At 49.7% G+C, this 113872-nt stretch carries 114 protein-coding genes and 1 tRNA gene (1 of these 115 cut by a window edge); 69 read left to right on the forward strand and 46 right to left on the reverse strand.

Going from position 1 to position 113872, the window contains the following annotated elements; all coding sequences use genetic code 11:
- Window positions 1–476: 476 nt before the first annotated feature.
- From PsAD26_RS12715 to PsAD26_RS12735, 5 genes are all read right to left on the reverse strand, one after another.
- Window positions 477–926: a hypothetical protein gene (locus PsAD26_RS12715; RefSeq protein ID WP_153041498.1), complete on the reverse strand. Its 450-nt coding sequence runs from the start codon at window positions 924–926 to the stop codon at window positions 477–479.
- Between the two features lie 177 nt (window positions 927–1103).
- Complete coding sequence (locus PsAD26_RS12720; protein ID WP_063310738.1) at window positions 1104–1892, reverse strand: hypothetical protein; 789 nt, start codon at window positions 1890–1892, stop codon at window positions 1104–1106.
- Window positions 1893–1933: 41 nt separating this feature from the next.
- Window positions 1934–2341, reverse strand: a complete 408-nt coding sequence (locus tag PsAD26_RS12725) for a hypothetical protein (RefSeq protein WP_063310739.1) — start codon at window positions 2339–2341, stop codon at window positions 1934–1936.
- 12 nt (window positions 2342–2353) lie between these two features.
- On the reverse strand, window positions 2354–2806 hold the full coding sequence (locus PsAD26_RS12730) for a hypothetical protein (RefSeq protein ID WP_063310740.1): 453 nt from the start codon (window positions 2804–2806) through the stop codon (window positions 2354–2356).
- A 6-nt stretch (window positions 2807–2812) separates the two neighbouring features.
- Window positions 2813–3397: a hypothetical protein gene (locus PsAD26_RS12735; protein WP_063310741.1), complete on the reverse strand. Its 585-nt coding sequence runs from the start codon at window positions 3395–3397 to the stop codon at window positions 2813–2815.
- Window positions 3398–3710: 313 nt separating this feature from the next.
- Between PsAD26_RS12735 and PsAD26_RS12745 the strand changes: the two genes are divergently transcribed.
- Window positions 3711–3968 carry a hypothetical protein gene (locus tag PsAD26_RS12745; RefSeq protein WP_063310743.1) on the forward strand — a complete coding sequence of 86 codons (258 nt, stop codon included), beginning with the start codon at window positions 3711–3713 and terminating at the stop codon, window positions 3966–3968.
- A complete protein-coding gene (locus tag PsAD26_RS12750; RefSeq protein ID WP_063310744.1) occupies window positions 3965–4831 on the forward strand; it encodes a Bro-N domain-containing protein in 867 nt (288 codons plus the stop codon). The genes PsAD26_RS12745 and PsAD26_RS12750 overlap by 4 nt, the downstream gene beginning before the upstream one ends.
- A 468-nt stretch (window positions 4832–5299) precedes the next feature.
- On the opposite strand, the gene PsAD26_RS12755 is transcribed toward PsAD26_RS12750, so the two are convergent.
- Together PsAD26_RS12755 and PsAD26_RS12760 are read right to left on the reverse strand one after the other, a co-directional pair.
- The gene (locus PsAD26_RS12755) at window positions 5300–5779 is read right to left on the reverse strand and encodes a hypothetical protein (protein ID WP_063310745.1); all 480 of its coding nucleotides are present in this window, start codon (window positions 5777–5779) and stop codon (window positions 5300–5302) included.
- Window positions 5780–5931: 152 nt separating this feature from the next.
- Window positions 5932–7008: a site-specific integrase gene (locus PsAD26_RS12760; RefSeq protein WP_063310746.1), complete on the reverse strand. Its 1077-nt coding sequence runs from the start codon at window positions 7006–7008 to the stop codon at window positions 5932–5934.
- Between the two features lie 107 nt (window positions 7009–7115).
- Here PsAD26_RS12760 and dusA point away from each other — a divergent pair, with 107 nt between their 5' ends.
- On the forward strand, window positions 7116–8162 hold the full coding sequence (gene dusA, locus PsAD26_RS12765; protein WP_063303738.1) for a tRNA dihydrouridine(20/20a) synthase DusA: 1047 nt from the start codon (window positions 7116–7118) through the stop codon (window positions 8160–8162).
- A 135-nt stretch (window positions 8163–8297) separates the two neighbouring features.
- A complete protein-coding gene (locus tag PsAD26_RS12770; protein WP_063310747.1) occupies window positions 8298–9119 on the forward strand; it encodes a sulfite exporter TauE/SafE family protein in 822 nt (273 codons plus the stop codon).
- A gap of 180 nt (window positions 9120–9299) precedes the next feature.
- Here the strand turns inward: PsAD26_RS12770 and PsAD26_RS12775 are convergent, their stop codons facing one another.
- The 4 genes from PsAD26_RS12775 to PsAD26_RS12785 all read right to left on the reverse strand — a co-directional run bounded on the left by PsAD26_RS12775 (window position 9300) and on the right by PsAD26_RS12785 (window position 12390).
- Complete coding sequence (locus PsAD26_RS12775; protein ID WP_063310748.1) at window positions 9300–9998, reverse strand: TIGR02281 family clan AA aspartic protease; 699 nt, start codon at window positions 9996–9998, stop codon at window positions 9300–9302.
- Window positions 9983–10204, reverse strand: coding sequence for a DUF1289 domain-containing protein (locus tag PsAD26_RS28840; protein WP_206600011.1), 222 nt, complete (start codon window positions 10202–10204; stop codon window positions 9983–9985). The genes PsAD26_RS12775 and PsAD26_RS28840 overlap by 16 nt, the downstream gene beginning before the upstream one ends.
- Window positions 10205–10244: 40 nt before the next feature.
- Window positions 10245–11417, reverse strand: coding sequence for an alpha/beta hydrolase (locus PsAD26_RS12780; protein ID WP_063310749.1), 1173 nt, complete (start codon window positions 11415–11417; stop codon window positions 10245–10247).
- Between the two features lie 154 nt (window positions 11418–11571).
- Window positions 11572–12390, reverse strand: a complete 819-nt coding sequence (locus tag PsAD26_RS12785) for an adenosylcobinamide-GDP ribazoletransferase (RefSeq protein WP_063310750.1) — start codon at window positions 12388–12390, stop codon at window positions 11572–11574.
- Window positions 12391–12783: 393 nt separating this feature from the next.
- Between PsAD26_RS12785 and cobT the strand changes: the two genes are divergently transcribed.
- Entirely contained in the window at window positions 12784–13812 is a 1029-nt protein-coding gene (gene cobT, locus PsAD26_RS12790; RefSeq protein WP_063293179.1) for a nicotinate-nucleotide--dimethylbenzimidazole phosphoribosyltransferase, read from the forward strand.
- Between the two features lie 164 nt (window positions 13813–13976).
- On the opposite strand, the gene PsAD26_RS29960 is transcribed toward cobT, so the two are convergent.
- From PsAD26_RS29960 to PsAD26_RS12805, 3 genes are all read right to left on the reverse strand, one after another.
- The gene (locus tag PsAD26_RS29960; protein WP_208985668.1) at window positions 13977–14333 is read right to left on the reverse strand and encodes a GFA family protein; all 357 of its coding nucleotides are present in this window, start codon (window positions 14331–14333) and stop codon (window positions 13977–13979) included.
- 86 nt (window positions 14334–14419) lie between these two features.
- Window positions 14420–14776 (reverse strand): GFA family protein, encoded by a 357-nt coding sequence (locus tag PsAD26_RS29965; protein WP_208860397.1) that lies wholly within the window; start codon window positions 14774–14776, stop codon window positions 14420–14422.
- A gap of 48 nt (window positions 14777–14824) precedes the next feature.
- Window positions 14825–16375: a HAMP domain-containing sensor histidine kinase gene (locus PsAD26_RS12805; protein WP_275507198.1), complete on the reverse strand. Its 1551-nt coding sequence runs from the start codon at window positions 16373–16375 to the stop codon at window positions 14825–14827.
- 204 nt (window positions 16376–16579) lie between these two features.
- Here PsAD26_RS12805 and PsAD26_RS12810 point away from each other — a divergent pair, with 204 nt between their 5' ends.
- From PsAD26_RS12810 to PsAD26_RS12820, 3 genes are all read left to right on the forward strand, one after another.
- Entirely contained in the window at window positions 16580–17224 is a 645-nt protein-coding gene (locus PsAD26_RS12810) for a glutathione S-transferase (RefSeq protein ID WP_084403664.1), read from the forward strand.
- A gap of 80 nt (window positions 17225–17304) precedes the next feature.
- The gene (locus tag PsAD26_RS12815) at window positions 17305–17838 is read left to right on the forward strand and encodes a uracil-DNA glycosylase family protein (protein WP_084403674.1); all 534 of its coding nucleotides are present in this window, start codon (window positions 17305–17307) and stop codon (window positions 17836–17838) included.
- A gap of 234 nt (window positions 17839–18072) precedes the next feature.
- On the forward strand, window positions 18073–18564 hold the full coding sequence (locus PsAD26_RS12820; protein WP_057465982.1) for an Lrp/AsnC family transcriptional regulator: 492 nt from the start codon (window positions 18073–18075) through the stop codon (window positions 18562–18564).
- 64 nt (window positions 18565–18628) lie between these two features.
- On the opposite strand, the gene PsAD26_RS12825 is transcribed toward PsAD26_RS12820, so the two are convergent.
- The 10 genes from PsAD26_RS12825 to PsAD26_RS12870 form a co-directional block, all read right to left on the reverse strand.
- Window positions 18629–19510, reverse strand: coding sequence for an NAD(P)-dependent oxidoreductase (locus PsAD26_RS12825; RefSeq protein ID WP_063310753.1), 882 nt, complete (start codon window positions 19508–19510; stop codon window positions 18629–18631).
- Between the two features lie 145 nt (window positions 19511–19655).
- The gene (locus PsAD26_RS12830; protein ID WP_063310754.1) at window positions 19656–20573 is read right to left on the reverse strand and encodes an ABC transporter permease; all 918 of its coding nucleotides are present in this window, start codon (window positions 20571–20573) and stop codon (window positions 19656–19658) included.
- A complete protein-coding gene (locus PsAD26_RS12835; RefSeq protein ID WP_063310755.1) occupies window positions 20570–21280 on the reverse strand; it encodes an ABC transporter permease in 711 nt (236 codons plus the stop codon). The genes PsAD26_RS12830 and PsAD26_RS12835 overlap by 4 nt, the downstream gene beginning before the upstream one ends.
- 77 nt (window positions 21281–21357) lie before the next feature.
- The gene (locus PsAD26_RS12840) at window positions 21358–22134 is read right to left on the reverse strand and encodes a transporter substrate-binding domain-containing protein (RefSeq protein ID WP_057465986.1); all 777 of its coding nucleotides are present in this window, start codon (window positions 22132–22134) and stop codon (window positions 21358–21360) included.
- 256 nt (window positions 22135–22390) lie between these two features.
- Window positions 22391–23167, reverse strand: a complete 777-nt coding sequence (locus PsAD26_RS12845) for a transporter substrate-binding domain-containing protein (protein WP_063310903.1) — start codon at window positions 23165–23167, stop codon at window positions 22391–22393.
- A gap of 417 nt (window positions 23168–23584) precedes the next feature.
- The gene (locus tag PsAD26_RS12850; RefSeq protein WP_063299081.1) at window positions 23585–24361 is read right to left on the reverse strand and encodes a transporter substrate-binding domain-containing protein; all 777 of its coding nucleotides are present in this window, start codon (window positions 24359–24361) and stop codon (window positions 23585–23587) included.
- Between the two features lie 262 nt (window positions 24362–24623).
- Window positions 24624–25862 (reverse strand): gephyrin-like molybdotransferase Glp, encoded by a 1239-nt coding sequence (gene glp, locus PsAD26_RS12855; RefSeq protein WP_063310756.1) that lies wholly within the window; start codon window positions 25860–25862, stop codon window positions 24624–24626.
- A gap of 105 nt (window positions 25863–25967) precedes the next feature.
- Complete coding sequence (gene mobA, locus PsAD26_RS12860) at window positions 25968–26609, reverse strand: molybdenum cofactor guanylyltransferase MobA (RefSeq protein ID WP_084403665.1); 642 nt, start codon at window positions 26607–26609, stop codon at window positions 25968–25970.
- Between the two features lie 289 nt (window positions 26610–26898).
- Window positions 26899–27357, reverse strand: coding sequence for a BLUF domain-containing protein (locus tag PsAD26_RS12865; RefSeq protein ID WP_063310757.1), 459 nt, complete (start codon window positions 27355–27357; stop codon window positions 26899–26901).
- A 215-nt stretch (window positions 27358–27572) separates the two neighbouring features.
- A complete protein-coding gene (locus PsAD26_RS12870; RefSeq protein ID WP_084403666.1) occupies window positions 27573–29507 on the reverse strand; it encodes a bifunctional 2',3'-cyclic-nucleotide 2'-phosphodiesterase/3'-nucleotidase in 1935 nt (644 codons plus the stop codon).
- A gap of 653 nt (window positions 29508–30160) precedes the next feature.
- Between PsAD26_RS12870 and apbC the strand changes: the two genes are divergently transcribed.
- Window positions 30161–31294, forward strand: coding sequence for an iron-sulfur cluster carrier protein ApbC (gene apbC / locus PsAD26_RS12875; protein ID WP_063310905.1), 1134 nt, complete (start codon window positions 30161–30163; stop codon window positions 31292–31294).
- Between the two features lie 105 nt (window positions 31295–31399).
- Here the strand turns inward: apbC and gcvA are convergent, their stop codons facing one another.
- Window positions 31400–32308, reverse strand: a complete 909-nt coding sequence (gene gcvA / locus PsAD26_RS12880) for a transcriptional regulator GcvA (RefSeq protein ID WP_063310759.1) — start codon at window positions 32306–32308, stop codon at window positions 31400–31402.
- A gap of 575 nt (window positions 32309–32883) precedes the next feature.
- Between gcvA and PsAD26_RS12890 the strand changes: the two genes are divergently transcribed.
- The gene (locus tag PsAD26_RS12890) at window positions 32884–33066 is read left to right on the forward strand and encodes a Flp family type IVb pilin (protein WP_063310906.1); all 183 of its coding nucleotides are present in this window, start codon (window positions 32884–32886) and stop codon (window positions 33064–33066) included.
- 258 nt (window positions 33067–33324) lie between these two features.
- Here the strand turns inward: PsAD26_RS12890 and moaA are convergent, their stop codons facing one another.
- Window positions 33325–34359, reverse strand: a complete 1035-nt coding sequence (gene moaA / locus PsAD26_RS12895) for a GTP 3',8-cyclase MoaA (protein WP_063310761.1) — start codon at window positions 34357–34359, stop codon at window positions 33325–33327.
- 189 nt (window positions 34360–34548) lie between these two features.
- On the opposite strand from moaA, the gene PsAD26_RS12900 reads away from it, so the two are divergent.
- Window positions 34549–34917: a DUF971 domain-containing protein gene (locus PsAD26_RS12900; RefSeq protein ID WP_063310762.1), complete on the forward strand. Its 369-nt coding sequence runs from the start codon at window positions 34549–34551 to the stop codon at window positions 34915–34917.
- Between the two features lie 28 nt (window positions 34918–34945).
- On the opposite strand, the gene PsAD26_RS12905 is transcribed toward PsAD26_RS12900, so the two are convergent.
- The 8 genes from PsAD26_RS12905 to PsAD26_RS12945 form a co-directional block, all read right to left on the reverse strand.
- Window positions 34946–35542 carry a L,D-transpeptidase gene (locus PsAD26_RS12905; protein ID WP_063299074.1) on the reverse strand — a complete coding sequence of 199 codons (597 nt, stop codon included), beginning with the start codon at window positions 35540–35542 and terminating at the stop codon, window positions 34946–34948.
- 360 nt (window positions 35543–35902) lie between these two features.
- Window positions 35903–37537 (reverse strand): fumarate hydratase, encoded by a 1635-nt coding sequence (locus PsAD26_RS12915; RefSeq protein WP_063310764.1) that lies wholly within the window; start codon window positions 37535–37537, stop codon window positions 35903–35905.
- A gap of 183 nt (window positions 37538–37720) precedes the next feature.
- On the reverse strand, window positions 37721–38290 hold the full coding sequence (locus PsAD26_RS12920) for a YceI family protein (protein ID WP_057465996.1): 570 nt from the start codon (window positions 38288–38290) through the stop codon (window positions 37721–37723).
- A gap of 21 nt (window positions 38291–38311) precedes the next feature.
- Window positions 38312–38881, reverse strand: coding sequence for a cytochrome b (locus PsAD26_RS12925; protein ID WP_063310765.1), 570 nt, complete (start codon window positions 38879–38881; stop codon window positions 38312–38314).
- Window positions 38882–38980: 99 nt separating this feature from the next.
- The gene (locus PsAD26_RS12930) at window positions 38981–39559 is read right to left on the reverse strand and encodes a YceI family protein (protein ID WP_063310766.1); all 579 of its coding nucleotides are present in this window, start codon (window positions 39557–39559) and stop codon (window positions 38981–38983) included.
- Window positions 39560–39876: 317 nt separating this feature from the next.
- Entirely contained in the window at window positions 39877–40380 is a 504-nt protein-coding gene (locus tag PsAD26_RS12935; protein WP_063299070.1) for a class I SAM-dependent methyltransferase, read from the reverse strand.
- A 93-nt stretch (window positions 40381–40473) separates the two neighbouring features.
- The gene (locus PsAD26_RS12940; RefSeq protein ID WP_063310907.1) at window positions 40474–41022 is read right to left on the reverse strand and encodes a GNAT family N-acetyltransferase; all 549 of its coding nucleotides are present in this window, start codon (window positions 41020–41022) and stop codon (window positions 40474–40476) included.
- A gap of 68 nt (window positions 41023–41090) precedes the next feature.
- Window positions 41091–42566, reverse strand: a complete 1476-nt coding sequence (locus tag PsAD26_RS12945; RefSeq protein WP_063310767.1) for an NAD-dependent succinate-semialdehyde dehydrogenase — start codon at window positions 42564–42566, stop codon at window positions 41091–41093.
- Between the two features lie 456 nt (window positions 42567–43022).
- Between PsAD26_RS12945 and PsAD26_RS12950 the strand changes: the two genes are divergently transcribed.
- The gene (locus PsAD26_RS12950) at window positions 43023–44039 is read left to right on the forward strand and encodes an Ldh family oxidoreductase (protein WP_063310768.1); all 1017 of its coding nucleotides are present in this window, start codon (window positions 43023–43025) and stop codon (window positions 44037–44039) included.
- On the opposite strand, the gene PsAD26_RS12955 is transcribed toward PsAD26_RS12950, so the two are convergent.
- The 3 genes from PsAD26_RS12955 to PsAD26_RS12965 all read right to left on the reverse strand — a co-directional run bounded on the left by PsAD26_RS12955 (window position 44036) and on the right by PsAD26_RS12965 (window position 52026).
- Complete coding sequence (locus PsAD26_RS12955; RefSeq protein ID WP_063310769.1) at window positions 44036–48442, reverse strand: translocation/assembly module TamB domain-containing protein; 4407 nt, start codon at window positions 48440–48442, stop codon at window positions 44036–44038. The genes PsAD26_RS12950 and PsAD26_RS12955 overlap by 4 nt on opposite strands.
- Before the next feature lie 52 nt (window positions 48443–48494).
- On the reverse strand, window positions 48495–50477 hold the full coding sequence (locus tag PsAD26_RS12960) for an autotransporter assembly complex family protein (RefSeq protein WP_208985670.1): 1983 nt from the start codon (window positions 50475–50477) through the stop codon (window positions 48495–48497).
- 232 nt (window positions 50478–50709) lie between these two features.
- Window positions 50710–52026: a UDP-glucose/GDP-mannose dehydrogenase family protein gene (locus tag PsAD26_RS12965; protein WP_063310770.1), complete on the reverse strand. Its 1317-nt coding sequence runs from the start codon at window positions 52024–52026 to the stop codon at window positions 50710–50712.
- A gap of 755 nt (window positions 52027–52781) precedes the next feature.
- On the opposite strand from PsAD26_RS12965, the gene PsAD26_RS12970 reads away from it, so the two are divergent.
- Window positions 52782–53456, forward strand: a complete 675-nt coding sequence (locus PsAD26_RS12970) for a response regulator transcription factor (protein WP_057466177.1) — start codon at window positions 52782–52784, stop codon at window positions 53454–53456.
- A gap of 63 nt (window positions 53457–53519) precedes the next feature.
- Here PsAD26_RS12970 and fliI read toward each other — a convergent pair whose 3' ends face one another.
- Genes fliI through flgF form a run of 3 tightly spaced genes read right to left on the reverse strand, consistent with a single transcriptional unit; the run spans window position 53520 to window position 56269 of the window.
- A complete protein-coding gene (fliI, locus tag PsAD26_RS12975) occupies window positions 53520–54836 on the reverse strand; it encodes a flagellar protein export ATPase FliI (RefSeq protein ID WP_063310771.1) in 1317 nt (438 codons plus the stop codon).
- Between the two features lie 18 nt (window positions 54837–54854).
- Entirely contained in the window at window positions 54855–55544 is a 690-nt protein-coding gene (locus PsAD26_RS12980) for a hypothetical protein (protein ID WP_063310772.1), read from the reverse strand.
- A complete protein-coding gene (gene flgF, locus PsAD26_RS12985; RefSeq protein ID WP_063310773.1) occupies window positions 55544–56269 on the reverse strand; it encodes a flagellar basal-body rod protein FlgF in 726 nt (241 codons plus the stop codon). Before flgF ends, PsAD26_RS12980 begins: the two co-directional genes overlap by 1 nt.
- 323 nt (window positions 56270–56592) lie before the next feature.
- On the opposite strand from flgF, the gene motA reads away from it, so the two are divergent.
- The 40 genes from motA to PsAD26_RS13190 all read left to right on the forward strand — a co-directional run bounded on the left by motA (window position 56593) and on the right by PsAD26_RS13190 (window position 90039).
- Window positions 56593–57477, forward strand: a complete 885-nt coding sequence (gene motA / locus PsAD26_RS12995) for a flagellar motor stator protein MotA (RefSeq protein ID WP_063310909.1) — start codon at window positions 56593–56595, stop codon at window positions 57475–57477.
- Window positions 57477–58442 carry a FliM/FliN family flagellar motor switch protein gene (locus PsAD26_RS13000; protein ID WP_063310775.1) on the forward strand — a complete coding sequence of 322 codons (966 nt, stop codon included), beginning with the start codon at window positions 57477–57479 and terminating at the stop codon, window positions 58440–58442. The genes motA and PsAD26_RS13000 overlap by 1 nt, the downstream gene beginning before the upstream one ends.
- Entirely contained in the window at window positions 58423–59073 is a 651-nt protein-coding gene (locus PsAD26_RS13005) for a hypothetical protein (RefSeq protein ID WP_063310776.1), read from the forward strand. Before PsAD26_RS13000 ends, PsAD26_RS13005 begins: the two co-directional genes overlap by 20 nt.
- A gap of 134 nt (window positions 59074–59207) precedes the next feature.
- Window positions 59208–59486, forward strand: coding sequence for a flagellar motor switch protein FliN (gene fliN, locus PsAD26_RS13010; protein ID WP_244272523.1), 279 nt, complete (start codon window positions 59208–59210; stop codon window positions 59484–59486).
- Window positions 59487–59537: 51 nt separating this feature from the next.
- Window positions 59538–60569, forward strand: coding sequence for a flagellar motor switch protein FliG (locus PsAD26_RS13015; RefSeq protein WP_063310778.1), 1032 nt, complete (start codon window positions 59538–59540; stop codon window positions 60567–60569).
- A gap of 55 nt (window positions 60570–60624) precedes the next feature.
- Window positions 60625–61686 carry a flagellar biosynthesis protein FlhB gene (gene flhB / locus PsAD26_RS13020; protein ID WP_063310779.1) on the forward strand — a complete coding sequence of 354 codons (1062 nt, stop codon included), beginning with the start codon at window positions 60625–60627 and terminating at the stop codon, window positions 61684–61686.
- A gap of 39 nt (window positions 61687–61725) precedes the next feature.
- Window positions 61726–62175, forward strand: a complete 450-nt coding sequence (locus PsAD26_RS13025) for a hypothetical protein (protein WP_208985671.1) — start codon at window positions 61726–61728, stop codon at window positions 62173–62175.
- A 155-nt stretch (window positions 62176–62330) separates the two neighbouring features.
- Entirely contained in the window at window positions 62331–62720 is a 390-nt protein-coding gene (flgB, locus tag PsAD26_RS28845; RefSeq protein WP_275507200.1) for a flagellar basal body rod protein FlgB, read from the forward strand.
- 8 nt (window positions 62721–62728) lie between these two features.
- Window positions 62729–63145, forward strand: a complete 417-nt coding sequence (flgC, locus tag PsAD26_RS13035; protein WP_181952095.1) for a flagellar basal body rod protein FlgC — start codon at window positions 62729–62731, stop codon at window positions 63143–63145.
- On the forward strand, window positions 63145–63501 hold the full coding sequence (locus tag PsAD26_RS13040; protein ID WP_063310780.1) for a flagellar hook-basal body complex protein FliE: 357 nt from the start codon (window positions 63145–63147) through the stop codon (window positions 63499–63501). The genes flgC and PsAD26_RS13040 overlap by 1 nt, the downstream gene beginning before the upstream one ends.
- Before the next feature lie 23 nt (window positions 63502–63524).
- Window positions 63525–64313 (forward strand): flagellar basal-body rod protein FlgG, encoded by a 789-nt coding sequence (gene flgG, locus PsAD26_RS13045; RefSeq protein ID WP_057466015.1) that lies wholly within the window; start codon window positions 63525–63527, stop codon window positions 64311–64313.
- A 10-nt stretch (window positions 64314–64323) separates the two neighbouring features.
- Window positions 64324–64806 carry a flagellar basal body P-ring formation chaperone FlgA gene (gene flgA, locus PsAD26_RS13050; protein WP_208985672.1) on the forward strand — a complete coding sequence of 161 codons (483 nt, stop codon included), beginning with the start codon at window positions 64324–64326 and terminating at the stop codon, window positions 64804–64806.
- A gap of 4 nt (window positions 64807–64810) precedes the next feature.
- Window positions 64811–65935, forward strand: coding sequence for a flagellar basal body P-ring protein FlgI (gene flgI / locus PsAD26_RS13055; protein ID WP_063310781.1), 1125 nt, complete (start codon window positions 64811–64813; stop codon window positions 65933–65935).
- A gap of 150 nt (window positions 65936–66085) precedes the next feature.
- A complete protein-coding gene (locus PsAD26_RS13060) occupies window positions 66086–66565 on the forward strand; it encodes an MgtE protein (protein WP_208985673.1) in 480 nt (159 codons plus the stop codon).
- Window positions 66562–67272, forward strand: coding sequence for a flagellar basal body L-ring protein FlgH (gene flgH / locus PsAD26_RS13065; RefSeq protein ID WP_063299060.1), 711 nt, complete (start codon window positions 66562–66564; stop codon window positions 67270–67272). Before PsAD26_RS13060 ends, flgH begins: the two co-directional genes overlap by 4 nt.
- Before the next feature lie 11 nt (window positions 67273–67283).
- A complete protein-coding gene (locus tag PsAD26_RS13070) occupies window positions 67284–67793 on the forward strand; it encodes a flagellar basal body-associated FliL family protein (RefSeq protein WP_063296415.1) in 510 nt (169 codons plus the stop codon).
- The gene (gene fliP, locus PsAD26_RS13075; protein ID WP_063310783.1) at window positions 67793–68548 is read left to right on the forward strand and encodes a flagellar type III secretion system pore protein FliP; all 756 of its coding nucleotides are present in this window, start codon (window positions 67793–67795) and stop codon (window positions 68546–68548) included. The genes PsAD26_RS13070 and fliP overlap by 1 nt, the downstream gene beginning before the upstream one ends.
- 187 nt (window positions 68549–68735) lie before the next feature.
- Window positions 68736–69914, forward strand: coding sequence for a flagellin (locus PsAD26_RS13080; RefSeq protein WP_063310784.1), 1179 nt, complete (start codon window positions 68736–68738; stop codon window positions 69912–69914).
- Window positions 69915–70255: 341 nt separating this feature from the next.
- Window positions 70256–71437, forward strand: a complete 1182-nt coding sequence (locus PsAD26_RS13085) for a flagellin (protein ID WP_063310785.1) — start codon at window positions 70256–70258, stop codon at window positions 71435–71437.
- 196 nt (window positions 71438–71633) lie between these two features.
- Window positions 71634–71969: a hypothetical protein gene (locus PsAD26_RS13090; RefSeq protein ID WP_063310786.1), complete on the forward strand. Its 336-nt coding sequence runs from the start codon at window positions 71634–71636 to the stop codon at window positions 71967–71969.
- A gap of 135 nt (window positions 71970–72104) precedes the next feature.
- The gene (fliF, locus tag PsAD26_RS13095; protein ID WP_063310787.1) at window positions 72105–73787 is read left to right on the forward strand and encodes a flagellar basal-body MS-ring/collar protein FliF; all 1683 of its coding nucleotides are present in this window, start codon (window positions 72105–72107) and stop codon (window positions 73785–73787) included.
- Window positions 73784–74416, forward strand: coding sequence for a hypothetical protein (locus PsAD26_RS13100; protein WP_063310788.1), 633 nt, complete (start codon window positions 73784–73786; stop codon window positions 74414–74416). Before fliF ends, PsAD26_RS13100 begins: the two co-directional genes overlap by 4 nt.
- 5 nt (window positions 74417–74421) lie before the next feature.
- Window positions 74422–76143, forward strand: coding sequence for a flagellar motor protein MotB (locus tag PsAD26_RS13105; RefSeq protein ID WP_063310789.1), 1722 nt, complete (start codon window positions 74422–74424; stop codon window positions 76141–76143).
- On the forward strand, window positions 76143–77381 hold the full coding sequence (locus PsAD26_RS13110) for a hypothetical protein (RefSeq protein WP_063310790.1): 1239 nt from the start codon (window positions 76143–76145) through the stop codon (window positions 77379–77381). Before PsAD26_RS13105 ends, PsAD26_RS13110 begins: the two co-directional genes overlap by 1 nt.
- The gene (locus PsAD26_RS13115; protein ID WP_063310791.1) at window positions 77381–78754 is read left to right on the forward strand and encodes a flagellar hook-length control protein FliK; all 1374 of its coding nucleotides are present in this window, start codon (window positions 77381–77383) and stop codon (window positions 78752–78754) included. The genes PsAD26_RS13110 and PsAD26_RS13115 overlap by 1 nt, the downstream gene beginning before the upstream one ends.
- Window positions 78711–79286, forward strand: a complete 576-nt coding sequence (locus PsAD26_RS13120; RefSeq protein ID WP_063310792.1) for a transglycosylase SLT domain-containing protein — start codon at window positions 78711–78713, stop codon at window positions 79284–79286. Before PsAD26_RS13115 ends, PsAD26_RS13120 begins: the two co-directional genes overlap by 44 nt.
- Before the next feature lie 89 nt (window positions 79287–79375).
- Complete coding sequence (locus tag PsAD26_RS13125) at window positions 79376–80605, forward strand: flagellar hook protein FlgE (protein WP_063310793.1); 1230 nt, start codon at window positions 79376–79378, stop codon at window positions 80603–80605.
- Window positions 80606–80615: 10 nt separating this feature from the next.
- The gene (gene flgK / locus PsAD26_RS13130) at window positions 80616–82055 is read left to right on the forward strand and encodes a flagellar hook-associated protein FlgK (protein ID WP_063310794.1); all 1440 of its coding nucleotides are present in this window, start codon (window positions 80616–80618) and stop codon (window positions 82053–82055) included.
- A 2-nt stretch (window positions 82056–82057) separates the two neighbouring features.
- Window positions 82058–83137 (forward strand): flagellar hook-associated family protein, encoded by a 1080-nt coding sequence (locus PsAD26_RS13135; RefSeq protein WP_082830665.1) that lies wholly within the window; start codon window positions 82058–82060, stop codon window positions 83135–83137.
- Window positions 83138–83176: 39 nt separating this feature from the next.
- Window positions 83177–83524 carry a flagellar biosynthesis regulator FlaF gene (gene flaF, locus PsAD26_RS13140; protein WP_063288346.1) on the forward strand — a complete coding sequence of 116 codons (348 nt, stop codon included), beginning with the start codon at window positions 83177–83179 and terminating at the stop codon, window positions 83522–83524.
- A 15-nt stretch (window positions 83525–83539) separates the two neighbouring features.
- Window positions 83540–83983, forward strand: coding sequence for a flagellar biosynthesis repressor FlbT (gene flbT, locus PsAD26_RS13145; RefSeq protein ID WP_063288347.1), 444 nt, complete (start codon window positions 83540–83542; stop codon window positions 83981–83983).
- Between the two features lie 11 nt (window positions 83984–83994).
- Window positions 83995–84495 (forward strand): flagellar hook assembly protein FlgD, encoded by a 501-nt coding sequence (gene flgD, locus PsAD26_RS13150; protein WP_208985674.1) that lies wholly within the window; start codon window positions 83995–83997, stop codon window positions 84493–84495.
- A 23-nt stretch (window positions 84496–84518) separates the two neighbouring features.
- Window positions 84519–84785 (forward strand): flagellar biosynthesis protein FliQ, encoded by a 267-nt coding sequence (gene fliQ, locus PsAD26_RS13155; RefSeq protein ID WP_063288348.1) that lies wholly within the window; start codon window positions 84519–84521, stop codon window positions 84783–84785.
- Between the two features lie 143 nt (window positions 84786–84928).
- Window positions 84929–87010, forward strand: a complete 2082-nt coding sequence (gene flhA, locus PsAD26_RS13160; protein ID WP_063310795.1) for a flagellar biosynthesis protein FlhA — start codon at window positions 84929–84931, stop codon at window positions 87008–87010.
- The gene (locus PsAD26_RS13165) at window positions 87007–87762 is read left to right on the forward strand and encodes a flagellar biosynthetic protein FliR (protein WP_208980745.1); all 756 of its coding nucleotides are present in this window, start codon (window positions 87007–87009) and stop codon (window positions 87760–87762) included. Before flhA ends, PsAD26_RS13165 begins: the two co-directional genes overlap by 4 nt.
- 4 nt (window positions 87763–87766) lie before the next feature.
- Window positions 87767–88171 (forward strand): hypothetical protein, encoded by a 405-nt coding sequence (locus tag PsAD26_RS13170; protein WP_063310796.1) that lies wholly within the window; start codon window positions 87767–87769, stop codon window positions 88169–88171.
- A gap of 61 nt (window positions 88172–88232) precedes the next feature.
- On the forward strand, window positions 88233–88727 hold the full coding sequence (locus tag PsAD26_RS13175; protein WP_063310797.1) for a rod-binding protein: 495 nt from the start codon (window positions 88233–88235) through the stop codon (window positions 88725–88727).
- Window positions 88728–89180 carry a hypothetical protein gene (locus PsAD26_RS13180; protein WP_057466039.1) on the forward strand — a complete coding sequence of 151 codons (453 nt, stop codon included), beginning with the start codon at window positions 88728–88730 and terminating at the stop codon, window positions 89178–89180.
- Window positions 89181–89186: 6 nt separating this feature from the next.
- Window positions 89187–89678 carry a flagellar basal body-associated FliL family protein gene (locus PsAD26_RS13185; protein WP_063293136.1) on the forward strand — a complete coding sequence of 164 codons (492 nt, stop codon included), beginning with the start codon at window positions 89187–89189 and terminating at the stop codon, window positions 89676–89678.
- A 25-nt stretch (window positions 89679–89703) separates the two neighbouring features.
- Window positions 89704–90039: a hypothetical protein gene (locus PsAD26_RS13190; protein ID WP_208985675.1), complete on the forward strand. Its 336-nt coding sequence runs from the start codon at window positions 89704–89706 to the stop codon at window positions 90037–90039.
- 51 nt (window positions 90040–90090) lie between these two features.
- Here the strand turns inward: PsAD26_RS13190 and PsAD26_RS13195 are convergent, their stop codons facing one another.
- Together PsAD26_RS13195 and PsAD26_RS13200 are read right to left on the reverse strand one after the other, a co-directional pair.
- A complete protein-coding gene (locus tag PsAD26_RS13195; RefSeq protein WP_057466041.1) occupies window positions 90091–90771 on the reverse strand; it encodes a GntR family transcriptional regulator in 681 nt (226 codons plus the stop codon).
- Between the two features lie 263 nt (window positions 90772–91034).
- A complete protein-coding gene (locus PsAD26_RS13200; protein ID WP_057466042.1) occupies window positions 91035–91247 on the reverse strand; it encodes a SlyX family protein in 213 nt (70 codons plus the stop codon).
- A gap of 452 nt (window positions 91248–91699) precedes the next feature.
- Here PsAD26_RS13200 and PsAD26_RS13205 point away from each other — a divergent pair, with 452 nt between their 5' ends.
- The 8 genes from PsAD26_RS13205 (at window position 91700) to trpB (ending at window position 101964) form a co-directional block, all read left to right on the forward strand.
- A complete protein-coding gene (locus PsAD26_RS13205) occupies window positions 91700–92143 on the forward strand; it encodes a MerR family DNA-binding transcriptional regulator (RefSeq protein ID WP_063310798.1) in 444 nt (147 codons plus the stop codon).
- 585 nt (window positions 92144–92728) lie between these two features.
- Window positions 92729–94318 (forward strand): ABC transporter substrate-binding protein, encoded by a 1590-nt coding sequence (locus tag PsAD26_RS13210; RefSeq protein WP_275507199.1) that lies wholly within the window; start codon window positions 92729–92731, stop codon window positions 94316–94318.
- A 127-nt stretch (window positions 94319–94445) separates the two neighbouring features.
- Window positions 94446–95456 carry an ABC transporter permease subunit gene (locus PsAD26_RS13215; RefSeq protein ID WP_057466044.1) on the forward strand — a complete coding sequence of 337 codons (1011 nt, stop codon included), beginning with the start codon at window positions 94446–94448 and terminating at the stop codon, window positions 95454–95456.
- 3 nt (window positions 95457–95459) lie between these two features.
- The gene (locus PsAD26_RS13220; RefSeq protein WP_063288355.1) at window positions 95460–96359 is read left to right on the forward strand and encodes an ABC transporter permease subunit; all 900 of its coding nucleotides are present in this window, start codon (window positions 95460–95462) and stop codon (window positions 96357–96359) included.
- A 2-nt stretch (window positions 96360–96361) separates the two neighbouring features.
- Complete coding sequence (locus tag PsAD26_RS13225; RefSeq protein WP_063296436.1) at window positions 96362–97204, forward strand: ABC transporter ATP-binding protein; 843 nt, start codon at window positions 96362–96364, stop codon at window positions 97202–97204.
- The gene (locus tag PsAD26_RS13230) at window positions 97204–98031 is read left to right on the forward strand and encodes a dipeptide ABC transporter ATP-binding protein (protein WP_063310799.1); all 828 of its coding nucleotides are present in this window, start codon (window positions 97204–97206) and stop codon (window positions 98029–98031) included. Before PsAD26_RS13225 ends, PsAD26_RS13230 begins: the two co-directional genes overlap by 1 nt.
- Before the next feature lie 425 nt (window positions 98032–98456).
- Window positions 98457–100040: an ABC transporter substrate-binding protein gene (locus tag PsAD26_RS13235; RefSeq protein WP_063310800.1), complete on the forward strand. Its 1584-nt coding sequence runs from the start codon at window positions 98457–98459 to the stop codon at window positions 100038–100040.
- 706 nt (window positions 100041–100746) lie between these two features.
- The gene (gene trpB / locus PsAD26_RS13240) at window positions 100747–101964 is read left to right on the forward strand and encodes a tryptophan synthase subunit beta (RefSeq protein WP_063310801.1); all 1218 of its coding nucleotides are present in this window, start codon (window positions 100747–100749) and stop codon (window positions 101962–101964) included.
- Between the two features lie 56 nt (window positions 101965–102020).
- On the opposite strand, the gene PsAD26_RS13245 is transcribed toward trpB, so the two are convergent.
- The 4 genes from PsAD26_RS13245 to PsAD26_RS13260 all read right to left on the reverse strand — a co-directional run bounded on the left by PsAD26_RS13245 (window position 102021) and on the right by PsAD26_RS13260 (window position 104882).
- Window positions 102021–102203, reverse strand: a complete 183-nt coding sequence (locus PsAD26_RS13245) for a hypothetical protein (RefSeq protein ID WP_057466048.1) — start codon at window positions 102201–102203, stop codon at window positions 102021–102023.
- Window positions 102204–102457: 254 nt separating this feature from the next.
- Window positions 102458–102533, reverse strand: a tRNA-Val gene (locus PsAD26_RS13250).
- A 139-nt stretch (window positions 102534–102672) separates the two neighbouring features.
- The gene (locus PsAD26_RS13255) at window positions 102673–103947 is read right to left on the reverse strand and encodes an MFS transporter (protein WP_063310802.1); all 1275 of its coding nucleotides are present in this window, start codon (window positions 103945–103947) and stop codon (window positions 102673–102675) included.
- A 251-nt stretch (window positions 103948–104198) separates the two neighbouring features.
- On the reverse strand, window positions 104199–104882 hold the full coding sequence (locus PsAD26_RS13260) for an HAD-IA family hydrolase (protein ID WP_084403669.1): 684 nt from the start codon (window positions 104880–104882) through the stop codon (window positions 104199–104201).
- 238 nt (window positions 104883–105120) lie between these two features.
- Between PsAD26_RS13260 and rpiA the strand changes: the two genes are divergently transcribed.
- The 8 genes from rpiA to PsAD26_RS13300 all read left to right on the forward strand — a co-directional run.
- The gene (gene rpiA, locus PsAD26_RS13265) at window positions 105121–105810 is read left to right on the forward strand and encodes a ribose-5-phosphate isomerase RpiA (protein ID WP_063310803.1); all 690 of its coding nucleotides are present in this window, start codon (window positions 105121–105123) and stop codon (window positions 105808–105810) included.
- A 54-nt stretch (window positions 105811–105864) separates the two neighbouring features.
- Window positions 105865–106380: a DUF2059 domain-containing protein gene (locus tag PsAD26_RS13270; RefSeq protein WP_063310804.1), complete on the forward strand. Its 516-nt coding sequence runs from the start codon at window positions 105865–105867 to the stop codon at window positions 106378–106380.
- A gap of 164 nt (window positions 106381–106544) precedes the next feature.
- Window positions 106545–107924 (forward strand): glutathione-disulfide reductase, encoded by a 1380-nt coding sequence (gor, locus tag PsAD26_RS13275; RefSeq protein ID WP_063310805.1) that lies wholly within the window; start codon window positions 106545–106547, stop codon window positions 107922–107924.
- A gap of 99 nt (window positions 107925–108023) precedes the next feature.
- A complete protein-coding gene (locus PsAD26_RS13280) occupies window positions 108024–108650 on the forward strand; it encodes a gamma-glutamylcyclotransferase family protein (RefSeq protein WP_063310806.1) in 627 nt (208 codons plus the stop codon).
- 352 nt (window positions 108651–109002) lie between these two features.
- On the forward strand, window positions 109003–110373 hold the full coding sequence (locus PsAD26_RS13285) for a 3-deoxy-7-phosphoheptulonate synthase class II (RefSeq protein ID WP_063310807.1): 1371 nt from the start codon (window positions 109003–109005) through the stop codon (window positions 110371–110373).
- 165 nt (window positions 110374–110538) lie between these two features.
- On the forward strand, window positions 110539–111063 hold the full coding sequence (locus PsAD26_RS13290) for a response regulator (RefSeq protein ID WP_208860384.1): 525 nt from the start codon (window positions 110539–110541) through the stop codon (window positions 111061–111063).
- Window positions 111064–111217: 154 nt separating this feature from the next.
- Entirely contained in the window at window positions 111218–112885 is a 1668-nt protein-coding gene (locus PsAD26_RS13295) for an NAD+ synthase (RefSeq protein ID WP_153041501.1), read from the forward strand.
- A 124-nt stretch (window positions 112886–113009) separates the two neighbouring features.
- Window positions 113010–113872: the 5' portion of an MFS transporter gene (locus PsAD26_RS13300; RefSeq protein WP_063310809.1), read on the forward strand. 358 nt of this gene lie beyond the right edge of the window; the window shows 863 of its 1221 coding nt (coding positions 1–863); the start codon lies at window positions 113010–113012; its stop codon lies off the right edge, out of view.

The raw sequence follows: 113872 nt of genomic DNA on the forward strand, positions 1-113872 counted from the left end.
CAAGTTGGCTCTGGACATACAATAACCAACGGCCCAACATGGCCATCGGCGGCATCACGCCTGCCAAGAAATTGAAACTGGCTGCATAACTCTACCGCCAAGCTCCTCCAATAATGGGGGGATTACCAGATCTCCTGTGTGGTTGTTGGCTGAGATGAACGGAGTGTCGCGATCACACGAGCCTCAAGATTCGCATCATAAAGTTCTAGGATACATTCCGTAAATTCTTTGAATGTCGGTGTTTTAACGTCTTTCTGATCTTTAAATAAGAATTGCCGTACAGATTTAACTCTCGCACTAAGATGCTCAGGGAAATCTCTCGGAAAGAGAGGCCTAAACTGATCACCAATGTCTTGAATGCGATCTAGTTGCCTTCCCTTTCCACGTATTAAGATTTTAATAGAGTTTCTTAATCGAGTGTGTAGGCTCAAATCTGTCGCAAAGCTCATCCTGACCTCAATATTTCTATAGACCCATTACTGATTGTTCTTCTTCGGACTTGGTGATTGAAAGCGCCGTGCTATAATTTCCTGCGTCTCTTCGTCTGAAAACCCAGTCTCTCGAAGTTTTCTGTACTCTTCAGCATCATATCCATCCGGAACAGCTACATTCATCATGGAAATGTTGGTTCTCTTGAATTCGCGTGCAGAGTACCGATGACGGACTACTTTTCCCATGGCGACAACAGTTGAGATACTAAAGGCAATACTTGTCCAAAAGATCCAGCCATTGTGAGAAACCACACCACCATGATGTGAGCAAGCTCCTCGGGAGCCGATGGAGGGAGAGTTCCAACCATCACTGCAGGTCGCGGGCACTCCAAAGAAAACATTCAACACAATCATCGCAATCACGAATACTATGAAGGCCAATAACCATGGATTTATTGGGTATTCAGGTTCTTCTGGCATATATGGATAATTCATCTTTGAGCCTAATTGAACATTTGTGGGCTAATGAGCAAGGCGCTTATCAGATGTGCGTCACGCTTGAACAGGCTTTTATGTACTTTTGGGGTTGCATAAAGATGTCTTCAACATCTTCAGGAACTGGGCTTTGAGGCTTCTGCAGGTAAGTCACTTGCGTCTCTCTCAGGCACTCTCTTATCTCTCGGCCACTCGAATTTGACTTTTCTGTACTTCCGCAAGAGGTGCGTACTTCTCGACAAGTGCCTCAACAATAATGGCATTTGGACTGTCTTTACAGTTCGGGCCTAATAGGATCTGAGCGTGATCTAGGATGTTATCTTTGAGAGGGATATGCACGGCCTTTTCTTCGTACGAAATGTCATCTCGCACCTGTCTGGCTAGATCTGGAGGGAGTACGGTGTTGAGTTTTTGCACCAAGCGGAACCGCACTTCGTTCTCAAACTTCCAATGATGAGCTTTGAACAATCCAATCTTTTTGTAGTTGTGAAAATCTCGTTCCTCGCCGTAGCTATTGGCATGCACGACAGCAAGTGCTCTTGATCCGTCAAGCTTGTAACGAATTTCATCAGGACCAAGCATTTGATCGAGATAAACATCAGCTTGCTCCCCCGTTACTGAGTTTTGTGCAGTTACCGTAATGCCGGTGTCCAACTTGCTTGACTTGACGGGGTAATCCGGTTCTTGACTCGTTACTACAATGTCGCCGTTCACTTTGAACATTTGCGCAGGCAAACCGAGCCGCACCCCGTCGAAGCCCGAATACATACGCCACATTGGTATCGTGTCATCCGACAAGCTTGTCCAAGATGAGCAATAGACCTGTTTGGCAGCATTATCGAAGGTAACTGTGGCTCCTTCCTCTGGATCATTTAGGCAATCTAATCGACTGAAACGTAAGGTTTGGTATTTCAATATACAGGCTAGCGACTGGACTGATGTGTAATGATAGATGAAGTCACTCATGTTGATGCCCCCCCAAAAAAAGAAAATACCGCCTGCAGGTCTCAGGTTGGCAGGAAGTCTTCTAACTCTGCAAAAAATTGTTGATGTTTTTCAGGGTGGTAATCGAAATGTAGATACATGTTTTCATCTTTATTGATGAACTGAGAACAGGTAGAACTTTCAGAGGTGAGCATGCTGAACCCTTGCCAATTATGTCCCAGCACAGCAATGGGCGTCTCTGCAAGAAGTACCCATGTGAGATCAACATCTCCCAAGCGAGCTCCTCCCATGCTGAAACCCAACTCTGGAAAATCGCCCTTGGTAAAGTTTGGCAGCTGATAGCCATCCTTAATAAGGTTGATGACATCACTGAGAGGGGTATCGCGCTCTACATAAAACCGCATTTCATGCGGCCCCAAATAGTCATCCCCCATACAAACACCATCTCTCGTTACAATTACTTCCACCATTGGTGTAGTCCTTCACTTGGCGAGCATCTGCTCACAATTTAGCGCGTAGTAAAAGCTTGTGGCCTCTGCCTCTTGCCTTAGCACTCTTTGAGATGCGTTCAGCTCGCTCCAATTTTCACGCGTTACTGACTGGCCAGCGATATGGTGAGTCCTGTCCCACAAAACACCCAGCATGAAATCAGCAGAGGGTCCGCCAAAGGCGAGCTTTACGATCATATGAAGCGAAGCTTCATCTTCTTCAGTAAGCAGCTCTTTGGATTTGAGATCATAGGCAGGTTTTAAGTTTTCGTAGCCCACAGTAAAAAGCTCTTCGCTTTCCTTTAAATCAGCAAGATGAGCAAATGCAGCGCACTCCCATACAGCCAAGCCCCTGTTAGCATTCTCAGCGAGAGAGCCTGCCTCTAGGGAAGTAAACCCCATGAATGACATTAAAAGTGCCACGCCTATGGTTTTCATGTTGGCCATTATTCTCTACTCATCCCAGCTCTTTCGTAACTCCCACCAGCGTTTGCCTTCTACCGGCAAGCCGCAATGGTAGTAGAGGGGCTCCAATGCATCTTCCATGCCAGTGATGTCGAACTCTTTTGTCATTGAGCCGTATGCAGTTTCGAAACGGAAGGTGATTTTCTCGTGTTCTATGAACCGATTAATGTAGGCTTGTGCAGGGTAACTGTTGATAATGATTGCGTCTCCGCCCTCCACTAGAGATAGTGCTTTTGTGAAGGGTTCGATTACAGGCTTCAGGATCTCAACACGATTGTAAGATGTGCCATCCTTCGGGCTTAGATCACAGTGTGGCCACACAAATCCAAATCGAAACCCTTCTTGGTATTGGCTTCCGTCATATGTGCAGATTGCTATGAGAATAGGACTTTGAATTGTTCCTGTTTTGGGACAATGCTCAACAGTGCTTTTGCTTTCAATCGAGAGAACATCTAAACCCGTGTCGGGATTTATGAAGGCATTCTTTTCCCAGTCGGCCTTTGCAATATTTGAGCTAAGTAGAGTAATGCAGCTTAGCGCGATTGAGAAACGGTGAATGGTCGAAGGACCCATGCAATTTACTCCTTCAAATACCATAAAACAGGAACTGGATTCGCTGGCCTTGACAAGCTTTTATTTGTCCGTCAACTTATCCATGCTCGCTTCAAAGTGGTGAGCCGGGATTGACAGCTCGTTCGAAACACAAGGCGTCACCGCGCCAAAGAACCGTTCTTTTTGAGCGCGTTTTTTGTTGCGCCTATGGTCAGGCGTTATGGGAGGCTTCGGCCTGCCGGCTTCCTTGTGTACCGGTCTGTCAACCCGTGGCGTCTGACCGCCATATTGACAGGTGACGGTCAGACTAAATCCATACACAAGGGAATTAGTCATGACAGAATTTTCCCGGAATACCTCGTTTCAAGCCCTTTCCTCCAGCCACTCGGCACTGCAGAGCCTTGCAGCGCGCATCGAGGGGCTGTTTCAGGCTCTCGGGCATGTCTCCAACGAGATCTCCAGTCCAAGCCCGCTGTGGAACGCAGCCGTTGCCTTGCAGGATGAACTCTCCGAGCGTCACAGCGATCTCATCAAAGAGCTGGATGCCATGGAAAGCAACATCAGCAAGCTGAACCGGGGAGGGCAGGCATGAGCGCGCTCACCATCTTCGACTTTGAAGAGCACAGCCTGCGTACATTGTCGGTGGACGGCCTGTTCTGGTTCATCGCCAAAGATGTCTGCACCGTGCTGGAGATCAAGAACAGTCGGCAAGCCGTCACCAAACTTGACAACGATGACATACGTGTCATTTCAAATGACACGAGCGCGGGTAAACGGCAGTTTACTGCGGTGAATGAGAGCGGCCTCTACTCGCTCATTTTTGAATCCCGCAAGCCAGCGGCCAAAAAGTTCAAAAAATGGGTGACGGCAGAAGTGCTGCCCGCGCTGCGCCAGTCCGGCTCCTACTCCATGGGCCCCACACCGCAAAAGCAGCAAGGGCCAGACGCAAAGCAGGTGCTGCTCGTCAATGAGATGAACGCCCGCGCCAATCTGCTCAAAGAAGCGCGCTACATCTATGGCCGCGAAGCCGCCATGCAGCTGTGGGACAGGCTCGGCCTGCCGGATATCGCAGGCGAGGGCGTCAACCAGGTGGCCGGCACCGCAGCCGATGATCCCGATGGCTGCCTGACCCACCTGATCAACTTCACCTGCGGCAAAAACCTCTCCGTCCGCATTGCCCTGGCCTTCGCCCTGGCAGATGACGTCGGCGCCCGCCGCATGGAACAACTGGGCCTCAAACTGCGCCCCCATGCCTACCCGGACGGCGTCGCCATCGCCTACGATCACGACTACCTGTGGGAGGTCTTCCGCCTCACCCAATGGCACGGCAACTGGAAACTAGCCCTGCAAAAACTCCCCGCCGCCTGCCAATCCCAAAACGCCATCATGATCGACGGCAAGCAAAGAAGAGCAGTGATACTGCCCCTCTCATTGGTGGAGAGTTATGTGGGGTAGGGAGCTGACGAAAAAGGGCAGGGCTTTTTGAGTCCTGCCTTCTCAGCTGGGCGATGGGTCTCTCATGAAAAAGGCGACAATCTGAGTTGCAGGAAACACTTCATTCCGTAAACAAGTTTCGATGAAGCGACCTTCAAAATCTCGATAGCTCTCTCTCGGGCTAAAAGCTAAGTGAGCACCTCTTAGATAGGACATGATTGAGAACACCTCAATTAATTCTTCCTGCTCCGCTTCAAAAGGTACATCTGGATATCGAAACTTCAAAACCCAACCAACATAATCAGTGCAAGGGCGATTAGCGATATCATTTAGGTTCGCGGAGAAAGCAGGATTTGAACACATTAATGCTAAGCACAACGATACTCTTATTAACATTAAGTCACGTGCTCCAAAGTTGCGTTGAAGTTCTACAAGTTAAAAGCTCTTGTAGTTCGACTTCTGTGCCGCTTTTTTAGTTGCGGTACAATATTAGTCTTTAAATTGCGGAGATATATGAGATGCGTTCCAAATCATATCCTTTGGAGGGTATCGGTCTTTGTATTGTGCCGGAGTATTGTAACGAAGTTTCGGAATGCTCCAACAAGTGAGGTATCCTTCTCCAGCACCAATGATCTTGTCGGAACTATACCCCTGATAACCACTCTCATATATGGCTGTGCTATACCCGCTGCGTCGCCCTTCGACAGAGAATTTCACGGCTTCCATTACCGATCCAGAGTGGTTTTCAATAGTAATTTCTAATGGAAATTTTTGAGAGCATGATGTCTTATTGTAAGAAACTGAAAGCTTGACGCTCTCTTTTTTTCGCTGTGCTAGAAAGTCCTTGATGAAAAAATAGCCACCGCCGATAGCGGTTGAGACTGTTATGAACAACAGTAATAAAAGGCTTTTTCTTGGATACTTAAAAAGAAGAAAAACGAAAATACCAATTCCAATAATCCATTCCATGGTTGTCTTCCTGATTGCGAAATTGGTCTCAATTGCTTTCAGTTGCAAATGTTATGCATTCTATAAAATTCAATTATTTCCAAATTGCAGACTTGTGGCTCTATGTGAAAACTACCTATTTGCGTTTTGTTCCAGCCTAGGTGTGTCTTGAGTTATTGTAGCAGCTTACCGAGCCAATCCCAATCCTCATATCTGTCTGTCTTGCTTTGAATGTGAGCGTAACGCTTCAGAGAAGTCCAACTCCTGTGGCCAGAAACAGCTGCGACATGAGGGATGGTTAGGCCGCTTTCAAACAGGATCGAAATGCCTTCGTGTCTGAGGTCGTGAAAGTGCAGATCCTCAATGCCAAGCACCTTGCAGGCTCTCGTGAAAGTCGTTGAGATGGTTCTCGGGTTATAAGGGAAAATCTTCTCGTCAACTTCATCTTGATTTTCAAGGAAGGAGATTGCCCGGTCTGGCAGATCAACCAGAACATCGTTTCCGATCTTCTCACCAGGGTGCTTCATGTCTCTCACCCAGATGCGCTTGTGCTCTTTGTCGAAGTCAGCCCACGTCAATCGACAAATCTCATCCAGGCGACGCGTCGAAAACAAGGCGAACGGGATAATCTGTGGCATTGGTGTGCTGCCTGGGTATTTTGTCTGGCTCAGGCAAAAGTGCTTTAGCAGTTTGTCCAACTCATCCAGTGACGGTCGGCGCTCCCGCTGTTTGGACTTTGACGTGATGCCAAGGCGCTTGCACACAATGTGAGCGTCTTCCATGACTTGCTTGTCGAGAGGATAGCCCCATGCAGCGCGTGCAATGGAAAACACCGCTGAAAGATGGGAGAGATAATTGCCGACTGTTTGCGGCTGGACGTTTTGAGAAAGCTGTTTTGCAAACTCAACGATGTGCTCGGACCGGATCTCAGTGCAGTCCAGGTCTGCGATCGCATGTTGCTCTCGAATAGTCTCCAGAACCTGAGACTTTGTGCGGCCAATGTTTTTGTTGTGATCTTCGATATATCGCTTTATTACCTCCCCTAAAGTCTTCGAGGGTTTTTGGGCTTGTTCTAGCCCACCTGGAAGCGATAATTCGGTCTCTCGTTTGTTGAGCCATGCTTGGGCTGCCCTCTTGCGGGAGAAGACCTTGCTTTCTCGATGGACAATTTTGCCTTTTCGCTTGATGAGTATCTGCGCGCAATGTGAGATACTGCCATCTTTGCGTGGTTTTGAGACTATAGTGCCCATCGGTACGAACCGCCCTTTTCGAGTACGAATTATTCGTACCAGAAGGGACGCGATAGTCAATAACGGACAGAAACGGTACGAATTCGATAGAGTTCTAGGGATGCTAAATGATTGAAAAAACAAAAAAACTCTATGATATCAATCAGTCTGTCTTCGCGGTCGCGCCGATGCTTGACTGGACGGATAGGCATTGTCGTGCATTTCATCGTGTCCTTTCCAAGAACTCGCTGCTCTATACTGAGATGGTCACTACTGGCGCTTTGATCCATGGCGACAGGGACCGTCATCTTCGGTTTTCTAAAGATGAGCAACCAGTTGCCTGCCAGTTGGGGGGCTCTGATCCCAAAGCGCTTGCCGAGTGCGCCAAGATGGTGGAAGATTGGGGCTACGATGAGGTCAACCTCAACGTGGGTTGCCCGTCTGACCGGGTACAGTCCGGCAAGTTTGGTGCCTGCCTCATGCTGGAACCTGAATTGGTAGCGGAAGGCATTGCTGCCATGAAGGATGTTGTGTCTATTCCCGTCACCACCAAATGCCGCATTGGGGTGGATGCTCAGGAGCCGGAGGAAGCGCTGAATGCGCTGGCAGATAAAGTCATCGCAGCTGGCACGGACGCACTGTGGGTGCATGCCCGCAAGGCCTGGCTGAAAGGCCTGAGCCCGAAGGAAAACCGCGATGTGCCGCCGCTGGATTATGACCTTGTCTATCGCCTGAAGCAGCGCTTGCCGGACGTGTTTATCGGCGTCAACGGCGGTGTAGCCACATTGGAAGAGACCTCAGCGCATTTGGAAATGCTGGACGGCGTCATGATGGGCCGCGCAGCCTATCAAAACCCGATGTTGCTGGCTGAAGTGGACCGCGTGGTCTACGGAAAAGAAACTGCTGCAATCTCTCCTGTTGAGGCGATGGACCTTTACCGCAGTTATATTGAGGATGAACTGAGCGCTGGCACAAAGCTGGCGTCAATCACCCGCCATATTTTAGGAACATACCAAGGCGTTCCTGGTGCTCGTCATTTCCGCCGTATCATGACGGTGGATGCAAACAAGACAGGCGCTGGCATTGAGGTGCTGGAAGATGCATTGGCCGCCGTATTACACCATCAAAGTGTAATGCGCGAAGCACGCGAGCAAAAAGAGGCCGCATTGATTTAAAGCGCACTCCCGAAAAGTGGCTACCGGTTTTCGGACAAGAGTGCGCTTGAGGGATGCGTATTCCCGAAGAATGGACGCTAGTTTTCGGACAAGGGTACGTGTAGAAAAATTTGTTTGGAATTGAGGAGGGGCAGCATGGACATGATTACAGCGTCTATGCTGGGTTTCGGAGCGGCATTGGTTGCCTCCGGCGCACTAGCAGGTTTTCTGGCAGGATTGTTTGGTATCGGAGGCGGCGCGATCCTTGTGCCGGTTCTCGTGACCATTTTAACGGAAGTGGGCGTTGATCCTGACGTCGTGGTCCACATCTCGGTGGCATCCTCTCTGGGAGTGATCGTCCCAACGTCTCTACGGTCCTTCTTCGCGCATAAAAAGAAGGGCGCTGTGGATCTGTCCTTGCTGAAAAGCTGGATTATTCCGGTGCCTATTGGCGTGCTGCTGGCATCTTATGTTGCTGCGCTCGTTTCAGGGGATACGCTCAAGGGCATCTTTGCTGTGATCGCGTTCGTGGTCGCCATGCGCATGCTGTTCAACCGTGAAAGCTGGAAGCTGGGCAACGATATTCCGGGCAATCCGGTGCGTGCGCTCATTGGTGTGCTGATCGGCTTCTTCTCAACGCTCATGGGCATCGGCGGCGGCGTTATGAACAACACCTTCATGACCTTGTTTGGCCGTCCGATCCATCAGGCTGTTGCAACATCCTCCGGTGTTGGAGTGCTGATTTCCATTCCGGCGGTCTTTGGCATGGTCGCCGCAGGTTGGGGGGCTCCCAATCTGCCACCGTTCTCAGTTGGCTACATCAACCTGCTGGCTGTGGCGCTGATCATTCCGATCACAATCTATGTGGCACCATTGGGCGCGCACTTTGCGCACAAACTGCCAAAGCGAAAGCTGGAAGTCGCGTTCGGTGTCTTCCTGCTCATCGCTTGCGCCCGGTTTACCTTCAGCCTGCTGTAAGCCAGTCCCTCGTAGAAACAAGAAAAGCCGCTGACAGTGATGGCAGCGGCTTTCTTTTATCTGATATCAGATGAATGATTTACAGCGTATCGCCGAAAAGTGGAAACCGGTTTTCGGATAAAGATACGCAAAAACAAAGGCTAAAGCAGTTCAGATGTTTCAACCTAAATACGAACTGCTTTAGCGAGCCTTCAGGATCAGCTGATTGCCTTCCACGCGCCAACTGGCAAACGTGTTCAGGGCGCTCATGCCCAACAAGCTGGTTGAGAGCATCTCCTCCTGCGCCACAAAGGCAGGCACGTCGTTTAGGTCCCAGTTTCCGATCTGCATATCTTGCAAGCGCACACGGGCCACAAAGCCCATGCCGTTGGCGGTGGAAACGGGCGTCGTGAAGGACAGGTTCTGCGTATCAATGCCAACCCGGCGGGCATCGCCATAAGAAAGGGTGATATGGGACGCGCCTGTATCCACCAGCATATCGACAGAGGTGCCATCCACCTGTGCATCAATGAAAAACTGATGGTTGATGCCGCGTGAGATCACCAACTCGCCGCTTGCTGTCTGGGAGATAGAGCCGGGGAACAGCTCGGACATCACGCGGTCACGAACGGTCATCAACTCATAGCGGTACGAGTAGCCTATGATCAGCAGCAGAGCCAGGCCACCCCAGAAGACGACTGCGCCAAAAACTTCGCGAAACTTCGGGCGGCGGATGAGCATGCCCATCCCAATCACAATACCCATGGCGAGCAGGGCAACGAGGCGCGGCCCGTCCTCCTGAAATTTGTCGCCCAAAAACTCAGGTGTCCCAAGGTATCCAGTCGCAACGCCAATCACCATTGCGCCAATAAGAATGACAAGGCCTATCGTCCAGCGCATTGCACATCCTCCTGTGTTACCGTGAGAAATCGGGCTTTCCGGGCAGGGAGCTTGGCCAGCACATCATGTTGAGCTTGCGCGGAGAGGGAATTCCATCCGGCGATCTCACTCAAAAGACGCCAACAGCTCACGCACATTGTCCGGTCTTCATCCAGCTTACACAGTTTTAAACAAGGGCTGGCGGGTGGTTCTAAGGTGACTGACAAAATAAAGTCCTACAAAATCGCTGGGGCTCCAACGCGCATTTTAGGGGCGCGTTGAAACTGATCCGGGTGTGCTCACCACAATCTTGGCTGTGTGGCCAAGGAACTCGGTAAAGCTGCGTCCGGCATTGCCAAGGCGCCCGCGAATACCTTGTTTGCTTCTGTTCTGCTTGCCCTGTTCAAGCGCTTTCACAAGTTGAGGGCCAAACTGAGCAAGCTGCGCATATTTGTCATGGTTGATCGAATCTTGTGACTCTACCTCTGTCAGATCAATAACAACAATGCCAAGTTTCGTCAGCCTTTCGTCGTCTTCCACATCACCAACACGCGCTTTACCGCCAGCAAGCCTGCGAGAGAAGCGCAACGCTCGGTCATCACGCGAGACCAGAACAAAAACAGGGTTTGCTCTGTACCCAAGAGAGGTAATCATTGTTTCGAAAACATCAATATCAATGTCAGGAGAGGCCATGACAACGGTGACTTTTTTGTTCTTCAAAAGCCCTTTGCCCTGAAGCTCCATTTGTCTCAAGGTCTCCAGCAGCAACAGGTTGCCAAGAGAGTGTGCCACAATGGTAATGCGTTGCGCACTGGAGTTTGTCAGATCTATAAGGACTTTCTCCAGCCCATCTCGTGCAATGGCGACGCTGTTGGTGTCGTAAATGTAGTCTGTGAGATAACCCGCTGAGGCCCAGGTGAACAGAATAGGCAAGCGCTTCTCTTTTGCATCAGCTGCCATCTGCGCCAGTCGGAAAACCCCCTCAGAGAAGCGGGTATTGTATCCATGAATAAACAGCACAGCCTCACGCTCTTTTCCGGAGCGCATTGCAAGCTCGCGGTTTATCTGTTGCTGAAACGCGGCGTTTCCATCGATGTAAGAGGCTTGGCGAACCACGAAATCTGTGTTCGGGTTACCCGGAGGGGAAGATGGCCATGCGATCCGTCCTGGTTCGTGGGATGGCGGAATGGAAATGGTCGCCGACCCAAAATCCAGTTTTTCAGAACGCTTCGAAGAGTAGAATTCATGAGGCACGTCAGAGCGCGCGCGCGTGGTGGCGATGAGCATACTGACTTCTCTGGTCCCTGGCGCTTCTTCCAAGGAAACACGTAGGGCATCCGGTCCGGGCCGCGAGGCACAACCAGCAAGGACAGCAGCGGCCAGCGCAAAGGTGGCAACTCGTTTTAATGCAGACAGTGCGCAAGCAAAAGAAGGCGTCATGGTTTCTCCGGGCCCATATGGTTCAATCAGTGGGTCACTCGCGTTCTAGGCAGTCAATGCGCGTAGAATAAAGCTAAAATGCTAGCAAATGATTGCACAATGATGGTTTCTTAGCGTGCAGCTCCGGTTTTCAGGCAGCAAGATGCAGCAGGCTCTAAAGAGAAAGGACGCCCAGCAGGAAGCCCAGTGAACCAACTTGTTGCGCAGCCCCCAAAACATCACCCGTGATGCCCTTAATTTTTGCCAGAGATAATTTTGCTAAGGCACCCACCACCACAAAGCTGAAGGCTGCTCCAAACGCCACCTGCCAGAAGCTCAGGTAGAACAAGCTGATGACCAACAGCGGCAAGGCAAAGCCCGCAGCCCAGGAAACCGCACTGTTCTGCGGAATGCCGAAGCGGGTGGAAAGTCCGCCATGGTAAGCAGGCGGCATTGTGTTCCAGATCCAGATCATGCCAAGCCGGCCAGTCGTTTCCGCGGCCAGATAACCAAGCGCCGCGCCCATGCCGCCAAACCTCTCCAGCAACATGGAAAGAAGCAGCCAGCGCAAGCTCAGGGAAAGCACAAGCGCCACGGTGCCAAAAGCACCAATACGGCTGTCCTTCATGATCTCAAGCCGTCGCTCAGCCGTATGACCTCCAAAGAACCCGTCAACCACGTCAGAAAGGCCATCTTCATGCAGGCAGCCCTGAACAGCTGCGGCCACAGCCACCGCCAGCAACGCCACAATGGCAGGCGACAGGGCGCTTTGGGCAAGCACGAGCAGCACCAGCATACTTGGCAGCGAAATGATGACACCCGCCAGCGGAATACTGCGCGCGCGCATCCGAAAATCAGGTGCCGTGTTCAGGTCATCCCAGCTTCCTAGTTTCGGCAAGGGAATGCGGGAGAAGAAGCGCACCAGTTCAGCCACCTCGGCTAAAATGGAAGAGGAGGACCTAAGAGAATCTTCTGAATGTTTGTCGTCGGACATGATGGGTTCTCACAGAAATGAAACAGGCATGAAATACCGCTGGATTCAGTTAAAGCGCGTTCCATTTGATTGCTTCAATCAAATGACAAGAATTCGCTCAAACACAGAGATTTCAGAGCACGGCGCATGAATGCGCAAGCTCTAAATCAACAATTTGTAGTTTGCAAAGCCGTGGAAACCACAAATAGTTGATAAGTCTCATTTGTATTCTGCTTCCGGTGGCTTATAGATCTGCGCAATCAACAAAGCGCAAAAATTCATTTTGCGGGTCAACTAATGCGTATCTCCGAAAAGTGGAAACCGGTTTTCGGATCAAAGGTGCGCGGAAACAAAAGCTAAAGCAGTTCAACTGATCCAACCTGAATGAGAACTGCTTTAAGTTCGGAGAAGCGTATGTCTCTTGCAACGTCTGCACTGCCATTCGATGATATCAGAAACCTGGTGGGTGCAATGCCCGGTCCAAGCCTTGAAGCGATTGAGGCGGTGAAGAAACGCGATGCGCAGTTGACGAAGCCTCAAGGCTCTTTGGGCCGTCTGGAAGAGCTGGTGGAATGGCTGGCAGCCTGGCAGGGCATGCCAATGCCAAAAGTCACCCGCCCACTGGTTGCTGTGTTTGCCGCAAACCATGGCGTTGCTGACAAAGGCGTTTCTGCTTTCCCGAAAGAAGTGACCGCGCAGATGGTCTCCAACTTTGCTGCAGGCGGCGCAGCCGTAAACCAGCTTTGCATTGCGTATGACCTTGGCCTCAAAGTGTTCGAACTGGCACTCGAAATGCCAACCCCGGACATCTCCGAGGAAGACGCTTTTGAAGAATCTGAGTGCGCAGCGACCATGGCCTTCGGCATGGAAGCGATCTCCGGCGGGACGGATCTGCTCTGCCTTGGCGAAATGGGCATCGCAAACACCACTGTAGCCGCTGCCATCTTCTACGCGCTGTTCGGCGGCACTGCAGAAGAGTGGGTTGGCCCGGGCACTGGCGTTCAGGGTGATGCGCTGAAAAACAAGATTGCTGTTGTTGAGCAAGCTGTGCAGCGGATCGGCGGACCGGGCAAAGTTGAGCCTCTGGAAGTTCTGCGCCGGATCGGTGGCCGCGAAATCGCAGCAATGGCCGGTGTTATTCTTGCAGCGCGCATGCAGCAGGTTCCTGTCGTTGTTGATGGCTTCGTCACCTCCGCCGCAGCTGCCATTCTTTACAAGATGGACAAGACTGCGCTGGAGCACTGTGTGTTCTCTCATGCCTCCGCTGAGCCTGCACACCGCCGCGCCCTGACCGAGATGGGTGGCAAGCCTCTTCTGGATCTGGGCATGCGTCTGGGTGAAGGTTCTGGTGCAGCAATCGCAGCAGGCATCATCAAGGCAGCTGCAGCGACCCACGCAGGCATGGCGACCTTCGCTGATGCAGGCGTTGCAGCTCAGGACTAATATGAGAATAGCCCCTCTTCTGAGGAGGGGGATAAATTGAAAAAGGCCGCCTCAACTCCACGGAGTAAGGCGGCCTTTGTCGTTTTCAGTAAATAACGCAGGAAAAACGCGTTCCTTTCAAACCAACGCACATAGCAACGCAAACGTGGGTTTGATGAGCCGCGTTAATCGACAAAGCGCCATGTATCAGCGCCGTCAAAGTGGCGCACACGGATGTCCTTCACATCCTCGGCAGGCACCAGCCGTGTGTTCACAGCCATTTTATCCCCGTCAGGATCAACCGGCGCCCAATGCGTGGTGTTCCCGCACGTTTTGCAGGTATGGAACTCAAGGCCCTTGTCGCCCCACACATAAGCAAAGGTCGCGTCAGGTTCTTTCTCAATCGTCACATTCTTGGGCGACCCATGCGCCCAGATGGTGCCGTAGCGACGACAGGCAGAACAATTGCACTCCGTCAGCCACTCTGGATTTTCACGAAATTCAAATTTAACTGCACCGCAATGGCATGAGCCACGTAGCATGTGTTTCTCCCGGTAAATAATTGAAGCGTTATTCCGCAAACACAAGGCAAAACAAGTCGCGGGATCTCGCTGAAAATGAATGGGGTTTAATCCAGAAACTGCCCAGTATCAGCACCGTCAAGATGGCGGATAGGGATGTCTTTCACATCCTCAAACGGCACAAGACGGGTATTGACCGCCATGCGGTCATAGTCCTCATCCAGATCGGACCAGTGAGTGGTATTTCCGCAGGTTTTGCAGGTATGGAATGCAATCATCTTATCACCCCAAACGTAGGTGAATGTCGCATCCGGAGCTTTCTCAATGGTCACGTTCCTGGGCGATCCGTGTGCCCAAATGGTGCCGTACCGACGACAGGCAGAGCAGTTGCACTCTGTAAGCCATTCTGGATTTTCACGAAATTCGAACTTAACCGCACCGCAGTGGCATGAACCACGAAGCATACATTTCCCCCAATATACGCATCTAGAACAAATTAAGAACATATACCCTTAACCAGCACGAAGCAAGGGTTCTCTATCCTTGCGTGTACTCGGGTCTGGTTTTGGGATCGGGTCGATATGGCTCAACACGCGCTTGGCGGGTAGGGAGATTGTCGCCTGCGTTCCTTCACGCAGTCTGGAGGCAAGCTTGAACTCGCCCTCATGCATGTGCGCCAGTGCCTGCACAATGGAAAGACCAAGGCCAGTGCCTTGCTCCGCATCCTGAATGGCCTGCGTGCCCTGACCAAAAGCCTGCAATACGACAGGGATCTCTTCCTCAGGAATGCCAGCGCCAGTGTCGCTCACACTGATGTACTGACCACCAGCCCCATCAATGCCCACGTGTATGGAGATTTCCCCCTCAGGAGGCGTAAACTTCACAGCGTTGGTCAAAAGGTTCAAAACCATCTGGCGCAGGGCTTTTTCATCTGCCCAGACTTTGCTCAGGCCCTTCTCATAGACCTCATGGATTTCGATGTTCTTGGCCGCTGCCCGCATATGCATCATGTGCTTGCAGGCCGCTGCCACGTCACGCAGACAGACAGGTTCCTCCTGCAACTCATAACGGCCTGCCTCAATGCGCGACAGGTCCAGAATCTCATTGATCAGATTGAGCAGATGCTCACCGGACTGATTGATATCCTTGGAATAATCCAGATAGGTTTTGTTGTGCATCTGGCCAAGAACTTCGTCCTTCATCACCTCGGAGAACCCGAGAATCGCATTCAGAGGTGTGCGTAATTCGTGACTCATTGTCGCAAGAAAACGTGTCTTGGCGAGGTTCGCTTCCTCAGCACGGCGTCGTGCTTCCTGCGAAATTGCATTCACCTGTTCCATCTCGGAGATCAGGTGATCCTTCTCAGCGCGGTATTCCAGCAAGGTCAAAGCAGAGTTATGCAACTGCTTGCTGAGGATATAAAAGAACAGCTGCGCCCCAATCGCCATCATCCCCATCGCGTAATGAGGCATGCTGTCATACTGCCAGAAACTGAAGATCAGTGCCCCCGTAATCGGAGCAGTGGCAGCCAGCAAAGCGCCGGGGAGAGGGGACGACAACATGGTCGCCATGGCAATGACGATCAGCATGGTCGCGAACTGGAAGACGCCAAACCCGTAATCCGTGTTGAATTGCAGGTTTCCGATAAAAAATATAGCCCAAACAATGCCATAGAGCATGTCGCCGGCAAAAAGCTCTCTGCGAATTGAGCGCAGATCACCTTCCTGAGCTAAGCTTTTTTCCATTCGTTTTGTAGAAAGAAGAATAAGGGAGTGAGCGATCAGCATGGCCGCAAGCCAGCCTCCGGCCACTTCCACAGGAAGCCATACACTTGAGATGGTCGCAGCCACAATGGCGATCATCGGCATGGCGTAGGCCACGGACAATCTGTTCTTCACGAACATCAAAATAAGATCAGCTTCAAAACTGGGTCGCACGCCCTCTACGGTGCCAAGACGTTCGCGAGCATCCGTTACGGTACGTGCAACCTCGCGCCGGCGATTTGCTCGGGCACGATTAATAGTTGTTTTGTCCTTACTATTCTGCGACGATCCGTTGTTCATGTATTCTCGGCCTCTGTGTGCCAATAGATTGACGGGATACTTGCTCTTTTGACCAGAATGAACATGATCTCTTAAGATTGCTCTGATTCATAAGGTTAATGTTGGGTTTACAGGGTCTAAAAAATGCTAGGTTTTTGCCCCATTTTGGGACAGTTTCTCTTTTAGATTGTAGGGGCAACAGCTCGTGGTTGTTGGGAGGCACCGTTGAAACTTTATAGCCATAGGCAAGCGCCTAACCCTTTTCGCGTCACTCTGTTCCTTGCTGAGAAGGGCGTTAAGGTTAACACTGCCTACGTAGATTTCATGCATGGCGAATTGAAGGCAGATGAGTTTAAAGCGATCAATCCGTTTCAGCGATTGCCCGTGCTCGTGCTGGAGGATGGAACAGCGATATCCGAAAGCTGTGCCATTTGTCGTTACATAGAAGAAATGAACCCACTCAAGCCTTTGCTGGGCCAGACGGCCAAGGACAGGGCGCTGATTGAGATGTGGAACAGGCGTGCCGATCTGGGCTTATTGAACGAAGTTGCTCAGGTCTTTCGCCACACCAATCCTGCCATGGCACCGCTTGAGCAGCCACAGGTTAAAGAATGGGGCGAGGCCAACAGGCCAAAAGCGCTTGCAACGCTTGCCATTTTTGATGCGCAGCTGGCAAGCAATCGGTTTGTTGCTGGTGATCGGTATTCAATTGCTGACATCACATTATTCGCAGCAATCAACTTTGCCCGCGTAATTAAGCTGCAAGTCCCTGAGGAACTTGGTAATCTGCGTAGATGGTATGCAATGATGACAGAGCGTCCGGGAGTGCAGGCAGCGCTTCAGGTGATGAAAGAGACCTCCAGCGCTTAAGAGAGCGCATCGCCGCTTGCAGGGTCTGTGTGGAGCAGCCTATCCGCCAACCATTGCCTCACGAGCCAAGGCCCGTTGTTGTGCTGTCTTCAACAGCACGCATCGCCATATGCGGTCAGGCACCGGGAACACGCGTCCATGCCTCTGGAAAACCGTTTACAGACCCATCGGGAGATCGCCTGCGCGACTGGATGGGGATAGGTGAAGAGGTCTTCTACGACCCCGCAAAACTTGCAATTATCCCCATGGGCCTGTGTTTTCCGGGCTTGGACTCAAAAGGGGGCGATAAGCCGCCGAGGCCGGAATGCAAGAAGACCTGGCATCAAGAAATTTTCAGCAATATGCCACAGATTGAAACGCTGCTGGCAATAGGTGGCTACGCGCAGGCCTATCACATGCCCGAGCTCACCAAAAAACGCCTTTGGGAAACAATTGCTGATTTTCGATCAATCTGGGATAGGACAGTAGAGCGCCACGCCAAAGGCCTCGGCCCGCGCGTTCTCCCGCTCCCCCATCCGTCCTGGCGCAACAACGCCCACATAAAAAAACATCCCTGGTTCGAAAATGAGCTGCTTCCGCTCCTGAAAGAAGAAGTAAGCCGTCTTTTGAGCTGATTTGAGAGATTCTTTTTTTATGTGCCTATGAATATGGGATTGGTTTTCTTTGGCTCCTGCTGAAATCTATCTTGATGAAAATAAATTTCATGAAATTAATAGTGTGTAGAACGAAAACCTATATTCCTGCATAAATCTTGCTGTTTGAAGCTGGAATAACATTTCACATGACCTTATGCTTCCTGCAATGATTTTGCGCCAAACAATAATTCCGGTGGGAGATAGGGGTATAATATGATCGATAGGATCGACCGTCGCATTCTGTCCATTCTACAAGAAGACAGCACCATTCCCGTAGCTGAGATTGGTCGCCGCGTCGGCCTGTCAACCACCCCATGCTGGCGTCGTATCCAGAAGATGGAAGAGGACGGGGTCATCACCCGCCGCGTTGCTGTGCTTGACCCAAAGAAGGTCAACGCCAAAGTCACCGCCTTCGTCGCCATCACCACCAACGAACACACCGACGACTGGCTCCGCAAATTTGCCGATGTAATCCGCGAGTTTCCTGAGGTGGTGGAATTCTACCGCATGGCCGGTCAGGTGGACTACCTGCTGCGCGTTGCTGTGCCAGACATTGATGCCTACGATGACTTCTATAAGCGCCTGATTGCGAAGGTAAATATCGCAGACGTGTCCACGTCATTTGCGATGGAGCAGATCAAGTACACAACTGAACTGCCACTCTCTTACATAATCGCCGAAAAGCCAAAAGCAAACATGTCATAGGACCTGTTCGCCAAAGCTGAGAACTAAAAAAGCCCCGGTCATCTGATCGGGGCTTTGTGTTTTTTTATTTCTTGTCGGCGTTGTTCAGCCGGGCAATCAGGCTGGAGGTATCCCAGCGATTACCGCCCATGCCTTGAACCTCTGCGTAGAACTGATCCACCAGCGCGGTCACCGGCAAGCGTGCGCCAACCTCGTCAGCAGCTTCAAGACAGATCTTCAGATCCTTGCGCATCCAGTCCACTGCAAAGCCATGCTCGAACTCACCGTCACGCATGGTCTCCCAGCGGTTCTCCATCTGCCAGGACTGTGCAGCCCCGCCGCGTACCGCTGAAATGGCTTTCTCAACGTCAAGGCCGGACTTCTGTGCAAAGTGAATTGCCTCAGATAGCCCCTGCACCAGACCAGCAATACAAATCTGATTGACCATCTTGGTCTGCTGACCTGCTCCAACCGGACCCATCAATCCCGCAAACTTTGCAAAGCAATCGATGAATGGTTTTGCGCGATTGAAGACCTCTTCCTCACCGCCAATCATAACAGTCAGGACACCATTCTCAGCACCTGCCTGCCCACCAGACACAGGCGCGTCAAGGAAAGAAAATCCCCCCTTACGTGCAGCTTCATCCAGCTCGCGGGCCACCTGAGCAGAAGCCGTTGTATGGTCTACGAAGATAGCGCCAGCTTTCATGCCGTGAAATGCGCCGTTCTCGCCGGTCGTGACGGAGCGCAGGTCGTTGTCGTTGCCAACACAAGCAAAAACAACGTCACAGCCCTCAACGGCCTCCTGAGGGGTCAGAGCGAAGGAGCCATCGTATTCCTTGGCCCATGCCTCTGCTTTGGCTGTTGTCCGGTTGTAAACGGTAACGTCATGCCCACCACGTGAGGCCAGAAAACCCGCCATTGGGTATCCCATAACACCCAAACCAATAAACGCGACCTTTGCCATCGGACTATCCTTATAATCTTGAATCAGAGCGCAGCAACACTACCAGCTTCACCAGCAGATACCACGTAAATTCATGAGGTCTATCAATGAAAAAAGCGCAGGCTTTTGGACCTGCGCTTTCAAGTATTTGTCTCGGCCTATTGGTTTATCTTTTCAGATGGCGCGTCAAGCGAGCCTCAATACGGTCCCACGCCCGGCGCAATGCTTCCACCATCACAAGGTAGGCAATCGCAGCCCAAACATAGGCCTGGAAGTCATAGGTCCGTGAAAAGGCACGACGCGTTTCTCCCATAAGATCATAGATAGTGATGATCGCCACAATCGCGGAACCTTTGATCATCAAAATGATCTCATTGCCGTATGGACGCAGAGACACGATCAGAGCCTGCGGGAGAATAATTTTCCAAAAGGTCACCCATTTCGGCAGACCAAGCGCAGCCGCTGCTTCCCACTGTCCTTTCGCGATGTTCTCGATGGAACCACGTAGGATCTCAACCTGATAAGCGGCTGTATTCAGCGTGAACGCAAGCACTGCACAGTTCCATGCATCCCGGAAGAACCACCACAGATCAACGGACTGCAACGGAACACGGAAGGTACCTGCGCCGTAATAGATCAAGAACACCTGAGCCAGCAGCGGCGTGCCGCGGAAGAAGTAGACGTAACCGTATGCAATGCCGCCCAGAATACGGTTCTTACTCATCCGCATGAAGGTCATCGGAATGGAAAGCAAAACGCCCAGCAGCATGGAAAGGCCAACAAGCTTCAGCGTGATGATGAAGCCTGAAACGAATTTCTCACCGTACTTGGTCAGGAACTTCGCATTGTGGGTGAGGGAAACAGGCAGAAGGCCATCACCGCCAAACACCAATGCTACGCTGTTGGAATTCAACAGGAACCATACGATACCCAGACCACCTGCAATCCAAAGTGTCAGCCAGGTGGTGCCAACAATGCGCGTTGGTGTCCACGGACGGGACGTCGGAGACGGAGGAGGGGCTTTCGCCTGAATTGTCTGAGATTGAACGTAGCTTCCCGGAGCGCCGACAGAAACATCACTCATCTAGGGGTCTCCCCGCGTTTAGCCCATGCATCCAGACGGGAAATTCCACCGGAAGAAATGATCGCCAAAACAAGATAGATCGCACAAGCTACTGCAAAGAACAGGAATGGCTCTTTGGTGGTACGCGCTGCCATATTGGAATAGCGAATAATGTCCGCCAGACCGATAATGGAGACCAGAGAAGTCTCCTTCAGCAGAATGAGCCATAGATTGCTCAACGCAGGCAAAGACAAGCGAACGAGCTGCGGCAGGATAACCAGACGCATGGTCTGTACGTATCCCAGACCGAGCGCATTAGCACCTTCGTACTGGCCTTTGTTGATCGCGCGGAACGCAGAAAGGAAAGCTTCGGAGGCGTAGGAAGAAAACACAAGTGACAAGGCAATCATACCTGCCAAAAACGCGTTCACTTCAAAATAGAATTCTCCGAACAGTGCAAGCACTTGTTGGATGAGGATCTGACCACCGTAATAGACAAGGAAAAGGGTAAGAAGCTCAGGAAGTCCCCGAAAAATTGTAGTGTAAATGTTGGCTGCAGCGCGAAGAGAAGGCTCTTCGGACTTCTTCGCAAGCGCCAGCAGAAAACCTAAAAGCAAGCCAATGGGAAGGCTTGCTAACGCGAGAGAGACGGTCATGACAACGCCAAGTGCTATCTCGTCTCCCCAGCCCATGTCCCCAAAGGACAAGAGTGTGAAAATTTCATTCATTACGGGGATTGCCCCTATTCTTTTTAGAACGGCGGGAAACTGGTCCCGCCGTCAGAGTGTATTGCAGCTTGACGCCATCACTCTCCGTAGGCGTCAAAGTCGAAATATTTATCGTTGATCTCTTTGTACTTTCCATTCTCACGTAAAGCAATAACCGCTTTGGAGAATAGGTCTGCCAAGTCTTGGTCGTTCTTGCGAACGCCTACACCAACGCCTTCACCATGTATCTCTGGAATAGGTGACATGGTACCGAGCAGTTTACAGCAATTGCCTTCCTCTGACTTCAGCCAGTCAGAAAGAACAACTACGTCATCAACTGCAGCATCAAGTCTACCACTTTCCAAATCGAGTTTATATTCATCAGCAGTAGGGTACAGAGACACTTCTGATTTAGTCAAAATGTCTTCAGCAAACACTGCGTGTGTCGCGCCAACCTGCGCGCCTACAAGAGCACCAGACATTCCTTCAATAGAGGCTTCGGTGATCTTGCTATCGTTTGGTACTGCCACTCCCGGAGGGGTCTGGTAGTACTTCTCAGAGAACTGAATGCGCTGCTTCCGTTCTGGTGTGATGGACATGGATGCCATGATCGTGTCGTACTTGCCTGCAACGAGGCCCGGGATCAATCCATCCCAGTCAACCGGCATCCATTCACATTCAACCTTCAGTTCAGCGCAAAGCGCGTTGCCCAGTTCAATCTCAAAGCCAACCAACTTGCCATCGGCAGTGGTGTAGGCAAATGGAGGATACGAGGCTTCAGTACCAATTCGGACTTTGGTCCATTCCTTTGCCTGAACCTGAGTTGAAGCAAGAAGTGCGAGTGTTGCAACAGTGGCAAAGCGCATGAAGCCCATTTGTATTCCCCTTTTGTAAATTCTTGGCAGGGGGCATCAAGATGGCTCCCTGCACAGCCGGGGCGCATATTTAAATGGAAGAAAGAAAATTTCAACCTATTTGAGTAGGGCTGTCAGCAGTAAATAGCCAATTCATTCCATCTTGAGAGGAGTAAGTTTCCATTTTGATCAGTTTTGAGCATCGTTGTTCTACAAAACGGTGATGCATCACAGAAACTTTCCCCAGCTTCGAAGCTTTCTTGCCTCGTTTTAACTGTTACTCGCCAAATGCGTCCTGAGAGAAATACTTGTCATTGATCGTCTTGTAGGTGCCGTTTTCACGAATAGCGAGAATGGCTTGGGAAAAGCGATCCGCCAGCTCTTCCTGACCTTTACGAACGCCTACACCTATGCCCTGGCCGTGTAGCTCAGGCTGAATTGGCAGAGAGCCAATGATTTTACAGCAAGAACCTGCTTCAGAATCCACCCAGCTCTGCAAAACACCGAGATCATCAATCACAGCATCCAGACGACCGTTTTCGATGTCCAGCTTGTATTCTTCAGAGGTCGGGTACAGTGACACGTCAGCATCGGAGTAGATCTCTTCCGCCACAACAGAGTGCGTGGTACCGCCCTGTGCGCCAATCAGCAGGCCTTCCAGTGCTTCAGGAGTGATCTCGGAAACTGGAGAATCCTTAGGCACTGCAATGGTTGAGGGGGTGTTGTAATAGCTGCGAGAGAACGAAATGCGCTCAAGACGCTCTTCGGTGATGGACATGCTGGCGATGATCGCATCGTACTTTCCAGCAACCAGACCCGGGATCATGCCATCCCATTCCTGCGTGCCCCATTCACACTCAACCTTCATCTCAGCGCAAAGAGCATTGCCGATCTCAACGTCAAAACCAGTCAGAACACCGTCAGAACCTGTGAAGTTGAAGGGAGGGTAAGCGCCTTCTGTCGCAATACGCAGTTTGGTGATCTCATCTGCCTGAAGGGCTGAAGCAGCAGTGAAGCTCATAAGTGTCGCAAGCGCGATACGGGCAAAAGACATCCGTGCATCCTTGTTCTTTTTGGCAGAGTGGTTGTTTTGGTTGTGCTCTGCATTTGTTGCCAAGGACACTATAAAAAATGCGCAGGACTTCAACTGAAATAACGGAGATATCGGAAGAAAAATGCGCCATATGCCGTTATTGTGAAGTGATATCCGTTAATTCAACGGGTTATGTGGAGGGAATATTTCTCCCGCTTTCTGGGTTAAGTGAGAAAACTATGTCCCTTCACACTCAGAAGAGCGGATTTAGGCTTTCCCGGAATCAATTACAATTTGCCATTTTGAGAGACTAAATGAGCCATTCTGCCAAACTGGTGACTTTGATTGGTCAAATTGGCAAAATAAAACCCTCGGGCGCAACACACCCGAGGGTCTCAAAACCATCAGCTGATTAATCAGCTGAGTGCCAAGTTGTTCTTATTCGCCGTAAACGTCGAAGGAGAAGTACTTGTCATTGATTTCTTTGTACTTGCCGTTTGCACGCAGAGCAGCAATACCTTTGGTGAACAGAGCTGCAAGGTCTTCGTCGCCTTTACGAACGCCGATGCCTGCGCCTTTGCCATGGATCTCTTCAATGGACTGCATAGTGCCGAGGATCTTACAGCAAGAGCCCTGATCGGAATTGACCCACTCTGTCAGGACCATCACATCATCTACCGCTGCATCAACACGGCCATTCTCCAGATCCAGCTTATACTCTTCAGAGGTTGGATAAAGAGCAATGTCAGAACCGTTCAGGATCTCTTCAGCAAACTGAGAGTGCGTGGTGCTGCCCTGTGCGCCAAGACGAACGCCTTTGAGGCCTTCTGGAGAGGCTTCGCTCAACTCGGAATCTTTGCGTACTGCGATGCCTGGAGGAGTGTTGTAGTACTTCTCAGAGAAGGAGATCTTTTCCATACGCTCTGGAGTAATGGACATGGATGCAAGGATAGTGTCGTATTTGCCTGCAATCAGACCAGGGATGATGCCGTCCCAGTCCTGAGTGACCCATGTACACTCAAGCTTCAGCTCGTCACAAAGAGCATTGCCGATTTCAACATCAAAGCCAGTCAGTGTTCCGTCAGCGGTGGTATAGTTGAATGGAGGGTAGGCGCCTTCGGTGCCCATGCGAACCTTTGTCCATTCTTTTGCTTCCGCGCCAGAAACTGCTGCCAACGCAATTGCTGCTACTGCTGCCAAACGCATAATACGCATATTATGTCCCCGAATTAATTATCTTGGCAGGGTTTCTTTAGGTAGGCCCCTGCATAACCGGAGCTTATGTTTCACTAAAAGTATCCGTAGATCAACCTATATACTGGGCATATTAGGCTAATTAATAGCAAAATGACGATGCTTCATGGTAATATCTTGCAATATTTCGCAGCTTTGAGGGCAAACTTGTTAAAATTGCAACCAGTGATCTAGGCGTGGAAAAATGGCTCGCACGCGATTCTGAAAATGCGAGCCAGCAGAGTTACCCAAGGCTAATTTCATCAAAGCTGATGAACGGAACAAGATCACCTTTGCGAACAGAAGTTATATCTTCTTTCAACTCAATGAAGCCATCGGCGAACGTTAGAGAAGATAACAAGGCTGAACCGTCACTGTGAAACTTGGTCAATTTAAGAGTGCCATCTTCAACCACACGGCGACCGCGCAAAAACTCACGGCGTCCGGCTTTGCGGCCAGAAACCTCAAAATCCGCAGCAATGTATTGGCGCGGCGCTTCAATGAAGTCAGCTCCGGTAAGCGCTTCAATCAACGGGCGTGCAAGGAATGCGAAGGCGACAGTGGTTGCCACAGGATTGCCCGGAAGGCCGATAAAGATGCAATCAGGTAATTCGCCCACCATGAAGGGACGCCCGGGCTTAACAGCCAAGTGCCAGAAGGTGGTTTTGCCAAGCTTGGAAAGCGTTGTAGAGACGAAATCCTTATCACCACCTCCAGCACCGCCAGAGGTCAGGATCACATCACATTCTTTGGAGGCAGCTTCTAACGCATTCTCAATAACCTCACGCTGATCTGCCAAAATGCCAAGATCAACCAATTCAACCGGCAAATTGGCAAGCATGCCGCGCAGCAGGAAGTGGTTCGCGTCGAAGATTTGCCCGTCCTGCCGCGTTGTTCCCGGACGGATCAGTTCATTGCCCGTTGAAAATACACCAACCTTCAGCCTGCGGTATGTTTGGAGTTGGGCAATGCCGATGGAAGCAGCCGCAGCAATCTCCTGCGGGCGCAGCACAGTACCTGCCTTCACTATAGGTGCGCCTTTGGTCTGGTCTTCACCTTTGCGACGGATATTGCAGCCAATCGGGTAGCTCCGAGAGAGCTTTACGTGCCGCGCACCACCACTTACGCTCTCAGAACAATCTTCCTGTGGCACCACAAAATCAGCACCTTCCGGAACAGGCGCACCTGTAAAGATCCGCGCAGCTTCGCCAGCCTTAAGCGATGTTTCCGGCATGGAACCAGCAAATATCTCCATCACCACCGCAAAAGATGTCTGCCCTGATCCTCCTTGCGCAATTGCGTAGCCATCCATCGCAGAGTTATCAAGCGGAGGAAGGTCGCAGGTTGCAATTATATCTTCCGCAAGAACACGGCCATACGCCTCGTAAAGCGATGTTTCTTCTGCAGTGACTTTGCAGCGACCTAAACCTCGCAAATGAGAAAGGGCTTCGTCAAAGCTCAGACTGGGCGTTTTCGTGTTCATGTCTATTCCGGAAACTTGAGTGGGCGTGTTTCTTTATTTACCAGAGTCACGCCTTAGGATTTGGCAAAAATCAAAGATCGCACAGGCATCTGATCGTTTTGATGACTATTGCACCTGTAATTGAGCAATATGCTCAAGTGCAACGGGAATATCTTCCGGTGTGTTGATGTTAAAGAAGGGATCAACCGCGTTCTGAAGTTCGAATTCCACGATGACGGGCGGATAGTCTTTAAAAAAGCCTTTGATGCTGCGACCACCCTCTAAGAGGTACTCTTTTAAAGGATCTGCTAAGGCCACAGGCCACAGGCCAAATGCAAAGTGGTCTCGCCCACCGCTGGAGCAAATGATCGGGGCGCCTGCATTCACTATTCTGCTGGCAGCAAGCGTCTCCACCAAATCCGTTGGAAAAAACGGCGTATCAACTGCCACAGTCACAACGTCAGATGCGTTAGGAGCGTTTTGTCTTACCCAGTTCAATGAACTGTGAACACCAGACAATGGGCCAAGGTGTCCTTCTAGCTCATCTGCAAGCATCGGTAATCCCAGGCTCTCATGAAGGTCGCTTGGCTCATTTACGCTCAAAACACTCTGCACAACTTGCCCATGCAAGCGGGACGCAACATGTTCCAACAAAGCCGTGCCATTCAGGTCCAGCAATGCTTTGTCAGTACCGCCCATGCGTCGGGACTTCCCACCGCAAAGGATACAACCGATCACTTTGTTTCGCTTCACTGCTTCAACAGACATACCTGACTTCCCACTTAGGCCTAGAGCGCGTTCCGTTTGATTGGATTCAATTAAACGAGAAGAATTCGCTCCACCAAATATGTTAGAGCACGCCGCGTGAATGTTAATGAACGTGACGTGCTCTAACACACAAATCTTCAGCGCTACTTGTGAAACAGGATAGGGCAGGGTGCAAAGTGGCATCCAGTCGCAAACCACAAAAAAACGCTCCTAAAGGCAGTGGGAGGAGAGGTGCCTTTAAGAGCGTCGGGGAGCGGTGGTCATGCCACCTTGGGGAACAAGCGTAGGACTACATGAGAGCAAGGCGACTGGTCAGCTGGCTTTCACTCATGTTCATGGAGAGCAGAAGCAGCAATTCCATCACCTCTTCGCTACAGGTGCGATCAGGGTGGGCCAGAAGATTGCCAAAGAACTTGGGGTAATGGCTATCGGCTTCCTCACGAAGGTCGCAGAAGTGCATCCAGCAATTATGAAAGAGCCTGAAATCCTGCTCTTCATTTGAAAGGACAGTCAGATCAGAATGTCGCTTATCTTCAAGCACACATTCAAACGTCCGCTTCACTAAGGGCCATGGGCCTTCCAAAAGCTGAAAAACATGATTGTCTGTCAGGATCAGAGCGCCTGTAACGCCTGCCATCGAGTTGATGCGCCGAATACGGGTCAACGATCGCTCGACTTCCTCGTCGAGGCTATAGCGAAGCGCAGGCCAATGAATGCGGCTGCGATAACATAATTGCGTAACACTCATTGTCAGATCCTCCGGTTCATGAAAGCCTGACAGCAAATTCTTCTAAAAATGTAAAATACAGTGTTTAAAACATTGATACTTATCGCTTTTTGCGAAAAAAGAAAAAGCGGAGCATATGGCCCCGCCTTCTCAAAGTCATGTAAGTCACTCTGACTTAGAACATATCCTCGCAAAGTGCTCCCGGTTTTTAGGAACGGAGGACGCTCCAATGAAAATCAGAGAGTGATGCGGTACATGGCAAAACCGTCTTTGCCTTCGCCAGCCGCTTCAATCTGAACGCCCTTCACGCCTTTCATGTGCTTTTCAGCAGCAGGCCCGGTCTCAAACAGAACAGTGGTGTCAGCAACAGGCTTAAAGTTCCAGTTCGCGTCGGCAGATGGATTAATCGTACCTTGGTCCACAATGTACCGAACAATCACATCACGGTTTGTGTCCGGCCCAACAAAGATGATCACATCATCATTGATGCCAGGGAAGTTACCACCACCGCCAGCGCGATAATTGTTGGTGGCAACAACAAACTTCTGATCCATATCGATTGGCTTACCTTCAAACTGAAGGTTCACGATGCGGTTAGACTCTGGATGTGCAACATTGCCTTTACCGTCATACTTGGAAGGCTGTGTCAGGTCGATCTCGTAGGTAACACCGTCAATCACATCGAAGTTGTAAGAACGGAAATCAGCATCCAGTAGGACTTGGTCTTTCTTACCAGCTTCAATCTGGTTGAACATACCAGAAGAACGCTCAAGCCATTCCTTCACGTCTTTACCGGTGATCAACACAGCACGTGTTGTGTTCGGGTAAAGATAAAGGTCAGCAACGTTCTTAATTGCGATATCACCAGCAGCGACGTCAGTGTAATAGTCCGCACCACCGCGACCACCTGCTTTGAACGGAGCAGCAGCGGAAAGCACTGGTAGTCCAGCCCACTCAGTGTCCTTAAGCATTTCCTTAGTGTACCAGGTCTGTGCCTTGGAAACGATCTGAACAGATGGATCATCCGCCACCAGAGCAAAGTAGGAATGCAACGGAGCAGAGGATTTGCCCACAGCGCGGCGCACATAAGAAAGCGTCTTTTGGTGATCATTCTCAACCGCTGCCAGCACTTCTTCATCACTGGAAACAAGAGGAATCCGCTTACGACCTTCTTTCTTATAGATTGACGGTACGTCTGTGGTGAAGTTTGCAATGCGCCAGCCGTTGTTGCCATCGTGCTCAATCATCAGATCGATGACACCGAGATGAGAACCCCAGAAGCCACCCATCGCAGCTGGTTTGCCTTGCAGCGTGCCTTTGACAGCATCAACGCCAGGAATGCCTTCATAGCTAGGCCCCGGGAAGACATCGTGCTGGTGACCCGTAAACAGAGCATCAATACCTTCAACACCAGCAATGTGTAGCGCAGTGTTTGCAGCTCCGTCTTCGTGTTCGCCACCAGCGATACCGCCATGACACAACGCAATGATGAGATCGCAACCTTGCTCCTTCATTTCAGGAACCCATGCACGTGCAGCATCAACCATGTCACGAGTGTTCGCCTTACCAACCAGGTGACGGGAGTCCCAGTTCATGATCATTGGAGGAACGAAGCCAACAAAGCCCACTTTAATCGTGTGCTCGATGCCAGCACCGTCTTTGATCTTCTTCTTAACAATGGTGTACGGCTTCAGGAACAGATCATCCTTACGGCCATTGGAAGCAAGGGTGCTACCTTTGGAAACATTGGAAGAAACAACAGGGAAATTTGCTCCGGAAAGGACCTTCATCATGAAGTCCAGACCGTAGTTGAACTCATGGTTGCCCAATGTGCCAGCGTCGTAACCCAGTACGTTCATACCTTTGATGACCGGATGCACATCACCTTCACGCATGCCGCGCTCATAGGCGATGTAATCGCCCATCGGGTTGCCCTGCAGGAAATCACCATTATCAACGAGCATGGAGTTGGTTGCTTCAGAGCGCAGCTTTCTGATGATAGTTGCTGTGCGAGCAAGGCCAGCTGTGTCCATTGGGCGGTCAGCATAATAGTCATATGGAGCGACGTGGACGTGGAGGTCGGTTGTTTCCATCAAACGCAAGTGCGCTGTGTTCTCTTTTGCAAGAACAGAATATGGATGCACCATTGCAATGGCACCGGTAGCGGCCATGCCCCCCAGCACGCTACGACGATTCATCAAAATAGGATTAGACACGATTGCCTCCTAGCCCGTGGAAAATGCAGAACAGAATTGTCAGCATGAATTTCGCCCGATCCTCTTGCTTCTGTGTGCAGCAACAAGAGGGTTCTTAGGCCCCTAAATACCATGCATTCCGCTCAGTTTGTGGGTCTAATGTATCAAGAGCATGAAACGAGTTCCCCAATGCGTAAGGTGGATCCCCTAGGTGGTGCGCTAATCCTCAGAAGACACTGGGTTTTATCTGCAATGAAAGATTTTGCGTGAAGCGCAAATATCTGTGAATTTGTGTTGGTGACCTCAACTTTGCGTGAACTCTGCTCAACTGATTGCATGCCGAGTTGGCAAAACAGGTTGCGAATGTGCAAAGGACAAAGAACGTCTTTGGTGAATTCTGTATTGCTCTATTCTTCGTGAGAAGTATACCAAGATATAAAAAGAACCATCGGCAAAAGCTTGCACATTCAGATTGCAGGCATATTTGTTTTCAAGATCATATTATCCCTCTCTGCAATACAGAGCTTTACAGGGTGTGCACTATGGACAACGACAGACCTAAAGGATTGTGGGGGCGCCTCAAAGGCGGGTTCACATCAGGCAAGAACCATAAGGATACTGAAGAGACTATGGCTGGGTTGACGCAGGAGCGCGTTCTCGACGTGCTCAAACAGGTTAAATCGCCTGATGGCAAGAGCAACATTGTTGATCAGGATCTGGTTGCAGATCTGTTTCTATCAGATGGCCGCGTCGTCTTTTCAATCAGAGTACCCGCAGAGCGTGCTTCTGAACTTGAAGGGCTTCGCCAGGCAGCTGAGAAGGTTGTGTCGGTGCTTCCTGGTGCTGAAACGGTCCTTGTCGCACTCACAGCAGAAAAACAACCTGGCTCTCCATCTGCGCCACCACCTGCTGCACGCAAAGCTCCGCCGAAAGGCACTCCAATGCCAGCAAAGCAGGAAGTGCCTGGCGTGAAACACATTATAGCTGTTGCATCAGGTAAAGGTGGGGTTGGTAAATCAACAACATCAGCCAACCTCGCACTTGCTCTTTCTGCAATGGGCTTGAAGGTTGGTTTGCTGGACGCTGATATTTATGGCCCATCAATCCCAAAGCTTATGGGAGCCTCTGGACAGCCGGAAGTTCTTGAAAACCGTATTATGAAGCCTTTGGAAGCTCATGGCATCAAGCTGATGTCTATTGGTTTTCTGGTAGAAGAAGAAACGGCCATGATCTGGCGCGGCCCAATGGTGGTGTCTGCCCTCAATCAGATGCTGCGCGAAGTTGACTGGGGTGAGCTGGATGCGCTTATCGTTGACCTCCCACCAGGAACGGGTGATGTTCAGTTGACTATGGCTCAAAAAGTACCTCTGACAGGCGCTTTGGTCGTTTCAACACCACAGGACCTTGCACTTCTGGATGCACGCCGCGGTATTGCCATGTTTGAGAAAGTCGCGATCCCTGTATTGGGTATCGTTGAAAACATGAGTCACTTTGTCTGCCCAGACTGCGGTGGCACGCATGAGATCTTTGGTCATGGTGGTGCAAAAGCAGAAGCTGAGAAGATGAAAGTCCCATTCTTGGGTGAAGTGCCCCTGACAATGGAAATCAGAGAGCAATCTGATACAGGCACTCCAATCACAGTGAGTAATCCAGACAGTCCAGTCTCAAAGGCCTACGGCATCATTGCTGCTGGCCTCTGGCAGGGCGTCCTTCAACCCACTGGAGATGCTGCAAGGTCAGCACCTAAAATCGTTGTTGGTTGATCAGTAGTAAATTGACTTGACTGATAAGGCTTCACTTAGACGGCAGGTAGTCATCTCATTGACATCTGCCGTTTCTGTTTGCAGTGCCAGTTCTACGAAATGCAATTATGAAAGGCATAGTTCATTAAGTTCCGACTTTATCCAGTCTATGAATGCCTTGCACTTATGTTTCTGAAATGAATTTTCCAACCCAAGCAGCATATAGTGAGCAGTTGCAGAAATTTCGAATTCGAATGGTTTCGCCAGCAGACCAAGTCGTGCGTCATGCGCGCACAAAACTTTGCGGCCAAGAATAACACCAGCCCCCTCAATAGCTGCATCCTGAGCATGGTCAATCTGAGAAAAGTGCATCCCTTTCTTCGACCAGGAGGCCCTAGAGATTCCAGCAGTCTTCAACCATGCCCTCCATCCCGGTGCGTTTAAGAATGTCGCCATGCTGTCTTCATGAAGTAAAGTAAAGTTCTTTAGGTCGGCGGGCTCATTCATTTCATTCGCCAGTTGAGGCGCACACATGGGTGTAAGAAAATCTTCCGCTAGAAAATCAATATGTAATCCCGGATATGGCCCACGCCCGAAGCGGAGCCCGAGATCAACATCGTCCCTGTAGAAATCTACGAGCTTCAAATTGGCGGAAATGCGAAGTTCGATTTCAGGATAAGCCTCCATGAAGCGATAAATCCGAGGCGCAATAACCTTGGAAGCTGTTCCAGGTCCCGTGGATATAACGAGGACTTTATCCTCATCTACTCCTTTAATGCGTGCAACAGCCTCGCTGAAGTTTTCTAACCCAGCTTCAACACCCGGCAATAAGCGGTGTCCAGCTGACGTAAGCTCAATCGCTCGATTCAAACGTGTAAACAACTGAGTCTGTAACTGATCTTCGAGCATCTTGACCTGATAACTCAATGCCGACGGCGTAAGTCCAAGCTCATTGGCTGCCTTCGCAAAGCTCATGTGCCGTGCAACGCATTCAAAGGCCCTGAACGAATTGAGAGGAGGAAGGGAGTAACGCATTTCGCCTCAAAAAAACTGATCCGAATACTTGAAATTACCCGTTTGTCAGGGTCTTCGCCACAAGACTATTGTCCAACGAAAATGTGGCAAGGAGAACACTATAATGAACTTTCTGGCGAAAGGGATCTTCCAAGATCGATGCAAAATAACTGAAATGCCAATGCAAAGACTTTTAATGCAAGGTCGCTACGCACGATCACATGCATTTCATGACTTTTGGAAAGGTCTTTGGAAAGACTCGAAGCCGCAGAGAAACAGAGAGCAACGAATTGAGTTGAAGAAATACAACTATGCACTGCGAAAACTGACAACTAATAGGTAAAGTAAACAAATGGTTAGTGCGTTGCTGTAAATTCTACCTAATGAAAAAATAATTTAAATCAATAAGTTAGTGACATTATGTGTGTGCTGAATTTGTAGAGCTCATCATGCACTACTGATAATAGTGCTTATGCCCAACAAACTTAAATTGCTCCGCAAATTTGATTCATAAATTGGCAAGAAATGAAGGCTTAGGTTGCAGCTAGTCCCGATGAGGAGTGGGGCTTCTAGGGTTCAATACGGAGTTTAAAACAATGTTTGCTAAGTTTCTTAAAGACGAGTCAGGCGCAACCGCAATTGAGTATGGTCTGATTGCAGGGTTTATTTCTGTCGTAATTATTGGTGCAGTAGCAACAATAGGGACAGAAATAGCTGAAATTTTCCAGGCTATTAGTACTGGATTGACTGGCCGTGGTGATGCAGCATCTACCACATAACTTCATGAGGTCTGGCTGTTTGCTGTTAGTTTTTTCATTTAGTGTGAGTATATTCTATCTCGGATAGATAGAGATTAACAGCTTAAGTAAGAAATCTCCCTGCGAGGCTCTTTTGTGTGTTAATCATGAACGAGAGCAGGGAGATTACCGTTATAACGAATATCTATTGGTGAAATGAGAAAAGCATCACAAGATAAAACTATGATGAAAGTCAGTCCGACCTACATACAGCTCTAGTTCAGCCTTAAAAATGCAAAATCACCCGCCCGTCATACTCATATGACGCGTGCCAGTCGCAGATTTGTTATCGCGGTCGATAATAAAGTCATGCCCCTTTGGCTTTCGTGCAATCGCTGATTCAATCGCTTCCGAAAGCACTTCATTTCCTTCAGATGCTCGCAAGGCTGCACGTAAGTCCTTTTGATCTTCTTGGCCAAGGCACATGAACAACTGTCCGGTGCAGGTCACACGCACACGGTTACAGCTTTCACAAAAGTTGTGTGTCATCGGGGTGATGAAACCAAGACGGCCTCCAGTCTCTTCAATCTGCATATAACGGGCAGGGCCGCCGGTCTTGTACGGAATGTCTGTCAGTGTGTACTTGGCGGAGAGTGCCTTACGCACGTCGCTCAGCGGCAGATACTGCTCATTCCGGTCTCCATCAATCTCACCAAGTGGCATTGTCTCGATGAATGTCAGGTCATGCCCACGCTCATGTGCCCACTCCAGCATCGGAATGAGTTCATCCTCGTTGAAGTTCTTCAACGCTACAGCATTCAGCTTAATCTGAAGACCGGCTTCCTGAGCGGCCTTGATGCCATCGAAAACTTTTTGAATATCACCCCACCGGGTGACATCCTTAAACTTCTCTGCCTTTAGGGTGTCGAGAGAAACGTTGATGCGACGAACACCTGCTTCATATAGCTCTTCGGCATAGCGCTCGAGCTGAGTACCGTTCGTAGTAATGGTGAGCTCATCAAGCGCACCGCTGTCCAAATGTCGCTTCAGGCCTCGGATGAAACTCATAATGTTCTTGCGAACCAAAGGCTCCCCGCCGGTGAGACGGATCTTACGAACGCCTTTTTCAATGAAAACGCTGCAAAGGCGATCCAGCTCTTCCAGCGAAAGAACGTCTTTCTTGGGAAGGAAAGTCATGTGCTCGGACATGCAATAGACGCATCGCAAATCACAACGATCAGTCACAGAGACGCGAAGATACGTCACGGCGCGGCCGAACGGGTCAATCAATGCTGGGTGGGCACCCTGCTGTTTGTCCTCGGCATATTGCCCCATGGAAACCTCCACTCACGTATCTCTTTAGGCGACGAATTTAACAATTCTAATGTAGTACGCAATGAGTTAGCGTCAATCCATCAGTAAGGAGTTCCAGTGGATTTAACTAGAAATATATCTTAGAACCACAGGTATAATTCCTAAATCATCAATACTGAGTTCCATGAACTTGGGCAAGGATAAAAAAATATGTCGGATACACGCTGGCCTACGCAAATTCACCTAAAAAACCAAGGCAAAAATCTTGAAATTACTTTTGATGATGGCCTTGAAGTCTCATTTACCTCGGAGTTTCTGCGAGTAATGTCCCCATCAGCAGAAGTGCAAGGGCATACTCCAGATCAACGAAAAGTGATCGCGGGGAAGCAGGACACAACGATTATTGGTGTAGATCCGGTTGGAAACTATGCAGTTAAGCTGACATTTGATGATCTGCACGATACCGGAATTTTCACTTGGGCGTATTTTCAGGAAATGAATGATCAAAAAGAGTTTTTATGGAATCGATATTTGAGTGAAATGCAAGAGCGTGGTTTGAGTAGAGACCTCAGCAAGTAGGGCTGGCAAAGAACCAGCCCCATGCAGTCTAGCGAAGCACGATCACCTTCGTACCAACATTGACATTGTCATAGAGGTGAATGACGTCTTCATTCGCCATTCTGATACATCCAGATGAGACCGCTGAACCAATCGTCCATGGCTCATTGGAGCCGTGAATGCGATAGATGGTGCTGCCAATATACATAGCGCGAGCACCAAGTGGATTGTTTGGGCCACCCTTCATAAAGCTAGGCAGGTTACGCCCTTTACGGCGCTCACGATCAATCATGACCTTTGGCGGTGTCCAGCTTGGCCACTCAGCTTTGCGGGTAATTCGGTGAGTTCCTGACCACTGGAAACCCTGACGACCGACGCCAACGCCGTACACCATCGCGGTACCATTACCGCGAATATGGTAGAGGCGTCGATCTTTTGTGCTGATCACAATGGTGTTTGGGCCGTATGAGCCGTTGTACCTGACCTGCTTACGTTTGATTGGAGATTTTCCATGGTGAGCAGAACCGTAGGAAACCCATTTTTTGGATGCATGATCAAAGAACTTGCCAGATGCTGCGGCATCTGCCTGAGTTCCGGTAAATAGTGCTGCGAAGCAAAGAGCAACACTCGCGATAAGTATGCGCATTGATACCCCCTAGGATATTGTTGTTTGTTTTATCTCGTTTGCATGAGGGAATTTATGCAGCGAGTAGGGAGACGCTCGCAGCTTAGAATGTCAAATATATTAATTGTTGAAGTAATTCAGACTACAACTGCTGCTATATACTTCTTATGGAAAAGGAATTTACTAGAGAGCCATTCGAAGATGATTTACATTCACATCGAGCTTGATTTGCATCTATCTAAAACGCAACTTAATATAATGAAAGAAGATTGAACTCAGCTAATTTGAATTGTGATTGAATGAAATTGTCATGAATGTGGGGAACGAAAAAGGGCGCTCCTAAGAACGCCCTTCAATCTCGATATTACCTCACCAGAGTAATTAGCTCAGGTTCAGTTCTTTAAAGAAGTCATTGCCTTTATCGTCCACCACGATGAAGGCAGGGAAATCTTCAACTTCGATCTTCCAAACAGCTTCCATACCCAGCTCTTCATATTCAACCACTTCAACACTCTTGATGCAGTCTTGGGCAAGGCGGGCAGCGGGACCTCCGATAGAACCGAGGTAAAAGCCTCCGTGAGCCTGACAAGCGCGGCGCACACCCGCTGAGCGGTTGCCTTTGGCCAGCATCACCATAGAGCCGCCTGCGGCTTGGAACTGATCCACATAGGCATCCATACGGCCAGCAGTGGTTGGGCCAAATGAACCGGATGGCATGCCTTCTGGCGTTTTAGCAGGGCCTGCATAGTAAACTGGGTGGTTCTTGATGTAGTCTGGGAGCGGTTCGCCCGCCTCAAGACGATCCCGGAGCTTGGAGTGTGCCAGATCGCGGGCCACGATCAATGGACCGCTCAACGAAAGCCGTGTTTTCGTTGGATGCTTGGTCAGTTCGCCAAGGATCTCGCTCATTGGGCGCGTGAGGTCAACCTTCACAACATCATCAGAAAGATCGTTGTCGGTAACTTCCGGCATGTAGACTTCAGGATTCCGCTCCAAATCCTCCAGGAAGATGCCTTCCTTAGTGATCTTGCCAGTCGCCTGACGGTCTGCTGAACAAGATACGCCAATGCCGATCGGCAAGGATGCACCATGGCGCGGTAGTCGGATCACGCGCACGTCGTGACAGAAGTATTTGCCACCAAACTGCGCACCAACACCGCTGGACTGTGTCAGCTTATGAATTTCAGCTTCCATTTCCAGATCACGGAATGCGTGGCCGCCTTCAGAACCTTCCGTCGGCAGCTCATCCAGGTAACGGGCAGAAGCCATTTTTACTGATTTCAGATTCAACTCAGCAGATGTGCCGCCAATAACGATTGCGAGGTGATATGGTGGGCATGCCGCAGTACCAAGAGTAAGAATTTTTTCCTTCAGGAACTCAATCATGCGATCTTTGGTCAGCAGGCTTGGAGTACCTTGAAACAGGAAGGTCTTGTTAGCGGATCCGCCGCCTTTCGCCATGAACAAGAACTTGTAAGCGTCATCACCTTCAGCATAAAGCTCGATTTGAGCCGGCATATTGTTCTTGGTGTTCTTTTCCTCGAACATGGAAATTGGTGCAAGTTGGGAGTAACGCAGGTTCTTTTTGAAGTAAGCATCACGTGCGCCTTCACCGAGCGCTGCTTCGTCATGTCCGTTAGTCCAGACTTTGCGGCCCTTCTTACCCATCACAATTGCAGTGCCGGTGTCCTGACACATTGGCAATACGCCAGCAGCTGAAATATTCGCGTTCTTCATCAGGTCAAAAGCGACGAATTTGTCGTTTGCAGTCGCTTCAGGGTCGTCGAGAATTTTGCGCAGCTGTTCTAAATGGGAAGGACGCAGGAAATGGTTGATGTCTTTAAACGCTTCTTCAGCAAGTAAGCGAAGACCTTCTTGCTCCACCTTCAAGATTTTCTCACCGTCAAACTCAACTTCGCTCACGTAATCGGAGGTCAGTTTGCGATAAGGAGTTTTGTCTTTACCCAATGGAAAAAGAGAGGTGTGAACGTACTCGGGAGCAAGTGTTTCGGACATCTTGGCACTCTCTGGCTATTTTGGTGTACCACTGTACACTGTTGAATTTGCTGAGCGCCGTTTTATAGAGAAAAAGCCGAGGGGCAAAGCCCCTCAGCCTTCAAAACTTGTCAAATTTGCTAGATTACGCCGAATTGACGAGAGACTTGGTGGAAAATGCAAGGCTCTCTTTGGCGCAATCCATCAACGAGTGGCGTATAGGTCCAGTTTCACAGTCACCTTATTGCTGACAGTGCTGTCTGGCACACCATCACCAATCTTGAAGTCACTGCGAGATAAAGTTGCTTCGCCAACTGCGTGAGCGGTTTTACCTTCAATGGTCAGCGTAAAGGGCAAGAAAATAGCGATTTTCGCGCCTTTAAGCTCCAGCGTACCTGCAGCCTCATAGAGATCACCACCAGCAGGAACAACGTTATCTACGCGAAATACTGCATCAGGGAAGCTGGAGATATCCAACCACTGTGGGGTTGTGATTGCACCTGCTGCCTGTGCATCTTCTGTTTTGACGCTTCCAGTGATGATTGTTGCCTGAATCTGGGCTTTGTCGAGCTCTTCTTTGTCGAAGATGATCTTAGCATTCCAGGTGGCAAAAGTGCCCGTAACGGTGTTTCCGTTATTGATGACCTCAAAGCCAAGCGTGCTCTTGTTGCGATCCACTGACCATTCATTTGCGAAGGCAGATGAAGCTGCTCCGACTAAGATGAAGGTCAGAAATACGCCGGCTTTAAAGAACATATCGGTCAATCGTTTCATGGTTTTCTCCAGATCCTCAAATTAGGCTTTTGAGGACAACATACGCTGTAAGACTTTATCCTTGGATATGAAGTAGTGCTTCAGAGCAGCTCCAACATGTGCAAGGATCACTGCGATAAACGCATACGCAGCCCAGCCATGCACTGCGGTGAAGAACGCAGATACATCTGCCTTTTGCCCTAAAAACTCAGGTGTTGGTAGGTGCGGAATCTCAAAGAGGTTAAAGAAAACTGTCGGTAGACCAAGTGGGCTGGACGAAACCAGCAGCCATCCTGTTAGCGGCATAAGCAACATCAAAGCATAAAGGCTGATGTGGCCTAGATGTGCAGCAAGCTTTTCCCAAAGTGGCATTTCTGCAGGTAAATCAGGTGTGATGCCAGTGATTTTCCAGAGAATGCGCAAGGAGACCAACGCCAATACGACAAAGCCAATGGACTTGTGAAGTTGATAAAGAGAGTAAGTTGCAGGCTCGAATATCGGCAGTGTGACCATATACAGGCCGAAGCCCAGCATACCGATGATGAGCGTCGCTATGGTCCAGTGTAATGCAATCGCCACGATGCCATAGGCTGATCGAGTGTTCCTGATCATAGAAAAGGCCCTTTGATCGAGGGAAGGGGCATCGCTGCCCCTTCTCAAAGTTCGACCAGACCTGCCAGAGCATTCTCAGCACCCGACAGGCCGGAAACATTACTTAACAGTCGCTTCGAAGCTGATGTTGATGTTCACTTCGTCAGACACGTAAGGTACAGCCATCGCCATGCCGAAATCAGAACGCTTGATTGTGGTTGTCGCATCAAGACCAACAGCTTGCTTCTTAGCCATTGGGTGCTCACCTAACTGATTGACGGTAACTTCAAGAACGGTTGGCTTGGTAATGCCGCGGATGGTCAGATCACCAGTCACTTCCAGCTTTTTCTCTCCAACCTGCTCAACCTTGGTGGATTTGAATGTTGCGGATGGGAACTTGGCAACATCGAACAAATCGGCGCTCTTCAGATGTGTGTCGCGAGCTTCCCAGAATGTGTTGAGTGAGTTGACATCAATCTCAACGTCCACTTTAGAGTTTGCTGGGTTTGCTTCGTCGATGACCAGAGTAGGTGCCCAAGTAGCAAAACGGCCATCAGTGGTGGAATAACCGAGGTGGTTGTAGTCAAAAGCGAGATTGGCGTGGGACATATCAACGTCGTAAGCAACTGGTTCGGCAACTGCTGCTGTAGCGAGGAAAGAAGCTGCGACTGCAAGCATTCCAAAGCGAACTGATTTCATTGTAATCTCCAATTATGTTGAACTTTGAATTTCAATCTTGGGCATACAATTGGCATATGTTTTGGGAATTGCAATTAAACGCATTGTTCATCCCAGGTGCACAATCACAAGAAAGTCAGCAAAATCGCCAATTTTTGCAAACATTGTTGCGGAAATGAGTTATCACTGTGGCAATATAAAGGAGATTGTAAAAACGGTTGATACAACTGCAAAAATATACGGGTTTTACATCACACTTTCGTGTGTGGTCTTTCAGTTCCAAGACTACTGAAAAGAATGAGGAAGGGAGGCACACACACGCGCCTCCAATCAGATATTTACGGCTTGTAAGTGAAGAGGATGCCGTTTTTGTCACGCAAAAACTCAAACTTTTCTTTCTTCAAAGTGTCGCGCAGGTTCGGCAAAACGCTCTTTTCATCAGCGATAAGCATATAACCACCAACGCGGAGGTGACTGAGCATGCGCTGTAGAAGTTTGACACGTGCATTGTTCGGCAGCTCGTGGAAGAAACGGTCAGCAACAATTGCATCAAGATCTTGTGGGGGCGTGTAACCAAGTGCATCCACGTGAACAACCTCAATCGGTAGGTTCTCCGTGTCTACTCGTTCCTGCAACTGGTCCAGTCCCACTTTGGAGCTGTCGACAGCAATTACATTGTAACCGCGCTTGGCAAGGAAAATCGCGTCGCGTCCTTGTCCTGCACCCAGATCGAGAATTGTGCCGCTGTCAAAGTCGAGGTTTGAGAACAGCGTTGTAAACTGCTTGGAAGTATGGCCGAAGTAACTTTCGTCCTTGGCGTAAATCTTATCGTATTTCTGCATAACTCAGCCTGCGTGGATCTTTAACTGAAGGATATACAGGATCGCAGAGAATGAACAAGCCCAACCCGGCGGATACAGGTTGGGCTCTTGAGCTTAAGTAAAGCTTTGCTTCATGAAAAGGGTCGGTTGTCCGAGATAAGTCCCGTCCGTATACTTCTCAAAACCAACACGCTCAGCAAGGCTGACACTGGCTTTGTTCTCAGGGGCAATAATGCAATGAACTTCAGGAAACAGTCTGGAACTCCGTAACCAGGACAGGCTCAGCTCGACAGCCTCCCGGGCATAACCTTTGCCATGAAACTTGGGCGAAATCACCCAACCAGCTTCTGCAAATCCATCAAGGCTTGGGGTGATGTCTCGCTTGAAGTCAGAGAAACCAACATCGCCGATAAGTTCTCCGCTGTCTTTCTCAATCACAGCCCAATACCCAAAACCGGAGAGGCTCCAGTGCCCTGCATACTTGAGGATGCGTCCCCACGTATCCGTTGGGCTGGAAGGCTTCCCTGAAATATAGCGAACCACATCAGGATGTGCCCACAAAGCGCAGCATGCTTCAAAATCTGAAGTTTGGTGAGCCCGCATGATAATGCGCTCACCGTTAAGTGTTGGAGCAGCTGTACAGCGTTCTTCTTCGATAATCACGAAAGCAGTCCTCAAAAGAAAAGCCGGAGTGTTGAACACTCCGGCTCTCACAAAATTAGTATTGATCGTTAAAGGCCGAGCCCGCCAATGCAAGAGTACTTTATGTTGATGTAATCATCCACGCCGTATTTGGAACCCTCGTTCCCCATTCCGCTTTCTTTGTAACCACCAAATGGAGCATATTCGGTCGTGATCACACCTTCATTTACGCCAACAAGACCATATTCCAATGCTTCCATTACACGGAAGGTCTGACCCAAATCTTGGGTGTAGAAGTAACAGGCAAGGCCATACTCAGTGTCATTCGCCATCTTGACCACATCATCTTCACTTTCAAATTTGAAGACAGGTGCAAACGGACCAAACGTTTCTTCCTTGGCAACCTTCATGTCTGGGGTCGCATTAAGTAGGAGGGTAGGCTCAAAGAACGTGCCTCCCTGAACATCTGGTTTACCGCCTGTTACCACTGTTCCGCCTTTCGAAACGGCATCAGTGATGAGTTCTTCGACTTTCGCGACAGCATGCTCATCAATCAGAGGGCCCTGGTTGGTACCCGGCTTCAAACCATCACCAACGCTTAGCTGATCTTCGATAGCAGCCTTCAGCTTTGCCGAGAACTCGTCGTAAATACCTGCCTGTGCGTAAATGCGGTTTGCGCACACACAAGTCTGGCCAGAGTTCCTGAACTTGGAAGCAATTGCACCTTCGACAGCCTTATCGAGATCAGCTGAATCAAACACGATAAACGGTGCGTTGCCGCCAAGCTCCATAGAGACCTTTTTCATGTTGGCCAATGCTTTCGAGGCAAGCTGCTTACCCACTGGAGTAGATCCGGTAAAGGTGATCTTGCGGACCTTGTCGTTCTCACAAAGTTCGTCAGCAATCTGGGCTGCTGAGCCGGTGATGATGTTGATCACACCGGTTGGAATTCCAGCCTGTTCCGCAAGTTCACCCAGGATCAAGGCTGAATAAGGGGTTTGACTTGCAGGCTTTGCCACAACAGTACAACCAGAACCAAGAGCTGCCGCCAGTTTGCGCCCCAGCATAGAGCTTGGAAAATTCCAGGGTGTAATGGCACCAACAACACCGATAGGCTCTTTGGTCACCATAATACGGCGGTCCTTCCATGGGGACGGGATCACATCGCCATAAACCCGTTTGCCTTCTTCAGCGAAGAAACGAATGTAGTTGGCTGTGATAGCAACTTCACCAGTCGATTCAGCCAGTGGCTTACCCATTTCAACAGTGAGTAGTTCAGCAAGGTCCTTCTGGTTTTCAGTGATCACGTCTGCCCACCGCAGCATCAGATTGCAGCGCTCAACTGCTGTCATCTTAGACCAGACAGCAAAAGCTGCATGGGCTGCATCGATTGCATCAGCAGTCTCAGGGCGGCCAAAACGTGGAACACGCCCGATGATTTCGCCTGTGGCTGGATTGTTTACAGAGATGGAGTTGCTTTCATCTCCGCCGACCCATTTTCCTCCTATGAGACAAGCTTCACGTAGGAGCGGAATTTCTTTGGTTGCTGAGAGTGTTGTACTCATGAGTATCTCCTGATGAAGTCATATCCCGCCAGGCAATTAAGGAGAGATAGAAGAACAAGACCTAACGACGGTTTTATCTGACCTACACATATAAGTGGTAGTTCTAGGAAAAACACCTAGTCCCCATAGGATTTACAAAGATTGATCCATTCTGCAATGCAAATCAGGGTGTGTAATGATTGTCTCTTTCTCAATGCAACACGAGTAGATCCAAAACTCATGCTTTCATAAGCCGTTACGAGAAAGAGGTTGAGATGGGTTGAACGGAAAAATCTGGAATGATGTCATTCCGGAAGAACTACGAGAGCATCTGACCTGTTGAAACGTCATTCTCCCACTCAAATGAACAAGGTCAATCTGCATTTATGTCTTCGCAAGAAACAGGCACAATTGTGCTTATCCGCAAAATGTGTCAGGAGCGACTTACTTAAGAACTCATATAGCTAAGGGCGCTCCATGTCAGACACGGTCAATCTCTCATTAGAAGAAGCACACAAACTCACTGAGGAGGCTTTGTCTGCCAACAAAACAGATCCTGCAATTGCGAAGATCGTTGCAAATGCTTTAGTGAACGCGGAGGCAGATGGTCAGGCAGGCCACGGCCTTTCCAGAATTCCGTCCTACACCGCCCAAACCAGAACCGGCAAGGTAGACGGCTTTGCCAAACCAGAAGCAGAGCTGATCACTCCGGTTGTGCAGCGGATTGATGCCAAATACGGATTTGCTTACCCAGCAATTGAAGTTGCGCTGCCATTTCTGAAAGACGCTTCCTCGCAAAATGGGCTGGCTTTGAGTGCGATCCGTCATTCTCACCACTTTGGGCAAGCGGGGGCCCACTGTGAGCGCTTGGCGCGTGATGGAATGGTTGCGTTCATTTTTGGCAATGGGCCTAAGGCAATTGCTGCCTATGGCGGCAAGAACCCTATGTTCGGGACCAATCCAATTGCATTTGCAGCTCCTAATGGAGATGGAGAACCACTTGTCATTGATCTTGCACTCTCACGTGTCGCTCGTGGAAAGATCATGGCAGCGCAGCGAACAGGCAAATCTATCCCGGAAGGTTGGTCACTGGACAAAGACGGACAGGCAACCACCGATCCGGAGGCGGCGCTTGCAGGAACTATGATCCCTATCGGAGAGGCCAAAGGAGCGGCTTTGGCCATGATGATTGAGATCATGGCGGCAGGCTTATGCGGAGCTGCATTTGGTTTTGAGGCGTCCAGTTTGTTCTCTGGAGAGGGGGATGCCCCTGATCTTGGTCAGGTTATTTTGGCAATCAACGCTGATCTTATCTCTGGCGGTTTGTTTGCTGAACGGATGGAAACGCTTGTTGCTGCGATTGAGGCAGAGCAGGGCGCACGCTTGCCAGGAACATCTCGTCTTGCTGCCCGCGAAAAAGCAGAGCAATACGGCGTCAACCTACCAAAGCCTATCTACGAAGAGGCTGTCCGCCTCGCTGGGCCGTCGACTTAGTCGTATTCCCGCTCATAATAGAAGCCAGCTTTTGCATCTCCGTCAGAGCTGGCTTCACCACGAAGCTTCAGGAACTTCGTGACATCAATATCAACAGTCGCTGCATTGTCACCTGTTGTCGGTTCCTGTGTTACGCCCAGATAAATCCGCTCATTTATATATCCACCAACGGCCAGTTCTGGATTTCCTGCTGAATCAAATTTTATGTCGATATCGCTGACACCCAATAGATTGCGGAGTGTGCCCAATGGCCCCTCGACGCCAGAGCCTCCGGTTAGCGTTGCGATTGCGCTTGCAAGGCTTGCCAGCTGAATTGGCGAAAGATCGTTCACAGACTCACCGAACAACAGTTGCGCTAGGACCTCATCCTTTGGCAGGCTTGGGACTGAAGTGAAATCAATCACAGGCAAATCAGCAGGCCCACTCACCAAAACAGTCACTTCCGTTGAGCCGGATGTTGTCGTTGCCGCAAAATCGAGTGTTGGTACAAGTGAACCGCTAAACGTCACATTACCGCGGCTGAGTGTCAGGCGTTTTGAGAGAATCTCGATACGGCCACGCACCAGAGAGAAGGCGCCCACTGTCTTCACATCATTGAGCTTACCGCCGATGTTAAGCGATCCGCCGGCTTCAGCGTTGACGCCGCGGCCACGTATGAAGATTTTGCCTGGTGCCTCCACATCCACATTCAAACTGGCTTGTGAGATTGGGCTCGGTTGCTCGTTCTTCTTGGCTTTTTCCCGTCCTTCATCTTGCGCAAGGATCTTCGCTTGATTGAGGATCGGCTTGGGTGCATTCAAATGCCGGACAATCACAGGATTGATACTGGAGTTAAAAGAGCTTGGTATTTCAATATCTGCTTGGTTAATGGTGACTTTGCCCGAAATTGCAGGAGGGGCACCCGCATCGGCAAGTGAGCCCTGTAATGCAAGGTTGGCATCAATCAATGCACTAACAAATGTCCCGTCAACATAGCGACCACCATCAATTGTGAGCTCCATTTGAGCCGGCAGGCCTGAACCCAGTCCCAGTTTGCCATCAAGTAGCAACGTGCCACCATTGCTGAACTTGGCGGCAAATTTATTGATCGCAATTTCTTGCCGCGTAACCTTAATGTCACCGGAGTAGTCTGTCAGTGTCATCCCAGTTGAGAGCTGCGTGGTCTCAAGGTTCACAGGCTGGATATCAATAGCGACCTGAGGATCTTTGAGGGAGCCGGCAACTGATCCGCTCAGACGGAAGCCGCCACTACCACCCAAATTCTGCTCGATCAACTTGGCTCCCACCACCTCAAGGGGAATGTTGCCTGACGTGGTCAAAGACACCTCTTGACCACCTGCAAGCCCAATTGCCCCTGCCGCCTGAACGTTCAGGCCTGAACCGTTTGTCACAATGGTTTTCTGGTCAATTTTGTTGTCAGCAAATGATCCAGTGCTCTCAATCTGAAGGGGGAGGATGCGGTTATCCTGAAGTGGCTTGGCTGAAAACTGGTTCAGAGCGAGTTGCCAACTGACTTGGGGGGCATCGTTCTCACCAAAGGCGCGAACCGTCCCATTGAGCGCACCATCCAAAGCAAGGCTTGGAACAAAGGCATTCGCTATAGAAAGTGGCAGTTGCTTCAGTTCGGCATTGATGTCGAGCTGGTTGCTGTTGCTGCCGTAAACATTCAAAGAGCCATTGCCAAGAGCCAGTTCAAAGGAGGAAACTGTACGCTTGTCTTCAAGGAGCGAAATCACTGCAGGTTGCTTGAGGTTCGTCTGGATACCCTTGTAACGGCCATTAAGAGAATTGAGCGTAAGAATGATCCCATCGGGAACAGCTTGTACCAGCCCTGCGCTCTGAAGTTGGTCGCTGTTTTCAGCAAATTCGGCATTAATGGAAAAGCCAGTTGCAATTTCTGCACTTGTGTTGCCTTCAACAGGCGTCGCATTCAACGTCAATGATCTCAGATTTACCCCTTCCACTTCAACACCATCGAGCGCGATGTTTGCATTTGCAGCTGGGCGCGTGAAAGGCTTGTCTATCCAGCCTTTTGCGACAAAGGACATGATGGAGCTTTGCGCAAACCGAAGATTTTCGCTATTAAGATCAAATGAGATTTTGGCATCACCGTTGTCTTGCTCAATATCGATTTGTCCATGAGCCTGACCTTCCATCTCGGTCAAAGCCAGCGATGACAAAGTGCTCAGGTCATTGGCTTCAATGGTGAACTGTCCAACCAAACCTTGTGGTAGGAGAGCAAGATCAGCAGCATGTGCGTTGCCACTGAGTTTGTTCCCGCCGAAATCAAAATCTAGTGTTGGAACAGACAGTTTACCAGCGTCACTGAGCAGCTTGAACTTACCAACAAGTTCTTCCCCTTTAAACTTGCCAGTGAGATTGATGTCCGCATTGGGGGCCGTCTCAGAAAGTGTCCCATCTGCTACAAGCTGCAACTTCTCTAAGGGAGTGCCATCCATCTCAATCCGCTCAGAGTGTATTTCAAGTGACACATCAGGTGCAGTAGCGTTACCTGATATCTTCCCACTAGCAGTGAGCGCTCCGCTTACACGTGGTTCCAGCAGGTCAAGTTGATGCACCTGGACGGAAAATGCACCATTCAGCTGACGATCCTGCAAACTGCCATGAGCTTCAACCTGCCCAAACATATTCTCAAATGAAAGCGTGTCTAGTTGACCATAAGAAGCAAGAAGATCAGTTCTATTAAGCGTCGCTATAAGCTTGGCGGAAAACCGACTTGGCGAAGTGAGGATCCGGTCAATGCGCTCATTTTGCAGGCTCACTCGGCTGCTGGTTCCCTTGAGGTTTATCTCTCCAGATTGTTTTTGGAAATCCGCTAGCAAAGACAACTGAGCCTCAACAGAGCCATTGATGTTTTGCTGTACAAACCCTGACAGAAGACTGAGGTCAGATACAGAAAGATTCCCCTGTGCCTGTCCATTGCTCGGTGAGAGTTCGACCAGATTAAACCGTGCAGCCGCTCCATCACTCTCCAAGTGTAAATCGCTAAGCTCCAGCTTTTCCTGACTTGGAAACGCTGTGCCTTTGAGTGAAACACTTACATTTTTGATGTTTTGGTCTTGTGAAGCTGTAGCAAGATGAATGTCACTAACTTGAAGAAGCGCTTCAAGAGGGATGGACATCATCTGCTCAGAAATGTGCGCACCATCACCTTTCGCAGAAAGACTAAGCGTCCCCAGATCAGCTTCTTGTGTTTTTATATTGCCAGCCTGTACGGAGAAGTCCCAGTTCAGACTCTCAAGCGGTCCTGAGGCTGATGCCGTCACGGACAAAGTGTCCAGTTGAACGGCCTGCCCGCCAGTATTGATGAGAAGCGGTTTGTTGTTGCTCTGAAGTGTTTGGATTTGGACTTTTGCTATCAAAGAGTTCTTGTCAGTTGCGTAAGTGTTCTCCAAATGCGCTAAGATCGCACCGGTTGAGAGTTTTCCGGTTGCTGAAAGCGGTAGATAATCTTGATTGAGTGTTGCGTTTGCAAACCACGTGGTCTGCCCGGCAAATAGGCTGGAGATAGAAGAAGGAAGAAACTGCTCAAGTTCCCCCGATAAATGTGTCGCTAGTGATTTCTGCGTTCCATTTTGTGCAAGAGTAATGTCACCATTAATGGCTCGAACCCTATTCAGATCTACTTGTAATGAAGATGACCAGTTTGTCAGCGGGCCACCACCTTCCATACGTAGCGCAAAACTAGGCGCATCCGGAAGGTCAAGAAGAGTGGCAGCCAGCCCATTGGCTGCTTCAGAGACCATGGCACGGAAATTGACTACGCCATCTGCCGGATCAAAATCAACGTCAACACTTGCTGTTCCCTGAACGTCGCCAATGCGCGTAATGTTGAGCTTGCCGGCAATTTTTTCAGGAGAGCTCGCATAAGTCGCAGCGCCTGTGATCTCGAACTGAGCAGGCATACCGGCAATAGAAGGGGGGAGCGCAAGTTCTTTGATGTTGAGAGTTTGGAGATCAACGGTGCTGAAAGGCAGCGTAACACCTGTTTCTTCAGTAGAGATAGGTTCAGCAACCGGACTTTCTGCAGCTTCTGGCAATCTTGCCAAAGTAATCCGTTGTGCGGCGACCTCGTGAATATCAAGTGCTCCGACTAGAAGCGAAAGCGGTGACCAACGAACTGAAGCACTGTGAACCTCAAGCCATGCGCCCTTTGCATCGGAAAGATAGACTCCATCCGCAAACAGATTGCCGGAAGCGGTCAGACGAGGTTGATCAATCCTCACATCTAGCAAAAAAGAGTTCAAAGTTGATCCGAGGAATTGGCGACCTGCCTGAAAACTCGTTGTCACCACAAGTCCGGCATAAACCGCAAGTACCAGTACGAGAAGAAGGACTAGTATTTTGCCAAGGGTTATTGTGACACGTCGGACCAGTTGCATTCGCTCTTTGATCTTTCTCTTTTTGCTGCATGCCTTCTAAAGGCGGTGCTGATTAGAAGGACTGACTTAAACCAATATAGACTGCAAACGGCGGATCATTGCGCTGAGGTTCAAGAGGGACACCAATATCAAGCCGCAAGGGGCCAACAGGTGTGAAATAGCGCACCCCACCACCAACACCTACGCTGAAGGGCTCATCGAAGTTTGGAAACTGGGTCAAATATGCAGCGCCTGCATCTACAAATCCGACAAGGCCAATGTTTTCGGTAATTCTTGTTCTGACTTCACCATTAAACAGCATGAAGCTGCGCCCACCCGTAACTTCGTCATCTAGGCGCGGCCCCACGTTTTTATAAGCATACCCTCGGATTGTTCCCCCACCACCAAGGAAGAACCTCCGTGCAGCGGGAACATCCTGAACCGATGGGGCGATAATTGCGCCAGCTGATACGCGGCCAGCTAAAACAACGCGGTCCATACCTACAATCGGCAGGTAGCTGGCAATCGAGCCCTGAGAATACAGATTCTCGGTATCGCCAAGCACGTCAAAGGCTGGTTCAAAGAATAATTTTGCTTCAATACCACTGGTCGGGTTCAAAGTGTCATTGCGTGTGTCGTAAGTCAGGTCTGCAGGAATTCCCAGTAGAAAGTAATCATTCTGGCCGAAAACGTCTCGTTCATTGGCAAAATAGACTTCTGCACCAATTCGACCGCTCAAAGCCTCTGTAAAATCGCGGGATAGATAAGCGTCATATGCAAATGACGTGCTGCGATAGTTATCTGGGTTTTCCTGGACGGCAGCAATGCTGGTTGAAAAAACGGTCAACGGTCCAATCGCACCGGGTTTTTCAAAGGTGACCCGCGCGGCATACTCAATCTGTTCGTTATCTACGGCTAGAAGCTGGCCGACTGCAGCGGTAACGGAAAGTCTCTCTGCTTTTCCAAACAGGTTGCGGTGGCGCCAGTATCCATCAAAACCAACACCTTCGTTACTGGAGTAATTGGCACCAACTCCAAAGACTTTCCGGGGGCGTTCTGCCACAACAATCGTCAGAGGGAGCTCACCGTTCGCGTCAAGCTGCTTATCAGGTTCAAAGCGAATGCTGGAAAAAACCTCCAGATCCCTCAGTCTGCTCTGTGCGTGAGAGATGACTTTTGCATCCCACTGCGCACCGCGAGGAAGGTTCGCGTAACTGCGAACAAACTCAGGATCCATTTTGACCTTGCCGGTTACAGAAACCGGACCAAATCGCGCATAGGGTCCGCTGATAATATCCAACTTAACTTTGAGTGTCTGACTGGCGTGATTGGCAAGTAACTGCCGGTTCCCTACCTTTGCAAATGGATAGCCCTCATCCTTTAGGAACTTAACGGCCTGCTTTTCTGCTTCCAGCACCTTTTCTGAAAGCGCAGGCGTTCCTTCTACAAGGCCGAGTGATTGAGCGTTGGGTAGATCCAGACCATTTTCTGTTGCCGGGCCCTTATAATTTACATCTGCATTGCCAAAGCGAAACTGAACACCTCTGTTAACCTCCACGAGAACAGGAACAGGGCGTTCTGTAATCTTCTCTGGATGAAGGATTGCTTGATTAAGTGGGGACCCTGCTACGGTGATCTGAACCAAAGCACCATAGTATCCATCTTCATAAAGCTTGCCGATCAAGCGTTCAAAGTCCTGGGTTGCGCGGGCAAGGATGCCACTGGCACCAGACGGGAGCTTCTTGACGTCTTGAACCAGAAGGCTGACAGACTGCAACTCTTCCTCAAGTTCACTCGGCTGGTCTTCATGTTCCCCGACAACACGGAACTCAACGGTGTAAGGTGTCGGGTCTGGAACACCAGCTAAGCTATCTTCGTCACTCTCTGCCTTCTCACCCCAAAGGTGATATCCGAAAAGTTCAAACGCATAAGCTTGCGAAAAGGTGCTGAATGAAAGGCACAAGCAAACAAGCAAAGTAACAGCGCGAGGAATTTTGACGTTCCACGGCCAACCAGAGGCTATACGCTCTCGTCTGTTTTTATGCTTGTAAAGCAACTAGGATCGGCTCCAGCAATCTTCCAAAATGCAGATTGTTCTCAGCTCATAAAGCTCTTGGGATTAGCCCTGAGAGAATCTGCCCACGCGATAATTAAAATTCGCATGATTGGGGCGTTGAAAGCAAACCGCAATTGTCACCTCTGTGGTAACAGCACTTAAAAATTGGGCATGGATTGTGGGAGGCAGGAAAAGTCCCGGCAAAACACATAACGCGCCGGGACCTTATTAATTAGACTTCTTCGTCAGGACGCCCAATACAGGTGTAAGAAAAGCCGTGTTTGGCAACTTCGTCTTTGCCGTAGATATTTCTAAGATCCACGAGCACAGGTGTTGCCATCTCTTCTTTAAGGCGGCTGAAATCGAGAACGCGGAACGCATCCCACTCGGTCACAATAACCAGAGCATGTGCACCCTTCGCAATCTCATAGGCATTACTTCCGAATGTAACATCCTCCAGAAGCTCTACAGCGGATTCCATACCTTCAGGATCATAGGCGTGAATGTCAGCACCTTTGTCCTGAAGCGCTTGAATAATCGAAAGGGCAGGGCTGTCGCGCATATCGTCTGTGTTTGGCTTGAAGGTCAGGCCTAGCACAGCAATTTTCTTGCCTCGGACATCCCCACCAATCGCAGCAGCCACTTTCTTGGACATTGAACGCTTGCGCTGATCGTTGATTGAACAGGTGGTTTCAATCAAACGAACAGGGCTGGAGTGATCCTGCGCGGTCTTAACAAGCGCAAGTGTATCTTTTGGGAAGCAAGAACCGCCATAACCAGGGCCAGCATTCAAGAACTTGCCACCAATACGATTATCAAGACCGATGCCACGGGCGACATCCTGAACGTCTGCTCCAACAGCTTCACTCAGATCAGCAAGTTCGTTGATGAAAGTGATCTTCATCGCAAGGAAGGCGTTGCCAGCATACTTGATAAGCTCAGATGTACGACGGCTCGTAAACAGAATTGGAGAGTGGTTGAGGTACAAAGGACGATAGACTTCAGTCATAACCGATTTTGCGCGCTCATGAGAAAGGCCGACAACAATTCGATCGGGACGTTTGAAGTCATTAATAGCAGCACCTTCGCGCAGGAACTCTGGGTTTGAAACAACCTCAAAATCCGCATTTGGATTTGCTTCGCGAATAATGCGCTCTACTTCATCCCCTGTACCGACCGGAACAGTTGATTTTGTGACAACGACTGTAAAGCCATTAAGGGAAGTTGCGATCTCTTCAGCCGCTGCATAGACATAGCTAAGATCAGCGTGCCCGTCTCCACGACGAGAAGGGGTGCCAACTGCTATGAAGATGACGTCAGCTTTACGAACTGCATCAGGTAGCTCTGTTGTAAAGCTCAAACGGCCAGCTTTCACATTACTGGCAACCAACTCTTCCAGACCCGGCTCATAAATTGGGATCTGTCCGTTCTTCAGCTTTTCAATCTTGTCTTCTGCTTTATCAACGCAGATGACCTCATGACCAAAATCAGCGAAACACGTGCCTGAAACCAACCCGACGTAGCCGCTGCCTATTACTGTAATTATCATTGTGTCTCCTGCACGAGTCGATCATTTCTGGATGTGCAAATAGGTTTGTTTAAGTTGAAACGCAATAGTACATAACCTGAGATAAAACACATCCCACAGTTAGGTATATCCCGCTGATAACGTGGTATCCTTGCCCGAAAAAAGACACGTATTGTGGTAAAATTGTAGTCGAATTGTGACGAGTATTAGAGAGTATAGCTCTGTTATTTATCTAAAGTTCTAGGAGAATACATTTCTTTTCTAAGTAGGAAAATGCTGCCTACTAAGAATTGGATGGTTAATGTGCTAATTTAGATAAAATTACATGAGATATACAATTGTAAGAATAAGTAGAAGTACGCCCGTTTTTCTGCAGCTGTAATGCTTCTTTTTGATTCTACTCCTTGCGCCAAGAGTAGCTAACTTAAAATTGCTAATAGTTTATCCCAAGAATTTTTCCCGTATGACGCGAACTCAAATATGGAGAGGATGTGGCAAAAATATGCCTTTGAATTTTTGTCCTACAAAAAATAAGGGTATGAGAAATAAAGATTGAAATTCGAAAGAATTCGAAAAATGGCAGGAATCGGCACCTATGTTTTGTATTAAGTTTAAATTGTAAGTAAAGTTTATTCTTATTTTCTATTATAATTACTATAGTTTTTGGTGAGGTTTTACTTGGTGTCGAAGGTAAAAATTCTTCAAGAGAAATTGACAGAATGTGTTTCACTGATTTACCAGCGATATATTCATTTGGGAATGAATGGGTTGGGGTTATGTATTTAATTGTTGATGAACAACAGCTTGTAACCGATGGGTATGCATCTGGATTTGAGCGAGAAGGTATTTCGACAAGTGGCTTTAGTCCGGATGACTTTCGGGATTGGTTAAATACTGCACCTGATACTGAGTTTGAGGCTGTCGAAGCTATTCTGATTGGTGAGATAGGGGAGCGTGAAAAGTTCCCGCAGATTATCCGCCGTAGATGTTCTCAAAAACCGGTATTGGTTCTGAATAGCAGTCCGGTTTTGGAACAGACGCTGAAGTTATTTGCTGCTGGTGTAGATGATGTTGTCCGTAAGCCTGTGCATCCGCAAGAGATACTTGCGCGTGTCAACGCAATCAAGCGCCGGACAACGAACCAAAGCATTAATGTCGAGCTGGGTGATCTTACGGTATACTTTGATGGACGAGATCCTGAGATCAAGGGCAAGACACTGGCACTACCACGCCGCGAGCGTCGTATCCTAGAGTATCTTGCGCAAAATAACGGGCGTCGCCTGACGAAAACTCAGATTTACAACTTTGTCTATGGCATCTTTGAAAGTGAAGTAGACGAGAATGTAATCGAAAGTCACATCAGTAAGCTGCGAAAGAAATTACGCACACAGATGGGGTATGATCCCATCGATTCAAAGCGTTACCTTGGCTATATAATTAATTCTCTATAACAACAAAAAAGGCTGCTTGAGCAGCCTTTTTTGTTGTTCGGATCTCAGTATCACAATTTTACGCTACAGAAGCTGGGCCAGCTCAGTAAAAGCATCTTGGCTTGAAGGGGCGTCCAAGCCCTGTACAAGCGCATTGTAGACCTTTGGAGCTACCTCGATTGCTTGGTCAAGCAAGGGGTCTACACCCTCTTTGTAGCCGCCCATCATACGTAGATCTTTGGTGTCTTCAAATTTCGCAATCATTGCCTTCAGCTTCAAGATGAGCTCACGTTCCTGAGGGGACCAGCAGCTCTGTGCAAGTCGCGAGATGGAGCCGAGGACGTTTACTGCCGGATATCGACCCTCTTCAGCAATATGCCGATCCAGAACGACATGCCCATCCAGAAGGCCTCTGATGTTGTCTGCTACAGGGTCATTGTGGTCATCACCATCAACCAGCACAGAAAAGATAGCGGTCATCATACCACTTCCTTCGATGCCAGGGCCTGCGCGCTCCAGAAGGAGAGGAAGTTCGGAGAAAACGCTCGGTGGATAGCCACGAGAAAGAGCGGGCTCTCCAGCTGCCAGTGCCACGTCGCGTAGAGCGTGTGCATAGCGGGTAACGCTATCTACGATAAGTAGAACGGATTGGCCTTGATCTCTGAAGTGCTCGGCAACTGTCATTGCTGTTTTAGGGGCAAGTCGTCGCATCATAGGGCTTTCATCGCCTGTAGCGACCACCACCACGGATTTGGAGAGTTGATCACCAAGTGTTTCTTCGACGAACTCACGAACTTCACGACCACGCTCGCCGATAAGCCCGATAACGACAGTGTCGAAAGAGTTACTTCGTGCGATCATAGAGAGCAGTGTTGATTTACCCACGCCAGATCCGGCAAAAATGCCCAAGCGCTGACCATGGCAGATTGGTGTGAAGAGGTCGAGCACCCGTACCCCAGTCAAGGCAGCGTCTTTAACGCGCGCACGGTGAACTGGCGGAGGGGGTAGGGTATTAAACGAAGCAAGAGACGGTCCTTCAGTCATTGGACCAAGGCCATCAATCGGTAGCCCAAACGCATTGATGATGCGCCCGCGCCAGTTGTTGTCTGGATAAAAGCTAAGTTCGCCGCAACGCTTCACTTTGATCCCAAGACCAAGGTCAGATCTGGAGGCATAGGGCTTCACAAGCACGCTGTCAGGTTCAATTCGGATAACTTCTCCAAATTCTTCACCGTTGTTGCTCATGTAGGAGACTTGGTCTCCCAAATTAACGCCACCTGAAAGGCCCTTAACTCTAAGATGATTAGGGGTGACCTCACAGAGGGTTCCACTTATCTCAATATTCCATGAGCTTGATGGAATTTGAGCGGTAAGTTCCTGAATGCGCGCAAGGGCGGTCATAAACAGCCTTTTGAAGTGTTAGCTTTGTGCAATGGTATTGCGATGCCGCTCTTGTAGCTGCTTGAGTAAATCTTCTGGCAGCAAGTTCCGAGCATCCTGGGATAGTTTATCAACTGTTGGAAGCGTCGATGCGTCTAACGCAGAGGCAGTCTTTTCTTCCTTCTCTACGCTACCCGTCAGAGCTTCAATAAGCTTGTCTTTGCTTCCCATGGAAATGGCTTCAGCAGACGCAATGTTGCCAAAAAGCGGCGGAATTTCCTTGGATTGAACAGGTATAATTGGCGTGCCTCTTTGCAGTGAGGAAGTCATATCTGATGCAGGAGAAGGAACGGGTGGGCTTGTGTTTATTTTTTTCTCAATAGTGCTGAGAGCACTAGCCTTCTCTGTTGCCAAATTCTCGGCGTCCAGTACTCCAGAAATTTTCATTTCGGCGAGATTACCAGCGACAAGACCCGCCATCCCCAATGGACCAGCAATCATTCCATACAGTGAACTGCCTGCAATGCGAGAGCGAACAGAAGCCTCATCACCTGTAATCTCTCGATAAAGAGTATTTACGCCGGGTATGTGCTGCAATGGATTGATGATATCAAGCAGTTCCCCAAAACTAAAAGGTTTGGGGGATGAAGTCGTCGTGTTGTTGGAGGTGCTTCCGGCGCGAGTATCTTCCGAAGTGCCAGAAATTGCTTGAACCGGATTAACAGCCATTAGCCCTCTCCAAGTTTTCGTATGGTCTGCTGTCGAATGCTTTCCACACTTTGCATCATCGAGTTTGTGCTTTCAAAAGCACGTGTGATAGTAATGAGTTTGGTGATCTCTGAGATTGGATTAATGTTAGAGCCTTCCACGAACCCCTGTGCAAATCCATTCTCTGTAAAATCCGCGATTGGTTCCGCGAGCGCATCAGGTATGACAGCAGAATTTCCCGCGCGGCTTAGCTTCGCATCTTGAGGGATGGAGAAAAGACCAAGGACGCCAACCTGACGGCCTTCTTGATAGATAGAACCATCCTTGGCGATCTCAGGCGCTCCGCCGAGTGGGTCCAGGATAATTGGTGCATTTCCACTATCAAGAATTGGATTGCCTTCGATGCTCCTTAGAATGCCGTCAACGCCAATCTGGAAACGACCATCTCGAGTATATGCAACGCCATTGCCGGTTTGAATTCCCAACCAGCCGTTGCCATCAATTGCGACATCAAGAGAATTACCAGTTTGCTTAATCGCACCGGCTTGCGTCGAGATGTAATTTTCCCCGGTAGAGGCAAAGGAAACTGGATCTTTGCCAGGGCTCTTCACAAGACTATCGAATTTTACTTCCGTAGATCGATAGCCAGCAGTTTCCATGTTAGCTACATTTCGCGCAACAGTTTCAAGACGACGCTCAAGGGCCATCTGTCCGGAAAGGGAGACATAAAGAGAAGGGACGACCATTAATTTAGACTCCAAATCCGATCAGGCTATTGCCGCTGATATCTTCCGCAGGTTTTTGTGGTTCGCGCTCCTCTATGGCACCCATAGCTGGGCATCTCGGTAGCGTCTCCATGCTCCAAATCGGAATGGCATATCGCGTTAATGTGCTGATCATAGCAAACCTATCTACACTTAAATGCTTCAAGAGAATGCTCTTTAGGGCTTGTCTGAAGCTGTACGGCTGTTTGTTGAGATTTCAGCTTCTCTACGCCAGCTTCGGACAAGTAAGTCTCGCTACCACAAAATAAGAAAAGTGCTTGTCCGGTAAGTGTGTGGAGCGCAAATTGAATATTCTAGTTGGCCTCGTGATCGTTATTGGATCCATAATTGGTGGTTATGTTGCAATGGGTGGCTATATGAAGGTGCTATGGCAACCTTTTGAGCTGCTGATTGTTGGAGGAGCTGCCTTCGGTACCTTCGTGGTGGCGAATACATTTAAGACGATAAAGGATACCGGGCGCGGTATTCATGAAGCTTTGTTGAATGCAAAGCCAAAAAAGCGTGACCATCTGGATACGCTAAGTGTGCTCTACGGTCTTATGAGGACCCTTCGTGCGAAGGGGCGTAATGATGTCGAGCAGATCATTGATAATCCTGATGATTCTGAGTTGTTTCAGCGTTTTCCGCGGGTTCTCGCGAACGTGTCTTTGACAAGTTTTATCTGCGATTACTTCCGTCTCATTATTATTGGTAATGTCCGTCCTCATGAAATTGAAGCGTTGATGGATGAGGAGTTGCACACTCTTGGTCGAGAAGAGATGAAGCCGTATCAAGCGCTTAGTATTGTTGCGGAGACTCTGCCTGCTCTTGGTATCGTTGCGGCGGTGCTTGGTATCGTGAAAGCGATGGGGGCTATTGATCAGGAGCCGGAGATTCTCGGAAGTCTGATTGGTGCTGCGCTCGTTGGTACATTCCTTGGTATCTTTTTGTCCTATGGAATTGTCAGTCCGGTCGCGGTGAAGATTAAATCCATCCGTGAGCAGCGTTATCGCCTCTATATTGAGGTGAAGCAGACATTGCTTGCGTTCATGAATGGTGCGGCGCCTCAGATCGCATTGGAGCACGGCCGTAAAACCATCGGTGCAGATGATCGTCCTACAATTGATGAAGTTGAGGCGGAAACTATGAATGCTGGTCCGGTGGTGTCTGCAGCTGGAGGTGAAGCCTGATGGAGCCTCAAGAGCTGGAAATGAATGACGAGGTGATCAGTGCTCAGAACGCGAAGGTGGATTTGCCCTCTCGTTTGTTGGATGCAGCTGGTCTGGGTGTTGATCGTCTTCCTATGCTTCATGTGGTCTTTGATCGCATGGCGCGTCAGTACATCGATACACTTCGGCAGATGGCGGCAACTGCGCCTTATTTGGCGGTTCAGTCGGTTTCTAATGAGCGTATCGGTGATGCCCTTGAGCAATATGAGGATCGTGCAGTTGTTGCTGTCCTTCATGCGCAAGAGTGGGATGCGCGCATTTTGCTCGGGTTTGATCGAACCTTCATCTTCTCGATGGTTGAGGTTCTGCTCGGCGGGGATGGTGAGGAAGAGGCGTTTCTTGAAGATCGTGCTTTGACTAATGTCGAGCAGCGGCTTGCCTATAGAATGTTCCAGGAAGCGGCTACGGCACTTGAAACAGCGTTTGAGGCGATTGCTGATACTTCGTTGAAGGTAGAGCGCCTCGAAAACCGTATGGAATTTGCGCAAACGGGCCGGAAGAGTAATCCGTGCGTGCTTGCTAAAATGACTGCTGAAATCATCGGCCGTGAAGGTGAGATCTTCATCATTATTCCTCAGTCGGTTCTGAACCCACTGCGCGAAAACTTGACGCAGGTGCTGTCTGGTGAGGTGGCTGGTCGCGATACGCGTTGGACTAAGCAGTTCCAGCAGGAAGTTCAGCGTACCGAAGTCAAACTTACTGCGATTCTTGAAGAACAGCGCATGACTCTCGAAGAGGTTGCGCAGTTCGAAGTTGGTCTTGTTCTTGAGTTGAATGCTACTCCAAAAACTGCCGTTCAGCTCGAATGCAACAGTCAGCCATTGTTTAACTGTCGCCTGGGTCAGGTTGCAGGGTCTTACACAGTACGCGTTGAAGAGTTGATCGAGCAGGAAGGGGAACTTCTCGATGATATCTTATCTAATTGACGGATTTTTACTTTTTGCTCTTTTGGTTACGACGTGGCGCGTTGTTGTCATGTACCGACAGCTAAAGCGGCTCTCCGGCTATCATGAAGAGTATCAAAGGATTTTTGATCAGACCTCGGAAGCAATGGATAACATTGGTTTGTCCTTGCAGGAAATCCGGGTTCGCGGTGAGGAGATCCTGAGTAATCTTGGGCAGCGGATTGATGAGGCTCGTGAAGCTACTGTTGATATCTCTGGTGTGATCCTTCAGGCGCAAACAGAAATGAAAGCGCTGCAGGAGCATATCGAGTGGTTGAGTAAGAAAAGCGATGAAGTCGGCATCAGTATGAATGATGCGCCGCCAAGGCCTGGTGGGGAACGTGGGCGACGTTCCGGTCGTACTACAAAGTCTGCTCCAACGAAGGCAAAGCAAAAGCCTGTTACGAGTGCCGCGTCCAATACCGCCGCGTTGTTGTTAGCTGGCGGAATGGGCAAACCTGCACCGGCAGGTAACCAAGAAAATACTGCAGTATCTGCAATAGATAACCAGAATGTCAGAGTCAGAAAAGTTTCTTTCGGCCAGAGCGCCACATTCAGATCTGTAAATGTAAAGGACGACGAAAGTCCTGAGAAGGAGAATGATCCGCAATGAGCAGCTCAAATGAAATGAGTGATGAAGCCCTCGCGTTGCAATGGGAAGCTGCTGCTTCTGAAGCCGAGATGGATATGGATATGGCTGCGCCTTCTGCTGCAGCTCAGCCAGCGGCTTCAGCGCCTGAAAAGGGTATGAGCGACGAGAACGTCGACCGTAATCTTGACGCAGTTCTTGGTATTCCGGTTGATATGCAGGTTGTTCTTGGGTCTGCGACTATGCCTGTAGCCAGCTTGCTTAAGCTTGGTCGCGGCGCGGTTATACCTCTGGATCACCGAGTTGGTGAGCCTGTCGATATCGTCGTAAATGGCCGTACTGTAGCGCGTGGCGAGATCGTGGTTGTTGAAGATGATAACTCGCGGTTTGGTGTGTCTCTGACTGAGATTGTAGGCGCAAAAGGCAGCTACAACTAGCCGCACAAGAGCTGTGCTTGATTTTATATGTGTATCCGAGGCGCGTAGAGAATGAACAGTGTTGTTCCAGCTGAAATGGGAAGCGTCATTTCCAGAAAAAATGGCCATCAGAAAGCAGCAGCTCTGCTGTTGGCTATGGGGAGTGACAAGGCAACCCGTGTTCTAAAGCATTTCGACAATGACGAAATGCGGATGATCATTCGGGCCGCCGCAGATCTGGGCACAGTTCCTGCTAGTGAACTCGATGAACTGATTGAAGAGTTCATCGAGCTCTTCTCAGGTGGTGTAAACCTGTTCGGTACAGCCGAAGGGGCCGAGAGTCTTCTGAAAGGTATTCTTCCAGAAGATCAGGTCGCCGAAATTATGTCCGACGTGATGGGTTACTCCAAACGCTCCATCTGGGACAAGGTTTCGCAAATCTCGGAGCATGTTCTTTCTACGTATTTGCAGAAAGAACATCCGCAAACAGCAGCAGTGATCTTGTCAAAGATCTCCGCAAGTGGTGCTGCGCGTGTGATTTCCCAGATCCCGCGTAGAAAACGTAATCAGATCGTCCGTCGTATGTTGACACTCAAGCCTATTGTTGAGGACGTTATGGAGGAAGTGCAGAAGACTCTGCACGAAGACTTCATGGTGAACTTTGCAAGAACAGTGGGTACAGATTCTCACGTTCGTATGGCAGATATTCTCAACAAAATGGAACGTGATGATCTTGAAGATACGCTGGGTAATCTGCGTGAAGCTCTGCCAAAATCTGCAGAACAGCTCGATGCCTTGCTCTTCACCTTCGATGATATCCAGAACCTGGATCTGCGTACCAGAACTGCAATCTTTGATGATGTTACCAGTGAAGTTATCACTGCAGCTCTTAAAGGAACGAATCCAGAGTTCCGTCAGGCAATTCTTGCAAGTATGGCGTCTCGTGCCCGCAGGATCGTTGAGAACGATCTGGCTTCCGGTGAGCCTATGACACAGCGTGAAGTGATGGATGCGCGTCGGGCGATTACTGACCTTGCCCTTGAAAAGGCAAATTCGGGTGAGATCGACCTTGAGATTGGGCGTGGAGAAGAAGTCTACGTATAACGCTTCCCTATGACTTTTTAAGTTTGTCAAACCATCTTGAGAAGCGGCAGGTTTCATGTCTGAAGACCAGGATCCCGACAGTAAAACCCAGGAACCCACGGAGAAGAAGGTTCGTGATGCCTTGGAGAAAGGGAATATCCCAGTCTCCAAGGAAGCATCTGTGCTTGCCTCGATGCTTGCGCTTCTTCTTGTGCTTTCCTTTATCGCTGTCGATAAGGCGCAGGGCCTGGTGTATTTCCTTAAGTGGTTTTTGGATAATCCGGGAGAAATCCAGTTTGTGAGTGCGGCGGAGCCTCTGCAGTTGATGTCTGCAGTGGCTTTCCAGCTTGTCTGGTTCCTTGGTCCGATCGTTTCTATATTGATTTTCTTTGGCTTGGCTTCCTCTTTTATGCAGAATACGCCGCGTTTGGTGTTGGACCGAATTGAGCCGAAGCTCAGCAAGATTTCCTTGAAAAAGGGACTGGGCAGACTTTTCAGCGTCAATGGCGCTATGGAGTTTGTGAAGTCACTCTTCAAACTAGTGACTGTGATCGTGGTTGCTACGCTTGTGTTGAAATCACAGCAAGCGGTCGCGTTGACAGCCATGTACAGCGACCCAAGTCAGGTGCCTCAGCTTATTTTGTCTGTTGCGATGACTTTGCTTTCCGGTATCTGCGTCGCAACCATCTTCCTTGTTGGTTTCGATTTGGTTCTGGCACGGTTTCAGTGGCGTAAGAATTTGCGCATGTCTCACCAGGAGCTGAAGGACGAATTTAAGCAGGCAGAGGGTGATCCGCTTATCAAGGCGCGTTTGCGCTCTCTCGCTCGTGACCGGGCTCGCAAGCGCATGATGTCATCTGTTCAGGATGCGACTGTTGTTGTTGCGAACCCCACCCACTTTGCTGTTGCGCTGTATTACGAGCGTGAGGGCGAACAAGCGCCGCGTGTTGTTGCAAAAGGGCAGGACCTGATTGCACTGAAAATCAAAGAACTGGCCTATATTCATGATGTTCCAGTTGTAGAAGATCGACAACTCGCGCGTTCACTTTATGCCGCCGTAGAGATAGATCAGAGTATTCCAGAGGAATATTATCGAGCGGTAGCAGAAATTATTTCATATGTTTATTTAAAGCGCTAAAGACTTTGTCGAAGCGCGTTTCTGCCTTAAGAGGGTATTTTGTCTACAAAGACCGAATTGAAGAAAAACAACCTGCCTGCAAAATCTGAAGATGTTTTGCGCGAGGCATTGATTGCAAACGCTATGAAGCCAATCGCAGCCGAGTTACGGCTATGCGATCTGTCTTCCCTAGCTCGCCATATTCTCTCAAACGAAGCTGCTAACCTCACTGACTTGCTGGAATCTTCGTCTGAACTCTATTTTAAGCCCGAAACACTCACCTATGCTGGGACATCGTCAATCGATTTGAACTGGAACGGTGATGTGACAGTTTGCTTGCATATGAAGTTTGTAAATAACGGTGTGAGTGTCATGTTTCATTTGTTTTTGCTTGCATTAAATTCGGCAGTTGATGTCAAGTTTATTGCATTTGAGCAGCCTTCTGAAGACCCGCAGGAAAATACAAAAAGGCTGGAAACAGCGCTTGCGGATGCATCTGTTGTTTCCTAAGCAATATATTAATATTCTATTTACCTAAAATTTTAAGATAAAAAGATATACTTGACTAACCAAGTATATCTTTTTTGCTTTTTCCGGAAATATTGATTCCGCCAGCTACGGACAAGATTGCACTGCTATCCACTTTTAGCAGTTTTTGTAGCGGAGTGGATTTTTTGGAGCCCGTATATCTTTTTAGTTTGGTTTCGCGGCAAAATTCTTGGTTGTCAGTACGACAGTCGACAATTTCCGAAAATATCGCGAACGTTGATACTCCTGGTTTTGCAAGTAAGGATGTCGAGCCTTTTAAGGACATTCTGGATAAAACCAGCATTCAGATGGCTGCTACTCAGTCGGGTCATATCAGTGAAGATGGAACCAATGCCCGTCGTGTGCGGGTGAAGGGGGGCGAGGCGTGGCAAGTTACCGTCTCAGATAACTCCGTTTCCCTAGAGCAAGAGTTGATCAAGTCAGGTGAGGTTGCTCGTCAGCACTCGCTTAATACTCAGCTTGTTGGGTCCTTCTATGGCTTGATGAAGAGCAGCTTAGGAAGATAGATATAATGATTGATCCACTTGTCGCTTCATTAAAGATTTCCTCCTCAGGTTTGAGGGTTCAGTCACAGCGTATGCGCGTTGTTTCGGAAAACCTGGCCAACGTTCAGTCGACTGGCGATACCCCAGGAGCGAATCCTTATCAGCGCAAGACGATTACCTTCAAAAGTGAGGTGGATCGCGCGCTTGGTGCTAATCTCGTCGAGGTTAAAAATATTGGTACGGATAAAGGTGATTACCGTATTGAGTTTGATCCGTCGCATCCAGCGGCAGATGAGAATGGCAACGTAAAATATCCAAATGTAAACACTCTGATTGAGTTGGCGGACATGCGAGAAGCTTCGCGTTCTTATGAGGCTGGTCTGCAGATGATGGTCAAATCCAGAGAAATGATTACCCGTACAATCGATTTGCTGAGGAGTAGGTAATGGCGGATCTTTCGGCGTTGAGTTCAGTGTCGCGTGTTTCAACGTTTACCAGTGGGGTGAACGATGTTTCGTCTGCTGCTCGTACTCGTCAGTACTTGGTGGGCGGAGCGCAGAATGCGCAGGCGGCCCAAGAAGTTCAGGGCAGCTTTGCTGACACTATGGCAGATGTGGTTCGTGAAACTGCAGGCGATTTGAAAACGGCTGAAGCAACATCTGTTGCGGCAGTGCGTGGCGAAGTCTCGGCTCAAAAAGTGGTCGAGGCTGTAATGAAGGCAGAGCTTTCCTTGAAGAGCGCAGTAGCTGTGCGTGATAAGGTTGTTGAAGCCTATCAAGAATTCTCTCGTATGAGTATTTAAGTTTTTGAGAAAAGGTTTTCCTTATGAAGGCTCTTGCTATTGCTGCGACGGGTATGTCTGCTCAGCAGAAAAATCTTGAAGTTATTTCAAATAACATCGCGAACATGAATACGACTGCCTTTAAGGCGTCTCGCGCTGAGTTCTCCGATCTGCTTTATCAAACTGATCGTGCAGCCGGTGTATCTAATCGTGGTGGTGCTGCGCCTGTTCCTGAGGGGATTCAGCAAGGTCTTGGAGTGAAAACTGCTGCGGTTCGTAAGTTGCATTCTCAAGGCGCGCTACAGCAAACCAATAACGCATTTGATCTGGCGATCGATGGCCAGGGTTGGTTTGAAATTATCGGCCCTGAAGGTGAAGCGCTCTTTACGCGATCCGGTGCATTCAACGTGAACGGCGAGGGGGCTCTTGTAACTCTTGATGGTTATGAGGTTCAGCCTGGCATCACTGTCCCGCTTGAGGCTGTTAAAGTCACTGTCAACGAAAGTGGCGAAGTGTTTGCTACTTATGCTGACGGAAATCCGGCTACGAGCATTGGTCAGCTGAACCTGACTAACTTTGTGAACGACGCTGGCCTAAAGGCGATTGGTGGCAACCTGTTCCGCGAAACAATAGCTTCTGGAGCACCTAATACTGGTATTGCTGGCGAAGGTTCGCTTGGAGTTATTCGTCAAGGGTATCTTGAAGGTGCCAACGTCGATCCCGTTAAAGAGATCACAAGCTTGATCAGCGCGCAGCGTGGGTACGAGATGAATTCCAAAGTGATTCAGGCAGCAGATGATATGGCTGGAACTGTGTCCAAGGGTATTCGCTAAGGACGCGGTGATGAGTGCTTCCAAGCGCCTGCATAGCCTGGCATTGCTAGTGTGTTGCGTGCCGTTGTTCTTAACAGCGGCATCAGCGGCAGGCCGACGCGAAGTTGTAAAGCTTCCAGTGCCGGCCATGATGATTTATCCGGGTGATAAGATCGAAGAAGGTATGCTTCGTGAACACGGGTTCTTCAAAAAGTCGGTTGCGCAGCTTTCGATTGTAGGTCGAATGCAAGATGTAGTTGGGCTGGAAGCGCGCCGTACCCTTTTTCCAGGAAAACCAATTCCAAAAAACGCGGTTCAAGATCCTGTTGTAGTACAGCGCGGTTCTTCTGTTCTGTTGGTTTTTAAAGAAGACGGCTTGGAAATCCGCGCCATTGTTGAGGCGCAGGAATCTGGGGCAATTGGTGCAAATATCAGGGCTAAGAACCCTGATACAGGTTTAAGTGTTTTAGGCAAAGTGCAAGAAAACGGATCTTTGCTGGCTGAAGGGGAATAACACCGTGCGTTCTGTAAGCCGTTCTCTGGGGGCAATTTATCTTGCTTTTCTTGCTTTGTTTTTATCGTTTGACAGTGCGTCTGCACTCGTCCGTATCAAGGATATAGCTGATCTGCGCGGCATGCGTTCTAATCAGCTTGTCGGCTATGGTATTGTGATTGGTCTGAATGGATCTGGCGATACCATGAGGAATTCTCCGTTCACTGAGCAGTCTTTGCAATCCATGCTTGAGCGCATGGGAGTGAACGTTCGAGAATCTAACTTAAGATCAAGAAATGTAGCGGCGGTTGTTGTGACTGCTGAGTTGCCTCCCTTTATTGGGAATGGTGCCCGTATTGATGTTTCTGTCGGATCGCTCGGCGATGCAGCATCGTTACAGGGTGGAACGCTTCTTGTGACGCCGTTGATGGGGGCTGATGGCAACGTCTATGCGGTTGCTCAGGGTTCTGTTTCTGTATCTGGCTTTGCGGCCACGGGTGATGCTGGTAGTTTGACACAAGGTGTTCCAACTGCCGGAAGTGTTTCAAATGGCGCGCTAATTGAGAAAACGCTACCTGATTATTTCTCTTCGCTACCACAGCTGGTGCTGGAACTTAAAAATCCAGACTTTAAAACCGCTGTACGAGTGACGGATGCAATCAATGCATTTTCACTGAACCGCTATGGCCTGAAGCTTGCGAGTGAGCTTGATTATAGATCCGTTCAGGTTCAACGCCCTGCAGGTATCAGTTCAGTTCGTTTCATTTCGCAGATCGAAGGCCTGATGGTTCAGCCGGATACGCCAGCAAGAGTGGTCGTGGATGAGCGTACTGGAACCGTCGTTATCGGTCAGAATGTGCGGATTTCAACAGTTGCTGTGACGCACGGCAATCTGACGGTTCGCGTCTCTGAACGGCCTGAAGTCTCTCAGCCGTCACCGTTTGCACAGCAGGGTGAAACGGTAGTTGTGCCTCGCACAGATATTGATGTGGTGCAGGAAGATGGTCAGTTGCAGTTGATTGGTGGGACTGATTTGCAAACTCTGGTTAGGGGGCTGAACCGTATTGGTTTGAAGCCGAGCGGCATCATCGCAATCCTTCAGGCGATTAAGCAGGCAGGGGCTCTCCAGGCAACTCTGGTGGTCAAATAAGACCGCACGGCAATTGGATAAGCCACGGGCAAGCTTGTGGCTTCAATGTACCGCTAAACCTATTGGAACTGAGTTGTAATGCCTCTCCTAAAGCTCTCTAAGAAGAAGTTCTTTCCCCTTAAGTGTGCCGGGGTGTCTCTCGGTTTGTGCATGACGCTTGTAAGCGTAAGTGCACAGACAAACGAAACCGAGACGGAAGAGCTGACTATAGCAATTGAGCAGGCCAAGAACTACTGCGAAGCGATTGCCGATCAGGCAAAAGATGCTCGGATTGCTTGGCAAATGCGTGCTCTGTTTGATGTTGAGCATCAGATGAAAGCTAAGATTACAGAGCTCGACGCCAAGATTGCTGAGTTGCGCATGTGGGTGAAACGTCGTGATGAAATCCTGCAGAGAGCGGAAGGGCATGTTGTTAATATCTATGCCAACATGCGCCCGGATGCAGCGGCGCTGCAGTTGACGTCTCTGGATGATGAAACAGCCGTTTCAATTCTTCTCCAGATGAAGGCGCGGAAAGCCAGCTCGGTGCTTGCTGAGTTGGCCTCAGAGCGCGCAGCGTATCTTACTGATCTGATGGCAGAACTTACAGCTCGAAAGGCCTCCAAGCAAAGTATGGGAGTTTCACAGTGAAGCGCACTTTGGTATGCATTCTCGCCGCAATTACGCTCACTGGCTGTAATGCAATGAAAAACGTTGGCAAGGAGCCGCATCTGACCCCGTTGGGGCAGGGACTTCAGCCAAATGTTGCAAACTTGCCGGCAACTCCAGCGAAAAGTGGCGGCCGTTCAAATCGCGCTTATCACGGGCTTTGGGCTGATGGTGAGCAGGATTTCTTCCGCGATCCCCGAGCAAAGCAAATTGGCGATGTTCTTACCGTTGCGATCAAAATCAACGATAAGGCTAAGTTAGACAACTCCAGTGAGAGATCGCGTGATTCTTCACGATCTACTGGATTGAGAGGTGCGTTCTCTTGGGCTGGTGTTGATTCAGGAGAAGCAGACGCAAGCATTTCCGGTACTGGCGAGACAAGCAGTAAAGGTGAGGGCGCGATTGATCGCAGTGAAGAGATCAAACTTTCCATTGCAGCAGTCGTGACCAAAGTACTTGCCAATGGCAATCTGATCATTTCAGGGCAACAGGAAGTTCGTGTGAACTATGAGGTTCGCGTTCTGTCAGTTGCCGGCATCGTGCGTCCCGAAGACATCACAGGTCGAAATACCATTGAGTATGACAAGATCGCTGAAGCGCGTGTTTCTTACGGTGGCCGTGGCCGCGTGACGGAAATGCAGCAACCAAGCGTTGGTCAGCAAATCATTGATATCATTAGCCCGCTCTAAAGGAGGCTTCTATGGCTCTTAAACCACAGTTGCCAAAGCCACAGTTGCCAGCCTCCGAGAATTCTTGGATGGGCGTTGCAGTCGCTGCTATTGTGGTGACTGCCGTTGCAAGTGCAGGTGGAATGGGAATCGGCTCTACGCTGGTTGATCAGGTACACGGCAAGTATCTGGAAGAGCAAAAGGCCAACAGCGGCGCTTTGATCAATCCGGAATATACAGAAAGCAGTCAGATTGTCTCGTTGAAGCCAATCGTGACCAACCTGTTGTCTTCTTCTAAGAACTGGATTCGTATTGAAGCCTCAGTTGTTTTGATGCAGCGCGGCATAGAAGAGCAGGATCACTCCTTGCTGGTCAAGCAGGTTGAGCAGGATCTGTTGCTCTACGCCCGGACCTTGGGGCCGCGCCAGCTCGAAGGCACTCGTGGTTTGCTGCGCTTGCGTGATGATCTCAATGAACGCGCGAAGATGCGTGGTGGCAAATTTGTCAAGGAACTCGTCCTTGAATCTGTGGTGATTCAATAATGCGTTATTCTGCGTTTTTTACGGGTTTTTTGAGTTTATTTGCGTTGTTTTGGGTTGCTCCGGCCTCCGCTCAGGATATTAACTTGAGTGATTTGCTTCCAGCAGGGCAGGCGTCTGCAAGTGGCCGGATTATCCAATACGTCATGATCCTGACTGTGCTCTCGTTAGCGCCTGGGATCTTGATCATGGTAACAAGCTTCACGCGCTTCGTTGTTGCTTTGTCGTTCTTGCGTTCCGGTATCGGCCTGCAAACGACTCCAGCAAACATTATCCTCATTTCTCTCGCATTGTTCATGACCTTCTACGTTATGGCACCAACGTTCGACACCGCGTGGAAAAATGGTCTGCAACCGCTGATCAAAGAGCAAATCACCGAAGAAGTCGCCTACGAGGAAATGACAAAACCGTTCCGACGATTCATGTTGGATAATGTGCGCGAAAAAGACCTAGTGCTCTTCGATGATCTCGCAGTGAGCGCGTTCAACTATGAAAAAGACGCGCCCATCGAAGAGCTGGACCTCCGCGTCCTCATTCCTGCCTTCATGATTTCAGAACTACGGCGAGGCTTCGAAATCGGCTTCCTCATCGCTTTGCCCTTTGTTGTCATCGATATGATTGTTGCAACAATAACAATGTCCATGGGCATGATGATGCTCCCCCCAACAGTCATCTCGCTCCCCTTCAAGGTGCTGTTCTTCGTCTTGATTGATGGGTGGTACTTGTTAACGGGCGGTCTGATAAGATCGTTTACCTAAACTTAACCATGAAAGCCCCGTTTGGGGGCTTTTTTCTACTCAGGCAAATGAGTCAGTTTGGCGTAAGGCTAGTGAGTCATCGTTAGCTTCTGTTACAGGCTTTGACCTTCAAAGTGCATGATGCAACTCTGTAACTCCGGCAATTTGATCCGGAATGTCCCATTTCTTCTTATTAAGGGACAAACAAATGTCTTCTCTTTTAACCAATTCCTCCGCAATGGTAGCGTTGACCACTCTTCGTGGTATCAACGACAGCATGGCAACCACTCAGAACCGCATTTCTACCGGTATGCGTGTTGCTGATGCCTCTGACAATGCGGCTTACTGGTCCATCGCAACAACCATGAAGTCTGACAACTCAGCTCTCTCAGCTGTAAAAGATTCCTTGGGTCTTGGTGCTGCGACTGTTGATGTAGCGTTCACTGCCATGGATCAGACCGTTGAGATCGTTAGCCAGATTAAAGACAAGCTGACAGCAGCGACCAACGGTACTGTTGATCGTGAAAAGATCCAGGCGGACGTTGAGCAGCTTCAAAAGCAGCTTGAAACCATCGCTTCTTCTGCAACTTTCTCCGGTGAAAACTGGCTGCAGCAGGATATGGCAGCCGACGCTCTCAACAAAGAGATCGCCGGTTCTTTCACGCGTGATGCAAACGGCAATACGCAGATCGAGAACATCGTTGTCGATACTCGTACAACTGTTCTTGTTGATACGCGTGCGAGTACTGCTGGTGATAACACCGGTATCCTGACAGAAAACTTGGCAGGTGGTGTTGCAACTGTTGCTTATGGTACTGGTACAGATATTGATACGCTGCAAGTTACTGCCGCAGGTGGTGATGATGGTATCATTAGTAAGGCTACTGAAGCTGCAATCCTGAAGTACTATGATGGGCTTTCTGATGCAGACAAAGCAACCTTCGATGCGACTGCCCCGCTTACTCCCGCCGGTACAGACACTTTGGCGGCGAATGTCACTGCTAGGCTCGAGACGCTTTCTGGTGCAGCAGCTGGTGCCGGCGTTGCCCCAATTTCCTTCTTAGACTTGGATATCTCTACGCTCGGTAACAATGCAGTAGATAACGGTATTCTTGCTGCTTACATCGATGTTGTTGATGGTCAGCTGTCTGCGATCACTGATGCGGCAACTGAGCTCGGTTCTGCTAAGTCACGTGTTGACATGCAGAAAGAGTTTGCGAGCAACCTGTCTGATGCGATTGATCGCGGTATCGGTCAGCTCGTTGATGCGGACATGAATGCTGAATCCACTCGTCTGCAGGCTCTTCAGACCCAGCAGCAGCTCGGTATTCAGGCTCTGTCTATCGCTAACTCTGGTTCCCAGAACATCCTCAGCCTGTTCCGTTAAGTCGGGCAACTCTGAGAACCTTAGAAGCTTTAAGGCCCCGGTTAATCACCGGGGCCTTTTTTTGTTTTATGTAAATATCATGTTTATGCATACGATCTTCAGATCGAGTTAAATTTTCTTAACTGCGTTGATTTGTGCTCGCTCAAGGCTGGGGTTCTAATAATCGATATAATTTTGCGTGTATTTCGTAAAATCTTACATTTAATCAGTTTGACGTAAGTTTCGCGTGTAAGTCTTACGAACCGTTACAGGCTTTGATATTCAAAGTGCATGATGCAATTCTGTGACTCCGGGAGTTTAATCCGGAATGTCCCAATTCTTCTTATTAAGGGACAAACAATATGTCTTCTCTTTTAACCAATTCCTCCGCAATGGTAGCGTTGACCACTCTTCGTGGTATCAACGACAGCATGGCAACCACTCAGAACCGCATTTCTACCGGTATGCGTGTTGCTGATGCCTCTGACAATGCGGCTTACTGGTCCATCGCAACAACCATGAAGTCTGATAACTCAGCACTCTCAGCTGTAAAAGATTCCTTGGGTCTTGGTGCTGCGACTGTTGATGTAGCGTTCACTGCTATGGATCAGACCGTTGAGATCGTTAGCCAGATCAAAGACAAACTGACAGCGGCCACCAACGGTACTGTTGATCGTGAAAAAATCCAGGCGGATATTGAGCAACTTCAAAAGCAGCTTGAAACCATTGCATCTTCTGCAACATTCTCCGGTGAAAACTGGCTGCAGCAGGACATGGGCGCTGATGCTCTGAACAAAGAGATTGCCGGTTCCTTTACACGTGATGCAGCTGGTAACACGCAGATCGAGAACATCGTTGTCGACACTCGTACGACCGTTCTTGTTGATACTCGTTCTACCGGTACAAACACTGGTATTCTTACTTCGGACCTGATGGGCGGGGGCGTGGATCCAACAAGTGCCACTGATATTACTATTACTACTGGTGATATCGATTCTCTGTCAGTAAAGCTGACACCGGCGGTAGGGCCTGCCCCTGCTCCAGTGGACGGTATCACGCGAAAGGCAATTGAAGCGGCAATTGAAAAGACTTTTGAAGGTCTTCCTGAGGGTACGGGTGCAGGTACTCAAGGTGGCTTTGATGCCGCTGCTGCTAAAACCGTTGCTGGTGCAGTAAATACTCGACTTACGGCTCTAACTGGTGGTTCTGAGTCCTTCCTGGACCTCGATATCTCTACGCTTGGTAACAATGCAGTAGATAATGGTATCCTTGCTGCTTACATCGACGTTGTTGACGGTCAGCTGTCTGCGATCACTGATGCGGCAACTGAGCTCGGTTCTGCCAAGTCACGTGTTGACATGCAGAAAGAATTTGCAAGCAACCTGTCTGATGCGATTGATCGCGGTATCGGTCAGCTCGTTGATGCGGACATGAATGCAGAATCCACTCGTCTGCAGGCTCTTCAGACCCAGCAACAGCTCGGTATTCAGGCTCTGTCTATCGCCAACTCTGGTTCCCAGAACATCCTCAGCCTGTTCCGTTAAGTCGGACAACTCTGAGAACCTTAGAAGCTTTAAGGCCCCGGTTAATCGCCGGGGCCTTTACTTGTAATTATGATAAAAATTTAGATAAAATTATAATAAGTCAGGTTAACGCAAGTTCGATAAAATATACCAGTATTTGAGATAAGCTTTCTTAAGCTTTGTCTCGTGTTGGTTGTTTTGAGTTGTGCGGTGCTTGATGTTAAGTAGTCAGTTAAATATCTCCAGACTGGGAGATCAGGAAGTAGGTCAAGTCGACCTTTCTGTGCTCACATCTGAGCAGAAGCTCGAAGGCCTAACGTTTGCATTGCGGGGCAATGAGCGTTTCTGGAGTTCTGTTGTTGCGCTGGCGCGGGATGTGCTTTTTGAGCAGGAAGGGCAGCTTCGTCAAATCGAGTGCGGTGCAAATACGATTGTAGCAATCAATGCGACGGCTGATCGTGTGAGTAAGCGCTTAAAGGGGCAGGGCTGTGGTCTGTCTGTGCATGGCTTGCCGAGCATCCAGCGTATTACGCACACGGATGTATATACCTGATACTCTTAGTTTTCTCCGAAATAGCTTGTATTGCCTCGGAGAAACCGTGGATTTTCGCCCAATGTAAATCCTGATCACGTTCGCGCAAGGTTGAAAAGCGAAGGTAGCGCCATTGATACACCTGCAGAGGTCGCAATGGCAGCTCGTGAAAACGCCGAAAAAATCTATGGTAATCTGGCCGAGTTAGGTGCAAAGCGCCTGATGGTGCTCGCTTTTATTGGGTTATTTACGTTTGTTGCGATTGGCGCAGCAGCATATCTCTTGTCCCGTCCGGAGCAGGAAATTCTCTACGCTAATCTGGAGAGGGACGATGTCACTCAGATCGGCATGGCGTTGCAGGCCAGCGGTGTTCCGTTTGATGTGAACGCAGATGGTACGTCGATTTCAGTCAGCGTCGGCGCAACGGCTCGTGCTCGTATGCTGCTGGCGGAAAAGGGTCTGCCGCGCGGATCAGGTGCAGGTTACGAGCTCTTTGATGAGATGGGTTCCCTGGGGCTGACGTCCTTCATGCAGAGCGTGACCAAAGTCCGTGCGCTTGAAGGTGAAGTTGCTCGCTCAATCCAAAGTATGCAAGGCGTTAAAGCTGCTCGTGTACATTTGGTTCTTCCGGAAAAAGCAACCTTCCGACGTGAAAATCAAAAGCCAACAGCATCTGTTCTTATTCGCACCGAGGGTGTTCAGACGAATTCAGTTGCGCAATCTATTCGTTATCTTGTTGCCGCTGCCGTTCCAGGTCTTACTGCTGAAGCGGTAACGGTTCTTGATACTGAGGGTCAGCTTCTTGCAGCAGGTGAAGATGCGCAGAGTGCGTCTACTGGTCGTAAGGCGATGTTGGAGGCTGACTTGGCCTCACGCAAGGAAAATGCGATCCGCCAGGCTTTGGCGCCTTATCTCGGTGTAAATAACTTTGAAGTCAGTGTTTCTGCCTCTGTGAATACAGACAATCAACGTGTCTCTGAAACCTCATATGATCCTGAGACACGTGTTGAGCGATCTTTCCGTGTTGTGCGTGAAAATGCGAGCGCTCAAAACGCAAGTCTTGAAAATCCGACCACTGTAGAGCAGAACCTTCCTGAAGAAGCTGTGTCGTCGCAATCCGGTGAGCGCTCCTCTGAAGAGAATGAACGTCGTGAGGAGCTCACGAACTACGAAATTTCATCACGCACAGTCGAAACCATCTTTGATGATTATCGTATTGATCGCATGAGTATTGCTGTGCTGGTTAATCGTGATCGTCTTGTTGAAGAATTAGCACGTCGTGTCGAAGGGCAAAAAGGCGATGCTGTTGTTGATGGTGCCGAAGCAGATCTGACCGAGAAGGTCGAGCAGATCGAAGAAATTATCGCAACGGCAGCCGGTGTTGATGTTGCGCGCGGCGATAAGGTTTCTGTTTCCGCCGTGAACTTTGTTCTCGCTGGTGAACAGCTTGCTGCTATTCCAGAGCGGACCTGGCAGGACGTATTGATACGTAATATGGGGTCAGTGGTTAACGCTGGTGCAATCCTTATTGTTACGCTGATGATTATCTGGTTCGGTCTGCGTCCAGCCGTTGCCTTCCTTATTCCGAAGCCTGAAGAAGTTGAAGAAGGTTTGCCCGTTGGTGCTAACTCCAACGCTGTTCGGGATGGTGAAATTGAAGGCGAAGATGGCCAGTTGCCAGATTACACAAACGGGGACGGGATGTCTGGTGAAGGCGTTGATGCGACCGTTGTGAATCGTGATAATCTGCGTAAGCTTGAGCGTGCCGTTGAAATGGATGACATGCAGGCGGCAATCATCTTGAAGCAGTGGATGTATGATCAGGAGCGTGCTGGATGACGCGCGGCATCAACGACTATCTAGCAGACTTTACGACAGATACAGGAGTTACCACCAAAGACCTTCAGGATATGCAGGAAGTGATTTCCATGCTTCCGAAGGGGTATGGCGAAGGTGGCGACTGGGTTAACCGCGTCTTCGAGGCTTATGAAAATGGGTTCTCAGAAGGGGAAGAGGCTGCCAAGTCGGGTGCAGATGAGCGCGTCAAGAAGATGCGTGAAGAATTAGAAGTTGAGCTGGCTGAGCGAGAAAAAGCATTCAAAGAGGGGGAGGGTGAGAAGTTAAAAGAAGCTTTTCAGCATTCTCTCGTGGAAATTGAAGACAGACTGTCTAAGGCGGTCTCTGAGATTCTGGTTCCGTTTATCGAAGAGAGTGCGAGGGATCGTGCCGTAACCTCATTGGTGCAGGTCGTACGTCGACAACTCTCTGAAACGCCTGAAGTCGTGCTTGAGATAACTGGGCCCGAACATTTATTTGATTTGTTCGGCAAAAAAACTGGCGAACTTTCAAACACAATAAAATTTTCTGAAAACTCCAGCACTGATCTCGTGGTGAAGGTGTCTGACATGGCACTTTCCACCGGCCTAACGGAATGGTGCGAGGAGCTTCGCAGTACGCTGGGAGAGTAGTAGCCATGGCGTTGGAACCACAAGAACTGATTATCGTTCGCAGGCGTAACAGCGACATGATCACCATACATAAGTCAGGTGTTTGGAAGATTGCCTATGCAGATTTTGCAACGGCGATGATGGCATTCTTCCTTCTCATGTGGTTGGTCAATGCATCTGATGAGGCTTCTCAGCGCGGTATTGCAAGCTACTTCAATCCGATCAAACTAGTAGATTCTACTGCAAGCCCAAAAGGTATTCGAGACCCTGAAGAGACACCGTCGATCACTGATAGTGATGAAGGTGTCGATGATGGCAAGCCTATAGGTGCTGGCGGTACGGAGAAAAAGGGTCCAACGTCAGGTGGTGGTGCAGAGAAACCTGAACCGGTCTCTGATCGGGAGACGGGTGAGAATTCTAAGCTAGCTGGAGCAAACGCTGAAGATGGTGGTGTTAAGCCAATTAATGCCGTTAGTCGTGATTATGAGCGTGATGCCCGGTACAGCGAAGCGCAGCTTTTTGATAACCCTTATGCTATCCTTGCCGCGCTCGCTGCAGAAGCAGAATCGACTGTTGAGACAGACGGCTCGCCTGGTACGGGTGGTTTAGGGTCGCTCAAGATGGCGAAGACCCCAGTTCTCTTTGCACTTCCTAACCGTGATCCTGATGGACAAGGTTTGGCTGACGGAACCAGTTTCCGCGATCCGTTCGATCCCTCTGGTTGGCAAGAAGATGAACTGCCAGGAAATGCTCCTTTGCTCGCTCAAATTCCGATCCTTCATGAAAAAGAAGAAGGTATTCCGGCGAATGAGTTGACCGCAGAGCAAATCAAAGTCTTGGAAGAAGCCTCCGAACTGGCGCGTGGAGGTAAGAACCTTCCGGCTGTTTCGGGTGAGGCGTCCGCTGAGAACTCTGTGATAGTAATCGGTGATGCTCCAGACGGTAAAGGTGAGAGTTTTGCCGAGGGAGAAATTCTGAAGCAGCTTGCTCAGAGTCAGGCAGACGCAGATGGCGAAGATGCTGTGATGACGCGCCTTGTTTTCGCTGAAGTGAAAGCAGGAACAGCTGCCGCTGACGATGCAGAACAGGAAGTTCCGACACTGATCGAGGACGCTGAGGAAATTCAGAAAAACGCCAGCATGAAGGTTGATATAAAGCAGCCTGATCTTGTTACAGAGTCAGTTGAACCGGCTGATGCCAAGCTTGAAGCTGTTGCAGTAATGCCTGCCGCAAAGCCTATAGAGCCATCTCAGAAGTCCGAATCTGGTGATGATGAGGACGACGAAGGCAATAAACAGCTCGTCTCTCTGGCGAACTCCGTTGGTGAAGCACTTGAAGGAATGAAAACCGGAGCGAGCATTGAATTCACACATTCTCAAGATGGCGTTCTGATCCGCATTATGGACAATGACGACTTTGGAATGTTCGCTGTCGGGTCCTCTGAGCCTCATCCGGATGTTGTTAAGGCGATGGAGCAGATTGCGAAGGTTCTTGAAGAAGAGAACGGTGAGATCGTCATTCGCGGCCATACAGATGCGCGGCCATTCAAATCCAAGCGCAATGACAACTGGCGCCTGTCAACGGCTCGTGCCCACATGGCTTATTTCATGCTCACTCGGGGTGGCTTGGATGAAAACCGTATCGTAGGCATTGAAGGCTACGCAGACCGCCGTCTGAAGGATGTCGAAGAGCCATACGCTCCTCAGAACCGCCGCATTGAAATTATGCTGATGAAAGGGAAGGCTTGATGCTGGTTAGCGCTGCAAGAAAAGCTGGAACTTCGCTCCTGAGATCTGGACTACTGACCACTGCGCTGATTTTAGCCGCAAGTCCTGTTGCGATGAACCTTCAGCCAGCATCAGCCCAGATGGTGTCGACAGCGGATCCTGATCTTATGGTTCTGGAGCTGCAGATTCTTCAAGATGAGATCATTAAGGGGAATCTGGAAGCTTACAACTTGCTGCAACCTTCTCTCATTGTGATTGGTCGTCGGTTCCTTCGGCTGGATCCTGAGATTTGGAAGTTGGAGAAAAACTCGCGTGCTGCTGTTTCATTTATGCTCAGTGGCGGATCTGGATCGGTTTTTCAGGAGCTTGCGGTTCAGGGTGTAAAGTTCACAGGTGATCCAAACCTGTTTGCCGGCGCCATGGCCTATTCGCAAGGCAATCGCCAAATGGCGTTGAACTTGTTGTTAAAGGTCGATCCAATAACGCTTCCGGTAGCTGTTGCAGGTCAGGTGGCTCTGGCGCAGGCGATCTTGATTTCCAATAATGACCCGGCAGGCGCACAACGTTACTTTGATCTTGCGCGCTTGATGATGCCTGGGACGCTTGTGGAAGAGAGCGCATTGCGCAGGCAAGCGCCAATGGTTGCAGAGCTGGGTGATACAGAAAAGTTCGAGAGACTGTCTCGTCGGTATCTGTTCCAATATAGCTCCTCAGTATTCGCTTCTGAATTTCGGGACACGGTCGCTGATGTGATCAGCGGGTCTGATTACCTGAAGCAAGAAGATGAGTGGGACCGCGTGTTCCAACTGGTATCGGAGTTTGACGAGGAATCTCAAAGCATCCTTCTCCTTCGCCTCGCCAAAGCTGCTTTGATCAGTGGGAATACCGCTTTTGCAGTTAAAGGTAGCGCCGCATTTCTTGAGCTGAATTCAGATGATGCAGAGCGTGTGAGCGAAGCCAAGCTTTATCTTTCTGCTTCCAAAGCTTCTGGTGAAGAATGGGAACAGGCAATCTCCGGTTTGGTTGAGGTAAAGGCTGCAGATTTAAGTGCGGGTAACCAATTGATCCAGGCTGCTGCAATCGCTATGGCAAATACTATTCGGGAGTGGCCACAACCTGAAACGCCTGCTGCCTCCGAGTATGTCCCTTACGTTCCACATGTTGGACTGGAAGAGAAGCTTTACGACACAGAAGCGTTAGTCCCATTTAAAAGCGCACTAAACGATGCCGATGAAGCACTGAAAGAGGCCGAGTTTTGATGAATGCAACTCTTCCGAATGTAGATCGTAGTGCTCCTGTTAAAGACACTGTAGATACTCGTAAAGATACCGCTCGTTCCGAAAAAGACGATCGCGCGAACGGGTTTGATAAGGTCATCGATAAAGTTCGGGATGACAAAAAGATCCCGGATCGCAAAGATGCTTCTAACGAGAAAAAAGAAACAGAATCTGCATCAACAGAGACCAAGTCTGATAATGGCGAGTCTGAAGCTTCAGAATCTCTCAAAAACCTTTTGAAAAAGGCTGGTGCAGGATCGTCTGATTCCGCCGGAGCTGATGATGCTGTTGCGAAAGGTGAGGCCGCAGCCGCTCAAAAGGTTTCAAGCGCTGCAGAATTGCTTACAGATGAGTTGTTGGCTAAGCAACTTGTCGTCAATGCAGCAATGACAGCTGAGCAAAAAGCTGGATTGCAGATGAGTTCAATGACCGGTCTGGCTAATATGACCGGCTCTACCGTCACCAGTCGAGATGGGACGATGGCGCAGGTCTTGAATGCGTTAAGCTCAAAAGAGTTGAAGGCCTTGAATGGCGAAGCCGATGCAAAATCGGGTACCGCGAAAACGAGCGGAACTGCTCAGGGGCAGGGTGCCTCAAAAGTAGGCAGCCTTAAGTCTGCTAATGCTGGTCCAAAGCTCGAGGGCAGTGGTGCAATCAATTTGCCTCAGACAGAAGGAAACGCACCCGGAGCTAAGCAGCTATCGGCTGATTTCCTGCTAAAGCAAGGCAAATCGCAACCAGATGCCTCTGCAAGCCAAACTGCCGGTAAGCCTGCAGTGGGTGGTGAAGTTAAAGTGGTGAGTCTTGAGACGCACCTTCCACCTGCTGAGTTGGGACGTCCTGCGCAACAGGTCGCCAGTGCTTTGTCCAAGCAACTCTCTCAGGCGGCATCTGCAGCAAATACAGCTCAGGAGTTGGCAGCTCAAGCTGCTGATGCAAAAGCGGCAAAGCCCGTTAAATCGCTCGAGATCCAGCTGCGCCCGGACAATCTTGGTGCTGTTCGCGCAAATATTCAAATGCGCGGTGGTGAGTTGGAAATTTCACTTGTCACGAACACTCGGGAAGCAGCGGATATGCTGAAGGGTGATCGACAGGCATTAGTACGTGTTCTGCAAGATGCTGGTTATCGCACGGAGACACAAAATATCACCGTCAACTTCAAAGAAGAAGTATCTGACCAAATGCGCCAACCTGGGCAAAATCAGGAGCGGTTCGGTCGGGGAGAGAACTCTGAGGGAGATGGCAACGGAAGTGATACTCAGCAAAGCTGGGAAGACCAACCACATGCGGATCATGCCGGGGTAGGGCAGAATGAAGCGGACGCTCAAGATATTCGCAGCGGCATCTATTTGTAGTTTGATAGCATTCTCTGCGCAGGCGGCTGGAAAGAAAAAAGCCATACGCCTGTGTGAGCGTCAGATGCAGGAAGCAGCACAGCAATACAACGTGCCGCTCGGCATCCTTTATGCGGTTGGTCTGACAGAAACAGGCCGCAAGAACTCTCTACACCCCTACGCTCTCAATATTGCAGGCAAAGCTTACTTCGCTGACAGCGCAACAGAAGCTCTAGCCGCAATTAAGAGATCGCGAAATCGGGGTGTAAAGCTGATTGATGTTGGCTGTATGCAGATCAACATCTACTACCATCTCAATAAGTTCTCTGATCTCCGGGCAATGCTCGATCCCTCGCAAAATGTTGCTTATGCAGCAAGATTCCTCTCTGAGTTGAAGCAGCGTGAGAAAAGCTGGACCATGGCAGTCGCCAGGTACCATGCCGGGCCAAACAACAACCCTGCACAAAAGCGTTATGTTTGCCGTGTGATCAAAAATATCGTCGCTTCCGGTTATGGCCGATGGACGCCGAACTCATTAAAATTTTGTAAATAATTCAACAGGTTTCGGGTCAGGCTCAGACAAGATTAACAAGCTTTACTGCCATGAGTTAATTTTGCAATTGATGTAGCCAGGAGCACACCATGGGCCTCTACGGAATTATGAATACCAGCGTGTCAGGTATGAACGCGCAGTCGAACAAACTCTCAACTGTCGCAGACAATATCTCGAACGCGAACACCGTAGGCTACAAACGCTACAAAACCGCATTCTCGTCTTTGGTCGGTTCTGGCGGCGGCTCAGGTCACGAATCCGGCATCGTGAACACAACCGTTGTTCAATCCGTCCGCCAACAAGGCGCCTTCAACTTCACCTCCCGTGGTACCGATCTCGCGATCAACGGCAACGGTTTCTTTCAAGTAGAAGATTCGCAGGGTGGTACATATTACACCCGCGCTGGCGACTTCGTTCTTGATAAGAACGGTCAAATGGTGAACTCAGGTGGCTATAAGCTGCTCTCAGCGGGCGGTGCGCCCGTTACTGTTGATCTTAGTACGCCAGTTTGGCAAGCGAGTACTCAAGGTGAGTTAGGTGTCAATTTGGCATCCAGCACACCAGAGCCAGCGGCGATCCCAACTACCGGTGTTCCTGATGGTGACTATCGGACATCTATTACGACGTTTGATCAGAACGGTAATGCGGTTAAGATTAATGTCGTTTATACAAAGCGGGACCAAGCGACCGATCCTGTGACTGGTGATGTTACTAGCTCAACGTGGCTGGTAGAAGCTACGGATAAAGACGGTAACAAGATAAATCCGACTGCTCCTCCGACACCAGCAGCTCCTGGTGAAGTGATTTTGCAGTTTGACGGTGACGGGAATCTAGCTGCGGGCTCGCCAACGGATTTCGTCTTCAAAGTGCCGAACGGTGAAGTGGTTACACTTGATTTGAGTAAGACAGTGACCGCTGGCGATAAGTCTAGCCCAAATAAAATTGATGTTGACGGATATAAGCCATCAACTATTCAAACCATTCGCATTGAATCCGATGGACGTGTATTCGGCGTTTACGGTAGTAGTGCAGAAAAACTCCTTGACCAAATCCAGATTGTTAATTTTTCGAACCCTGATGGGCTTCAAGCAAAAAGCGGTAACGTCTATGCTGCTACCGATGCATCTGGTGATCCTGCTATTGGGTTCCCTGGTGACAATGGTTTCGGTTCTTTGTTTTCCGGCGCTGTTGAAGGGTCTAACGTAGATCTTGCAGCCGAGTTGACTGAGATGGTTCAGGCTCAGCGCACATACAGCGCGAACACAAAAGTGTTCAACGCGAGCTCTGAGTTACTGCAAGAACTGAACAACCTGCGCTAGGGGCTCCGATATGTCTCTTACTTCTGCAATGCTTACGGCGCAATCGTCCATCGCAGCTCGCTCAGCTGAGATGGCAATTGCGTCCCGCAATGTCGCTAATGTCAATAATCCAAGCTATGCGCGACAAGAAGCGGTAGTTCAGAATATTGTAACCGACACAGGTTCGGTTGTTTACGTTTCCCATGCTTCTCGCATGGTGAATCAGGCGGCGTTTAAGGCGACGTTGAAAAGCGGGAGTGCCGCAATCGCTTCTGGCTCATATGCAAATATGCTTGATCAGCTCAATCCTTCTGGACAAGTGCCATTTGGTATGAGTGTGGCTTCGAGCATAGGGTCATTGAATGAGGCATTGGTTGCGTACGGCAACGATCCATCAAATCAGGTCCTCGGTCAGTCTGCAATCAATTCTGCAAATGCTGTAGTCAATGATATTAAGCAGTCAGCTGAGAGTCTGAAAAGCACACGTCTTGAAGCCGATGCGGCAATGGGGCGCGCAGTCGATAATATTAATAACATCCTTTCCGATCTCGAAGGGGTGAATAATAAGATCGTATCGGGATCTGCTGCTGGTAAAGACGTGAATGCGCTTATGGATCAGCGCGATGAAATGCTGAAGGTGCTTTCTGAAGAGATTGGTATCGAAGTTCTCGATCAAGACAACAATGGTGTGGCTGTCTATACTGACAGCGGCATCACTCTGTTTGAGAAAAGTCCTCGCGAAGTCTCATTTGATACTTCTCTTTCGTTAGGTTCGGGAGAGGTCGGTAAGAATGTGCTTGTAGATGGTATTGCCGTCGCAGGCCCAGGTGCAACAGCACCTGTTAGTGGCGGAGCAATAGCCGGGTATGCGAAAGTTCGCGATGATGCGCTTGTAACAATGCAAACGCAGCTCGATGAAACTGCAAAAGCACTCGTTGATATCTTCCAGGAACACGAGCCAGCTGCTGCAGGGGTTGGTGATGGTCTGTTTACATTTGTTGTAGGTGCAGGTGACCTTGTTAGCCGATTAGAGGTGAACAGTGCCGTCGACCCAGCGAAAGGCGGAGATGTAAAGCTCCTGCGAGATGGCGGAATTAACGGTGCGACTTACAAACATAATACTGATGATAATGCTGGGTATTCTGACCTCCTGAAGAGTTACGAAACAGCGTTTAATCAGGAACGTACCTTTGATCCAGTATCAGGTGTTAATCCAACTTCGACACTCAAAGATTTTGCGGCCAACACCGTAAGTTGGTTTAGTGCTGAACGAAAAATGGCAACGGAGAGTTCCACTCTTGACGCGTCTGCTTTCAATTCGAACGCACAAATGTTGTCCAATAAAACAGGCGTTAACATCGATACGGAAATGCAGCGCCTTTTGACGATCGAGACGGCTTATTCCGCTTCGGCGCGGTTGATGACTGCGGTTGATAGAATGTTCCAGGAGCTGCTGGGGGCAGTAAGATAAGTATGGTTTATTCAGTTTCTACATTATCAAGTTCACTTCGTCTGTCTGACTATCTTATCGATCAACGAGCGCGGTTAGATAAAGCTGTTATCGAAAACGCGTCCAAAAAACACGCTGATATGGGCCTGACATTAGGTGCGCAGACAGGAGCTGCTGCTTCTTTTCGCTCTGAGTTTTATCAGCTGGAAAGCCAGTTGGATACAAATCGGCAGCTGGTCACGCGACTGGACGTAATGGATACCGCGTTGGATAATATGCACAACAGTGCTTCAACGTTCAGATCAGATCTTATTGCGCTGAAAAGCAACTCGAACAACTTAAAAACTGCCTCCAATCTCGCTTATACTGAATTAGATAAACTGACCAACTCTCTCAATACGAATGTGAGTGGGGTTTTTGTTTTCGGTGGAATTAACACCGGGACTGCTCCGGCTACTGATTTTCAGTTTAAGTCACCAGGTGCTCCTGTCCCATTAGGGCCTGAAGAGCAGATCGAAAAGGTGTTTGACGACTATTTCGGTTATGGAATTGATGATCCTGCGACTGCTTCTATTCCCGCCTCAGGTGATCCATTGGGCAAGGATTGGGAAACTTTCCTGGAAAGTCCAGCTTTTAAAGACATATTCGGTGCTGACTGGACAACCCACTGGTCGTCCGCAACTGATGAAAAAATGACTTCGACGATTGAAAATGGCGTCACAACAACTGGATCAGGTTCCGCAAATGAAAAGGCTTTTGGAGAATTAGCCGAGGGGCTTTCGATTGTTGCGGTGTTCGGAAAACTAGATCTCAATGTTGAAGCTGAGAAGTTTATTACTGATCGTGCGGTTAACAGCCTAAACGGCGGTGTCGATAAGACGATTGCTATAGAAGCGCAAAACGGTGCAATTAAAACGAATGTTGAGCGGACGAATTCTGACGTCATTGCTAAGAGAGACGTTTTGAATGTGCGCATCAACGACTTGGAAAATGTTGATGAAAACCGGGCAGCTGTTGAACTGAGCCTCGCACAGACACAACTCGAGGCAACTTACGCTATCACTGCTAAAATCAAAGACCTGAATATATTGAAGTATTTGTAGGTGTTTAGAGAAATTTTTAGAACACGCTGGGAGTGCTAAATGTATCAAATGTCTTATGCTGAAACGCTTGAAGACTCCTCTGAAGACAGAAGAGGGCAGGAGCGTGAACTGTTTTCACTGGTGGTTGCACAACTGCAAGCAGCTAAAGATGCTGGAAGTAGCTCTAATGAGGCAGCACAAGCATTAACTTCAGTCCATCGACTGTGGAGTATTCTAATCGACGATCTGGGTAATCCTGAAAACGCGCTTCCTGCCGAGTTAAGGGCCGATCTAATTTCAATCGGAATTTGGTGCGTGAAGCAGGCCGACTTGATCAGGTCGGGAAACTCCGATGATTTTCATAGTCTTATTGAAATCAACGAGCTTGTTCGTGACGGCTTGAGTTGAGCGAGGGAATATCCAATGCGTTTGCACTTAAAAGCGGGTGAGAAGGTCTTCATCAATGGTGCTGTTCTGTCATTTGAACAGAAGACTTCGGTGAAGCTTTTGAATGACGCGAGTTTTCTTCTCGAAGCTTATGTTATGCAGCCAGAAGATACGACGACTCCTCTGCGTCAGTTGTATTTCTATATTCAGACTGCGCTGATTGATCCTAAGACGGAAATGGATAGTCTTCAGCGAGCTCTCTTAATGCTTGCATCTATCCATATGGCAATTGAAAATACTGAACTTCTTGAGGGGCTTGCGACTGTTGAAGCTCAGATCAAAAAGAAACGCTATTTTGATGCACTTCGCACGCTGAAGAAGCTTTTTGAGATCGAGATGGCGATCTGGTCCGAAAAGCAAGAGGATGATCAGCCCGAAACAGTTGTTATGCCGTTTGCGCGTGCAGTTGGCGAGAATTAAAGGACAAAAACATGAGTGTTGATCCAGTATCTTCCGCAAATACTACTCAAAACAATGAACCTGTCTTCAAGCCGCAGGGCAGTGAGCAAGCTTACTTAGATTACAATGCGTTTCTAATGCTGTTCATGGAGTCTCTCAAGAGTCAGGATCCAACAGATCCGCTGGATACTGCTGAGTATATGGGGCAGTTGGCGCAGTTCTCGGCTGTGGAGCAGTCTACAAAAACGAACACCCATCTGACATCTATGCTTCAGCAGAATTCCATCAATCAGGCCAACAATCTGATCGGTGCGACGGTTGAGGTGCCGAATGCGGATGGTACAGAAACCATGACTGGTAAAATCAAGTCCGTTCAGATCCTCACAGATGGCTCGATTGCAACTCTGGAAGATGGGACAAAAGTAGCTCTGGTGCCTGGTATCCAGATTTCTCGTCCTGCACCTGCTGCGACGACTGACACTGACACGCCTGCTGATACCGACACTCCTGACGAGTCTGATGCTACATCTTAATGGTGAAGTGAGATCATAAAGCAATGAATGAGGCAGATGCACTCGATATTGTGCGTACCGCAATTTGGACTGTGATTACAGCAACTGGTCCCGCCGTTGGTGGGGCCATGTTTGTTGGTTTGATTATCGCTCTGTTTCAAGCGCTCACACAAATTCAGGAAATGACACTTACGTTCATTCCGAAGATTGTTGTGATCTTTATTTTGATTGCCATGACTGGCCCGTATATCGGCTCCCAGATATTCTCGTTGACCGAGATGGTCTACGGACGGATCGAATACGGGTTTTAAACCTGCTTTTTCAGGTTTGCCGCAATAAGCAAGGAGGGGATAGCTCACACTGATTTCCCTCCAGACCACCCTCACACAAGCTTCCTTCTCCAATGTTTCGGCCTAAGTAGCGCAGTATGCTTATACCGAATTGAAGGGTGCGAATGTCTCAGACAGTGACGGGAATTGCTGCTCCAAACAGCAAGCGTGATATTGGATTTGCAGTCGGAATTATCTTCATTCTGTCTGTGCTATTTCTTCCCATGCCAACGTTTATGATCGATTTCGGTCTTGCAATATCAGTTGCATTATCGGTTTTGATCTTGATGGTTTCGCTTTGGATCCAGCGTCCCTTAGAGTTCTCTTCATTCCCAACCATTTTGTTGATCGCGACCATGCTTCGGCTTGCGCTGAACATTGCGACAACGCGCGTTATTCTGGCAAACGGCCATGAAGGACCGCTCGCCGCTGGGTATGTGATCAACGGCTTTTCTCAGTTTGTCATGAGCGGTGACTTTGTCATCGGTCTTATCGTTTTTGCGATCCTTGTAACGGTGAACTTTTTGGTGATCACCAAAGGTGCAAGTCGTATCGCAGAAGTTGGTGCACGTTTTACCCTCGATGGAATTCCCGGCAAGCAGATGGCGATTGATGCTGATCTGTCTGCTGGTATGATTGATGACAAGGAAGCGCAGCACAGACGTGCAGAGCTGGAAGAGGAAAGCTCCTTCTTTGGTGCCATGGACGGCGCCTCGAAGTTCGTGCGCGGTGATGCCGTCGCTGGATTGATCATCACCGTTGTGAATATTTTGGGTGGCATCGTTATTGGCGTTACACGCTACAACATGGACTTAGCTGAAGCTGCCGACGTTTTCACTAAACTGTCTGTTGGTGATGGTCTCGTTTCACAGATTCCGGCGCTGATCGTTTCTCTTGCAGCAGGTCTTCTTGTCTCGAAGGGTGGCACCAGAGGGTCAGCCGAGCAAGCTGTTATGGGGCAGTTGGCTGGATATCCGCGCGCGCTCGCTGTCGCGTCACTCCTCCTTTTATTACTGTCGCTGCTTCCGGGGCTTCCATTCCTGCCGTTTGTTTTCTTGAGCGGTGTGCTTGGGTTTTCTGCCTACGTTATTCCCAAAAAGGCAGCGGAAGCCAAGGCGGAGCTCGCGAAAGCAGAGCTGCAAAAGGTTGAGATGCAGAAGGAAGTCAAGAAAGAGTCCGTGAAGGACAGTCTTGAACTATCTGAAATTGAGATGCGTCTTGGCAAGCAGCTCACTGCCCGCCTTTTGGCCGCAAAGCCAGAAATCGGAAACCGCATCAATAAAATGCGTAAGAAATTTGCTGAGCAGTACGGGTTTGTTGTGCCGGAGATCAAGGTCACAGATAACCTCAATCTGGAACCCAAAAGTTACGAGTTCCGTATCCACGGTACCATTGTTGCCTCTGAGAACATCAAAGTTGGTGAACTGATGGTGATTGGCGGCAATCGTGAGCTGCCAGCTCTCCCGGGTACTGAAACACGTGAACCTGCGTTTGGTATGCAGGCCATGTGGATCCCAACCGCTTTTGAGCATGAAGTGAAACGACAAGGTTATACGACTGTCGATAACCTTTCAGTTGTGCTGACACATCTGTCTGAAGTGATTAGAAACAACCTGTCGCAGCTTCTCTCCTATAAGGACATGCGCAAGCTCTTAGACCGCCTGGATCCAGCTTACACGCGTTTGATCGACGATATCTGTCCGCAGCATATCTCTTACTCAGGCTTGCAGGCCGTGCTTAAGCTGCTGCTTGCAGAGCGTATCTCTATCCGTAACTTGTCATTGATTATGGAAGCGATCGCGGAAATAGCACCTCATGCACGCAGACCTGAGCAAATTGCAGATCATGTGCGCATTCGCATGGCGACACAAATTTGTGGTGATATTGCCGGAGATGGAAGTCTTAAAGTTCTCCGTCTTGGTAATCGCTGGGACCTTGCATTCCATCAAGCGCTTCGCCGCGACGCAAATGGTGAAGTCATCGAGTTCGATATGGAGCCTTCTCAGGTCGAAGAATTCGCGAAAGACAGCGCGGAGGTTATTCGCGAGCATATCTCGGCAGGTCAGCGATTTGCTGTCGTCGTTGCTCCGGAAGCACGCCAGTACGTGCGCATGATCACTGAGCGTATGTTCCCGGCACTGCCAATCCTCTCTCATATGGAAGTGGCGCGCGGCGTTGATATTGAGGCATTGGGATCAATTTCGTGACCTTGGAAAATGCTCCTGAGGCAATCCTAAGTGTCTTCGTGGTCTTTTGCCGCGTCGGAGCATGCCTCATGGCCATGCCGGGTTTTTCGTCGCCACGTGTGATGATCCGTGTTCGTTTGTTTATAGCAATATCTGCAACCCTGGCGATCTCTCCTCTCATATTGGAGGTGGTTGAGCCAATTATCTCTGCTGCGCCTCTAGATGAGCTGCTACGCATCATTTTTGTTGAGCTGTTGATCGGTCTGTTGATCGCAGCATTTGGGCGAGCCTTCTTTGGCATGCTTCAGATGATGGTTGGTGCAGCGGCGAATGCCTCCAGCTTCAACCAGCCTGTCACTATTGTCGAAGAATTTCAGCAGCTACCACCATTGGCATCTCTGGTTACGCTTACCGCAACTGCCATGTTGTTTATCACTGGAGCGCACGCTGATGTCTTTGTTGGACTTGCCGAGAGCTATCGGACAATTCCGGTGGGGGGAGAGTTTGTTCCCGCAGCAGCGGTAGATCAGTTCTCAACCAAGCTGATGCAGGGCCTGTTGCTGGCGTTGCGTATCACAAGTCCGTTTTTGATCTACGGTGTTGTTGTGAACCTGACCCTCGGCCTCACAAACAGACTCATGCCTCAGATGCCAGTCTACTTTGTAGCACTGCCTGTTGTTATGATGGGAGGGCTTTTCATCCTCTGGCAGATCATAACTGAGCTGTTGCGCCTGTTCTATGCTGGGCTCGGCGATTGGTTGGTATTGCAGTAAAGCCATGGATAAAGCACGCATCACACGCCTCCGGCGCATTTTGAAGGTTCAGGAACAAAAAGAGCAGATGATCAAGTACGACATCGCGGTTCTTGATAGCGAAATTCAACGATGCGTCGAAGAGAGCGAGGAGTTGGTCAGCCACTGGGGACGTCATGAAGGGGAGTTGCGTGAAGTGATGAACCGGGCGATCTCCAGGCGTCTGGAGACCAACAACAGAAATAAGTCTCTGAAGGAAAAGCACAAGGGCGAGTTGCTCGGAAAGTTGCTTGATCAGAAGAGGCAGACCTCCATGACCGAAAAACATCATGGCAAAGCTCTGGTGTCTTATCACCGGACCGAAGAGAAAAAGCAGCTTCAGGAAATCGCCGAGCTACAGGCAGCGCCTAAGAAGGTCAGGCCCAGATAAGTCTGAGAAATTAGGGTCTTTCCAATTATATATGCCCTTCTTTTGACTAGTGGGAGTGCTCATGGCCATTCAGCCTGTCAGCGATCTTGTTCTGGACGTAATAAATCAAGCCGACCCTTTTGAGGTCAGAGCTGCCACGCGCTCTCTTAAGGCTCCCGCCGTCGTTTCAAAGGATTTGCCCGTCTCTGAGCCATCATGGGCCTCAAGCAGCTTCTCCAGATTTATGGCGGAAGCTGACAATGCATCCGGCACGGCTCAGGCAAGAGGGCAAGAGGGCGTTGAGAGCTTAAAATCAATGGCCAACCGCTATTCCAAGAAGCTTGAGACGTCTGATCTCGGTGAGAAGCTGGAAAGTGCTGTCTTGCAGACCTTCGTAAAATCCATGCTGCCAAAAGAGACTGAAAATGTCTATGGCGGCGGGACAGCAGGCACCATGTGGAAAGGCTTGATGGCGGAGCAGCTCGCAAACCAACTCGCTAAAACAGGTTCTCTTGGTCTGGCTGAAATGCTTCTGCCAGATACCATTCGTCCAACTCTCCCAAAGCAAGAGGCATAAATGTCTGAGATGATCGACAGTGAGCACAAGGAACTGGTTCCGCATGAGGAAAAACCAGTGGTTCAGGACACTGGGCAGCTTGATGACACCGACGCTTACATCTTGCCGGAAGACTACATTGCTCTTTCAAAAAGTATTGGGCGCGTAGACAAGCTGTTATCGACCGAGAATGAAGCTCTGGTCGGCAAAGGTGATATTGATCTGGAAGAGAGCGCCTATCTCAAAGGCCGTGCGATGCTTGATCTTGATATGGCAGGCAAGGCAGTTGGCCCTGAGAACTTGCCAAGTGAGATCGTTGTCCGGCTTCAGGAACTTCAGGAAAAGCTCGCAGTTAATATGAAGCTGCTGTCGACCCAGCTCAATGCTGTCAAAGAAGTATCTGGTCTCCTGTCACAAGTGATGAAGGATCATGACTCTGATGGCACTTATGAATCTCTGGTTGGAAGCTGGTAAAAACGTATGTTGAAAGTTCTCGTAACCGGAGTTTGGATCTGTCTCGTCACCGTCGGTGCAGCCTACTTTACAGCTCTGTACAAGACTGATTTTGACCCGATGCTGCAAAAGAATGCGCATTTGGAGGGACTGGACTATCAGAGCACACCGACCATCAACGTTCCGGTGCTCGAAGATGGCAAGATCCACGGTTATATTGTGGCACAGTTTGTGTTCACGGTTGATAGTGAACTGCTTGCAAAACTGGCGGTTCCACCTCATGCGTTCATCGTCGATGAAGCTTTCCGTATCATTTACAGCAAGGCTGACAAAGAGTTCGCCCAGCTGAAAAAATCTGATCTGAAGGAGTTGACTGACGAGGTCCGTGACCGCGTCAACGAACGCTTCGCGACAGATATCGTGCAGGACGTCCTCATTCAGGACTTTACATTCCATGTGCCTGCGAGTTTGAAGGACAACATTGTTGAAAATGCTGCCAAACAGGCCGCGGCTTCATAATGTATCGATGACGATGATTATCTAGATGAATTGCCAGTATAAAATTTTGCACCGAGCCGTTGGCGTAGTCGACGTACAGGACGAGGGACGTGATATCAGAGCAAACTCTGTGGTCGTCATGAGACCTGGAGCTGCTCCTCCCTCCTATGAGATCCTTTACGCCCCTATTAAGCTCACTCAGATGTCTGCGGGGATGGTTACAGGAATGACACCTCATGGTGAGGTGCGCTTGCGGCTCTCAGGCATTTACGGTGCAAAGCGTCCGGTAATTCAAACAGATCAGCCCTATTTGGTTCTGCTCGGGGCAAGCGGGCGCAACGCCCGGATTGATACCTTTAAAATGCCAAAGACTGAGCAATAAAAAAGCGGAGCACAGGCTCCGCTTTTTGCTTATTGATTGCGATGTCTGAGTTCAGACGTTGTCGCCAGCCTTTTCAGCCTGCTTGACTGCAAAATTGGTCAGATGATCCATCATCTCGACTGCTGCGGCTTCCGCTTTCTCTGCATCGTTGTTTGCCAAAGCTTCAGCAAGCTTATGGTGGCGAATGGCAGAATCTTCGAGTTTCTCAGCACCGCGGAACGCACTCCAGGCCCGGCGGCTCATAGTCTGCAGTGGTGCCACTGCGCGGGCTGTGAACGGGTTCCGAGAGACTGCACAAAGCACCTCATCAAAAACCTTATCTGCACGCAGGTAGCCCTTTACATCGCCTGCACGGGCTTGTGCGAGGATTTCTTCTGCGCACTGGTGCAAAGCTTCGCGCTCTTCTGCAGTCGCACGCTTAACGGCGGAAGCAACGAGAAGTTGCTCCAAAGGCTTTCTGGTTTCCAGAACCAGAACGTACTCGGAAGTCTCAATCTCTGAAACGAACAGGCCTTTGCGTGGGCGAATAACGATCAGCCCTTCGGTTGAAAGGCGCTTGATGGCCTCGCGCACTGGAGTCCGGCCGATGCCGGTCCGTTCGCAAAGGTCACCTTCAGTCAGCGCCATGCCAGGCGCAAGGTCAAGGTTGACGATCAGCTCTTCAATCAGACGATAAGCTTTATCGGCAAGGCTCTCCTTTTTATGGGTCGCCAGTATCTGCTCAATAGCCATTGGGTTTCTTTCTCATCCAGGCTTTTTTGTTCTCAGGTGCTGTTCAAAAAAGGACAGCAGTGGCAGCCCTTATAGGCGGCGGAACAGAAAATTGTATTGTTCACTCTCGTAACGTTGAGTGATCCACGAAAAAAGGGCCTGCGTTCAAGCACAGCAGACCTGTCATCTCTTAATATCAGGTTTCCCCTTACCTGAGTATACCTATCTTTGCTGATGTTCAGCAGGAAAATAGTTTCCTCTTAGTATAGGAAAAGCCTGTTTGCTCAGTAATGTGGAGGTTTCTGGTTCGCAGGTGTTTGTTCAACCAGATCCTGAATATCAAGCAGGTGGTCCTTCATCTGTCCCATTGCTGAGACGAGTCGGTCAAGAACCTGTGCCTGATTGGAGACCACATCATTGAGTGTTTCGATCGTTTCGTTCTGGTGTGCGATATGCATTTCCAGTTCGTCGACCCGTTCCTCAAGACTCTTACTCATAACTTATCCTAGAGCGTATCTCCTTGAAGAGCCAATCGGTTCGCAAAAGAGGATACGCATACAAATAACTGAAATGACCTAAGCCAAAGGCAAGTTGCTTCAGTAGGCGTCGTAGGGGCAGGGGTCTTCCAAAACCTCAAACTTGTCAAGTCTGGGGAATGCGGCAGCGCAATAAAAATTCAAAAACACGCAGGATACGGATGTTCTATGGCATCTCTTGTGGGTTTATCCCGTTCTTTTTTACAAGGCGCTATCGATATCTCGCAATATTACCTATCTGGCTAATTGCAATTTGTGTTGATTTCTGATGGTTATCCTATAGGTAAAGATTAGGAAGAAAACGAGAAGCCGTAAACGCAATGACAATTTGGTGATATAGTGTCGCCGTTATGGTAATGCTTTACGGCGACGTGAGGTAACGTCAATCAAGTTCTTCAATGTTAGGGGGATGCATGTCTGAGAGAAGAGAAGAAACGCTGAACCCTCTCGCGGAAGCGGAAAAAGAAACGGGTCACGCCGATCAGGAACTTTTTGGAATTGGCGATCTGGCTGAAGAGTTTGAGATTTCTACCCGATCCATCCGGTTTTATGAGAGTAAAGGTCTGATCTCACCTCAGCGCGTCAATGGTGTGCGTATCTATAACCGCAAAGACAGAGCGCGCCTGGCGTTGATCCTGCGCGGTAAAGCGATTGGTTCCTCTCTTTCCGAGATCAAGCACTTCCTGGACCTTTATGGTCAGCACGGGGAAGGGCACCGCCAGCAGCTTGAGTACCTTGGATCTAGAACCGGGGAAGTGTTGAAAGAGCTGAGCGCCAGAAAAGAAGCGCTGGAAGTCACGATCTCAGAAATTCAGTCCATACATGACGAGTGTATGGCTAAGCTTGCTGAAGAATAAAAATACTCCAAAACCAAACGGATAACAGGCTTGTGTGACACGCAATACGCGTATCTGCAGGCCTAAATTCGTATAAGCTACTGATAGTATTGTGTGAAAACTGTTTAAATAATCAAGTTCGATTCTAAAGTATAATTACGACGCCGCAAATATATGGTAAGAATACCTATGTAATTTTAGGTAAGTAAGAAGGAATAAAACAACCTGAGGATGCAGTTATAGGTAGTCGTACCGATTAGACAGTGCTTCTGAAATTTTTAATTATTTCCGAAGTCAGAAACGAAACTTAATGTTCTAAAATCGACCATCGAAGAATTAATCGCATATGATTGTGCGATGTCGTTGATTTGGTTTGAGCTATGAGTGGGTAATCTCGTCGCGGAATTACGTGCAAGCCGAAATCGAAAAACCTGAAGAATGTATCTCGCAGGGAAACTGTGTCGTGCAACTTCATGTGGAGAAGACGGCCTTCTATCTGTCCGCTGCCAGAATAATCTCTCAAAGCCAAAATCCCTGAATTAACTGCAGCAATAAGCAGTGTTGAAGAACAACTGGAACAAGCAATAAAACGGAATGAGAATACCTATGTCCTTGAAAAAAAGCCTCTTGCTTGGTGGTAGCCTGTTTGCAGCAGCGGTTGTAGCTGGCCCTGTAATGGCAAAAACTCTCGTGTACTGTTCTGAAGGGTCTCCGGAAGGCTTTACACCGTCTCTGTACACCGCAGGCACCACATTTGATGCAAGCTCGCGTCAGATCTACAACAAGCTGGTGGAGTTCAAGCCTGGCACAACCGAAGTTGCTCCGGCACTGGCTGAAAGCTGGGAAATTTCTGAAGATGGCAAGGAATACACCTTCCACCTTCGCAAGGGTGTAAAATTCCACGACACAAAGTGGTTCACACCAACCCGTGATTTCAATGCCGATGACGTGATCTTCTCATTCGACCGTCAGGGCAACAAAGAAAACCCATATCATAACGTGTCTGGCGGTACCTACGAGTACTTCAACGCCATGGACATGCCTGACCTGATCGACAGCATTGAAAAGATTGACGACTACACCGTCAAATTCAAGTTGACCCGTCCAGAAGCTCCGATGATTGCGAACCTGGCAATGGACTTCGCGTCCATTCAGTCAGCAGAATACGCAGACGCAATGGTGAACAGCAAGGACACGTTTGATCAGAAGCCAGTTGGTACCGGCCCTTTCCAGCTCGTTGGCTACCAGAAAGACGCTCTGATCCGCTATAAAGCAAACCCTGATTACTGGAATGGTAAAGCGCCACTCGACAATCTGGTCTTTGCAATCACACCAGATGCATCTGTGCGCTATCAAAAGCTCACTGCGGGTGAATGTCAGGTTATGGCATATCCAAACCCGGCTGACCTGGATGCAATGTCCAAAAATCCAAACATCACCCTTCTACAGCAAGAAGGTCTGAATGTTGGCTACATGGCCTACAACACCCAGCAGGCACCGTTTGATAATCCAAAAGTGCGTAAAGCGCTGAACATGGCTATTAACAAGCAGGCAATTCTAGACGCAGTATTTCAGGGTGTAGGCCAGATCGCGAAAAACCCGATCCCGCCAACAATGTGGTCTTACAACAACGAAATTGTTGATGACCCATATGATCCGGCAGCAGCAAAAGCGGCTTTGGAAGCTGAAGGCGTTAAAGATCTGACAATGAAGATCTGGGCGATGCCTGTACAGCGTCCATACAACCCGAATGCGCGTCGTATGGCTGAAATCCTTCAGGCTGACTTCGCGAAAATCGGTGTTAAAGTCGAGATCGTCAGCTACGAGTGGGGTGAGTACCTTAAACGTTCTTCTGACATCAATCGTGACGGCGCAGTTCTGCTGGGTTGGACTGGTGACAATGGTGACCCGGACAACTTCCTTGCAGTGCTGATGTCTTGCGATGCAGTGGGCGGTTCCAACCGTGCACAGTGGTGTAATGATGAATTTAATGATCTTGTTGTGCAAGCGAAACAGGTATCTGACGTAGATGAACGCACAAGACTTTATGAGGAAGCTCAGGTAGTATTCAAACGTGAGGCGCCTTGGGCAACTATTGCGCACTCTCTTGTCTCTGAGCCGATCAGTGTTCGTGTTGAAAACTACAAGATTGATCCGTTTGGTGGCCATTACTTCTATGGCGTAGATCTGAAGTAGAAATAATTTTCCGCTGGACAATTTGTATCCCGGCGATGTATTCGCCGGGATACTTTTTTGGAAAAGTCTTCCATACCGCAAGTGGTGGCTTGCGGATAAACAATCCTCTGATTGGTGTGACTGAAGTATGCTTCGTCTCATATTAAAAAAACTGGGTTTGCTCATCCCGACCTTTATCGGGGTTACTCTGACCTCGTTCTTCTTCATTCGCCTGCTGCCAGGCGATCCAATTCTGCTTTTGGCTGGCGAACGCGGTGTGAGCCCTGAGCGCTATCAAGAGCTTATGGTGCAGTTCGGCTACAATGAACCGATCTGGCAACAGTATTTCACGTACTTGGGTAATTTGGTTCAAGGCGATCTTGGCGTATCTATTGTCACAAAACAGCCTGTTCTTCAGGAGTTTATGACGCTCTTCCCGGCAACGGTAGAGCTTGGCCTCTGTGCAATTCTGTTTGCAATCGTCGTGGGACTGCCTGCTGGTATTATCGCAGCTGTAAAGCGCGGTAAGGCGCTGGACCACACTGTTATGACAACAGCGTTGGCCGGTTATTCCATGCCAATCTTCTGGTGGGGCCTGCTGCTGATCATCTTCTTCTCCGGCATTTTGGGGTGGACACCTGTTTCAGGTCGTATCTCTCTGTTGTACTGGATTGAGCCTGTCACAGGCTTCATGTTGATCGACACTCTGCTCTCAGATGAGCCAGGTGCATTTACCTCGGCTGTAAGCCATCTGATTCTCCCAACCATCGTTCTGGGCACTATTCCACTGGCAGTTATTGCGCGTCAGACGCGCTCTGCCATGTTGGAAGTTCTGGATGAAGATTATGTGCGTACTGCACGTGCAAAGGGCCTCTCCAATTTCCGTGTGGTCGGCATTCACGCTCTGCGTAATGCGCTTATTCCGGTCATCACCATCATCGGTTTGCAGATCGGCGTGCTGTTTGGCGGCGCAATCCTGACGGAGAGCATCTTCTCCTGGCCGGGAATCGGCAAGTGGATGGTTGATAGTATTTTCCGTCGTGACTATCCGGTCGTGCAGGGCGGTCTTTTGATGATTGCTGCAATCGTCATGATCGTGAACCTGATTGTAGACCTGATGTACGGTCTGGTTAATCCGAAAATTCGGCATACGGAGTAAATCATGGCTGACGTGACACAAAATTCCGGACCGGATACCCGGTTTGAACTTATCGTCAATTTCTGGAGACATTTCCGCACCAACAAAGGGGCTGTTGCGGGTCTGATCTTCTTCCTGACGCTTGTTGTGATTGCTGTGGGAGCAGCTTTTATTGCACCTCATTCACCAATCGAACAGTATCGCGATGCGCTGCTCCTGCCACCAGCATGGCAGGAAGGTGGAAGCTGGTCCTACGTTCTTGGCACAGATGCTGTAGGGCGTGACCTGCTGTCTCGCCTGATTTACGGCAGCCAGTTCTCGCTCTTCATTGGTGTGGTGGTTGTATCTGTTGCGCTTGTTGTTGGTGTGTGTCTCGGTCTGGTGGCCGGTACGTTTGGTGGTTGGGTTGATACCATCATCATGCGTATCATGGACATCATCCTGGCATTCCCGTCCTTGCTGCTGGCCTTGGTGCTTGTTGCTATTCTCGGCCCATCGCTCCTCAATGCGATGATCGCGATCGCAATCGTGCAGCAGCCATACTATGTGCGTCTCACCCGAGCATCAGTGATGTCCGAAATGAGCCGTGAGTATGTGATGGCCGCGCGTGTTTCCGGTGTTGGTACTCTGCGTCTGATGTTCGTGACTGTGCTGCCAAACTGTATGGCTCCACTCATCGTGCAGGCAGCGCTTTCCTTCTCCACCGCGATCCTTGATGCAGCGGCTCTGGGCTTCCTCGGTATGGGTGCTCAGCCACCTCAACCAGAATGGGGCACGATGCTTGCTGAATCCCGCGAGTTCATCCTGCGTGCGCCGTGGGTTGTCACCTTCCCAGGTATTGCGATTTTAACCACAGTGCTGGCGATCAACTTGATCGGTGATGGTCTGCGTGACGCTCTCGATCCTAAGCTGAAGAGGAGCTGACGATGGCCCTTCTTGAAATTGAAAACCTAACGGTTGAATTCGACACGGTTGATGGACGTTTCCGGGCTTTGGATGGTGTGAGCTATTCCGTAGATCCAGGTGAAGTTCTCGCTGTTGTGGGTGAAAGTGGATCTGGTAAATCTGTAGCCATGTTGGCTGTTATGGGCCTGCTGGCCAACAACGGACATCTATGGGCGGACAAGCTGGAGTTCGAAGGAATTGACCTTCTGACCATGTCTGCAAAAAAGCGCCGCGAGATCATTGGTAAAGACATTTCCATGATCTTCCAGGAGCCAATTGCAAGCTTGAACCCGTGCTTCACTGTCGGTGCTCAGATTGATGAGACCCTCAAAGAGCACACCACAATGAGCCGCGGTGAACGTAAAACCCGTGCGATTGAGCTGCTCGACTCCGTTGGGATGCCTGAATCTGCGAAGGCGCTGAAAAAGTACCCACACCAGATGTCTGGTGGTCAGTGCCAACGTGTGATGATTGCCATGGCGATTGCGTGTAAGCCAAAGCTGCTGATCGCTGATGAGCCAACAACTGCGCTCGACGTGACCATTCAAAAGCAGATCCTCGATCTGCTCCTTGATCTGCAGCATGAAAGCGGCATGGGCCTGATCATGATCACCCATGACATGGCGGTGGTTGCTGAAACAGCTGACCGTGTGGTGGTTCAGTACAAAGGCAAGAAGATGGAAGAGGCAGATGTTCTCTCACTCTTTGAAAGCCCAAAGAACCCGTACACTAAGGCTCTGCTTTCCGCGCTTCCTGAAAACGCAACAGGCGATCGTTTGCCAACGGTCTCTGATTTTCACCTCGGCGATGAAGGAGCTGCATAATGGCTGACGATATCATCCTCGAAGCGCGCAATCTGGTTCGCGAATACCGGACCAAAGAAGGTCTCTTCGGAAAAGAGCATGTTAACCGTGCTCTGAAGGGCATCAGCTTTAGTCTGGAACGCGGCAAGACGCTTGCTGTGGTGGGAGAATCCGGCTGCGGTAAGTCCACACTGGCGCGTATCCTGACTTTGATCGATCCGGCAACCGCAGGGGAGCTCCTCATTGAGGGCAAACCGATCGACATCTCAAAGGAAAAGCTGTCCAAGGACATGCGCTCCAAGGTGCAGATCGTATTCCAGAACCCGTATGGATCTTTGAACCCGCGCCAGCGTGTTGGTGACGTTCTCACTGAACCTTTGATGATCAACACTAACTTGTCTCCAGCTGAACGCCGTGACAAGGCGATGGAAATGCTGGTCAAAGTCGGTCTTGGTCCTGAGCATTTCAACCGCTATCCGCACATGTTCTCTGGCGGTCAGCGTCAGCGTATCGCGATTGGTCGTGCATTGGTTCTCAACCCGTCACTCCTCATTCTTGATGAGCCTGTTTCAGCGTTGGACTTGTCCGTTCAGGCCCAGATACTCAACTTGCTTGCTGATTTGCAGGACGAGTTCAATCTGACCTACTTGTTCATCTCCCACGATTTGTCTGTGGTGCGCTACATCGCGAACAAGGTCATGGTGATGTATTTTGGTGAAGTGGTGGAATATGGCACACGCGACGAAGTGTTTGGAAACCCTCAGCATGAGTATACTCAGACACTGTTCAACGCGACGCCTCAGGCAGACGTCGCCCACATCAAAGCGCGGCTTGCTGCTTCTCACTAAGCTGATTTAGTAATTTGAAAAATGAAAGGGCGGTTCCCATGAGGGAGCCGCCCTTTGTCATTTCATTAACGATTTTCCTAATTCAGTGCAATGTTGAAACAATTTCTTTGAAAAATGCGCAATTAAGAGGAGATTTTACCGAGAATTACGTATATGGTACTCCCGTTTGCAGCTGTTGCATATCGGGTGTGCTGGGGAGGACACAATGCAGCGGAGGGGGGGCTTATTTTGTGCTCTATCCGCGCTATTTCTTCCTGAAATCATTCTGAACATGGCTTCTTCTTTGAGAAGAGGTTCGTAGGCTTGAGGTGAGTCTGCGGTGTGGCGCTGCAAAATCCTATGAGAAGAACTGCATCAAGCAGCTTCGATAAATGATCAAAAGCCTTGGCTTTTGCATTCACTTTAGGTGATTGGGGACACGAGAAATGAAAAAATCAATTCTTATGGGCAGTGTGTTGGCTGCAACAATGGCGTTTGCTGCACCAAGCATGGCCAAAACACTGGTATACTGCTCAGAAGGTTCTCCTGAGGGCTTCACACCAGCGCTCTACACAGCAGGCACAACATTTGATGCGTCTTCCCGCCAGATCTTCAACAAGCTGGTTGAATTTGAGCGCGGTACAACAAGCATCGCACCAGCACTTGCTGAAAGCTGGGACGTATCTGAAGATGGTAAGGAATACACCTTCAAGCTGCGTAAGGGCGTAAAATTCCACACCACCAAAGACTTCACTCCAACGCGTGATTTCAACGCGGACGACGTGATCTTCTCCTTCGACCGTCAAGGCAACAAAGAAAACCCATACTTCAGCGTTTCCGGCGGTAACTACGAATACTTCAACGCAATGTCCATGCCTGATCTCATCAAAGAGATCGTGAAGGTAGACGACTACACTGTGAAGTTCGTTCTGACCCGTCCAGAAGCTCCAATGATCGCAAACCTTGCGATGGATTTTGCTTCCATTCACTCTGCTGAATATGCTCAGAAGATGATGGACAATCAGGATGCCTTCGATCAGAACCCTGTTGGCACCGGCCCATTCCAGCTGGTTGGCTATCAGAAAGATGCGTTGATCCGCTATAAAGCAAACCCGGATTACTGGGCTGGCAAAGCACCAATCGACAATCTGGTATTCGCGATCACTCCTGATGCGTCCGTTCGCTATCAGAAGCTGAAAGCTGGCGAATGTCACGTAATGCCTTATCCAAACCCAGCTGACATTGCAGCAATGAAGGACGATCCATCGATCAACCTCATGCAGCAGGAAGGCCTGAACGTTGGGTATCTGGCATACAACACCCAGCAGGCTCCTTACGACAATCCAAAGGTGCGTAAAGCGCTGAACATGGCTGTCAACAAGCAGGCTATTTTGGGTGCAGTGTTCCAGGGTGCTGGTAAAGTTGCTTCCAACCCAATCCCGCCAACCATCTGGTCTTACAATGCTGACCTGCAGGATGACAAGTACGATCCGGTTGCTGCAAAAGCTGCACTGGAAGCGGAAGGCGTTAAAGATCTTAAGATGAAGATCTGGGCGATGCCTGTTCAGCGTCCATACAACCCGAACGCACGTCGTATGGCTGAAGTTATTCAGGGCGACTTCGCGAAGGTTGGTGTTGACGTTGAAATCGTTTCCTACGAGTGGGGTGAATACCTGAAGCGCTCTAAAGAGCTGGACCGTGACGGTGCTGTTCTTCTCGGCTGGACTGGTGACAATGGTGACCCGGATAACTTCCTCGCAGTTCTTCTCGGCTGTGACGGTGTTGGTGGTTCCAACCGCGCTCAGTGGTGTAACGCTGAGTTTGAAGACCTGATCCAAAAAGCGAAAGTAACTGCAGACGTTGCTGAGCGTACCAAGCTCTATGAGCAGGCACAGGTGGTCTTCAAGCGTGAAGCTCCATGGGCAACCATCGCTCACTCTGTTGTTTCTGAGCCGGTTTCTGTGAAGGTTGAAAACTACAAGATCGATCCATTCGGTGGTCACATCTTCTACGGCGTTGACCTGAAGTAATTCAGAGTTTTCACTGAAATACGAAAAGCCCCGGCCAAGTGCTGGGGCTTTTTTATTTTTTGTATGCGGCTACGTAAAAACTTATCCCCTCAGCCTCAAACTGTGCCCATACTAAGCACATGCCTACGTAACGGGCTGCTGGCGGAGCGACCGTCAGTTTGTCGTAGGTTGGGCGGGGCTTCTGGAAGACGTAACGCACCTTTCAGTGGTCCGGTGAACCGAACTTCAAACGTGACCGCATGGTTTGAGGGGAAGGGCCCAGGACTATAGGGTATCACGCGGTGACAGATACAAGAGCACCGGCAGTAAAACCTGCTTTTGCAAATGGATCTGTCAAAGACGGAGGAACTGTTTGGGCATGGAAACGTGTCTGGATAAGCCACTTTCTTTCCGGGAAACCGGCTATCGTGCCTTATAGGCAAAAGAGGCGACGTAGTTCATTTAAAGAAAGCCCGGGCAAGGCGTGTAGCCAATGCCGAAGAAACTATTTCAATAAGTAGCGCAGGTATTGCCTGCCGCCTTGCTCATCCCGACTATCGGGTACTCTAGCTTCACCACTGCATGGGATGCCATGTGGTGCTTTAAGTGCTTGTTTATCTGCCAAGAAATCAGTGACTAGTTCCAATTACCAGATGGATTGATTTGCACGGCTTAAAGTAGCATCAGTCCTATACATATAGATAATGGACTGGGAGAGCGTGAGCTGATGGACAATTATTTAAAAGAGTTCCCGAACAAAGAAGGTTACTTCGGTGAATACGGTGGTGCATTCCTGCCGCCTGAGCTGGTGCCTCAGTTTGAAGAGATCGCCAAAGCCTACGAAAAGATCTCTGGCGACGCCTCCTACATCAACGAGCTGCGCTACATCCGCAAGCATTTTCAGGGCCGCCCAACTCCCATCTCGCATGCACGCAACCTGTCCAACCGGATTGGATCGGGCGCGAACATTTACTTAAAGCGGGAAGACTTGAACCACTCCGGCGCCCACAAGCTCAACCACTGCATGGCAGAGGCTCTGCTGGCAAAGCACATGGGCAAGAAGAAGCTCATTGCAGAAACCGGGGCAGGTCAGCACGGCGTGGCCTTAGCAACAGCTGCAGCTTACTTTGAGCTCGAGTGTGAAATTCACATGGGTGAAGTGGATATCGAGAAAGAGCACCCAAATGTCGTCCGCATGCAGTTGTTGGGCGCAAAGCTTGTGCCGGTAGGCTTCGGCGGACGCACGCTGAAAGAGGCAGTGGACTCCGCGTTCACATCCTATCTGGAACAGGCTGATGAAGCTCTGTTCGCAATCGGCTCTGTGGTGGGGCCGCATCCATTCCCGCGTATGGTACGCGACTTCCAGCAGATCGTGGGTATTGAGGCTCGTGAGCAGTTCACTGAGATGACCGGAAATCTGCCAGACCATGCTGTGGCATGTGTTGGTGGTGGCTCAAATGCAATGGGCCTCTTCTCTGGCTTCATACAGGATAAGTCAGTCAAACTTCACGGTGTTGAGCCGATGGGCAAAGGGCCTGAGCTTGGACAGCATGCCGCAACCATGACATTCGGCAAGCCGGGCATGCTCCATGGCTTCAAGTGTCGTGTCTTGGAAGACGAGGCAGGCAACCCTGCGCCAGTGCACTCAATCGCCTCCGGCTTGGATTACCCAGGCGTTGGACCTGAGCACTCCTACCTGCATGATATCGGTAAGGTGCATTACAGCTCAGCGACCGACGATGAGACTTTGCAAGCCTTCTGGGCACTCTCTCGTTATGAGGGGATCATTCCTGCACTGGAAAGCTCTCACGCAGTCGCATATGCGATGAAGCTGGCTAAGGAATGTCCGGGAGAGACAATCCTCGTCAATCTGTCAGGGCGTGGTGATAAGGATCTGGATTATGTCGCTGATAACTTCGGTACAGGCGAAGATCTGAAAATATAAGAACGACAGAAAAGGGGGCTTCGGCTCCCTTTTTAAACGCGGATTGAATGAGGTGATCAGGCGTTCCGATTTCGGATCGCAACAAAAGAAGTGTAAGAAACGCCGCCAGCGCCTGAGATAAAGGCTGCAACATCGCGCGCTGGACCGCCATACATCACGGTTTGGAAAACAACTACAAAAAAGAACAGCATCACAGACGCTGCAAAAGTCTTGCCGATAAACAAAAATATCCGGTTCATAGACGTGATCCTGATCTTTAAAGCTGCCCAAATTTCAGAAGCCCATCTTAGAAAAACTGTTTCAGACTTTCAAAGAATTTCTGCTTCAAAACAAAGAGTTGTGATGTGTGCCACGAAAACGCCGAGCTACGACGCGGTTCAAAACCCTCTCGAGCAATATGGGGAGGCGTTGTGTATGTACAAGGAAAGCAATGGAAGAAAATAAAAAAGCCTCCGCGAATGTTCGGGAGACTTGAAGCCTTCATAAGAAGGAATGGTGGGCGATGAGAGACTCGAACTCCCGACATCTTCGGTGTAAACGAAGCGCTCTACCAACTGAGCTAATCGCCCCCGCAGGGTGGTACGCCGTGTGGCGTGAGGAGGTGTTTAGGGCCTTTGACGGGTTCTCGCAAGCCCCTGAAGAAACTTTTCCCAAAAGAATTCCAAATATATCGCTTAAGACGTTCCTGAAGGCACTTTTAACACGACATTACTCATATTTATCAGAGGGTTGGGCTTGGTGATAACTTGCGTAAGGCATGTTGCTCACAATGAGTAGTGGTTTGCGTGTTGATCGGCGAACAAAGAACAGCTTCGCCACATAAAGCCGATAGGCAGTGAACAGAGCAAGCGAACCGCTCAGACCAATCAAAATGAGATCAGGCGTCTTAGAACCAAGCACTGGCGCAAGGATACTGATGAGCGTTGGACCCGCAACACTGCCCGCAGCCCAAATGAAAAGCAGATAGGTCGACAATGCAACACTGCTCTCCGGTTTCCGTTCGAATGCGTGAGCCACGCAGATGGACTGCAGCGGGAAAGAGAGACCTCCAAGAACAACCAAAACCAGACCCAGCATGCTCAACAGGTGATAATTGCGCAGGAAACCAGAGTTCCAGCCCGTGAATGGATCAGCAATCAGGAAAGTCACCATGATGACAGTGATTAGTGCGGAGGAACCAAGAATGAGCCATCTGCGGTCCATGCGGTCAGCAAGAGAGCCAAACGGCCATTGGAACATCAGGCGGCCAATATAGATCATCGCAATCATAAGAGCCGTAGTGCTGCCACCAACCCCTGCTTTGGAAAGAGAGTAGGGCACAATGGTCAAAAGACTGGTGACAATAGCACCGGAGGCAAAGGCGCCCAGCACAGCCACAGGAGACTGAGCCCAGATCTCTTTGAATTTAATGCGCTTTGCTTTGTATGTGCGTGGTGGCACAGAGCGGGTCATACAAAGCAATACAACAGCTGCAAGCAGAACGGCGTTGAGCAGTTCCAGCATTTGCAATGGAACCTCGGTGAATTTGGCAACGAAAATCTGTGAGAGAATAGCCATTGCACCAATCACAATGGAGTTCACAGATAGAATACGACCACGGACTTCGTCTTTGATAGATTCATTCAGCCATGCATCAGCTGTGGCAAACAAAACTGCAAACGCTGCCCCCATGAAGAACCGGAGTACAGTCCAGAAAATGATACTCTCTGTGTTCTTGAACAGTAAAACGAGAAGGGCTGTCAAACCAGCCGCACCAGCAAAGGCCCTGATGTGTCCGATCCGGTTGATCATGCGCACACCACGCATACACCCAACCATGAAACCAAGAGAGTAAGCCCCTGCAACAAGACCAGCTTGAGAGGCAGAGCCGCCAATGCTAGCGATCTGAAGCGGCAAGCTTGTCAGCAAAGCCGAGCTCGCCAATTGCGCAAGCGCACTAGCCAGAATGATCGCAAACAGCGAAACGAGTGAAGCTTTAACCATACAGCCATTGACCTGCACCTGATGTGGCGCAGTGTTCCCGTGTTGATGTTCATTTTCTGGAAAACAGAGCTTTCCGATTGACTGAATGTTTCGCAGGGGAATGTGACTGCATTGAGCGAAAAATCGAACCAAGCAGTGATTTATTGATGGGATTTGCGTGGGGGAATTGAGACGGATTTGCGGCTGTAAGCAAAACTGCCGCCCACTGAACGAACAGGGGCGGCAGAGTATCTTGTATCTATATCAGAGAGTTAGGTCGGTGCGTTCTCAGCACTCAACTCTTTGACTGCCGCTTCCAACTGGTTGTAGTGAGAAATCACCACATCAGGCCCCAGTTCGCGGACCGGAATGTCTGTGTAACCGAAATCCACGGCGATCACGGGCAGGCCAGCGTTGCGTGCAGCGCTGATATCAGCCTTGGAATCGCCAATGAAAATGGAGCCTGCGCGGGACCCGCCAGCAATGTCGATTGCGCCAAAGACTGGCATCGCATCCGGCTTGTTCTTGGAGAACGTGTCTCCGCCCACAACAGCGTCAAACAGGTGTTCCATTTCCATGGCCCGAACCAGCGGTTTGGCCAGTTTTTCCAGTTTGTTTGTACAGATAGCTGTTTTCCAGCCAGCATCCCTCAGCCGCGCAACTGTTTCCAGTGCCTGCGGAAAAGCTTGGGTCTTGTCTGCAATATGTGTCTCGTAGTAGCGAATAAACTTGGCAAGCAATGGTTCCAGAACTTCATCTGTCACTTCAATCTTGCTTGCTTCGAGCCCACGGCTCATCAGCACTTTCACGCCAGCGCCGACCATTTTCCTGACCCGTTCAGGCTCAATGGCTTCAAACCCGGCTTCTACCAAAACATGATTCATCGACGCTGTGAGGTCTCCCATGGTCTCCAGGAGAGTACCGTCTAGGTCGAAAACCAGAACTGGTGTTGTCATACTTAAGCTCGTTTCTGTTGAGAAAATCCGCGCCACACTACCGAAATTCACCGTGAAGTCAATTTGCGAGGAAAACCTATAGTGTGTTGGGTGGATTGCTGCTTGGCGGGACACACACCTCATGGTAATCAGCAGGAGTTATGTCAGAGTAGACCCAAGCGCAATAACTAGGCAGAATTGTTCTTGTCTGTGAACGTTTCCGAACAAGCTTAGGGTCCGGGGAAGAGAAATTAGTCAGATGGCAATGAGTTTGAAGGCGCAGGCCGCAGCTGCAGCACTCAAGGAAGTTAAGCCCGGCATGAAGCTGGGGATAGGTTCTGGATCAACAGTCAACGAGCTGATCCGCCTTCTGGCAGAGATGGTGAAGGATGGCTTTGAGATCATCGGCGTGCCGGCCTCATCTTACTCTCAAGCTCTTTGTGATGAGCTCGGAGTGCCGCTGACCACGCTGGATGAAGCGCCAGTGCTGGATTTGGTTATTGATGGAGCGGATGAGATTGATCCGCAATTGAACCTTATCAAAGGCGGCGGCGCTGCGCTGCTGCGCGAAAAAATCATCGCGGCTGCTTCCGGAAGCATGCTCGTGATTGCTGATGAGAGCAAAATTGTTGATACCCTCGGAAAGTTTCCGCTTCCCGTGGAGGTTGTTCCGTTCGGACTTGAGGCTACTCGCCAGATGATGCAAAACAGCTTGGACGCTGAGGGGCTGCAAGGCGAGATGATCCTGCGTATGGCAGGGGAAAAACCGCTTGTAACCGATAACGGCAACTACATTCTTGATTGCCACCTACAGGCAATCAGCAATCCGAAGTCACTGGCAAAACGCTTGGAAGTTATTCCAGGTGTCGTTGAGCACGGGTTGTTTATTGATATGGCGGTACGGGCCTATGTTGCTGGTACTGATGAAATTCGTGTCTTGGAACCTTAAGCTGTCCCGACAGTCATTATTGGACAGCTGATTAATATATAGGGGAGCCATTTTATGCTCGCTAAGTTCAAGTCTGCAGCAATTGCAGGTGTTGCATCACTGGTTGTCGCTGGTGTGCTGATTTCCAGCCCGGTTATGGCTCAGGACAATTCCATTTCTGAAAGCCACATTGAAGCGGCAAAAGCGGCTGTTCGTGCAACGAAATCCATCGAGAACTTCGACAACATCCTTCCAGATGTTGCTGAGCGCACTCGTACCCTGTTCATTCGTTCCAATCCGGCAATGAGCGCTGAGATCGACATCGCAGTGAATGAAGCTGCTGTTGAACTTATTCCGCGCCGTCAGGAACTGGATCGTGTGATCTACGAAGTTTGGGCTCGTCGCTTCTCTGAAGAGCAGCTCAATGAAATCGCAACCTTCTACAACTCCGACACCGGTAAGCGTCTTGCTGACCTGTCCGGTACACTGTCTGCATTGACGATCGGTGCTGCGAAGCAGTGGAGCGATGCAGTCAGCACCGACATGGTTGCAATTTCACGGAAGAAACTTGCTGAAATGTCTGCTCAATAAGCGATCACGAAATCGCAATCCAAAATGAACAGTTAGATCAGATACGCCCCTTGAAATTTGGGCGTATCTGGCCCAAATCTGAGCCTACGTTTTTATAAGACAAGACCTTAGAGCGTAACGAAACGTCGTTGCATAAGGTTTATTGCAAACGAAAGTGGGCTGTAATGACTAATTTCGACTACGATCTCTTTGTTATTGGGGCCGGTTCAGGCGGCGTACGTGCAGCGCGTATCGCTGCAACCCATGGCGCCCGTGTCGGTATTGCTGAAGAATTTCGCTACGGTGGGACCTGTGTTATCCGCGGCTGCGTTCCCAAAAAACTCTTTGTTTATGCCTCCAAATTCACTGAAGAATTTGCAAATGCTGACGGTTATGGCTGGAGTCTGAACGGCACGCCAACCTTCGACTTTGATAAGCTTGTCGAGAACAAAGACAAGGAAATTACCCGTCTGGAAGGTATTTATCGCCGCAATCTCGATAAATCCGGCGTAGAGCTGCATGACAGTCGCGCAGTGATTGAAGGCCCGAACACCGTTCGCTTGCTTTCTACCGATCAGGTTATCACTGCTGAGCGCATTCTTGTCGCTGTCGGTGCAACTCCAAATGTTGACGCTGGCCTTGTTGGCTGTGAGCACACCATCACATCCAATGAAGCTTTCCATCTCTCTGAGTTTCCGAAACGGACAGTCGTCGTCGGCGGTGGTTATATCGCTGTTGAGTTCGCTGGCATTTTCAACGGTATGGGGTCAGAGACCACGCTTCTGTATCGCGGTGAAGAAATCCTGCGTGGTTTTGATATGGACCTGCGCACTGGCCTGCATGAGCAGATGGTGGAAAAGGGCATCACCGTTAAAACCAAGTCCACCATTGCATCCATTGAGAAGCATGAGGGCGGTCTGACAGTCACGACACACGCTGGTGAAGTTATTGAAGCCGATCAGGTTCTCTACGCAATCGGTCGTCGCCCGAACACGGCAGGCCTTGGCCTGGAAGACGCTGGTGTTGAGCTCGATAAAGCAGGTGCAATCGTCGTAACCCCACAGAGCCAGAGTTCTGTACCAAGCATCTTTGCTGTGGGCGATGTCACCAACCGTGCCAACCTGACCCCAGTGGCTATTCGTGAAGGTCACGCCTTCGCCGATAGCACCTATGGTGGCAAGGAGTGGCATGTCGATCACTCCATGATCCCGACCGCAGTCTTCTCTCAGCCTGAGATTGGTACGGCAGGTCTGACGCAGGAAGAAGCTGAGGCGCGCTTCGACAACATCGATATCTATTCCTCATCCTTCCGTCCGATGAAGAACACCCTGTCCGGCAAACCTGGCAAGATGTTCCTCAAGATGCTGGTGGATGCGGATACCGACAAAATCCTCGGCATTCACATCATGGGGCCAGATTCAGGCGAGCTGATCCAGATCATCGGTGTCACTCTATCCATGGGCGCTACCAAGGCGGACTATGATCGCACCATTGCAGTGCATCCAACTGCTGCGGAAGAATTGGTGACAATGCGCGAACCATCTGAGCGTATCCGCAAGAATTAAACTTTAGTTGACTTCCAAAGAACCGCAGGTCCTTGCTAGCGGTTCTTTTTTGTCTTGCTGCCGGAGCAGGGCATCTTTCTCGTTTTGATAGGAATACCCGTGACTGACCTCACACAGGACCAGATTTGCTATTTTGGTTATGGCTCACTCGTAAATGAAGAAACATTGCCCGCAGGCACGACAGTGGTAGCCGGACAGCTGAGTGGCTGGAAGCGGGAATGGCGTGGCTGCTCCAAAGGCAAAGAAGGCAATGGCCGCATGTCAGGCGTTGGTGTTTGCGCATTAGGTGCCCGTCGTGAAGAGGGCTCTGTCATTCGTGGTGCGATGGTGCTTGATACAAAAGCAAACCTGCCTGCGCTGGATAAACGTGAATGGCATTATAACCGCAAATCCCTCAGTGATGATAGTTTCGTGCCCGATTGTGGCAGGCAGATGCCATCAGACACGTTCCTTTATCAGGTGCAGGATCAATACGCGCACTGGGGCAATGACGAGCACCCAATCCTGCAAAGTTATGTTGACTGCGTCATGGCTGGATTCCATCGCCTGTGGGGTCATGAAGGGTTGTTGCACTTCATGGAAACCACGGACGGCTGGGATCGTGTACCAATTCTAAATGATCGTGCAGAGCCGTTTTATCCGCGTGCCATTGTCTTGTCCAAAGAACTTGCGGGCACGATTGACGATCTGCTGAAATCTGTGAATGCTCAATATTTAAATCGCTGAAATTAGGTTCATGGTTCGCGAGTGTGAACGCTTCATGTATCTTTACACAAGTGTTCATCTGCGATCTTGAAGGGTGCTTTGAAATAATTATCTATCAAGTTCTAATTTGTTAGAACATAGTAGCTCTAAAGCAGATTGGTTTGATGGATTCTCATAAGGCCTGATTTTTTTGAGGTATCCTCAACCTACAGCCATAAAACAACGTATACGTCCCCCTAGTCAGATAAACGGGCTGCGTGTATAAGCCTTTCTGGGCTTTTGTCTCATGATGAGAACAGCTCAAAGAATTAACGCTGCCAAAGAGAGGCGCATAGGGCGCGCTGGCAGCATTCCGTATTGATGGAGTTTTAAAATGGCGGACAAATGGACACCGGATTCCTGGCGATCAAAACCGATCGTGCAGGTACCGGACTATCCAGATAAGGAAGCAGTGGCAGACGTTGAAAGTCGCCTAGCAACTTATCCGCCGCTCGTGTTTGCAGGTGAGGCGCGCAAGTTGAAAGCGCAGCTCGCTGATGTTGCCGAGGGGCGTGGATTCCTCTTGCAAGGTGGTGATTGTGCGGAGAGCTTTGCAGAGCATCACGCTGATCACATTCGCGACTTTTTTAGAGCATTCCTGCAAATGGCCGTGGCGCTCACCTATGGTGCGCAGCAGCCAGTTGTAAAAGTGGGCCGTATTGCTGGTCAGTTTGCAAAACCGCGTTCTTCCAATATTGAGAAGAAGGGCGATATTGAACTGCCTAGCTACCGTGGTGACATCATCAACGGTATCGAGTTCAACGAAGACTCTCGTATTCCAGACCCTGAGCGTCAGGTGAAAGCCTACCGTCAGTCTGCTGCGACGTTGAATCTGATCCGTGCGTTCGCGCAAGGTGGCTTTGCCAATCTGGATCACGTCCATCAGTGGATGCTCGGCTTCGTAAAAGACAGCCCGCAGGCACATCGTTATCAGGAAATGGCCGATCGTATTTCCGACGCCGTCTCCTTCATGCGTGCTTGCGGTGTTGATCCCGACAATACACCACAGCTGCGTTCCACCGATTTCTTCACCAGCCATGAAGCATTGCTTCTGGGCTACGAGGAAGCGCTGACACGCATCGATTCCACTACTGGCGAATGTTACGCAACATCCGGCCATATGCTCTGGATCGGTGATCGTACGCGTCAGTTGGATCATGCACATGTTGAATTCTTCCGTGGCATCAAGAACCCGATTGGCCTCAAATGTGGTCCATCTCTTGATCCTGAAGAGCTGATCAAGCTGATCGACGTTCTGAATCCTGAAAACGAAGCTGGTCGTCTGACACTGATCACCCGTTTCGGTCAGGACAAGGTGTTCGAACATCTCCCAGCTATGGTACGCGCTGTTGAGCGTGAGGGTAAGAAAGTTGTTTGGTCTTGTGACCCGATGCACGGCAATACCATCACTGCAAACGGATACAAAACGCGTCCGTTCGAGCGTATTCTGCGTGAAGTAGAAGCATTCTTCGCGGTTCACCGCGCTGAAGGCACTCATGCAGGTGGCGTTCACGTCGAAATGACTGGCCGTAATGTAACCGAGTGTACCGGTGGTGCACGCGCACTGTCCGCAGAGCAGCTCGGTGATCGTTACCATACTCATTGCGATCCTCGCCTCAACGCGGATCAGGCTCTGGAGCTGGCGTTCACGATCGCGGAGAACCTCAGAAAAGAGTCTGACACGCGCCTTGCAGTGAACACTTAACTCTATCTAGAGTATTCATATGATGACCAGGGGTTGCACATTGTGCAGCCCCTCTTTTTTTGATAAATATTCATATGCGAGGCACATAGAAAATTGGAATGATGTGCCTTCTGCCTTTAGCTGCTCGGTGTATTTCTAGGTTTTTTCGCCCTCAGGGAGAGTTTGTTGCTTCAGAGCGATTCTTTGTTGTCTGGCTATTCAATCCTTATTGTGGATGACAACAACTATATGCGCTCAATTTTGCGCACTATGATCTCCGGCTTTGGCGTGCGTTCCATCTATGAAGCAGGGGACGGTGCCGATGCGATCGCAATCTTGCTCGACCGCAGGCCCGATATTGTGCTGTGCGATTGGATCATGCACCCGATTGATGGCAATGACTTCCTTCGCATCCTCCGCCAGGACGAAGACTCTGAGATCGCCAAAACCCCTGTAATCGTTATTACCGCTGATTCCCGCCGCTCCGTTGTCGTGGCAGCACGTAATGCTGGCGTAAATTACTTCCTTGCCAAACCAATTGCGCCCGCAATTCTGTATGATCGCCTGAAGGCCATCGTCATGCAGGGGGATGAGCCTATTCAGGCCAGAGACATGGCACAAATGCCAATGGGCACAAGGTTGCAACAGCATCTGGACCTCATGGCCAAAGCGAAAGATTCTGGGCAGGTGAAGAAGAAGTCGTCAGATTGATTTTCACCCTGTGAATCCCTTCCTCAACCGTCAACTATGTGATGGATCGACTTTTCTCTGCTACAAAAACGCGGTACATGAGAACCAAAGCTATTAAAGCTTGAAGTAAACAGGGCCACCCCTTCCATCCACTAAAGCCTTTGAAGTTTATATGATGATTAAAGACCAGTTCCGTTTGGCCGTCGTACAGGCCAACCCTTGCCTTGGTGATATCTCCGGTAATGCTGAGAAAGTGCGTCATCACCGAAAGCTGGCCGCCGAACAAGGCGCTGATCTGGTTTTGTATTCTGAGCTGTTTCTGGCTGGCTATCCGCCAGAGGATCTGGTCTTGAAGCCAGCCTTCGTAGCTGCCTGTAAGCATGAACTGGAAGGCTTGGCCAAAGAAACGGCTGATGGTGGTCCCGCGCTGCTCGTTGGCCTCCCATGGGCCGAAGAGGATAAGCTCTACAACGCCGTCGCACTGCTCGACAACGGCAACATTGAGGGCCTGCGTTACAAGGTCGACCTGCCAAACTATGGCGTTTTCGATGAAAAGCGTGTCTTTGATGCTGGGCCCAATCCGGGGCCGATGAGTTTTCGCGGTGTGCGCCTTGGCGTTCCGATTTGTGAAGACACATGGTCCGATGAGGTTTGCGAATGTCTGGAAGAGACAGGCGCTGAAATTCTGCTGGTTCCAAATGCTTCGCCATACAACCGCGATAAAATTGATGAGCGCATGCAGATCATGCTCTCTCGCGTTGTCGAAACGGGCCTTCCGCTCGTGTATTGCAATCAGGTTGGCGGTCAGGATGAGCTCGTGTTTGACGGCGCATCCTTCGCCCTCAATCATGATCGCTCATTGGTGATGCAACTCGGTCAGTTCACCGAGGAAACAGATTACCTCGACTTCAATAAAGATGCAGAAGGTCTGTGGTTCGCAAAACCAACTCACATCGTTCCAATGCCAGATACACAGGAAGCAGACTGGCTTGCGTGTGTCCTTGGCCTCAAAGACTATGTGAACAAGAACGGCTTCCCGGGCGTTGTACTTGGCCTGTCCGGCGGTATTGATAGCGCGATCTGTGCGGCCATGGCCGTTGACGCTCTGGGCGCTGATCGTGTTCACTGCATAATGCTACCATACCGCTACACCTCCGATGAAAGCATCAAGGACGCCAAGGCCTGCGCAGATGCACTTGGGGTAAAGTACGATACCATTCCAATCGCAGAGCCTGTCGAGGGCTTCCAGCAGACGCTGGCTGGCGTATTTGCAGGCACTGAGAGCGGTATCACCGAGGAAAACCTCCAGTCCCGTTCTCGCGGTGTCATCCTTATGGCTGTCTCCAACAAATTCGGCTCCATGGTTGTGACCACCGGCAACAAGTCAGAAATGTCTGTCGGCTACGCCACCCTTTATGGGGATATGAATGGCGGCTTCAACCCGATCAAGGATCTTTACAAGACCGAGGTTTATCGTCTGTCTGACTGGCGCAACAAAAACCATCCGGCAGGTGTTATGGGGCCAGCGGGTGAAGTGATCCCGAACAACATCATCGTCAAAGCGCCAACAGCTGAGCTGCGTGAAAACCAGACCGATCAGGACAGCCTGCCTGAGTACGATGTTCTGGATGACATCCTGCATTGTCTCGTTGAAAAAGAGTTGAGCCTTGACGAGATCGCCAAGCGCGGCCACTCTGTAGAAACCATCCATCGAGTCGAACACCTTCTTTACATCGCAGAGTACAAGCGTCGTCAGGCTGCACCGGGTGTCAAAATCACACTAAAGAACTTTGGGCGCGATCGTCGCTACCCAATCACCAACCGTTTCCGGGATCGAACCTAGAACCACATGCGGCTTGAGATCTTACTTTAAGAGCAAGCAAGCCGCGCTCTGGACTTGATCTCTGGTGCTCAGGCAAGCATCACGCCTTGCCTGAATCACTTTCTACGCTTTTTAGGTTAAGTCTATGACTTTCTTCCAATTTCTCCAGCGCAACCTGCGCTGGGTCGCGGGCGGGTTTCTTCTCGGGTTTGGCTCCAGCTTTGGTCAAACCTTCTTCATCGCGCAATTTTCCTCCCAGATCCGTGAGACCTATAGCCTCTCTCACGGTGATTTCGGCTCAATTTACATGTTCGCGACACTGGCAAGTGCTGCAACGCTCATCTATTTGGGCAGGATAGTCGATTATTATCGCCCTGTGGTCGTCGGGTGTGCTGCAATTATCATTCTTGCCGGATTCAGTTTCTTAATGAGCTGGCATAACTCCATCATATTACTTGCAATTTGCCTCTATGGTCTACGTCTGTTCGGGCAGGGCATGCTCCCCCATACTTCGCAGACAGCCATGTCGCGCTGGTTTCATGGCTCCAGAGGGAAGGCACTCAGCCTGGCCTCTTTTGGCAACATGGCAGGCGAAGCGCTTTTGCCATTGGCCGCTGTCTCGCTCATGGTCGCATTCTCATGGCGGGATCTCTGGTCCGCAGCGGGCATAACGCTTCTCGTCTTCTTCCTTCCTCTGGCTTATCTGACCCTCAAGAAGGACCGGACACCGGAAAACCCGCTTGAGTCTTCAGGTTCAAATGGTCCTGCTGTGAGCTGGACCAGAAAGCAGGTGATGTCGGACTGGCGGTTCTGGGTGGTTATGACAGCCGTGCTCGCTGTACCGTTTCTTGTCACGGGCCTCATGTTCCATCAGGTCCACTTCATGGAAGCAAAGGGCTGGGCGCGGACTGTGATCCCGTCCTATCTGCCAGTCTATGCAGCGGCTGGTGCTGTGTTCTCTATGACTGCTGGTATGTTGATTGACCGTTTCTCAGCCGTCTCATTGCT

Source organism: Pseudovibrio sp. Ad26 (assembly GCF_001623285.1).
Classification (GTDB): domain Bacteria; phylum Pseudomonadota; class Alphaproteobacteria; order Rhizobiales; family Stappiaceae; genus Pseudovibrio; species Pseudovibrio ascidiaceicola.

Excerpts from the sequence above, each read along its gene's own strand:
- PsAD26_RS13260 (WP_084403669.1), bottom strand. The coding sequence starts at position 104,882 with ATGACAACACCAGTTCTGGTTTTCGACCTAGACGGTACTCTCCTGGAG.
- PsAD26_RS13080 (WP_063310784.1), top strand. The coding sequence starts at position 68,736 with ATGTCTTCTCTTTTAACCAATTCCTCCGCAATGGTAGCGTTGACCACT.
- PsAD26_RS13295 (WP_153041501.1), top strand. The coding sequence starts at position 111,218 with ATGATTAAAGACCAGTTCCGTTTGGCCGTCGTACAGGCCAACCCTTGC.
- PsAD26_RS12745 (WP_063310743.1), top strand. The coding sequence starts at position 3,711 with ATGACAGAATTTTCCCGGAATACCTCGTTTCAAGCCCTTTCCTCCAGC.
- PsAD26_RS13005 (WP_063310776.1), top strand. The coding sequence starts at position 58,423 with ATGATATCTTATCTAATTGACGGATTTTTACTTTTTGCTCTTTTGGTT.
- PsAD26_RS12760 (WP_063310746.1), bottom strand. The coding sequence starts at position 7,008 with ATGGGCACTATAGTCTCAAAACCACGCAAAGATGGCAGTATCTCACAT.
- PsAD26_RS12925 (WP_063310765.1), bottom strand. The coding sequence starts at position 38,881 with ATGATCAGGAACACTCGATCAGCCTATGGCATCGTGGCGATTGCATTA.
- PsAD26_RS12820 (WP_057465982.1), top strand. The coding sequence starts at position 18,073 with ATGATCGATAGGATCGACCGTCGCATTCTGTCCATTCTACAAGAAGAC.
- PsAD26_RS13105 (WP_063310789.1), top strand. The coding sequence starts at position 74,422 with ATGGCGTTGGAACCACAAGAACTGATTATCGTTCGCAGGCGTAACAGC.
- PsAD26_RS12735 (WP_063310741.1), bottom strand. The coding sequence starts at position 3,397 with ATGGGTCCTTCGACCATTCACCGTTTCTCAATCGCGCTAAGCTGCATT.
- PsAD26_RS12905 (WP_063299074.1), bottom strand. The coding sequence starts at position 35,542 with ATGCGCATACTTATCGCGAGTGTTGCTCTTTGCTTCGCAGCACTATTT.
- PsAD26_RS12825 (WP_063310753.1), bottom strand. The coding sequence starts at position 19,510 with ATGGCAAAGGTCGCGTTTATTGGTTTGGGTGTTATGGGATACCCAATG.
- fliQ (WP_063288348.1), top strand. The coding sequence starts at position 84,519 with ATGAATGAGGCAGATGCACTCGATATTGTGCGTACCGCAATTTGGACT.
- dusA (WP_063303738.1), top strand. The coding sequence starts at position 7,116 with ATGATTGAAAAAACAAAAAAACTCTATGATATCAATCAGTCTGTCTTC.
- flhB (WP_063310779.1), top strand. The coding sequence starts at position 60,625 with ATGTCTGAAGACCAGGATCCCGACAGTAAAACCCAGGAACCCACGGAG.
- flaF (WP_063288346.1), top strand. The coding sequence starts at position 83,177 with ATGTATCAAATGTCTTATGCTGAAACGCTTGAAGACTCCTCTGAAGAC.
- PsAD26_RS12785 (WP_063310750.1), bottom strand. The coding sequence starts at position 12,390 with ATGTCCGACGACAAACATTCAGAAGATTCTCTTAGGTCCTCCTCTTCC.
- PsAD26_RS13285 (WP_063310807.1), top strand. The coding sequence starts at position 109,003 with ATGGCGGACAAATGGACACCGGATTCCTGGCGATCAAAACCGATCGTG.
- PsAD26_RS12805 (WP_275507198.1), bottom strand. The coding sequence starts at position 16,375 with ATGAACAACGGATCGTCGCAGAATAGTAAGGACAAAACAACTATTAAT.
- PsAD26_RS12920 (WP_057465996.1), bottom strand. The coding sequence starts at position 38,290 with ATGAAACGATTGACCGATATGTTCTTTAAAGCCGGCGTATTTCTGACC.
- PsAD26_RS12835 (WP_063310755.1), bottom strand. The coding sequence starts at position 21,280 with ATGAATGAAATTTTCACACTCTTGTCCTTTGGGGACATGGGCTGGGGA.
- PsAD26_RS13040 (WP_063310780.1), top strand. The coding sequence starts at position 63,145 with ATGGCGGATCTTTCGGCGTTGAGTTCAGTGTCGCGTGTTTCAACGTTT.
- fliN (WP_244272523.1), top strand. The coding sequence starts at position 59,208 with ATGAGCGACGAGAACGTCGACCGTAATCTTGACGCAGTTCTTGGTATT.
- PsAD26_RS13210 (WP_275507199.1), top strand. The coding sequence starts at position 92,729 with ATGTCCTTGAAAAAAAGCCTCTTGCTTGGTGGTAGCCTGTTTGCAGCA.
- PsAD26_RS13205 (WP_063310798.1), top strand. The coding sequence starts at position 91,700 with ATGTCTGAGAGAAGAGAAGAAACGCTGAACCCTCTCGCGGAAGCGGAA.
- PsAD26_RS12915 (WP_063310764.1), bottom strand. The coding sequence starts at position 37,537 with ATGTCCGAAACACTTGCTCCCGAGTACGTTCACACCTCTCTTTTTCCA.
- flgA (WP_208985672.1), top strand. The coding sequence starts at position 64,324 with ATGAGTGCTTCCAAGCGCCTGCATAGCCTGGCATTGCTAGTGTGTTGC.
- PsAD26_RS13225 (WP_063296436.1), top strand. The coding sequence starts at position 96,362 with ATGGCCCTTCTTGAAATTGAAAACCTAACGGTTGAATTCGACACGGTT.
- PsAD26_RS13190 (WP_208985675.1), top strand. The coding sequence starts at position 89,704 with ATGAATTGCCAGTATAAAATTTTGCACCGAGCCGTTGGCGTAGTCGAC.
- fliP (WP_063310783.1), top strand. The coding sequence starts at position 67,793 with ATGCGTTATTCTGCGTTTTTTACGGGTTTTTTGAGTTTATTTGCGTTG.
- PsAD26_RS13245 (WP_057466048.1), bottom strand. The coding sequence starts at position 102,203 with ATGAACCGGATATTTTTGTTTATCGGCAAGACTTTTGCAGCGTCTGTG.
- PsAD26_RS13175 (WP_063310797.1), top strand. The coding sequence starts at position 88,233 with ATGGCCATTCAGCCTGTCAGCGATCTTGTTCTGGACGTAATAAATCAA.
- PsAD26_RS12775 (WP_063310748.1), bottom strand. The coding sequence starts at position 9,998 with ATGCGCTGGACGATAGGCCTTGTCATTCTTATTGGCGCAATGGTGATT.
- PsAD26_RS13135 (WP_082830665.1), top strand. The coding sequence starts at position 82,058 with ATGGTTTATTCAGTTTCTACATTATCAAGTTCACTTCGTCTGTCTGAC.
- PsAD26_RS29960 (WP_208985668.1), bottom strand. The coding sequence starts at position 14,333 with ATGCTACGTGGCTCATGCCATTGCGGTGCAGTTAAATTTGAATTTCGT.
- trpB (WP_063310801.1), top strand. The coding sequence starts at position 100,747 with ATGGACAATTATTTAAAAGAGTTCCCGAACAAAGAAGGTTACTTCGGT.
- PsAD26_RS12865 (WP_063310757.1), bottom strand. The coding sequence starts at position 27,357 with ATGAGTGTTACGCAATTATGTTATCGCAGCCGCATTCATTGGCCTGCG.
- PsAD26_RS12970 (WP_057466177.1), top strand. The coding sequence starts at position 52,782 with ATGTATTTAATTGTTGATGAACAACAGCTTGTAACCGATGGGTATGCA.
- PsAD26_RS13120 (WP_063310792.1), top strand. The coding sequence starts at position 78,711 with ATGAAGCGGACGCTCAAGATATTCGCAGCGGCATCTATTTGTAGTTTG.
- PsAD26_RS13015 (WP_063310778.1), top strand. The coding sequence starts at position 59,538 with ATGAACAGTGTTGTTCCAGCTGAAATGGGAAGCGTCATTTCCAGAAAA.
- moaA (WP_063310761.1), bottom strand. The coding sequence starts at position 34,359 with ATGGGGCAATATGCCGAGGACAAACAGCAGGGTGCCCACCCAGCATTG.
- PsAD26_RS13085 (WP_063310785.1), top strand. The coding sequence starts at position 70,256 with ATGTCTTCTCTTTTAACCAATTCCTCCGCAATGGTAGCGTTGACCACT.
- PsAD26_RS12840 (WP_057465986.1), bottom strand. The coding sequence starts at position 22,134 with ATGGGCTTCATGCGCTTTGCCACTGTTGCAACACTCGCACTTCTTGCT.
- PsAD26_RS12770 (WP_063310747.1), top strand. The coding sequence starts at position 8,298 with ATGGACATGATTACAGCGTCTATGCTGGGTTTCGGAGCGGCATTGGTT.
- rpiA (WP_063310803.1), top strand. The coding sequence starts at position 105,121 with ATGGCAATGAGTTTGAAGGCGCAGGCCGCAGCTGCAGCACTCAAGGAA.
- PsAD26_RS29965 (WP_208860397.1), bottom strand. The coding sequence starts at position 14,776 with ATGCTTCGTGGTTCATGCCACTGCGGTGCGGTTAAGTTCGAATTTCGT.
- PsAD26_RS12950 (WP_063310768.1), top strand. The coding sequence starts at position 43,023 with ATGTCAGACACGGTCAATCTCTCATTAGAAGAAGCACACAAACTCACT.
- PsAD26_RS13195 (WP_057466041.1), bottom strand. The coding sequence starts at position 90,771 with ATGGCTATTGAGCAGATACTGGCGACCCATAAAAAGGAGAGCCTTGCC.
- PsAD26_RS13170 (WP_063310796.1), top strand. The coding sequence starts at position 87,767 with ATGGATAAAGCACGCATCACACGCCTCCGGCGCATTTTGAAGGTTCAG.
- PsAD26_RS12965 (WP_063310770.1), bottom strand. The coding sequence starts at position 52,026 with ATGATAATTACAGTAATAGGCAGCGGCTACGTCGGGTTGGTTTCAGGC.
- PsAD26_RS13235 (WP_063310800.1), top strand. The coding sequence starts at position 98,457 with ATGAAAAAATCAATTCTTATGGGCAGTGTGTTGGCTGCAACAATGGCG.
- gor (WP_063310805.1), top strand. The coding sequence starts at position 106,545 with ATGACTAATTTCGACTACGATCTCTTTGTTATTGGGGCCGGTTCAGGC.
- PsAD26_RS13090 (WP_063310786.1), top strand. The coding sequence starts at position 71,634 with ATGTTAAGTAGTCAGTTAAATATCTCCAGACTGGGAGATCAGGAAGTA.
- PsAD26_RS12830 (WP_063310754.1), bottom strand. The coding sequence starts at position 20,573 with ATGAGTGATGTTTCTGTCGGCGCTCCGGGAAGCTACGTTCAATCTCAG.
- PsAD26_RS13270 (WP_063310804.1), top strand. The coding sequence starts at position 105,865 with ATGCTCGCTAAGTTCAAGTCTGCAGCAATTGCAGGTGTTGCATCACTG.
- PsAD26_RS12890 (WP_063310906.1), top strand. The coding sequence starts at position 32,884 with ATGTTTGCTAAGTTTCTTAAAGACGAGTCAGGCGCAACCGCAATTGAG.
- PsAD26_RS13230 (WP_063310799.1), top strand. The coding sequence starts at position 97,204 with ATGGCTGACGATATCATCCTCGAAGCGCGCAATCTGGTTCGCGAATAC.
- PsAD26_RS12955 (WP_063310769.1), bottom strand. The coding sequence starts at position 48,442 with ATGCAACTGGTCCGACGTGTCACAATAACCCTTGGCAAAATACTAGTC.
- apbC (WP_063310905.1), top strand. The coding sequence starts at position 30,161 with ATGGCTGGGTTGACGCAGGAGCGCGTTCTCGACGTGCTCAAACAGGTT.
- PsAD26_RS12755 (WP_063310745.1), bottom strand. The coding sequence starts at position 5,779 with ATGGAATGGATTATTGGAATTGGTATTTTCGTTTTTCTTCTTTTTAAG.
- gcvA (WP_063310759.1), bottom strand. The coding sequence starts at position 32,308 with ATGCGTTACTCCCTTCCTCCTCTCAATTCGTTCAGGGCCTTTGAATGC.
- flgG (WP_057466015.1), top strand. The coding sequence starts at position 63,525 with ATGAAGGCTCTTGCTATTGCTGCGACGGGTATGTCTGCTCAGCAGAAA.
- PsAD26_RS12945 (WP_063310767.1), bottom strand. The coding sequence starts at position 42,566 with ATGAGTACAACACTCTCAGCAACCAAAGAAATTCCGCTCCTACGTGAA.
- flhA (WP_063310795.1), top strand. The coding sequence starts at position 84,929 with ATGTCTCAGACAGTGACGGGAATTGCTGCTCCAAACAGCAAGCGTGAT.
- PsAD26_RS12850 (WP_063299081.1), bottom strand. The coding sequence starts at position 24,361 with ATGCGTATTATGCGTTTGGCAGCAGTAGCAGCAATTGCGTTGGCAGCA.
- PsAD26_RS13215 (WP_057466044.1), top strand. The coding sequence starts at position 94,446 with ATGCTTCGTCTCATATTAAAAAAACTGGGTTTGCTCATCCCGACCTTT.
- cobT (WP_063293179.1), top strand. The coding sequence starts at position 12,784 with ATGTCTCTTGCAACGTCTGCACTGCCATTCGATGATATCAGAAACCTG.
- PsAD26_RS12870 (WP_084403666.1), bottom strand. The coding sequence starts at position 29,507 with ATGGCCGCTACCGGTGCCATTGCAATGGTGCATCCATATTCTGTTCTT.
- PsAD26_RS13100 (WP_063310788.1), top strand. The coding sequence starts at position 73,784 with ATGACGCGCGGCATCAACGACTATCTAGCAGACTTTACGACAGATACA.
- PsAD26_RS12845 (WP_063310903.1), bottom strand. The coding sequence starts at position 23,167 with ATGTCTTTTGCCCGTATCGCGCTTGCGACACTTATGAGCTTCACTGCT.
- flgD (WP_208985674.1), top strand. The coding sequence starts at position 83,995 with ATGAGTGTTGATCCAGTATCTTCCGCAAATACTACTCAAAACAATGAA.
- PsAD26_RS13185 (WP_063293136.1), top strand. The coding sequence starts at position 89,187 with ATGTTGAAAGTTCTCGTAACCGGAGTTTGGATCTGTCTCGTCACCGTC.
- mobA (WP_084403665.1), bottom strand. The coding sequence starts at position 26,609 with ATGTCTGTTGAAGCAGTGAAGCGAAACAAAGTGATCGGTTGTATCCTT.
- flbT (WP_063288347.1), top strand. The coding sequence starts at position 83,540 with ATGCGTTTGCACTTAAAAGCGGGTGAGAAGGTCTTCATCAATGGTGCT.
- PsAD26_RS13125 (WP_063310793.1), top strand. The coding sequence starts at position 79,376 with ATGGGCCTCTACGGAATTATGAATACCAGCGTGTCAGGTATGAACGCG.
- PsAD26_RS13110 (WP_063310790.1), top strand. The coding sequence starts at position 76,143 with ATGCTGGTTAGCGCTGCAAGAAAAGCTGGAACTTCGCTCCTGAGATCT.
- PsAD26_RS12715 (WP_153041498.1), bottom strand. The coding sequence starts at position 926 with ATGAATTATCCATATATGCCAGAAGAACCTGAATACCCAATAAATCCA.
- PsAD26_RS13180 (WP_057466039.1), top strand. The coding sequence starts at position 88,728 with ATGTCTGAGATGATCGACAGTGAGCACAAGGAACTGGTTCCGCATGAG.
- PsAD26_RS12980 (WP_063310772.1), bottom strand. The coding sequence starts at position 55,544 with ATGGCTGTTAATCCGGTTCAAGCAATTTCTGGCACTTCGGAAGATACT.
- PsAD26_RS12780 (WP_063310749.1), bottom strand. The coding sequence starts at position 11,417 with ATGACGCCTTCTTTTGCTTGCGCACTGTCTGCATTAAAACGAGTTGCC.
- PsAD26_RS12935 (WP_063299070.1), bottom strand. The coding sequence starts at position 40,380 with ATGCAGAAATACGATAAGATTTACGCCAAGGACGAAAGTTACTTCGGC.
- PsAD26_RS13070 (WP_063296415.1), top strand. The coding sequence starts at position 67,284 with ATGGCTCTTAAACCACAGTTGCCAAAGCCACAGTTGCCAGCCTCCGAG.
- fliF (WP_063310787.1), top strand. The coding sequence starts at position 72,105 with ATGGCAGCTCGTGAAAACGCCGAAAAAATCTATGGTAATCTGGCCGAG.
- glp (WP_063310756.1), bottom strand. The coding sequence starts at position 25,862 with ATGAACACGAAAACGCCCAGTCTGAGCTTTGACGAAGCCCTTTCTCAT.
- PsAD26_RS12750 (WP_063310744.1), top strand. The coding sequence starts at position 3,965 with ATGAGCGCGCTCACCATCTTCGACTTTGAAGAGCACAGCCTGCGTACA.
- PsAD26_RS13060 (WP_208985673.1), top strand. The coding sequence starts at position 66,086 with ATGACGCTTGTAAGCGTAAGTGCACAGACAAACGAAACCGAGACGGAA.
- PsAD26_RS13200 (WP_057466042.1), bottom strand. The coding sequence starts at position 91,247 with ATGAGTAAGAGTCTTGAGGAACGGGTCGACGAACTGGAAATGCATATC.
- flgK (WP_063310794.1), top strand. The coding sequence starts at position 80,616 with ATGTCTCTTACTTCTGCAATGCTTACGGCGCAATCGTCCATCGCAGCT.
- PsAD26_RS13255 (WP_063310802.1), bottom strand. The coding sequence starts at position 103,947 with ATGGTTAAAGCTTCACTCGTTTCGCTGTTTGCGATCATTCTGGCTAGT.
- PsAD26_RS12900 (WP_063310762.1), top strand. The coding sequence starts at position 34,549 with ATGTCGGATACACGCTGGCCTACGCAAATTCACCTAAAAAACCAAGGC.
- PsAD26_RS13115 (WP_063310791.1), top strand. The coding sequence starts at position 77,381 with ATGAATGCAACTCTTCCGAATGTAGATCGTAGTGCTCCTGTTAAAGAC.
- fliI (WP_063310771.1), bottom strand. The coding sequence starts at position 54,836 with ATGACCGCCCTTGCGCGCATTCAGGAACTTACCGCTCAAATTCCATCA.
- PsAD26_RS13000 (WP_063310775.1), top strand. The coding sequence starts at position 57,477 with ATGGAGCCTCAAGAGCTGGAAATGAATGACGAGGTGATCAGTGCTCAG.
- PsAD26_RS12930 (WP_063310766.1), bottom strand. The coding sequence starts at position 39,559 with ATGAAATCAGTTCGCTTTGGAATGCTTGCAGTCGCAGCTTCTTTCCTC.
- PsAD26_RS12720 (WP_063310738.1), bottom strand. The coding sequence starts at position 1,892 with ATGAGTGACTTCATCTATCATTACACATCAGTCCAGTCGCTAGCCTGT.
- PsAD26_RS12725 (WP_063310739.1), bottom strand. The coding sequence starts at position 2,341 with ATGGTGGAAGTAATTGTAACGAGAGATGGTGTTTGTATGGGGGATGAC.
- PsAD26_RS12730 (WP_063310740.1), bottom strand. The coding sequence starts at position 2,806 with ATGGCCAACATGAAAACCATAGGCGTGGCACTTTTAATGTCATTCATG.
- flgF (WP_063310773.1), bottom strand. The coding sequence starts at position 56,269 with ATGGTCGTCCCTTCTCTTTATGTCTCCCTTTCCGGACAGATGGCCCTT.
- PsAD26_RS13220 (WP_063288355.1), top strand. The coding sequence starts at position 95,460 with ATGGCTGACGTGACACAAAATTCCGGACCGGATACCCGGTTTGAACTT.